The 112,319-nt window shown below is 73.8% G+C and carries 112 protein-coding genes and 5 tRNA genes (1 of these 117 running past the window's edge); 71 read left to right on the top strand and 46 right to left on the bottom strand.

The window, feature by feature from the left end:
* Window positions 1-172 carry the beginning of a metal ABC transporter solute-binding protein, Zn/Mn family gene (locus ACI79A_RS03270; protein ID WP_457079882.1) on the bottom strand. It extends 854 nt beyond the left edge of the window, so the window shows 172 of its 1,026 coding nt (coding positions 1-172); its start codon is at window positions 170-172; its stop codon lies off the left edge, out of view.
* An 89-nt stretch (window positions 173-261) separates the two neighbouring features.
* Between ACI79A_RS03270 and ACI79A_RS03265 the strand changes: the two genes are divergently transcribed.
* Window positions 262-483 (top strand): hypothetical protein, encoded by a 222-nt coding sequence (locus tag ACI79A_RS03265; RefSeq protein ID WP_457079880.1) that lies wholly within the window; start codon window positions 262-264, stop codon window positions 481-483.
* A gap of 31 nt (window positions 484-514) precedes the next feature.
* On the opposite strand, the gene ACI79A_RS03260 is transcribed toward ACI79A_RS03265, so the two are convergent.
* From ACI79A_RS03260 to ACI79A_RS03250, 3 genes are read right to left on the bottom strand one after another with little or no spacing between them, the layout of a single operon-like run.
* On the bottom strand, window positions 515-679 hold the full coding sequence (locus tag ACI79A_RS03260) for a hypothetical protein (RefSeq protein WP_457079878.1): 165 nt from the start codon (window positions 677-679) through the stop codon (window positions 515-517).
* A 43-nt stretch (window positions 680-722) separates the two neighbouring features.
* Complete coding sequence (locus ACI79A_RS03255) at window positions 723-1,646, bottom strand: ribokinase (RefSeq protein WP_457079876.1); 924 nt, start codon at window positions 1,644-1,646, stop codon at window positions 723-725.
* Window positions 1,647-1,692: 46 nt separating this feature from the next.
* A complete protein-coding gene (locus ACI79A_RS03250) occupies window positions 1,693-2,190 on the bottom strand; it encodes a DUF6328 family protein (RefSeq protein WP_457079874.1) in 498 nt (165 codons plus the stop codon).
* A gap of 49 nt (window positions 2,191-2,239) precedes the next feature.
* Here ACI79A_RS03250 and ACI79A_RS03245 point away from each other — a divergent pair, with 49 nt between their 5' ends.
* Genes ACI79A_RS03245 through ACI79A_RS03235 form a run of 3 tightly spaced genes read left to right on the top strand, consistent with a single transcriptional unit; the run spans window position 2,240 to window position 4,389 of the window.
* A complete protein-coding gene (locus tag ACI79A_RS03245) occupies window positions 2,240-2,593 on the top strand; it encodes a DUF3140 domain-containing protein (protein ID WP_457079872.1) in 354 nt (117 codons plus the stop codon).
* A 10-nt stretch (window positions 2,594-2,603) separates the two neighbouring features.
* On the top strand, window positions 2,604-3,335 hold the full coding sequence (locus ACI79A_RS03240; RefSeq protein WP_457079870.1) for a methyltransferase domain-containing protein: 732 nt from the start codon (window positions 2,604-2,606) through the stop codon (window positions 3,333-3,335).
* Window positions 3,336-3,363: 28 nt separating this feature from the next.
* Entirely contained in the window at window positions 3,364-4,389 is a 1,026-nt protein-coding gene (locus ACI79A_RS03235; protein WP_457079868.1) for a type III polyketide synthase, read from the top strand.
* An 18-nt stretch (window positions 4,390-4,407) separates the two neighbouring features.
* Here the strand turns inward: ACI79A_RS03235 and ACI79A_RS03230 are convergent, their stop codons facing one another.
* A complete protein-coding gene (locus tag ACI79A_RS03230; protein WP_457079866.1) occupies window positions 4,408-4,953 on the bottom strand; it encodes a GNAT family N-acetyltransferase in 546 nt (181 codons plus the stop codon).
* Window positions 4,954-5,015: 62 nt separating this feature from the next.
* Window positions 5,016-5,086 (bottom strand) — tRNA-Gly (locus tag ACI79A_RS03225).
* A 281-nt stretch (window positions 5,087-5,367) separates the two neighbouring features.
* On the opposite strand from ACI79A_RS03225, the gene dcd reads away from it, so the two are divergent.
* Together dcd and ACI79A_RS03215 are read left to right on the top strand one after the other, a co-directional pair.
* The gene (gene dcd / locus ACI79A_RS03220; protein WP_457079864.1) at window positions 5,368-5,973 is read left to right on the top strand and encodes a dCTP deaminase; all 606 of its coding nucleotides are present in this window, start codon (window positions 5,368-5,370) and stop codon (window positions 5,971-5,973) included.
* Between the two features lie 77 nt (window positions 5,974-6,050).
* The gene (locus ACI79A_RS03215; protein WP_457079862.1) at window positions 6,051-6,824 is read left to right on the top strand and encodes a methyltransferase domain-containing protein; all 774 of its coding nucleotides are present in this window, start codon (window positions 6,051-6,053) and stop codon (window positions 6,822-6,824) included.
* Here ACI79A_RS03215 and ACI79A_RS03210 read toward each other — a convergent pair.
* The 3 genes from ACI79A_RS03210 to ACI79A_RS03200 form a co-directional block, all read right to left on the bottom strand.
* Entirely contained in the window at window positions 6,821-8,131 is a 1,311-nt protein-coding gene (locus ACI79A_RS03210; RefSeq protein WP_457079860.1) for a CynX/NimT family MFS transporter, read from the bottom strand. The two genes, ACI79A_RS03215 and ACI79A_RS03210, sit on opposite strands and share 4 nt — an antisense overlap.
* A 44-nt stretch (window positions 8,132-8,175) precedes the next feature.
* Window positions 8,176-8,730, bottom strand: a complete 555-nt coding sequence (locus ACI79A_RS03205) for a hypothetical protein (protein ID WP_457079858.1) — start codon at window positions 8,728-8,730, stop codon at window positions 8,176-8,178.
* Window positions 8,731-8,856: 126 nt separating this feature from the next.
* Entirely contained in the window at window positions 8,857-11,148 is a 2,292-nt protein-coding gene (locus ACI79A_RS03200) for a (Fe-S)-binding protein (RefSeq protein ID WP_457079856.1), read from the bottom strand.
* A gap of 202 nt (window positions 11,149-11,350) precedes the next feature.
* On the opposite strand from ACI79A_RS03200, the gene ACI79A_RS03195 reads away from it, so the two are divergent.
* The 10 genes from ACI79A_RS03195 (at window position 11,351) to ACI79A_RS03150 (ending at window position 21,179) form a co-directional block, all read left to right on the top strand.
* Window positions 11,351-11,680 (top strand): PadR family transcriptional regulator, encoded by a 330-nt coding sequence (locus ACI79A_RS03195; protein WP_457065793.1) that lies wholly within the window; start codon window positions 11,351-11,353, stop codon window positions 11,678-11,680.
* On the top strand, window positions 11,677-12,711 hold the full coding sequence (locus tag ACI79A_RS03190; RefSeq protein WP_457079854.1) for an HAAS signaling domain-containing protein: 1,035 nt from the start codon (window positions 11,677-11,679) through the stop codon (window positions 12,709-12,711). Before ACI79A_RS03195 ends, ACI79A_RS03190 begins: the two co-directional genes overlap by 4 nt.
* 104 nt (window positions 12,712-12,815) lie before the next feature.
* Window positions 12,816-13,343: a hypothetical protein gene (locus ACI79A_RS03185; protein ID WP_457079852.1), complete on the top strand. Its 528-nt coding sequence runs from the start codon at window positions 12,816-12,818 to the stop codon at window positions 13,341-13,343.
* Window positions 13,344-13,606: 263 nt separating this feature from the next.
* Window positions 13,607-15,502 carry a molecular chaperone DnaK gene (gene dnaK, locus ACI79A_RS03180; protein WP_457079850.1) on the top strand — a complete coding sequence of 632 codons (1,896 nt, stop codon included), beginning with the start codon at window positions 13,607-13,609 and terminating at the stop codon, window positions 15,500-15,502.
* Window positions 15,503-15,566: 64 nt separating this feature from the next.
* Window positions 15,567-16,301 carry a nucleotide exchange factor GrpE gene (gene grpE, locus ACI79A_RS03175; RefSeq protein WP_457079848.1) on the top strand — a complete coding sequence of 245 codons (735 nt, stop codon included), beginning with the start codon at window positions 15,567-15,569 and terminating at the stop codon, window positions 16,299-16,301.
* Between the two features lie 82 nt (window positions 16,302-16,383).
* Window positions 16,384-17,616: a molecular chaperone DnaJ gene (gene dnaJ / locus ACI79A_RS03170; protein ID WP_457079846.1), complete on the top strand. Its 1,233-nt coding sequence runs from the start codon at window positions 16,384-16,386 to the stop codon at window positions 17,614-17,616.
* Window positions 17,613-18,029 (top strand): heat shock protein transcriptional repressor HspR, encoded by a 417-nt coding sequence (locus ACI79A_RS03165; protein WP_457079844.1) that lies wholly within the window; start codon window positions 17,613-17,615, stop codon window positions 18,027-18,029. The genes dnaJ and ACI79A_RS03165 overlap by 4 nt, the downstream gene beginning before the upstream one ends.
* Window positions 18,030-18,095: 66 nt before the next feature.
* Entirely contained in the window at window positions 18,096-18,569 is a 474-nt protein-coding gene (locus ACI79A_RS03160) for a MarR family winged helix-turn-helix transcriptional regulator (RefSeq protein WP_457079842.1), read from the top strand.
* Window positions 18,570-18,966: 397 nt separating this feature from the next.
* Window positions 18,967-19,503 (top strand): MarR family winged helix-turn-helix transcriptional regulator, encoded by a 537-nt coding sequence (locus ACI79A_RS03155; RefSeq protein ID WP_457079839.1) that lies wholly within the window; start codon window positions 18,967-18,969, stop codon window positions 19,501-19,503.
* Window positions 19,500-21,179 (top strand): MFS transporter, encoded by a 1,680-nt coding sequence (locus ACI79A_RS03150; protein ID WP_457079837.1) that lies wholly within the window; start codon window positions 19,500-19,502, stop codon window positions 21,177-21,179. Before ACI79A_RS03155 ends, ACI79A_RS03150 begins: the two co-directional genes overlap by 4 nt.
* A gap of 95 nt (window positions 21,180-21,274) precedes the next feature.
* On the opposite strand, the gene ACI79A_RS03145 is transcribed toward ACI79A_RS03150, so the two are convergent.
* Together ACI79A_RS03145 and ACI79A_RS03140 are read right to left on the bottom strand one after the other, a co-directional pair.
* Window positions 21,275-21,709, bottom strand: a complete 435-nt coding sequence (locus tag ACI79A_RS03145; RefSeq protein WP_457079835.1) for an OsmC family peroxiredoxin — start codon at window positions 21,707-21,709, stop codon at window positions 21,275-21,277.
* 182 nt (window positions 21,710-21,891) lie between these two features.
* Window positions 21,892-22,353, bottom strand: a complete 462-nt coding sequence (locus ACI79A_RS03140; RefSeq protein WP_457079833.1) for a MarR family winged helix-turn-helix transcriptional regulator — start codon at window positions 22,351-22,353, stop codon at window positions 21,892-21,894.
* A 207-nt stretch (window positions 22,354-22,560) separates the two neighbouring features.
* On the opposite strand from ACI79A_RS03140, the gene clpB reads away from it, so the two are divergent.
* The 3 genes from clpB (at window position 22,561) to ACI79A_RS03125 (ending at window position 26,504) form a co-directional block, all read left to right on the top strand.
* Complete coding sequence (clpB, locus tag ACI79A_RS03135; RefSeq protein WP_457079831.1) at window positions 22,561-25,152, top strand: ATP-dependent chaperone ClpB; 2,592 nt, start codon at window positions 22,561-22,563, stop codon at window positions 25,150-25,152.
* A 192-nt stretch (window positions 25,153-25,344) separates the two neighbouring features.
* Window positions 25,345-25,719 (top strand): hypothetical protein, encoded by a 375-nt coding sequence (locus tag ACI79A_RS03130; protein ID WP_457079829.1) that lies wholly within the window; start codon window positions 25,345-25,347, stop codon window positions 25,717-25,719.
* Window positions 25,720-25,802: 83 nt separating this feature from the next.
* A complete protein-coding gene (locus tag ACI79A_RS03125) occupies window positions 25,803-26,504 on the top strand; it encodes a hypothetical protein (RefSeq protein ID WP_457079827.1) in 702 nt (233 codons plus the stop codon).
* Window positions 26,505-26,555: 51 nt separating this feature from the next.
* Here the strand turns inward: ACI79A_RS03125 and ACI79A_RS03120 are convergent, their stop codons facing one another.
* The gene (locus ACI79A_RS03120; RefSeq protein ID WP_457079825.1) at window positions 26,556-27,035 is read right to left on the bottom strand and encodes a hypothetical protein; all 480 of its coding nucleotides are present in this window, start codon (window positions 27,033-27,035) and stop codon (window positions 26,556-26,558) included.
* Window positions 27,036-27,172: 137 nt separating this feature from the next.
* On the opposite strand from ACI79A_RS03120, the gene ACI79A_RS03115 reads away from it, so the two are divergent.
* The 5 genes from ACI79A_RS03115 (at window position 27,173) to ACI79A_RS03095 (ending at window position 30,422) form a co-directional block, all read left to right on the top strand.
* Complete coding sequence (locus ACI79A_RS03115) at window positions 27,173-27,922, top strand: fasciclin domain-containing protein (protein WP_457079823.1); 750 nt, start codon at window positions 27,173-27,175, stop codon at window positions 27,920-27,922.
* Between the two features lie 11 nt (window positions 27,923-27,933).
* Window positions 27,934-28,536 (top strand): orotate phosphoribosyltransferase, encoded by a 603-nt coding sequence (gene pyrE, locus ACI79A_RS03110; RefSeq protein WP_457079821.1) that lies wholly within the window; start codon window positions 27,934-27,936, stop codon window positions 28,534-28,536.
* 105 nt (window positions 28,537-28,641) lie between these two features.
* The gene (fbaA, locus tag ACI79A_RS03105) at window positions 28,642-29,673 is read left to right on the top strand and encodes a class II fructose-bisphosphate aldolase (protein ID WP_457079819.1); all 1,032 of its coding nucleotides are present in this window, start codon (window positions 28,642-28,644) and stop codon (window positions 29,671-29,673) included.
* A gap of 1 nt (window position 29,674) precedes the next feature.
* The gene (locus ACI79A_RS03100) at window positions 29,675-30,079 is read left to right on the top strand and encodes a DUF3151 domain-containing protein (RefSeq protein WP_457079817.1); all 405 of its coding nucleotides are present in this window, start codon (window positions 29,675-29,677) and stop codon (window positions 30,077-30,079) included.
* 196 nt (window positions 30,080-30,275) lie between these two features.
* Complete coding sequence (locus tag ACI79A_RS03095; protein ID WP_457079815.1) at window positions 30,276-30,422, top strand: GPGG-motif small membrane protein; 147 nt, start codon at window positions 30,276-30,278, stop codon at window positions 30,420-30,422.
* 213 nt (window positions 30,423-30,635) lie between these two features.
* On the opposite strand, the gene ACI79A_RS03090 is transcribed toward ACI79A_RS03095, so the two are convergent.
* The 3 genes from ACI79A_RS03090 to ACI79A_RS03080 all read right to left on the bottom strand — a co-directional run bounded on the left by ACI79A_RS03090 (window position 30,636) and on the right by ACI79A_RS03080 (window position 33,283).
* The gene (locus ACI79A_RS03090) at window positions 30,636-31,466 is read right to left on the bottom strand and encodes an ATP-binding cassette domain-containing protein (RefSeq protein ID WP_457079813.1); all 831 of its coding nucleotides are present in this window, start codon (window positions 31,464-31,466) and stop codon (window positions 30,636-30,638) included.
* Window positions 31,463-32,527, bottom strand: coding sequence for an ABC transporter permease (locus tag ACI79A_RS03085; protein WP_457079811.1), 1,065 nt, complete (start codon window positions 32,525-32,527; stop codon window positions 31,463-31,465). Before ACI79A_RS03085 ends, ACI79A_RS03090 begins: the two co-directional genes overlap by 4 nt.
* Window positions 32,528-32,665: 138 nt before the next feature.
* Window positions 32,666-33,283 (bottom strand): hypothetical protein, encoded by a 618-nt coding sequence (locus tag ACI79A_RS03080; RefSeq protein ID WP_457079808.1) that lies wholly within the window; start codon window positions 33,281-33,283, stop codon window positions 32,666-32,668.
* 65 nt (window positions 33,284-33,348) lie between these two features.
* Between ACI79A_RS03080 and ACI79A_RS03075 the strand changes: the two genes are divergently transcribed.
* On the top strand, window positions 33,349-34,638 hold the full coding sequence (locus ACI79A_RS03075; RefSeq protein WP_457079806.1) for an adenylosuccinate synthase: 1,290 nt from the start codon (window positions 33,349-33,351) through the stop codon (window positions 34,636-34,638).
* 60 nt (window positions 34,639-34,698) lie between these two features.
* Here ACI79A_RS03075 and ACI79A_RS03070 read toward each other — a convergent pair whose 3' ends face one another.
* Window positions 34,699-35,745, bottom strand: coding sequence for a glycerophosphodiester phosphodiesterase family protein (locus ACI79A_RS03070; protein WP_457079804.1), 1,047 nt, complete (start codon window positions 35,743-35,745; stop codon window positions 34,699-34,701).
* Window positions 35,746-36,023: 278 nt separating this feature from the next.
* Between ACI79A_RS03070 and purD the strand changes: the two genes are divergently transcribed.
* Window positions 36,024-37,286 (top strand): phosphoribosylamine--glycine ligase, encoded by a 1,263-nt coding sequence (purD, locus tag ACI79A_RS03065; RefSeq protein ID WP_457079802.1) that lies wholly within the window; start codon window positions 36,024-36,026, stop codon window positions 37,284-37,286.
* A gap of 69 nt (window positions 37,287-37,355) precedes the next feature.
* On the opposite strand, the gene ACI79A_RS03060 is transcribed toward purD, so the two are convergent.
* Entirely contained in the window at window positions 37,356-37,817 is a 462-nt protein-coding gene (locus ACI79A_RS03060) for a VOC family protein (protein ID WP_457079800.1), read from the bottom strand.
* A gap of 88 nt (window positions 37,818-37,905) precedes the next feature.
* Window positions 37,906-39,390, bottom strand: coding sequence for an AI-2E family transporter (locus ACI79A_RS03055; RefSeq protein WP_457079798.1), 1,485 nt, complete (start codon window positions 39,388-39,390; stop codon window positions 37,906-37,908).
* A 91-nt stretch (window positions 39,391-39,481) separates the two neighbouring features.
* Between ACI79A_RS03055 and purB the strand changes: the two genes are divergently transcribed.
* Both purB and ACI79A_RS03045 read left to right on the top strand, forming a co-directional pair.
* The gene (gene purB / locus ACI79A_RS03050) at window positions 39,482-40,789 is read left to right on the top strand and encodes an adenylosuccinate lyase (protein ID WP_457079796.1); all 1,308 of its coding nucleotides are present in this window, start codon (window positions 39,482-39,484) and stop codon (window positions 40,787-40,789) included.
* A gap of 79 nt (window positions 40,790-40,868) precedes the next feature.
* The gene (locus ACI79A_RS03045; RefSeq protein WP_457079794.1) at window positions 40,869-41,735 is read left to right on the top strand and encodes a phosphoribosylaminoimidazolesuccinocarboxamide synthase; all 867 of its coding nucleotides are present in this window, start codon (window positions 40,869-40,871) and stop codon (window positions 41,733-41,735) included.
* A 211-nt stretch (window positions 41,736-41,946) separates the two neighbouring features.
* Here ACI79A_RS03045 and ACI79A_RS03040 read toward each other — a convergent pair whose 3' ends face one another.
* The gene (locus ACI79A_RS03040; RefSeq protein WP_457079792.1) at window positions 41,947-42,609 is read right to left on the bottom strand and encodes a flagellar brake protein; all 663 of its coding nucleotides are present in this window, start codon (window positions 42,607-42,609) and stop codon (window positions 41,947-41,949) included.
* A 206-nt stretch (window positions 42,610-42,815) separates the two neighbouring features.
* On the opposite strand from ACI79A_RS03040, the gene purS reads away from it, so the two are divergent.
* From purS to purM, 10 genes are all read left to right on the top strand, one after another.
* The gene (gene purS, locus ACI79A_RS03035) at window positions 42,816-43,064 is read left to right on the top strand and encodes a phosphoribosylformylglycinamidine synthase subunit PurS (RefSeq protein ID WP_457079789.1); all 249 of its coding nucleotides are present in this window, start codon (window positions 42,816-42,818) and stop codon (window positions 43,062-43,064) included.
* A 42-nt stretch (window positions 43,065-43,106) separates the two neighbouring features.
* The gene (gene purQ / locus ACI79A_RS03030) at window positions 43,107-43,781 is read left to right on the top strand and encodes a phosphoribosylformylglycinamidine synthase subunit PurQ (protein ID WP_457079787.1); all 675 of its coding nucleotides are present in this window, start codon (window positions 43,107-43,109) and stop codon (window positions 43,779-43,781) included.
* Between the two features lie 77 nt (window positions 43,782-43,858).
* Complete coding sequence (purL, locus tag ACI79A_RS03025; RefSeq protein WP_457079785.1) at window positions 43,859-46,210, top strand: phosphoribosylformylglycinamidine synthase subunit PurL; 2,352 nt, start codon at window positions 43,859-43,861, stop codon at window positions 46,208-46,210.
* Window positions 46,211-46,220: 10 nt separating this feature from the next.
* Complete coding sequence (locus ACI79A_RS03020) at window positions 46,221-46,610, top strand: sterol carrier family protein (RefSeq protein WP_457079783.1); 390 nt, start codon at window positions 46,221-46,223, stop codon at window positions 46,608-46,610.
* Window positions 46,611-46,839: 229 nt separating this feature from the next.
* Complete coding sequence (locus tag ACI79A_RS03015; protein WP_457079781.1) at window positions 46,840-48,255, top strand: OFA family MFS transporter; 1,416 nt, start codon at window positions 46,840-46,842, stop codon at window positions 48,253-48,255.
* Complete coding sequence (locus ACI79A_RS03010; RefSeq protein WP_457079779.1) at window positions 48,252-48,374, top strand: MFS transporter small subunit; 123 nt, start codon at window positions 48,252-48,254, stop codon at window positions 48,372-48,374. The genes ACI79A_RS03015 and ACI79A_RS03010 overlap by 4 nt, the downstream gene beginning before the upstream one ends.
* A 128-nt stretch (window positions 48,375-48,502) precedes the next feature.
* Entirely contained in the window at window positions 48,503-49,594 is a 1,092-nt protein-coding gene (locus ACI79A_RS03005; RefSeq protein ID WP_457079777.1) for an S-(hydroxymethyl)mycothiol dehydrogenase, read from the top strand.
* Complete coding sequence (locus ACI79A_RS03000) at window positions 49,591-50,199, top strand: MBL fold metallo-hydrolase (RefSeq protein ID WP_457079775.1); 609 nt, start codon at window positions 49,591-49,593, stop codon at window positions 50,197-50,199. The genes ACI79A_RS03005 and ACI79A_RS03000 overlap by 4 nt, the downstream gene beginning before the upstream one ends.
* A 112-nt stretch (window positions 50,200-50,311) precedes the next feature.
* Window positions 50,312-51,871 carry an amidophosphoribosyltransferase gene (gene purF, locus ACI79A_RS02995; RefSeq protein WP_457079773.1) on the top strand — a complete coding sequence of 520 codons (1,560 nt, stop codon included), beginning with the start codon at window positions 50,312-50,314 and terminating at the stop codon, window positions 51,869-51,871.
* Complete coding sequence (purM, locus tag ACI79A_RS02990; RefSeq protein WP_457079771.1) at window positions 51,868-52,929, top strand: phosphoribosylformylglycinamidine cyclo-ligase; 1,062 nt, start codon at window positions 51,868-51,870, stop codon at window positions 52,927-52,929. The genes purF and purM overlap by 4 nt, the downstream gene beginning before the upstream one ends.
* A gap of 206 nt (window positions 52,930-53,135) precedes the next feature.
* On the opposite strand, the gene ACI79A_RS02985 is transcribed toward purM, so the two are convergent.
* Both ACI79A_RS02985 and ACI79A_RS02980 read right to left on the bottom strand, forming a co-directional pair.
* Window positions 53,136-53,354 carry a DUF3073 domain-containing protein gene (locus ACI79A_RS02985; protein WP_457079769.1) on the bottom strand — a complete coding sequence of 73 codons (219 nt, stop codon included), beginning with the start codon at window positions 53,352-53,354 and terminating at the stop codon, window positions 53,136-53,138.
* A 200-nt stretch (window positions 53,355-53,554) separates the two neighbouring features.
* Window positions 53,555-54,619: a Glu/Leu/Phe/Val family dehydrogenase gene (locus ACI79A_RS02980; RefSeq protein WP_457079767.1), complete on the bottom strand. Its 1,065-nt coding sequence runs from the start codon at window positions 54,617-54,619 to the stop codon at window positions 53,555-53,557.
* 267 nt (window positions 54,620-54,886) lie between these two features.
* On the opposite strand from ACI79A_RS02980, the gene ACI79A_RS02975 reads away from it, so the two are divergent.
* From ACI79A_RS02975 to ACI79A_RS02950, 6 genes are all read left to right on the top strand, one after another.
* Window positions 54,887-55,870, top strand: a complete 984-nt coding sequence (locus ACI79A_RS02975) for a sugar ABC transporter substrate-binding protein (RefSeq protein WP_457079765.1) — start codon at window positions 54,887-54,889, stop codon at window positions 55,868-55,870.
* Window positions 55,871-55,890: 20 nt separating this feature from the next.
* Window positions 55,891-56,946 carry an ABC transporter permease gene (locus ACI79A_RS02970; RefSeq protein ID WP_457079763.1) on the top strand — a complete coding sequence of 352 codons (1,056 nt, stop codon included), beginning with the start codon at window positions 55,891-55,893 and terminating at the stop codon, window positions 56,944-56,946.
* Window positions 56,943-57,770, top strand: coding sequence for an ATP-binding cassette domain-containing protein (locus ACI79A_RS02965; RefSeq protein WP_457079761.1), 828 nt, complete (start codon window positions 56,943-56,945; stop codon window positions 57,768-57,770). The genes ACI79A_RS02970 and ACI79A_RS02965 overlap by 4 nt, the downstream gene beginning before the upstream one ends.
* A gap of 231 nt (window positions 57,771-58,001) precedes the next feature.
* The gene (locus ACI79A_RS02960) at window positions 58,002-59,372 is read left to right on the top strand and encodes a M23 family metallopeptidase (RefSeq protein WP_457079759.1); all 1,371 of its coding nucleotides are present in this window, start codon (window positions 58,002-58,004) and stop codon (window positions 59,370-59,372) included.
* A gap of 23 nt (window positions 59,373-59,395) precedes the next feature.
* Window positions 59,396-60,265 (top strand): MBL fold metallo-hydrolase, encoded by an 870-nt coding sequence (locus ACI79A_RS02955; protein WP_457079757.1) that lies wholly within the window; start codon window positions 59,396-59,398, stop codon window positions 60,263-60,265.
* 36 nt (window positions 60,266-60,301) lie between these two features.
* Window positions 60,302-61,975 (top strand): GMC family oxidoreductase, encoded by a 1,674-nt coding sequence (locus ACI79A_RS02950; protein ID WP_457079755.1) that lies wholly within the window; start codon window positions 60,302-60,304, stop codon window positions 61,973-61,975.
* Here the strand turns inward: ACI79A_RS02950 and ACI79A_RS02945 are convergent.
* The 5 genes from ACI79A_RS02945 to ACI79A_RS02925 form a co-directional block, all read right to left on the bottom strand.
* The gene (locus tag ACI79A_RS02945; RefSeq protein WP_457079753.1) at window positions 61,956-62,441 is read right to left on the bottom strand and encodes a hypothetical protein; all 486 of its coding nucleotides are present in this window, start codon (window positions 62,439-62,441) and stop codon (window positions 61,956-61,958) included. The two genes, ACI79A_RS02950 and ACI79A_RS02945, sit on opposite strands and share 20 nt — an antisense overlap.
* A 96-nt stretch (window positions 62,442-62,537) precedes the next feature.
* The gene (locus ACI79A_RS02940; RefSeq protein WP_457079751.1) at window positions 62,538-62,747 is read right to left on the bottom strand and encodes a hypothetical protein; all 210 of its coding nucleotides are present in this window, start codon (window positions 62,745-62,747) and stop codon (window positions 62,538-62,540) included.
* A gap of 163 nt (window positions 62,748-62,910) precedes the next feature.
* Entirely contained in the window at window positions 62,911-63,474 is a 564-nt protein-coding gene (locus ACI79A_RS02935) for a TetR/AcrR family transcriptional regulator (protein ID WP_457079749.1), read from the bottom strand.
* 164 nt (window positions 63,475-63,638) lie between these two features.
* Window positions 63,639-64,808: a 4-hydroxybenzoate 3-monooxygenase gene (locus tag ACI79A_RS02930; RefSeq protein WP_457079747.1), complete on the bottom strand. Its 1,170-nt coding sequence runs from the start codon at window positions 64,806-64,808 to the stop codon at window positions 63,639-63,641.
* A 50-nt stretch (window positions 64,809-64,858) separates the two neighbouring features.
* The gene (locus tag ACI79A_RS02925; RefSeq protein ID WP_457079745.1) at window positions 64,859-65,635 is read right to left on the bottom strand and encodes an IclR family transcriptional regulator; all 777 of its coding nucleotides are present in this window, start codon (window positions 65,633-65,635) and stop codon (window positions 64,859-64,861) included.
* Window positions 65,636-65,704: 69 nt separating this feature from the next.
* On the opposite strand from ACI79A_RS02925, the gene pcaH reads away from it, so the two are divergent.
* From pcaH to pcaC, 5 genes are all read left to right on the top strand, one after another.
* Window positions 65,705-66,472, top strand: a complete 768-nt coding sequence (gene pcaH / locus ACI79A_RS02920; protein WP_457079743.1) for a protocatechuate 3,4-dioxygenase subunit beta — start codon at window positions 65,705-65,707, stop codon at window positions 66,470-66,472.
* An 82-nt stretch (window positions 66,473-66,554) separates the two neighbouring features.
* Window positions 66,555-67,211, top strand: coding sequence for a protocatechuate 3,4-dioxygenase subunit alpha (gene pcaG, locus ACI79A_RS02915; RefSeq protein WP_457079741.1), 657 nt, complete (start codon window positions 66,555-66,557; stop codon window positions 67,209-67,211).
* Window positions 67,212-67,248: 37 nt separating this feature from the next.
* Entirely contained in the window at window positions 67,249-68,610 is a 1,362-nt protein-coding gene (locus tag ACI79A_RS02910; protein ID WP_457079739.1) for a lyase family protein, read from the top strand.
* The gene (gene pcaD / locus ACI79A_RS02905; RefSeq protein ID WP_457079737.1) at window positions 68,607-69,383 is read left to right on the top strand and encodes a 3-oxoadipate enol-lactonase; all 777 of its coding nucleotides are present in this window, start codon (window positions 68,607-68,609) and stop codon (window positions 69,381-69,383) included. Before ACI79A_RS02910 ends, pcaD begins: the two co-directional genes overlap by 4 nt.
* Window positions 69,380-69,787, top strand: coding sequence for a 4-carboxymuconolactone decarboxylase (gene pcaC / locus ACI79A_RS02900; protein WP_457079735.1), 408 nt, complete (start codon window positions 69,380-69,382; stop codon window positions 69,785-69,787). Before pcaD ends, pcaC begins: the two co-directional genes overlap by 4 nt.
* Before the next feature lie 2 nt (window positions 69,788-69,789).
* Here the strand turns inward: pcaC and ACI79A_RS02895 are convergent, their stop codons facing one another.
* On the bottom strand, window positions 69,790-71,217 hold the full coding sequence (locus ACI79A_RS02895) for a hypothetical protein (protein ID WP_457079733.1): 1,428 nt from the start codon (window positions 71,215-71,217) through the stop codon (window positions 69,790-69,792).
* A gap of 236 nt (window positions 71,218-71,453) precedes the next feature.
* On the opposite strand from ACI79A_RS02895, the gene ACI79A_RS02890 reads away from it, so the two are divergent.
* Window positions 71,454-72,485, top strand: a complete 1,032-nt coding sequence (locus ACI79A_RS02890; RefSeq protein WP_457079731.1) for a hypothetical protein — start codon at window positions 71,454-71,456, stop codon at window positions 72,483-72,485.
* 30 nt (window positions 72,486-72,515) lie between these two features.
* Here ACI79A_RS02890 and ACI79A_RS02885 read toward each other — a convergent pair whose 3' ends face one another.
* From ACI79A_RS02885 to ACI79A_RS02865, 5 genes are all read right to left on the bottom strand, one after another.
* The gene (locus ACI79A_RS02885; protein ID WP_457079729.1) at window positions 72,516-74,003 is read right to left on the bottom strand and encodes a sensor histidine kinase; all 1,488 of its coding nucleotides are present in this window, start codon (window positions 74,001-74,003) and stop codon (window positions 72,516-72,518) included.
* A gap of 13 nt (window positions 74,004-74,016) precedes the next feature.
* A complete protein-coding gene (locus ACI79A_RS02880; RefSeq protein ID WP_457079727.1) occupies window positions 74,017-74,760 on the bottom strand; it encodes a response regulator transcription factor in 744 nt (247 codons plus the stop codon).
* Between the two features lie 104 nt (window positions 74,761-74,864).
* Window positions 74,865-74,938 (bottom strand) — tRNA-Phe (locus ACI79A_RS02875).
* A gap of 31 nt (window positions 74,939-74,969) precedes the next feature.
* Window positions 74,970-75,046 (bottom strand) — tRNA-Asp (locus ACI79A_RS02870).
* A 72-nt stretch (window positions 75,047-75,118) separates the two neighbouring features.
* Window positions 75,119-75,191: transfer RNA gene (locus ACI79A_RS02865), tRNA-Glu, on the bottom strand.
* 154 nt (window positions 75,192-75,345) lie between these two features.
* On the opposite strand from ACI79A_RS02865, the gene ACI79A_RS02860 reads away from it, so the two are divergent.
* Complete coding sequence (locus ACI79A_RS02860) at window positions 75,346-75,984, top strand: AMIN-like domain-containing (lipo)protein (protein ID WP_457079725.1); 639 nt, start codon at window positions 75,346-75,348, stop codon at window positions 75,982-75,984.
* Between the two features lie 49 nt (window positions 75,985-76,033).
* Here ACI79A_RS02860 and ACI79A_RS02855 read toward each other — a convergent pair whose 3' ends face one another.
* The 3 genes from ACI79A_RS02855 to ACI79A_RS02845 form a co-directional block, all read right to left on the bottom strand.
* A complete protein-coding gene (locus ACI79A_RS02855; RefSeq protein ID WP_457079723.1) occupies window positions 76,034-76,372 on the bottom strand; it encodes a hypothetical protein in 339 nt (112 codons plus the stop codon).
* Between the two features lie 71 nt (window positions 76,373-76,443).
* The gene (gene wrbA / locus ACI79A_RS02850; protein WP_457079721.1) at window positions 76,444-77,046 is read right to left on the bottom strand and encodes an NAD(P)H:quinone oxidoreductase; all 603 of its coding nucleotides are present in this window, start codon (window positions 77,044-77,046) and stop codon (window positions 76,444-76,446) included.
* Window positions 77,047-77,118: 72 nt separating this feature from the next.
* Window positions 77,119-77,649, bottom strand: a complete 531-nt coding sequence (locus tag ACI79A_RS02845; RefSeq protein ID WP_457079719.1) for a GtrA family protein — start codon at window positions 77,647-77,649, stop codon at window positions 77,119-77,121.
* A 192-nt stretch (window positions 77,650-77,841) separates the two neighbouring features.
* Between ACI79A_RS02845 and ACI79A_RS02840 the strand changes: the two genes are divergently transcribed.
* From ACI79A_RS02840 to ACI79A_RS02830, 3 genes are read left to right on the top strand one after another with little or no spacing between them, the layout of a single operon-like run.
* Complete coding sequence (locus tag ACI79A_RS02840; protein WP_457079716.1) at window positions 77,842-78,306, top strand: hypothetical protein; 465 nt, start codon at window positions 77,842-77,844, stop codon at window positions 78,304-78,306.
* Window positions 78,303-78,746, top strand: a complete 444-nt coding sequence (locus tag ACI79A_RS02835) for a VanZ family protein (RefSeq protein ID WP_457079714.1) — start codon at window positions 78,303-78,305, stop codon at window positions 78,744-78,746. The genes ACI79A_RS02840 and ACI79A_RS02835 overlap by 4 nt, the downstream gene beginning before the upstream one ends.
* 10 nt (window positions 78,747-78,756) lie before the next feature.
* Complete coding sequence (locus tag ACI79A_RS02830) at window positions 78,757-79,644, top strand: Rieske 2Fe-2S domain-containing protein (RefSeq protein WP_457079712.1); 888 nt, start codon at window positions 78,757-78,759, stop codon at window positions 79,642-79,644.
* Between the two features lie 539 nt (window positions 79,645-80,183).
* On the opposite strand, the gene ACI79A_RS02825 is transcribed toward ACI79A_RS02830, so the two are convergent.
* The 3 genes from ACI79A_RS02825 to ACI79A_RS02815 form a co-directional block, all read right to left on the bottom strand.
* The gene (locus ACI79A_RS02825) at window positions 80,184-80,741 is read right to left on the bottom strand and encodes a hypothetical protein (protein WP_457079710.1); all 558 of its coding nucleotides are present in this window, start codon (window positions 80,739-80,741) and stop codon (window positions 80,184-80,186) included.
* A gap of 10 nt (window positions 80,742-80,751) precedes the next feature.
* The gene (locus ACI79A_RS02820; protein ID WP_457079708.1) at window positions 80,752-81,684 is read right to left on the bottom strand and encodes a hypothetical protein; all 933 of its coding nucleotides are present in this window, start codon (window positions 81,682-81,684) and stop codon (window positions 80,752-80,754) included.
* A gap of 641 nt (window positions 81,685-82,325) precedes the next feature.
* Window positions 82,326-82,475 (bottom strand): hypothetical protein, encoded by a 150-nt coding sequence (locus ACI79A_RS02815; RefSeq protein WP_457079706.1) that lies wholly within the window; start codon window positions 82,473-82,475, stop codon window positions 82,326-82,328.
* Between the two features lie 718 nt (window positions 82,476-83,193).
* Here ACI79A_RS02815 and ACI79A_RS02810 point away from each other — a divergent pair.
* From ACI79A_RS02810 to ACI79A_RS02800, 3 genes are all read left to right on the top strand, one after another.
* On the top strand, window positions 83,194-84,141 hold the full coding sequence (locus tag ACI79A_RS02810) for a tyrosine-type recombinase/integrase (protein WP_457079704.1): 948 nt from the start codon (window positions 83,194-83,196) through the stop codon (window positions 84,139-84,141).
* On the top strand, window positions 84,138-85,622 hold the full coding sequence (locus tag ACI79A_RS02805; protein ID WP_457079702.1) for a hypothetical protein: 1,485 nt from the start codon (window positions 84,138-84,140) through the stop codon (window positions 85,620-85,622). The genes ACI79A_RS02810 and ACI79A_RS02805 overlap by 4 nt, the downstream gene beginning before the upstream one ends.
* Before the next feature lie 198 nt (window positions 85,623-85,820).
* Window positions 85,821-86,267 carry a GNAT family N-acetyltransferase gene (locus ACI79A_RS02800; RefSeq protein WP_457079700.1) on the top strand — a complete coding sequence of 149 codons (447 nt, stop codon included), beginning with the start codon at window positions 85,821-85,823 and terminating at the stop codon, window positions 86,265-86,267.
* 31 nt (window positions 86,268-86,298) lie between these two features.
* On the opposite strand, the gene ACI79A_RS02795 is transcribed toward ACI79A_RS02800, so the two are convergent.
* The 4 genes from ACI79A_RS02795 to ACI79A_RS02780 all read right to left on the bottom strand — a co-directional run bounded on the left by ACI79A_RS02795 (window position 86,299) and on the right by ACI79A_RS02780 (window position 89,647).
* Entirely contained in the window at window positions 86,299-86,499 is a 201-nt protein-coding gene (locus ACI79A_RS02795) for a hypothetical protein (RefSeq protein WP_457079698.1), read from the bottom strand.
* A 217-nt stretch (window positions 86,500-86,716) separates the two neighbouring features.
* Window positions 86,717-87,175, bottom strand: coding sequence for a hypothetical protein (locus ACI79A_RS02790; protein WP_457079696.1), 459 nt, complete (start codon window positions 87,173-87,175; stop codon window positions 86,717-86,719).
* 94 nt (window positions 87,176-87,269) lie between these two features.
* Window positions 87,270-89,243, bottom strand: a complete 1,974-nt coding sequence (locus tag ACI79A_RS02785) for a HesA/MoeB/ThiF family protein (RefSeq protein WP_457079694.1) — start codon at window positions 89,241-89,243, stop codon at window positions 87,270-87,272.
* A complete protein-coding gene (locus tag ACI79A_RS02780; protein WP_457079692.1) occupies window positions 89,243-89,647 on the bottom strand; it encodes a hypothetical protein in 405 nt (134 codons plus the stop codon). Before ACI79A_RS02780 ends, ACI79A_RS02785 begins: the two co-directional genes overlap by 1 nt.
* A 179-nt stretch (window positions 89,648-89,826) precedes the next feature.
* Here ACI79A_RS02780 and ACI79A_RS02775 point away from each other — a divergent pair, with 179 nt between their 5' ends.
* Window positions 89,827-90,144: a hypothetical protein gene (locus ACI79A_RS02775; protein ID WP_457079690.1), complete on the top strand. Its 318-nt coding sequence runs from the start codon at window positions 89,827-89,829 to the stop codon at window positions 90,142-90,144.
* A 141-nt stretch (window positions 90,145-90,285) separates the two neighbouring features.
* On the opposite strand, the gene ACI79A_RS02770 is transcribed toward ACI79A_RS02775, so the two are convergent.
* Window positions 90,286-90,942, bottom strand: a complete 657-nt coding sequence (locus ACI79A_RS02770; RefSeq protein ID WP_457079688.1) for a DNA N-6-adenine-methyltransferase — start codon at window positions 90,940-90,942, stop codon at window positions 90,286-90,288.
* A gap of 265 nt (window positions 90,943-91,207) precedes the next feature.
* On the opposite strand from ACI79A_RS02770, the gene ACI79A_RS02765 reads away from it, so the two are divergent.
* Window positions 91,208-93,013 (top strand): hypothetical protein, encoded by a 1,806-nt coding sequence (locus tag ACI79A_RS02765; RefSeq protein ID WP_457079686.1) that lies wholly within the window; start codon window positions 91,208-91,210, stop codon window positions 93,011-93,013.
* Window positions 93,014-93,202: 189 nt separating this feature from the next.
* Window positions 93,203-94,414: a hypothetical protein gene (locus ACI79A_RS02760; protein ID WP_457079684.1), complete on the top strand. Its 1,212-nt coding sequence runs from the start codon at window positions 93,203-93,205 to the stop codon at window positions 94,412-94,414.
* Between the two features lie 86 nt (window positions 94,415-94,500).
* Here ACI79A_RS02760 and ACI79A_RS02755 read toward each other — a convergent pair whose 3' ends face one another.
* Entirely contained in the window at window positions 94,501-94,917 is a 417-nt protein-coding gene (locus tag ACI79A_RS02755; protein ID WP_457079682.1) for a hypothetical protein, read from the bottom strand.
* Window positions 94,918-95,598: 681 nt separating this feature from the next.
* Here ACI79A_RS02755 and ACI79A_RS02750 point away from each other — a divergent pair.
* The 6 genes from ACI79A_RS02750 to ACI79A_RS02725 all read left to right on the top strand — a co-directional run bounded on the left by ACI79A_RS02750 (window position 95,599) and on the right by ACI79A_RS02725 (window position 102,142).
* Window positions 95,599-96,648: a DNA adenine methylase gene (locus ACI79A_RS02750; RefSeq protein ID WP_457079680.1), complete on the top strand. Its 1,050-nt coding sequence runs from the start codon at window positions 95,599-95,601 to the stop codon at window positions 96,646-96,648.
* Window positions 96,645-98,819 (top strand): Eco57I restriction-modification methylase domain-containing protein, encoded by a 2,175-nt coding sequence (locus ACI79A_RS02745; RefSeq protein WP_457079678.1) that lies wholly within the window; start codon window positions 96,645-96,647, stop codon window positions 98,817-98,819. Before ACI79A_RS02750 ends, ACI79A_RS02745 begins: the two co-directional genes overlap by 4 nt.
* A gap of 11 nt (window positions 98,820-98,830) precedes the next feature.
* Window positions 98,831-99,463 (top strand): hypothetical protein, encoded by a 633-nt coding sequence (locus tag ACI79A_RS02740; protein ID WP_457079676.1) that lies wholly within the window; start codon window positions 98,831-98,833, stop codon window positions 99,461-99,463.
* On the top strand, window positions 99,450-100,580 hold the full coding sequence (locus ACI79A_RS02735) for an AAA family ATPase (RefSeq protein WP_457079674.1): 1,131 nt from the start codon (window positions 99,450-99,452) through the stop codon (window positions 100,578-100,580). Before ACI79A_RS02740 ends, ACI79A_RS02735 begins: the two co-directional genes overlap by 14 nt.
* A 1-nt stretch (window position 100,581) precedes the next feature.
* The gene (locus ACI79A_RS02730; protein ID WP_457079672.1) at window positions 100,582-101,859 is read left to right on the top strand and encodes a 5-methylcytosine restriction system specificity protein McrC; all 1,278 of its coding nucleotides are present in this window, start codon (window positions 100,582-100,584) and stop codon (window positions 101,857-101,859) included.
* A gap of 210 nt (window positions 101,860-102,069) precedes the next feature.
* Window positions 102,070-102,142, top strand: a tRNA-Lys gene (locus ACI79A_RS02725).
* 99 nt (window positions 102,143-102,241) lie between these two features.
* Here the strand turns inward: ACI79A_RS02725 and ACI79A_RS02720 are convergent.
* Window positions 102,242-103,738 carry a hypothetical protein gene (locus tag ACI79A_RS02720; protein WP_457079670.1) on the bottom strand — a complete coding sequence of 499 codons (1,497 nt, stop codon included), beginning with the start codon at window positions 103,736-103,738 and terminating at the stop codon, window positions 102,242-102,244.
* A 434-nt stretch (window positions 103,739-104,172) separates the two neighbouring features.
* On the opposite strand from ACI79A_RS02720, the gene ACI79A_RS02715 reads away from it, so the two are divergent.
* Together ACI79A_RS02715 and ACI79A_RS02710 are read left to right on the top strand one after the other, a co-directional pair.
* Entirely contained in the window at window positions 104,173-104,433 is a 261-nt protein-coding gene (locus ACI79A_RS02715) for a hypothetical protein (protein WP_457079668.1), read from the top strand.
* On the top strand, window positions 104,430-105,266 hold the full coding sequence (locus ACI79A_RS02710; RefSeq protein ID WP_457079666.1) for a hypothetical protein: 837 nt from the start codon (window positions 104,430-104,432) through the stop codon (window positions 105,264-105,266). The genes ACI79A_RS02715 and ACI79A_RS02710 overlap by 4 nt, the downstream gene beginning before the upstream one ends.
* A gap of 61 nt (window positions 105,267-105,327) precedes the next feature.
* Here ACI79A_RS02710 and ACI79A_RS02705 read toward each other — a convergent pair whose 3' ends face one another.
* On the bottom strand, window positions 105,328-108,567 hold the full coding sequence (locus ACI79A_RS02705; RefSeq protein WP_457079664.1) for a glycosyl hydrolase 115 family protein: 3,240 nt from the start codon (window positions 108,565-108,567) through the stop codon (window positions 105,328-105,330).
* Window positions 108,568-108,794: 227 nt separating this feature from the next.
* Between ACI79A_RS02705 and ACI79A_RS02700 the strand changes: the two genes are divergently transcribed.
* The 3 genes from ACI79A_RS02700 to ACI79A_RS02690 all read left to right on the top strand — a co-directional run bounded on the left by ACI79A_RS02700 (window position 108,795) and on the right by ACI79A_RS02690 (window position 112,064).
* Window positions 108,795-109,502 carry a hemerythrin domain-containing protein gene (locus ACI79A_RS02700; protein WP_457079662.1) on the top strand — a complete coding sequence of 236 codons (708 nt, stop codon included), beginning with the start codon at window positions 108,795-108,797 and terminating at the stop codon, window positions 109,500-109,502.
* Window positions 109,503-109,575: 73 nt separating this feature from the next.
* A complete protein-coding gene (locus ACI79A_RS02695) occupies window positions 109,576-110,316 on the top strand; it encodes an enoyl-CoA hydratase-related protein (RefSeq protein WP_457079660.1) in 741 nt (246 codons plus the stop codon).
* A 194-nt stretch (window positions 110,317-110,510) separates the two neighbouring features.
* Window positions 110,511-112,064, top strand: coding sequence for a flagellin N-terminal helical domain-containing protein (locus ACI79A_RS02690; RefSeq protein ID WP_457079658.1), 1,554 nt, complete (start codon window positions 110,511-110,513; stop codon window positions 112,062-112,064).
* Window positions 112,065-112,319 lie beyond the last annotated feature (255 nt).

The following is a 112,319-nucleotide window of genomic DNA, read 5'->3' as shown; positions in this document are numbered from 1 at the left end:
ACTGGCTCACCGACACGACGACGTCGACGACCTCGCCGGGGCAGTTGTCCGCGTCGGCCTCGCTTGTCGTGGTGCCGGCGCCGCCGGAGCTGCCGCACGCAGCCAGGGTGAGCGTGGCGGTGGCGGCCAGCGCGGCGAGCGCGGGGCGGCGGAGCTGGGCAGGGCGGGGCACGGCGGGTCCTCACGTGGATGCCTGATGGGAATGAATCTCAGACTCAGTATCACCCACGGGTCGGACCTGGTCGAGCTCGGTCCCCGCCTGTGACGGTCATCATGGAGGGCAGCGTCGCCCGGGTGGGCCGGGTGACCGTGCTGCAGGAGGACGCCGTGCCCGTGTCCCGGGACCGCAGCTCGTCCGTGCGCCGGCCGACCGCACCACCGCGCCGGGCACCGCGCGCGCCGGACCTGCCGCCGCCGCAGCCCGAGCCGGGGGAGACGGTCGGGCCGGGAGAGGCGGCCGAGGGACGGGCGCCGCACGGCTGACCCGGCGACCGCCGGGCCAGCCGCGCCCGGTTCAGGCGCCGGTGACGCGGTTCTCCGGGTCGAGCCCGTCCTCGGCCGCCTCCTCCGTGCCCTCGGCGGGCTGGTCGGGGTGCGGCGTGCGGCCGCCCTCCTGGTCGACGGCGGGGTCGCCGCCCTCGGCGGGCTCGCTGGTGTGCTGCTGTGCGCTCTCGGTCATGCCTGGGCGGATGCCCGACCGTCCGGCCCGGAAACCCGGCGCCTCAGGCCACCGGCCCGGCAGGTGGGGTGCGGGGCAGCAGCCCCCGGACGGCGTCGTCGTCGGGCAGCGCGGCCCGCGCACCCGGCCCGGTGGTCGACAGCGCCGCGGCGGTGACGGCGTACCGCACCGCCTCGGCCAGTCCGGCCCCGCGGTCCAGCGCGCTGCTCAGCGCGCCGCAGAAGCAGTCGCCGGCGCCGGTGGTGTCCACGACCTCGACCGGTGGCGGCGCCTGCAGCAGCGCCGGCCCCTCGGCCGGCACCACCAGCGCACCCCGCCCGCCCAGGGTCACCACCACGTCGCCGGTGGCCACCCGCCGGGCCAGCGCGGCCAGGGCGGCCGGCGAGTCGTCGCCGTCCGGGTCGCCGGCCAGTGCCCGCAGCTCCGGCTCGTTGGGCACCAGGACATCGACGGCGGCGAGCAGCTCGGCGGGCAGCGGCCGGGGCGGTGCCGGGTTGAGCACGACCGTGCCGCCGGTGGCCGCCGCGGCGGCCCGCACCGTCTCCAGCGGGGTCTCCAGCTGCAGCAGCAGCACGCCCGCGCGGTGCACCGACTCGACGTCGACGTCGTCCGGCGTGAGCGCGGCGTTCGCCCCGGGGGCGACGACGATCAGGTTCTCGCCACTGCCGGCCTCCACCGGGATCGTCGCCGACCCGGTCGGGGTGCCGGGGGTGCGCTGCACCCGACCGACGTTCACCCCGGCGTCGGCCAGTGCGGCGAGCTGGCGGCCGGCGGCCGGGTCGTCGCCGACCCGGCCGACCATGTGCACGCCGCGCCCGAGCCGGCCGGCCGCCGCGGCCTGGTTCGCGCCCTTGCCGCCGGGCAGCAGCGCCACGGCCGAACCGACGACGGTCTCGCCGCGCCCGGGGAGCCGGTCGACGGTGACCACCAGGTCCTCGTTCAGGCTGCCGACGACGGTCACGGACACGGCGGGATCCCGGGGCTCGACACGGCAGGGAGCCTAGGAGGCGACGTCAGCCGGCCGCGCGCAACCGGCGGCGCAGCGGCAAGGCGTACCAGGTGACGACGCCCAACGTCCCGACCACCGCGCAGACCACGACCGCCTGCCATCGCCCCAGCACCACGTCGATGACCAGCAGCAGCGCCGCGGCGATGCCGATCAGCAGCAGGCCCAGGCCGATGACCAGGCCGCGGTCGGCGTAGCGCACGATCGCCGCCTTCTGCTGCCGCCGGAACAGCGTGCGGTGGAAGGAGACCGGCGCCACCAGGCTCACCGTGGCGCAGGCCGAGCTGATCAGCGCCACCGAGTAGACGGTGACCCCGAACGTGCCCAGGTCGGCGAAGCGGGACTGGAACGGCAGGGTGAGCAGGAAGGCGAAGAGCACCTGGACACCGGTGATCGCCACCCGCATCTCCTGCAGGGCCTCGTTCACGTTCCGGTCCAGCACCTGGTCGGGGGTCTCGCCCCGGGCGCGGGCGGTCCGTTCGGCGTCGGTCAGTTTCTCGGCCACCTCCCCGCGGTACCGCAGGCGGAGTCGATCAACACCCGGGAGAGGCGCCATGCCCGAGCACCAGGCCGAGGACGCCGACGCGATCCGCCGCGAGTTCGGCGCGGCGGTGAACATGACCGCCGGCGAGCTCGAGCGCTGGCTGCGGACCGAGGAGTCGCAGTCGGTGGGGCAGAAGGACGGCGGCTCCGGTGAGTCGACCGGGCACGAGTCGGGCCGGCGGATCGTCGAGCTGCTGCACACGAGGAAGGCCGACCTGGACGACGACGACCTCGCGCACATGCGGAAGGTCACCGGCTACGTCAAGCGGCACCTGGCGCAGGAACCGGCGAAGGAGGACGTCGGGACCTCCCGCTGGCGGTACAGCCTGATGAACTGGGGTCACGACCCCCTCAAGGGCAAGTAGCGTCGGCGGCGTGCAGCGCAACGACCCGGCGCAGTACGACGAGCTGGCCGACCAGTGGTGGGACCCGCGCGGGGGCTTCGCGATGCTCCAGTGGATCGCCGCCTCGCGAGCCGGGCACGTGCCCCCGGCGTCCGGTCCCGGTGCCGTCCTGGTCGACCTGGCGTGCGGTGGTGGCCTGATGGCCCCGCACGTGAAGCGGCTGGGGTACCGGCACGTCGGCGTGGACATCGGCCTGGCGGGGCTGCGCATCGCCCGCGAGCACGGCGTCACCCCGGTGCGCGGGTCGGTGCTGGCGGTGCCGCTGGCCGACGGGTGCGCCGACGTCGTCACCGCCGGGGAGATCCTCGAGCACGTCGAGGACCCCGGGCAGGTGCTCGCCGAGAGCGCCCGGTTGCTCAAGCCCGGTGGCGTGCTGGTCATCGACTCGATCGCAGCCACCCGGCTCGCTCCGCTGGTGGCCGTCCGGATCGCCGAGCGACTGCCCGGCGGACCGCCGCCGGGCATCCACGACCCGGCGCTGTTCGTCGACCGACGCGAGCTGCTGGCCACCGCTGACCGGCTGGGGCTGGACCTCCGGCTGGTCGGCCTGCGCCCGTCGGTACGCGACGTGGTCGCCTGGCGGCGCGGCCGGCGGGCGGGGGTCCGGATGCGGCGGATGCCCTACACCGGCATCCTCTTCGCCGGCTACGGGGTCAAGCGCGGCGGGCGGGGGACCGTCCCCGGACGTACGGTCGGGTCATGAGCAGGACCGACGGAAGCCGCCCCCGGCCGTGAGCGCGGTCGTCACCGGAGCCGGACGGGCGCTGCCGACCACCTACGAGCAGTCCGCCGTCTGGCGGGACTACTTCGCCCCCCGGTACGACGGGCTGCGCGCCGCGGAGCGGGTCTTCATGGCCTCCGGCGTGCGCACCCGGCACGCGGTGGTCTACCCCGGCGACGAGGACCTCTCCGCGGTGGGCACCGAGACCCGGATGCTCCGCTACGTCGCCGAGGCGATGCCGCTGGGCAAGCAGGCCGTGGCCGGCGCCCTGGACGCCGCCGGCCTGGCGCCGGGCGACGTGGGCCTGTTCGCCGTCGCCTCCTGCACCGGCTACGTCACCCCGGGGCTGGACATCCGGCTGGCCCAGGACCTCGGCATGCCGGCCGCGCTGCAGCGGCTGCTGGTCGGCCACATGGGCTGCTACGCGGCGCTGCCCGGGCTGGGCGCGGTGGGCGACTACGTGACCGCGCGGTCCCGGCCCGCAGTCCTGCTGTGCCTGGAGCTGACCAGCCTGCACGTGCAGCCGGCCGTCCCGGAGCTGGAGCAGGTGGTCAACCACTCGCTGTTCAGCGACGCCGCCGCCGCGGTGGTCGTGGAGCCGGGAGCCCGGCGGGGTCGCCGGGTCGCGGCCACCGTGGCCCGCACCGACTACGCCACCGCCGACCACATGACCTGGGACGTCACCGACCTCGGGTTCCGGATGGGGCTGTCCCCGCGGGTGCCCGACGTCCTCTCCCGGCACGTCGGCGACGTCGTCGACGAGCTGCTGACCGGCGCGGGGCTGCGGGTGGAGGACGTCGCCGGCTGGGCGGTGCACCCCGGCGGCCCGCGGATCCTCGACGTCGTCCGCGACCAGCTCGGGCTCGCCGAGGAGCAGATGGGCGCCTCCCGGCGGGTGCTCGCCGAGCACGGCAACTGCTCCTCGGCCACCGTGCTGCTGGTGCTGGAGGAGCTCGGTGACGTCGACGGCCCGGTGGTGGCGATGGCGTTCGGGCCGGGGCTGACGCTCTACGCGACCCTGCTGCTGCCCGCCTGACCCACCACAGGTCGCCACTCACCAGAGATCGCCCCGGCGCCAGTCGCAGACCAGCCGGCCGGCCGGGTCCAGCGGAACCGGAGTCGACGGGGTGGCCAGCACGAAGACGTCCTCGTCCGTGGTGTCCCGCACCCCGTCGGGGGTCAGGGCGGCGGTCGGCCCGGTCCAGGGCAGCCAGCCGCGGGCGGTGTAGAGCGCGGCGCCGGCGGTGCTGGCGGACAGCGCCCCCAGCTCGAACCCGCCGGTGACCAGCCGCTCGATCTCCGTCATCACCGCCGTCCCCACGCCGCGGCGGCGGACCGACGCCGCGGTGGCGACCGCCTCGACGTAGCCGGTGCGCAGCGTGGTCCCCCCGGTGATCAGCTGGCGGCCGACGACGGCGGCGTGGCCGGCCGGCTCGCCGTCGACGGTGGCCAGCACGTGCACCCCGCCGAGCGCGTGGCTCCAGTCGTCGTCGCCGAACGAGTCGAAGGCGGCGTCGAGGAACCGGCGCAGGTCGCGCAGCTCGGCGGGGGAGAGGTCCGCCGTCGGCAGGGTGCGCAGCTGGACGTCGGAGGAGGTCACCGGCACAGCCAAACGGACCGGCTCGGGTGCCGCAGCCCGGGGGTGGCCCGGGAGGGGAGGAGAGCGGGTGACGAGAATCGAACTCGCACTGTCAGCTTGGGAAGCTGATGTTCTACCATTGAACTACACCCGCAGCGGAGCTCACGCCCTGCGCCGACGAGCCTACCAAGCGCCCGGGGTGCGGCGTCAGCCCCCCGGTCAGCCGCGCATCACGCCGAGGAAGCCGGTCATCTCCTCGACGGTGTTCCCGACGTTGGCCATCACCGTGGCGACGTCGTCGCAGGCCGCCCGCACCGACTCGACCTGGGTGGTGACCCGCTCGGTCGCCCGCGCGGTCTGGTCGGCGAGGTCCTTGACCTCCGAGGCGACCGCCGCGGGCAGGGGCCAAGGTCCCGGTTCCCTAGACTCCGCGGCATGCTGCTGTCCGACCGCGACATCCGGGCCGCGCTGGCCGACGGCCGGCTCGGCATCGAGCCCTTCGACGACGCGATGGTGCAGCCCTCCAGCATCGACGTCCGGCTGGACCGGTTCTTCCGGGTGTTCAACAACGCCCGGTACACCCACATCGACCCCGCCCAGCAGCAGGACGACCTGACCACGCTCGTCGAGCCGACCGGTGACGACCCGTTCGTGCTGCACCCCGGGGAGTTCGTGCTCGGCTCCACGCTGGAGGTGGTGCGCATCCCCGACGACCTGGCGGCCCGGCTGGAGGGCAAGTCGTCGCTGGGCCGGCTGGGCCTGCTCACCCACTCCACCGCCGGCTTCGTCGACCCGGGCTTCTCCGGGCACATCACCCTCGAGCTGTCCAACGTGGCCAACCTGCCCATCACGCTGTGGCCGGGGATGAAGATCGGGCAGCTGTGCCTGTTCCAGCTGACCTCGCCGGCCGAGCACCCCTACGGCTCGTCGGTCTACGGCTCCCGCTACCAGGACCAGCGCGGCCCGACGCCGTCCCGGTCGTTCCGCAACTTCAACCGGGCCGAGACCCGCCGTCCCGGTGCCGCCACGCCGCTCGCGTGAGCCCCACCCGCTGGCCGGTGGGTGAACAGTCGTGCGCGGCCGGGTGACGGGCGGCAGTGCTGGGTAGGGAGGCCGCCATGGATCCCCGGGACACCGCCGTTCTGCTGCCAGCGGCCTCCGACGACCGCGTGGCGGACGGCTTCTTCGACTGCGCCGAGGAGTCGGCGCACTACGCCTTCGGGGTCCAGCTGCTGCTGACCCAGTACGCCTCCCTGGTGCCCTGGGAGCAGGAGGGCGTGGCCGAGCTCGGCAGCGGCGACGCCCGGGCGATCGCGCACGTCGTCCGTGCGGTGCCGGGGCTGCGGGTGCACGGCACCGACATCAGCGAGACCTCGGTGACCCGGGCCCGGCAGACCATCGCCGAGCTCGGTGTCGCCGACCGGTACACCGTCGAGCACGGCGACTTCTTCGCCTGGGCCGACTCCGCCGGCGGCGAGCGGGTCAGCACGGTGATCGCCAACCCGCCCTATCTCCCCGCCCCCGACGGCGAGCTGCTCATGCCCGAGCTCTGGGGTGGCTGGTACGGCAACGACCTCGCGCTCCGGCTGCTCAAGGCGGGCTTCGACCACGTGCTGGTCGCCCTGCCCAGCTACTCCGATCCCGCCGGCACCCTGGCCGCAGCCGGGGAGCAGGGCTTCCGGGTGGCGAACTTCCTGGCCATGGGCCTGGAGTTCGGCGCCTACAGCCGCGAGCCGAAGGTGCGCGAGCACATCGCGCGGCTCGCCGCCGAGGGGCGCGGCTGGGCCGGTGAGGACGAGTACGTCGTCGCGGTCGCGCTGCTCACCCGCTCGCCGCAGCTCCGCCGCGACCGTGCGGTCGAGCTGCTGCGCGCCCTGCAGCTGTCGGTCTAGCGATCGGGCGGGGGGACGGCGATCGGCGGCTCGGTGCCGGCGACCTCCACCTCCGCCGCGGGCCGGGTGCTCGGCGGCGTCGGGCCGGGCAGCTCGTCGTCGACGTAGCGCTCCCGGCAGATCGCCCAGCCGGTCACGCCCAGCAGGACGACGCCGGCGTAGACCAGCACGAACATGCCGGTGTAGCCACCGGTGATGCCGCGCAGCAGCCCGACCAGCAGCGGCCCGACGCCGGCCAGCGCGTACCCCCAGCCCTGCGCCACCGTGGACAGCGCGGCGACGGACTCCGGGGTGCGGCCGCGCAGGCCGAACAGCGCCAGCACCATGGCGAAGGAGCCCATGCCCAGCCCCAGCAGCGACACCCACAGCCACGGCATGGTGAGGGGGGCGAGCAGCAGCCCGGTCCAGCCGGCGAGGTAGCAGGCGACGAAGACCAGCAGCATCGGCCGCTGCAGGTGCTGGCGCACCGCGACGAGCGGGACGACGGCGTTGAGCGGGATGACGATGAGCGCGTTCAGCCCGACCAGCGACCCGGCGGCCGCGGCGGACATGCCCTGGTCGCGCAGGTACTGGGCGGTCCACCCGACGATCACGTAGGCCTGCATCGACTGCAGGCCGAAGAAGGCGGCCATCGTCCAGGCCAGCGGGCTCCGGGTCAGCGACCGCAGCCGGACGGCGGTGTGCGTGCCCCGCGACGCCCCCGGCCGCACCGGCACGAACAGCCAGGGCAGCGCCGCGACGACGGCGAAGACCGCCCAGATGCCCAGCGCCCAGCGCCAGCCGTCGGCGCCGGCCGCCGCGGCGATCGGGGCCGCCGTGACGCTGGCGACGGCCCCGCCGATCGCGAGCGCCGTGCTGTAGGCGCCGACCAGCAGGCCGGTGCGGCCGGGGAACCAGCGCTTCACCAGCCCCGGCAGCAGCACGTTGCCCAGCGCCCCGCCGACCATGGTCGCCACCGTGCCGGCCAGGAAGACCCACACGCTGTCGGTGGCCACGCGGCCCAGCAGGCCGGCGGTCATCACCAGCAGGGCGGCCGCCAGCACGTGCCCGTCCCGGAAGCGGGCGGCGAGCGGGGGCCCGGCGAAGCCGATCAGCGCGAAGCAGATCAACGGCATGCTGGTGATCAGGCCGGCCAGCCCGGAGGAGATGCCGAGCCCTCGCTCGACCTCCTCCAGCACCGGGCCGACGCTGTTGACCGCGGTGCGCAGGTTGAAGCCGGTGAGCACGATCGCGGTGCCGACCAGGACGGCGCCGTGCGAGGCGGAGCCGGGGGGCGCGGGCGGAGCGTCGGGGGTGGAGCGGGTCACGTGCCCGGATCATCCTCCTGGCCCCGTGCGGCTGGGGAGGGGGCCTACCGGGAGACGGTGACCAGCACCGCCGCGACCTGCTCGGTGCTGCCGTCGGGGGCCACCCGCAGCAGCGCCAGCTCGTGCGGGCCGTCGCCGGCGGGGGCGGCGATCGCCAGCGTCGGGCTCAGGCACTGGCGCAGCCGCAGCGCCGGTCCGGCGTCGGTGGGGGTGTAGCTGACCGTGCTGCCGGCGTCGCCCCGGACCGGGGCGCCGTCCAGCGTGGCGACGTAGTCGACGCCGTCGGCGCCGGTGAGCCGGTAGCGGAGCACCGCGCCGGGGGCGACGACGCTGCTGGCCACCGCGATCGCCGGGGTGTCGCAGTCGGCGGTGATCGGGACGTCCTCGGCCCCGCGGGTGCCGACCAGCGCGAGCACGGCGAGCGCGACCGCCGCCACGGCCAGCCAGGTCCAGCCGCGGTTGCGCTGGACTGGCGGGCGGTCGTCGGCCAGCGCCCGCTCGTCGTTGACGTCCCGCGCGTAGTGCAGCCGGGTGCGCCGGTTCCCCGCCGCCAGCTCGGGGTCCTCGCGCCCGCGGACGCCCCCGAAGATGAAGCTCACGCCGTCAGTGTCCCTGAAGCGGCGTGTCCCCCTGCACCAATGGCTGTCCCCCCGCACCAACGCTGATGCGGGGGGACAGCCATTGATCAGGTGACCTGATCCACGCCCCGGGGGGTGGCGGGCCTCTCAGTCGTGCCGGGTGGCCGCCGAGCCGGTGCCGGCCGGGTCGTCGGGCTCGGTGCCGACCTCCGGGCCCGAACCGGTGCCCGGCGCGCCGGCCGGGGCCATCGAGCGCAGCAGGATCTGGCTCACGTCGAGCACCTCGACGTGCTCCTTGGCCTCGCCGGCCTGCTTCTTGCTGGTGACCGCGTCGCTCAGCATGGTGATGCAGAACGGGCAGGCGGTGGAGATGACGTCGGGGTCGAGGTCGAGCGCCTCCTCGGTGCGCTCGACGTTGATCCGCTTGCCGATCTTCTCCTCCATCCACATCCGCGCACCCCCGGCGCCGCAGCAGAAGCCGCGGTCCTTGCAGCGGTGCATCTCCTGCGTCGACAGGCCCTGCACGGCGCCCAGCACCTCGCGCGGCGGGGTGTAGACCTTGTTGTGCCGGCCCAGGAAGCACGGGTCGTGGTAGGTGACCTTGCGGTCGACCGGGGTGACCGGGGTCAGCCGGCCGTCCTCGACCAGCTGGCCGAGCAGCTGGGTGTGGTGGACGACGTCGTAGTCGCCACCCAGCTGCGGGTACTCCCGGCCGATCGAGTTGAAGCAGTGCGGGCAGGTGGCGACGATCTTCCGCCGGCCCGGCTCCCGGCCCTCGAAGACGGTGTTCAGCGTCTCGACGTTCTCGGCCGCCAGCTGCTGGAACAGGAACTCGTTCCCCATCCGGCGGGCCGGGTCGCCCGAGCAGGTCTCCCCGTTGCCGAGGACGGCGAACTCCACGCCGGCGATGTGCAGCAGCTCGGCGACGGCCTTCGTCACCTTCTTGGCGCGGTCGTCGATGGCGCCGGCGCAGCCCACCCAGAACAGGTACTCGACGTCGTCGGGGATCGTGCCGTCGACCTGCCGGACCGCGAAGTCCAGGTCCTTCATCCAGTCCTCGCGGACGGTGCCGCCCACGCCCCACGGGTTCCCGCGGTTCTCCAGGTTGCGCATCATCGCGCCGGCCTCGGAGGGGAAGCTGGACTCGATCAGCGTCTGGTAGCGGCGCATGTCCATGATGTGGTCGACGTGCTCGATGTCGACCGGGCACTGCTCGACGCAGGCGCCGCAGCTGGTGCAGCTCCACAGCACGTCGGGGTCGATGACCCCGCCCTCCTCGAGGGTGCCGACCAGCGGGCGGTGCGCCTGGGCGTCGTTGGTGCCCTCGATCCGGGCGTAGCCCGAGGCCCAGACCTGCTCGTCACTGGCCTGCAGGGTGGAGTAGTCGGCGAAGTCGGGGGCGTTGTCCGACGCCTTGGTGGCGCCGGTCAGGTACGGGGCCTTGGCGTACAGGTGGTCCCGCAGGTCCATGATCACCATCTTGGGAGACAGCGGCTTGCCGGTGTTCCACGCCGGGCACTGGCTCTGGCACCGCCCGCACTCGGTGCAGGTGGTGAAGTCGAGCATCCCCTTCCAGGTGAAGTCCTCGATCTTGCCGCGGCCGAAGACGTCGTCCTCTCCAGGGTCCTCGAAGTCGATCGGCACGCCGTTCGAGGTCATCGCCGGCAGCGGGCCGAGGGCCTGGGAGCCGTCGTCCTCGCGCTTGAAGTAGATGTTGAAGAAGGCGCTGAACCGGTGCCAGGCGACGCCCATGTTCAGCACCCGGGAGATGGTGATCAGCCAGACCAGGCTGACGACGATCTTGACGAAGGCGACGACGGACAGCAGGTCGGGGCTCGCCGGCACGAGGTTCGCGAGCGCCCCGGAGACCGGGTGCGACCAGGCGGGGGCGTCGGTCAGGTCGGCGGCGACCTTGATCGCGCGGATGAGCAGGATGCAGACGCCGATGACCAGGACTACGGCCTCGACGAAGTAGCCGCGCCCCTCGTTCGACCCGGCGAACCGGCTCTGCCGCCCCTTCCGGCGCGGGTGGTCCAGCTGGCGCCGCACGATCAGGTACAGGATGCCCAGCACCGTGGCGGTGCCGATCAGGTCGACGAAGAGGTTCCACAGGGCCCACTCGCCGATCAGCGGGAGGTGCCACTCCGGGTTCCACACCTCGCCGAACGCCTCGACCAAGGTGAGGAACAGGCCGTAGAACCCGATGAAGACGAACCAGTGGGCGGCACCGATCGCCGACCACTTGAGCATCCGGGTGTGCCCCAGGGACTCGACGGCCAGCGTCTTCAGCCGCGGGACGACCGGGCCGGAGCGGGTCGGATCGGGCTGGCCCGTGCGGAAGATCGCGAGCATCGCGCGAACCGCCTTGGTGGCGTAGACCACCGAGACGACGAGCAGGAGCACGGCCAGCGTGCCGAGGACGATCTGCAGCGGGCCCATGGGCTCCCTCTCGTGCGCGCGTGCGGGCGTTCCCGCCCGCCCGGGACCGACGTTGACCGGGCGGGGTCACGCTACCGGCCGGTAACCGGTGGCCCCAGGGGGTCGCGTGGCGACGTCCCCTCCGCGCGTCGCTCTTACTCCCGCACTACTGCGCATGGTGCACTAGCGCGGTGCCGTCAACGGGGCGGCGAGGGGGTGACGGGTGGACGCCAGCCAGCTGCTCAAGGGCGTGCTGGACGTCGCGGTGCTCGCGGTGGTCCGGGACGCCGACGGCTACGGCTACGACGTGGTGCGCCGGCTGCGGAACGCGGGCCTGGAGGACGTCGGTGACGCCTCGGTCTACGGCACGCTGCGCCGGCTGTACCAGGCCGGCGCGCTGACCTCCTACGTCGTCCCCAGCGACGAGGGGCCGCACCGCAAGTACTACGCGATCAACGACAGGGGACGCTCGGTGCTCGAGGACTCGACCAAGACGTGGCGGACGTTCGTCGACACCGTCGACGGCGTGCTGGACCGGACGGTGGCCGCGTGACCGCGCCCGCGGCACCGGACTCCGCCCGCGACCCGGCCCGCCAGGCGCAGAACTACCTGGTGGCGGTCGAGTGCGAGCTCAGCGACCTGCCTCCCGAGGAGCGCGGCGACCTGCTCGAGGACCTGGAGCAGCACCTGGCCTCGTTGATCGAGGAGGACGACGACCGCCCGCTCGACGTGCGACTGGGCTCCCCGGTCGCGTACGCCGCCGAGCTGCGGGCCGCCGCCGGGCTCCCGCCGCGCGGTGGTGCCCAGTCGCCGCCGGACCGGATCGCGGAGCTGCGCCGGTGGCTGGCCCGGGCTCAGGCGCACCCGCTGGCCGGCGAGGTGCGCCGGCTGCTGCTCGAGCTCCGGCCGGCCTGGTGGGTGCTGCGCGGCTACCTGCTGATCGCGGTGCCGTGCGCCCTCGCCGGCGACTGGGACTTCCCCTTCCCGGCACCGCTGGGCAGCTCGGTGCTCGGGCTGCTGCTGACGTTCGGCTCGGTCGCCGGCTCGGTCGCGCTGGGCCGGCAGCAGCAGGGCCCACGGCTGAGCCGGCTGATCACCGTCGCCGGCGCGTTCCTGGCCCTGGTGGCGTTCGCGGTGGCCGTCGACTCCACCGGCCCCTCCTCGGTCGACTACGGGTACGCCTCCGACTACGGCTACCCCGCCCCGGTGGTCGAGCAGGCGGTCGGGCAGTACCCGCTGGTCTCCCGGTACGGCCCGATCACCGACGTCCTGCCCTACGCCGCGGACGGGACGCCGCTGGAGGGGGTGCTCCTCTACGACCAGGACGGGCGGCCGCTGGAGGTCGGCTTCCAGGAGTGGTGGGCGGACGGGTGCGCCCGCGAGCTGCGCCAGCCGCTGGCCGACGACGGGGTGCCGGTGCCGAACGTCTTCCCGCAGCAGTACGTGCTGGACGGCTCGGGCACCGACCTGGAGGGGGTGCCGGTGCCGCTGGGCTCCTGCGACGCGACCGTCCAGCGCCCCGAGGTGCCGCTGCCGCAGTTCCCGGCGGACACGTCGGTGTCGGAGGCCCCGACCGCCGACTGACCCCACCGTCGCCCGCCGTCCGCGCGGACGGACCGTTCCGGCTGACCGGGCCCGCCCGGACGCTGGTGGACTGCGGCCGCGAATGGGCTCTGGAGGACGCCGTCGTGGCGATGGACGCCGCCCTGCACTCCGGCGTCGTCACCGCGGCCGAGCTGCGGGCGGCGGTGCTGGACGCCACCCACTGGTACGGCATCGGCGGGGCCGCGCGCGCCGCGGGGCTCGCTGAGGGCCGCGCGGAGTCGCCGTTGGAGACGCGTGGCCGGCTGGCGCTGCTGGGCAGCGGTCTCCCCGCGCCCGAGCCGCAGGTCGAGCTGCACGGGCCGCAGGGCTTCGTGGCCCGGGTCGACGCCTGGTACGACGACGCCGCGGTGGCGATCGAGTTCGACGGCCGGGTGAAGTACGAGGAGCCGCGGGGTGGCCGGACGCCGGCGCAGGTGCTCTGGGAGGAGAAGCGCCGGGAGGACGCCGCACGCGACCTCGGCGTGCGCTTCGTGCGGGTCGCGCAGGCGGACCTCGGCGCCGGCTGGCCACCCGTGGCGGAGCGGGTTCGGCTGCTGCTGGCGACCCGGCTGCCCGGCCCCCGGCGGTTCCGGGCGGTGCGGGCACCGGTCGACCGTCGCGCACCGGCCTGACGCGCTGCGGCTGTCGTCCGGGCTCACCGCACGTGCTCCTGGCTCAGGTCCGGAGGTGAGCCAGGAGCAGGCACGACCAGGTCACCTGATCCCGGGGCGGATCGGGCCCCGGGAACACGGGGGCGGGGCCTGCCGTTACGGTGGGCAGGAAAGTTGAGCGGACCGCGCGCAAGGCGTTCCCGGTGGAGCCGGTGACCCGGCGTCGTCGGTCCCTCGGCTCTCTCCAGACCTGCACCACCCACCAGCACAGAGGAGACGCCCCCATGGCACGAGCGGTCGGTATCGACCTGGGCACCACCAACTCCGTCGTCGCGGTCCTCGAGGGCGGCGAGCCCACGGTCATCGCGAACTCCGAGGGCTCCCGCACCACCCCGTCGGTCGTCGCGTTCGCCAAGAACGGCGAGGTCCTGGTCGGGCAGTCGGCCAAGAACCAGGCGGTCACCAACGTCGACCGCACGATCCGCAGCGTCAAGCGCGAGATCGGCACGACCTGGAAGACCGGCGACATCGACGGCAAGCAGTACACCCCGCAGGAGATCAGCGCGCGGGTGCTGCAGAAGCTGAAGCGCGACGCCGAGACCTACCTGGGCGAGCCGGTCACCGAGGCGGTCATCACCGTCCCGGCGTACTTCGAGGACGCCCAGCGCCAGGCCACCAAGGAGGCCGGTGAGATCGCCGGCCTGAACGTCCTCCGCATCGTCAACGAGCCGACCGCGGCCGCGCTGGCCTACGGCCTGGACAAGGGCGAGACCGAGCAGACCATCCTGGTCTTCGACCTCGGTGGTGGCACCTTCGACGTCTCGCTGCTGGAGATCGGCGACGGCGTCATCGAGGTCAAGTCCACCGCCGGTGACAACAAGCTCGGTGGCGACGACTGGGACGAGCGGATCGTCAAGCACCTGGTGCAGACGTTCAACGCCCAGTCCGGCATCGACCTGGCCAAGGACAAGCTGGCCATGCAGCGGCTCCGCGAGGCGGCCGAGAAGGCCAAGATCGAGCTGTCCGGCGCGCAGTCGACGAACGTCAACCTGCCCTACATCACCGCCGGCGCCGAGGGCCCGCTGCACCTGGACGTGACGATCACCCGGGCGGAGTTCCAGCGGCTCACCCAGGACCTGCTGGACCGGACCAAGGCCCCGTTCAACCAGGCCATCCGGGACGCCGGGGTCTCCGTCGCCGACATCGACCACGTCGTCCTCGTCGGTGGCTCGACCCGCATGCCGGCCGTCACCGAGCTCGTCCGTGAGCTGACCGGTGGCAAGGAGCCCAACAAGGGCGTCAACCCCGACGAGGTCGTCGCCGTCGGCGCCGCCCTGCAGGCCGGTGTGCTCCGTGGCGAGGTCAAGGACGTCCTGCTGCTCGACGTCACCCCGCTGTCCCTGGGCATCGAGACCAAGGGCGGCATCATGACCAAGCTCATCGAGCGCAACACCACGATCCCGACCAAGCGCAGCGAGATCTTCACGACGGCCGACGACAACCAGCCGTCCGTGCAGATCCAGGTCTTCCAGGGTGAGCGCGAGATGGCCGCCTACAACAAGAAGCTCGGCATGTTCGAGCTGACCGGTCTGCCGCCGGCGCCCCGCGGCGTCCCGCAGATCGAGGTGGCCTTCGACATCGACGCGAACGGCATCGTGCACGTGTCCGCCAAGGACCTCGGCACGGGCAAGGAGCAGTCGATGACGATCACCGGCGGGTCGGCCCTGCCGAAGGACGACATCGAGCGCATGATGCGCGACGCCGAGGCGCACGCCGAGGAGGACAAGCGCCGTCGCGACGAGGCCGAGACCCGCAACCTCGCCGAGTCGCTGCAGTACCAGACCGAGAAGTTCCTGGCCGAGAACGGCGACAAGATCCCGGCCGACAAGAAGGATGAGCTGGGTGAGGCCCTGAGCGAGCTCCGCTCCGCCCTCGGTGGCTCCGACGTCGCCGCGATCAAGACCGCCCAGGAGAAGGTCGCCCGGGTCTCCCAGGAGGTCGGTGGCGCGCTCTACGCCCAGGCCCAGGCCGACGGCGCCGGGGCCGGTGCCGCCGGTGACGGCTTCGCCGGGGCGACCGGTGAGCCGGGTGCCGACGGTTCGACCGGGTCCACCGCCTCGGCCGGTGACGACGACGTCGTCGACGCCGAGATCGTGGACGAGGACACCGACAAGCGGTGACGACCCCGGCTGCGTGCCGGCCCGCCGGCCCGGGGAACCGGGCCGGCGGGCTCGGGAGGGAGCCATGAGCCAGCAGGACGAGCAGGCGCCGCGGGTCGTCATCCGCGATCGGCGGCGCATCGACCCGACCAGCGGCGCGGTCCGCGAGCCGGCCGGCGAGCAGCCGGCCGGCTCCGCGGCCGCGCAGGGAGAGCAGATGAGCGAGCAGAACGAGGAGGCGGCCCCGGTCGCCGAGCAGACCGACGTCCCGGCCGGTGACGTCGGCGGGGACCAGGGCCGGGACCAGGGCGGGGACACCGCCCGCCAGCTTGCCGAGCGGACCGAGGACCTGCAGCGGGTGACCGCGGAGTACGCCAACTACCGGCGCCGCGTGGACCGGGACCGGGTGCTGGTGATCGACCAGGCGGCCGAGAAGTTCGCCGGGCAGCTGTTCCCGATCGTCGACGACATCGAGCGGGCGCGGGACCACGGCGACCTGACCGGTGCGTTCAAGGTCGTCGCCGACCGGGTGCTCGGGTTGCTCGACGGCCTGGGCGTGGAGTCCTTCGGCAAGCCCGGGGACCCGTTCGACCCGGCGCTGCACGAAGCGGTGCTGCACGACACCTCCCCCGACGTCAGCGAGCCGACCGCCACCACGGTGCTGCGTCCGGGCTTCCGCCGTGGTGACCGGGTGCTGCGCACGGCGATGGTCGGCGTGACCGAGCCGGAGTCCCCGGCACCGGCGCCGGAGTCCCCGGCACCGGAGACCCAGGTGACGGCCGAGGCCGACCAGCCGGACACCGACCCGGCCGACCGCTGAGCGCACACCCGATGCCGGTCCGGCGCCCCCGACCCGGGCGCCGGACCGGCCCGACCGCAGGACAGCAGAGAGGAGGCGCCCGATGAGCAGCACCCGGGACTTCATCGAGAAGGACTACTACGCGGCCCTGGGCGTCCCCAAGGACGCCGACGCGGCGGCGATCAAGAAGGCGTACCGCCAGCTGGCCCGGGAGCTGCACCCGGACAAGAACCCCGGCAACACCCAGGCCGAGATCCGCTTCAAGGAGGTCTCCGAGGCCTACGACGTGCTGTCCGACCCCAAGCGGCGGTCCGAGTACGACGAGGCCCGGCGGCTGTTCGGCTCCGGCGGGTTCCGCCCCGGGAGCGGCGGCGGCCCGGGCTTCCCCGGGGGGTTCCCGGGCGGTGCGGGTGGCGCCGGGCAGCCGTTCGACCTCGGCGACCTGTTCGGGGGCGCGGGTGCGCCCGGTCCGGGTGGCCGCGCCGGTGGGTTGGGCGACCTCTTCGGTGGTCTGTTCACCGGTGGCGCCCCCGGTGCCGGCACCCGGAGCCGGCAGCAGGCGGCCTCGGGTCCGGCCCGCGGTCAGGACGTCGAGACGGAGGCGACCCTCGCCTTCGACGAGGCCGTCCTCGGGGTCACCGTGCCCCTGCGGATGCAGAGCCCCGGCACCTGCCCGACCTGCAGCGGCAGCGGCGCGAAGCCCGGCACGAGTCCGCACACCTGCCCGGTCTGCAACGGCGCCGGCGTCACCAGCCGCAGCCAGGGCGCGTTCGCCTTCTCCGAGCCCTGCCGCGAGTGCCGGGGCACCGGCTCGGTGGTCGACGACCCGTGCGCGACCTGCTCCGGCAGCGGGGTCACCAACCAGACCCGGACGATCACCGTCCGGATCCCCGCCGGGGTCAAGGACGGGCAGCGCATCCGGCTGGCGGGCAAGGGAGCGCCCGGACGCCGCGGCGGCCCGGCCGGTGACCTGTTCGTCGTCGTCCACGTCAGCGGGCACGACCTGTTCGGCCGCAGCGGCCAGGACCTCACGCTCACCGTGCCGGTCTCCTTCGCCGAGGCCGCCCTCGGCACGACCCTCACCGTGCCGACGCTGGACGGCTCGGTGTCGCTGAAGGTGCCCGCCGGCACGGCCAGCGGCCGGACCTTCCGGGTCCGTGGTCGCGGCGTGCCCGGCAAGGGCTCCACCGGCGACCTGCTGGTGACCGTCGAGGTCGCGGTGCCGCAGCGGCTGACGCCCGGCGCCCGTGAGGCGATCGAGAAGCTCGCCGCCGAGCTGCCCGACGACCCCCGGCCGGAGGTCACCGCCGCCCTGCGCCGCGGAGCCCCCCGGTGACCGGGCCCGCCTTCGCCGAGGACGCCCCGGTGTTCGTCATCTCGGTGGCCGCCGAGCTGGCCGGCATGCACGCCCAGACGCTGCGCCAGTACGACCGGCTCGGCCTGGTCAGCCCGGGACGCACCGCGGGCGGGGGGCGCCGGTACAGCCCGCGGGACGTCGCGCTGCTGCGCGAGGTGCAGCGGCTCAGCCAGGAGGACGGCGTCAACCTGGCCGGGATCAAGCGGATCATCGAGCTGGAGTCCCAGGTCGAAGCGCTGCAGACCCGGGTCGGAGAGCTGCTGGAGGAGCTCCAGGTCGCCGAGTCCCGGCGGATCGCCGCGGAGTCCGCGGTCGCCGCCACCTACCGGCGGGACCTGGTGCCGCGCACGGCCGGCTCCGCGCTGGTCATCTGGCGGCCCGGCCAGGGCTGAAGGCACGGCCGGTGACGTCCCGGTGGGAACGTTGAGTCGATCCCGGACGTGGGACACGATGTGACCGTGGACAGCGAGTTGGACAGCCACCAGGCGTACGTGCACCTGGAGCGTGAGGTCGCCCTGTTGCTGCGGCGCTCCCGCGCCATCCAGGGGCGGTTGGGCAGCCAGCTCCACCACGACCTCGACGGCGCCGCGTACGGCCTGCTGGTGCTGCTCGACGACGCCGGGCCGCTGCGCGCGAGCGACGTCGTCGCCAAGCTCGGGCTGGACAAGAGCACGGTCAGCCGCCAGGTGGCCTCGCTGGTCGACCTCGGGCTGGTCGACCGGGCCGCCGACCCCGACGACGGGCGCGCCCAGGTGCTGTCGATCTCCGCCGAGGGCCACCGCCGGCTCAGCGAGCTGCGCGACGCCCGTCGCGCGCGCTGGGAGGCCGACCTGTCCGACTGGGCCACCTCCGACGTCGCCACGCTGGCCGAGCTGCTCGGCCGGCTCAACCGCATCGGTGAGGCCCGCGAGGCCGAGGCCACCGCCGACTGACCCTGTTCCCGGGGTGCCCTCCACCGGCCTGAGCGCCGGCGAGATGGCAGCGGCGCCCCGCCCTTCGCCCGCCGGCGCCGTCACCGACTCGGCCGGCCGCTCGGAGGCGAGGTCGCCGGTGCCGTGACGGCCGTTGCGGGTCTGCTGTCGCCGCGGACCCGCCCCGGCCCCCGGCCACCTGCCGCGGCCCCTGGCCACCTGCCCCGGCCCCCGGCCCCCGCCGGCACCCGGGCGGCTTGGCCCGGACCGCGCGCGACGACGGCTGCGGCCTCCCTCTCCCGGGTGTTCCACCCGGGAGAGCACCATCACAGCTGAATCCCGTTGCATGCTCCAACCAACCGGCGCAAGATGCTTGCTGTCTGCACAGGACGATGGGCGAGGCGACGGAGGGCGGGGCGTGCACATCACCCGGGACACCTCCCAGCGGCTGACCGCCGGCCTGGCCCGGTTGCTGCGCACCACGCGCCAGCTCGGCCACCGCGTGGCCGCTGACCTCTACGGCGACCTGCCCTCCTTCGGCTGGGCGGTGCTCGCCCCGCTCGAGGAGCACGGCCCTCAGCGCTGCAGCGCGCTGGCCGGGTACGCCGGCGTCGACGTCTCGGTCGCCAGCCGGCAGGTCGCCGCGCTGGAGCGTGCCGGGTACGTGGCGCGCCGTCCCGACCCGCAGGACGGCCGGGCGAGCCTGATCAGCCTCAGCGACGCCGGGGTCGCAGCGCTCGCCCACACCCGCGACGTCCGCAGCCAGTGGGCGCTCAGCGCCCTCGACGACTGGACCGAGGACGAGGCCTGCGAGTTCACCCGCTGGCTGGAGAAGCTCGCCGACGGCCTGGACCGGGCCGGTCGCCCGTCCACCCCGCTCCACCCCGGCGCCGCTCCGGCGACCCCGGCCCTCCCCACCGCACCACCGCAGCACCCTCAGGAGACCCGCGCATGAGCACCCCCGCCCCGACCCGGCCCGCGGCCGGTCCCGCCCCCGCCGCCGAGGTGCCGGTCCAGCAGCAGGGCCGGATGACCCACCGGCAGGTGCTCTCCGCGTTGTCGGGGATGTTGCTGGCGATGTTCGTCGCCTTCCTGTCCTCGACCGTGGTCTCCAACGCCCTGCCGACGATCATCACCGAGCTGCGCGGCTCGCAGAGCCAGTACACGTGGGTGGTCACCGCCACCCTGCTGGCCTCCACGGCGTCCACCCCGATCTGGGGCAAGCTCGCGGACCTGTTCAGCAAGAAGCTGCTTATCCAGATCGCGATCGTGGTCTTCATCGTCGGCTCGATGCTCGCGGGGCTGTCCCAGTCGGTGCCCACGCTGATCGGCTGGCGGGTGCTGCAGGGGTTGGGTCTGGGGGGCCTGCAGGCGCTGGTGCAGATCGCCATGGCCGCGATGATCAGCCCGCGGGAGCGCGGCCGGTACTCCGGCCTGCTGGGCTCGGTGATGGCGGTGGCCACCGTCGGTGGGCCGCTCATCGGTGGCCTGCTGGTGGACACCAGCTGGCTGGGCTGGCGCTACTGCTTCTTCGTCGGCGTCCCGTTCGCGGCCGCCGCGCTGGTGCTGCTGCAGCGCACGCTGCACCTGCCGGTCACCAAGCGTGACGTCTCGATCGACTACCTCGGCGCGGCCTTCCTGACCGCCGGCGTCTCGGCCCTGCTGATCTGGGTCACCCTGGCCGGAGACAGCTTCGCCTGGGCCTCGCTGGAGAGCGCGCTGTTCGTCGCCGGCGGCGTCCTCGCGATCGTCGCCTTCGTCGTCACCGAGCTGCGGGCCAAGGAGCCGATCGTCCCGCTGCGGCTCTTCCGTGACCGCACCACCACCCTGGCGATCATCGCCAGCGTCGCGATCGGTGTGGCGATGTTCGGCTCGACGGTCTTCCTCGGTCAGTACCTGCAGATCTCCCGGGGCTACTCGCCCACCGCGGCCGGGCTGCTCACCATCCCGATGGTCGGCGGCCTGCTGGTCTCCTCCACCGTCTCCGGGATCCTGATCACCCGCACCGGCAAGTGGAAGCGCTACCTGGTGGCCGGCTCCCTGCTGGTCGCGATCGGGTTCGGGCTGCTGGCGACCATCGACCACGCCACGAACATGGTGGTGCTCGGGGTGTTCCTCGCCGTGCTCGGCATCGGCATCGGGATGACCATGCAGAACCTGGTGCTCGCCGTGCAGAACACCGTCGCGGCCACCGACCTGGGTGCGGCCAGCTCCGCCGTCGCCTTCTTCCGCAGCCTGGGTGGCACGATCGGCGTCTCGGTGCTGGGCGCGGTGCTCTCCACCCGCGTCGGTGACCTGATCCAGCGGGGTCTGGCGGACGTCCCCGGTGCGGCGGAGGCCGCCGGGTCAGGTGACGTCGGGCTCGCCGACCTCGCCGACGCCCCGGCGCCGATCCGTGAGCTGATCGCGGTCTCCTACGGGGACGCCACCGGGCGGATCTTCTTCATCGCCGCCGCCCTGTCGCTGGTCACCATCGCCGCGATCGTGGCCATCCGGGAGGTCGCGCTGCGCACCGAGACCGGGGACGAGCGGCTGCGCACCGAGTCTGCGGGCGGTGGGTCGGTCGGCGACGTCACCGCCGAGGTCGACCAGCAGCTGGCCGACGCCGGCACGGGCACCACCCGCCGCTGATCCGCACACGACGACGGCCCGCCTCCCCGATCCGGGGAGGCGGGCCTCGGTGACGTGCTGGAACGGCCCCGTCCAGAGGGGGACGGGGTCCTTCCTCAGACGAGCGAGGCGTCCAGGCTGATGTCGACCGCGGACAGCGCCTTGCTCACCGGGCAGCCGGCCTTCGCGGCCTGCGCGGCCTGCTGGAAGCCGTCGGCGTCCAGGCCGCCTACCTCGCCGCGCACGGTCAGCTTGACCGTGGTGATCGTCGGTGCGCCGTCGACCTGGCCCAGCGTGACGTCGGCGGTGACCTCGAGCGACTCGGTCGTGCCGCCGGCCTTGCCGATCTCGCTGGACAGGGCCATCGCGAAGCAGGACGAGTGGGCCGCGGCGATGAGCTCCTCGGGGCTGGTGGTGCCCCCGGCCTCGTCGGCGGCGCGCTTGGGGAAGCTGACGTCGTAGGTGCCGACCTTCGAGCTGCTCAGCTCGACCTGGCCGGAGCCCTCCTGCAGCGAGCCGTTCCAGGCGGTGCGTGCGGTACGAGTGGGCACGGGGCCTCCTTGTGTGGACGGTGCCCACCGCGCGGGTGCGGTGGGAGGTGTCACCTGATCCTGCCGAGCACAACCGTGCGCAGCAGGCGGGATTCCCGCCACCGGAGAGGGAGGCCCCTCGTCCGGCCTCTCTGCAGAGGCCGGCCCAGGGTGTGAGAAGTGGGGAGCAGAGGGGTCGTCCCTCAGGCGGGGACGTCGGCCCGCGGTCCGGTGACCCGGTCGGTGATCAGGCGCAGCTGGCCCTTGAGGGCGTCGAACTCCTGCTGGTCCAGCGCGAGCGCGTCGATCATCTCGGCGGAGATCGAGCAGGCCGGGCCGTGCAGGGCGCGGCCCTTCTCGGTCAGCCGCACCGACACCGAGCGCTCGTCGTCGGCCCGCCGGTGGCGGGTGACGAGGCCGGCGGTGGTGAGGCGCTTGAGCAGCGGCGAGAGGGTGCCGGAGTCCAGCGCGAGCCGGGACCCCAGTTGACCCACGGTCTGCCCGTCCTCCTCCCACAGCAGCATCAGGACGAGGTACTGGGGATAGGTGACCCCCAGCTCGTCGAGCATGGGCCGGTACCGCGCGGTGACCGCACGGGAGGCCGCGTACAGGGCGAAGCAGAGCTGGTCGTCGAGAGCGACGCTCGGCGACGGGGTGTCCGTCATGCCCACAGAGTAGGGCGCCACCGGGTCGGAGTCGGTTGTGTGACTCATCTCGGTGGCCCGCAGGGGTGGGAGTGGCGCCAGAGGCGAACGTCCCGTGCCGTGGGTGGTGCGTCACTGGACGACCGAGGTTGAGTGGAACAGACTCAACTCCTGGTCCGTTGGACCGGGCGAGCACGACTCCCACACGAGAGGACGCGACACCCGACCATGCAGAGCAAGCTCACCACCCGTGCGCAGGAGGCGGTCGCCGCCGCACAGCGGCTGGCGGTCGACCGCGGCCAGGCCGCCCTGGAGCCGCTGCACCTGCTGGTCGCCCTGCTCGAGCAGACCGACGGCATCGCCGGCCCGCTGCTGCAGGCGGCCGGTGCCGACCCCGCCGACGTCCGCGCCAAGGCCGACGCCGCGCTGCGCCGCATGCCCAGCGTCAGCGGCGCCACGGTGGCCGCGCCGTCGCCGTCCCGGGAGCTGCTCCGGGCGATCAACGCCGCCGGAGAGCAGGCCAGTGCCCTGGGCGACGAGTACGTCTCCACCGAGCACCTGCTGGTGGGGCTGGCCACTACCGAGGGCGAGGCCGGTGCGGTGCTGACCAGCGCCGGGGCTACCCGCGACGCCCTGCTGGCCGCCTTCCGCACCGTGCGCGGCACCCGCAAGATCACCAGCCCCGACCCGGAGAGCACCTTCCAGGCGCTGGAGAAGTACGCCGTCGACCTCACCCAGCGGGCCCGCGACGGGCGGATCGACCCGGTCATCGGCCGGGACACCGAGATCCGCCGCGTGGTGCAGGTGCTGTCCCGGCGCACCAAGAACAACCCGGTGCTGATCGGTGAGCCCGGCGTCGGCAAGACCGCCATCGTCGAGGGCCTGGCCCAGCGGATCGTCGCCGGCGACGTCCCGGAGAGCCTCAAGGGCAAGCGGCTGATGGCGCTGGACCTGGGTGCGATGGTGGCCGGCGCCAAGTACCGCGGCGAGTTCGAGGAGCGGCTCAAGGCCGTGCTGCAGGAGATCACCGAGGCCGAGGGGCAGGTGATCACCTTCATCGACGAGCTGCACACCATCGTCGGCGCCGGTGCGACCGGCGACTCCGCGATGGACGCCGGCAACATGATCAAGCCGATGCTCGCCCGCGGTGAGCTGCGGATGGTCGGCGCCACCACGCTCGACGAGTACCGCGAGCACATCGAGAAGGACGCGGCGCTGGAGCGCCGGTTCCAGCAGGTGCTCGTCGGCGAGCCGAGCGTGCCGGACACCATCGGGATTCTGCGCGGCCTCAAGGAGCGGTACGAGGTGCACCACGGCGTCCGTATCACCGACGCCGCCATCGTCGCCGCCGCCACCCTCTCCGACCGCTACGTCACGGCCCGCTTCCTCCCCGACAAGGCCATCGACCTGGTCGACGAGGCCGCCAGCCGGCTGCGCATGGAGATCGACAGCCGACCGGTGGAGGTCGACGAGGTCGAGCGCGCCGTGCGCCGGATGGAGATCGAGGAGATGGCGCTGGCCAAGGAGGACGACCCGTCCTCGGTCGAGCGGCTGGCCGCGCTGCGCAGCGAGCTGGCCGACCGGCGTCAGGAGCTGGACGAGCTGACCGCCCGCTGGCAGCAGGACAAGACGGCCATCGACCGGATCCAGCGCACCAAGGAGGAGCTGGAGGCCGCGCGGCTGGAGGCCGAGCGGGCCGAGCGGGACGGCGACCTGGCGCGCGCCGCCGAGCTCCGCTACGGCCGGATGCCCCAGCTGGAGCGCGACCTGACCGCGGCCGAGACATCGGTGGCCGCCCGGGAGTCGATGCTCAAGGAGGAGGTCGGCCCCGACGACATCGCCGAGGTCGTGCAGGCCTGGACCGGCATCCCCGCCGGCCGGCTGCTGGAGGGGGAGACCCAGAAGCTGCTGCGGATGGAGGAGGACCTCGCCCAGCGGGTCGTCGGCCAGCCCGACGCCGTCCGGGCCGTCGCCGACGCCGTCCGCCGCTCGCGCTCCGGTGTCGCCGACCCGGACCGGCCCACCGGGTCGTTCCTGTTCCTCGGCCCCACCGGCGTCGGCAAGACCGAGCTGGCGAAGGCGCTGGCGGAGCTCCTCTTCGACGACGAGCGGGCGATGGTCCGCATCGACATGAGCGAGTACTCCGAGAAGCACTCGGTGGCCCGCCTGGTCGGGGCCCCGCCCGGCTACGTCGGGTACGAGGCCGGTGGTCAGCTCACCGAGGCCGTCCGGCGCCGGCCCTACACCGTCGTCCTGCTCGACGAGGTGGAGAAGGCCCACGCCGACGTCTTCGACGTGCTGCTGCAGGTGCTCGACGACGGCCGGCTGACCGACGGGCAGGGGCGCACGGTCGACTTCCGCAACACCCTGCTGATCCTCACCTCCAACCTGGGGTCGCAGGTCATCGCCGACCAGTCGGTGCCCGAGGACGCGCGGCGCCGGGCCGTGATGGACGTCGTCCGGGCGCACTTCAAGCCGGAGTTCCTCAACCGGCTCGACGACGTGGTGATGTTCCGGGCGCTGGGCTCGGAGGAGCTGGGCGGCATCGTCGACATCCAGGTGGGCGTGCTCGCCCGCCGGCTGGCGGCCCGCCGGCTCACCCTGCGGGTCACCGACGCCGCGCGGGAGTGGCTGGCGCTCAACGGCTTCGACCCGGTCTACGGCGCCCGGCCGCTGCGCCGGCTGGTGCAGTCGGCGATCGGTGACCAGCTGGCCCGGGCGCTGCTGTCCGGGGAGATCCACGACGGTGACGAGGTCGTCGTCGACTGGCCGGCCGACGTCGCCGAGGGCGACGCCGGGCTGTCGGTCACCCGCGGCTGAGGACGGGGCCGGGCTCGTCGGCGGGGCCCCGTCGTCCACAGGCTGTGGACGACGGGTGCGCGGCGTCGGCCTGCCGCCCTACCGTCCCGTCCGGTCCGCGGCGCACCGGCGCCGCGGCGAACGGGAGGACCGGGGATGGGGGCAGCGGGGCACACCCTGCAGGCAGCGCGTTGGGTGATCCGGATCGGCCGCGTGGAACGGGCCCTGCTCGTGTGCTGCGCCGCGTGGTCGCTGGCGCTGGTGGCGGTGACCTCCTCGCCGGTCGCGCTCGTCGTGCCGCTGGGGCTGGCGGCGCTGGCCACGCTGTGGGGCATCGTCGTCCGGGCCTTCGAGCGGCACCGGCGGTGGGCCTGGTGGGTGCTCCTCGCCGCCGGCGTGGTCACGGTGGTCACCGGCCTGCTGTCCCCGGAGCCGGGTCCGCTCGCCGCCGGTGGGAGCGTCGTCGCCGTCGTGCGGGTGCTCCTGCTGCTGCACCCGGACAGCCGGGAGTGGGTCGCCCCGGCCCCGGTGGGCCTACCGGGAGCCCCGGTCCCGGGCCGGGGCTCCACCGTGCCGCCGGGCGTGTGAGCGTGCCGGCACCGTCCGGATGGCCGAAGATCATGAATGACAGAGGCGCCACCGCGCCGACACCGCTCGCACGAGGAGCCGTCATGACGTCAGGACCGCAGGACCCGCAGCAGGGTGGCTGGGGCCCGCCGCCCGGACAGGGCCCGGAGGGCCAGGGCTCGCCGGAGCAGGGGCAGGGCGGCTGGGGCGCGCCCGGCCAGGGTCAGCAGGGCGGCTGGGGTGCGCCCGGCCAGGGTCAGCAGGGCGGCTGGGGTGCGCCCGGCCAGGGCGGCCAGCCGCAGTACGGCTCCTACGGCCAAGGGGGTGGCTACCCGGCCGCGCCCGGGGGCTGGGACGCCGGCGCCCCGGTCGAGCAGCAGCCCCAGCCCAGCACCGTCCGGTTCGGCCTCGGTGCCTTCCTGGCCAGCGCGCTGATCAACCTCATCAGCCTGCTGATCAGCTTCACCGACCTCGACGAGGCCCGGCGCGTGGCCGCCGAGGAGTCGGGTCTCACCCCCGAGCAGGTCGACGCGGTCGTCACCGGGACGATCGTGGTCACGCTGGTGCTGATCGCGGCGTTCCTGCTCGTCATCTGGTTCGCCTGGCAGGGCCACAACTGGGCGCGCATCGTGCTGTTCGTGCTCGGCGGGATCAACGTGCTGTTCGGGCTGCTGGGCGCGGGCGTCGGCCTGAGCTTCCTGGGCCTGTTCCACCTGGTGCTGTTGGTCGTCGGCATCGTGCTGCTGGCCAACAAGCAGTCCAGCGAGTGGTACCGGTCGGAGACCAGGCGGCGGGCGCTCCGCTGACGCCGGGCGCCGCCCCGGGCACTTCCCGGGGCGGCGCCGGGCGTCCGGTGCTCAGCCCTGCCGGCGTGCCGCCGGCAGCAGCCAGTCGGTCGTCGTGCGGACGAGCAGGCTGGTGGCCGCCGCCGCGCACAGCACCACGAGGAGCAGCGCGAACGGGCTCAGCCCACCGGCGGTGACCACCGAGACCAGGGTCAGCGCGCCGAGGAATAGCACGCCCAGCAGGCCGATCCAGCGGGCCCACGGCCGTCGCCGGGGCAGGAACAGGGCGGCCGCGCCGCAGAGCAGCCCCACGAGCACGTCCCGGGCCAGACCGATGAGCACGAACTGCTCCACCTCCGACCGGGCGAGGTCCGGCTGGGCGTCGAGGAAGCCGTCGACGATGGTGTCCCGCACCGCCCAGGTGACCACACCGCTGAGGAGCAGCAGCACCGACAGCGCGGCCAGCAGGCCGACGGCCACCTTGACCGACGCCGGCATCAGCGGGCGGTCGGCGGAGGTGCCTGCGGAACGGGACGGTGGGTCGGCGCTCACCCGGTCAGCCTGGCACGCCGGGACCACCACGAGCCGCTGACCTCCCGGTGCAGCGGTCGTCAGGATGCGATGCTCGACGACCAGTGCCCCCCGACGACCGGATCGGGCCCGCGCCGCAGCACCGCAGAGGAGAACCCGTGAAGGCCACCGGGCCGACCCGACCCGCCGCACGACCCGCCGCACGACCCGCCGTACGACCACGGGCCGGTGCCCTCGCCGCGGCCCTGGTCGGCGGCCTGCTGGTCCTGGCGACCGCCTGCAGCACCGAGGACGGCGACGATGGCGGCCCGGCCGCCGCCGGCGGTGCCTCCGCGGCGACCACCTCCGCGGCGACCAGCTCCGCGGCCACGACCTCTGAGTCGGCCGGCGCGCCCACCGGCGCCTCCGCCGGTACGCCCGTGGGGCCGGCCTGCGCCGGCCTGCCGGCCGAGGGCCCGGGCAGCGTGCCGGCCAGCGCCGGCCTGCCCGCGGCCACCGCGATCAGCCAGAGCCCGCTGCTGACCACCCTGACCCAGGCGGTCGTGACCGCCAACCTCGTCGACGTCCTCAACACCCGGCAGGAGGTCACCGTGCTCGCGCCGGCCGACGCCGCCTTCGGTGCGCTCGGCCCGGACGCGCTCCCGCAGCTGCAGGCCGACGTCCCGCGGCTCACCGCACTGCTCACCCACCACGTGCTGCCGGGCCGGCTCGGACCGGACGAGCTGGCCGGCGAGCACACCACGCTCCTCGGTGACCAGGTCACGATCACCGGCAGCGGTGCGGAGGTGTCGGTGGCGGCGGAGGAGACGGTGGCCGGGGCGGCACCGGCGACCCTGCTGTGCGGGCCGCTGCAGACGGCGAACGCGACCGTCTACGTCATCGACCAGGTGCTCGCACCGGCTCAGTAGGGTCGGGCCCCATGGACAAGGACCCCGTTCCCCCCCACCCCTCGTCCCTCGGGCCGGGCCCCTGGAACGGGGCCACCCACCCCGACCGCGACCGGCTGCTGGAGCTCGTCGTCGAGCTCGCGGTCGTCCGCGGGAAGGTCACGCTCTCCTCCGGTCGGGAGGCCGACTGGTACGTCGACCTGCGCCGGGTGACGCTCCACCACGAGGCGGCCCCGCTCGTCGGCCGGGTGATGCGCCAGCTCACCGGCGACCTGCGCTACGACGTCGTCGGCGGGCTCACGCTGGGCGCCGACCCGGTCGCCACCGCGATGCTGCACGCGGCCGCGGCCGGCGAGGGCTTCCTCGACGCCTGCGTCGTGCGCAAGCAGGGCAAGGCGCACGGTCTGCAGCGGCGGATCGAGGGCCCCGACGTCGCCGGCCGGACGGTGCTCGCGGTGGAGGACACCTCCACCACCGGTGGCAGCGTGCTGCAGGCGGTCGAGGCCTTGCAGGAGGCCGGTGCCGAGGTGGTCGGGGTGGCCGTGGTCGTCGACCGCGGGGCGCGCGCGGCGGTCGAGGCGGCCGGGCTGGAGTACCGCGCGGCGTTCGAGCTCGCCGACCTCGGCCTGGGCTGATCCGGTCCCGCCCGCCCGTGTGACCTGGAGATCACCCGGGCGCGGTCCAGTGGGATGCTGACCGGCGAGCAGGAGCCGCTGGTCCCGACGTCAGGAGAGCACCGCATGCCCATCGCGACCCCCGAGGTCTACGCCGACATGATCAGCCGGGCCAAGGAGGGCGGCTTCGCCTACCCGGCGATCAACTGCACCTCCTCGGAGACGATCAACGCCGCGCTGCGCGGGTTCGCCGACGCCGGCAGCGACGGGATCATCCAGTTCTCCACCGGTGGCGCGGAGTTCGGCTCCGGCACCCGGGTCAAGGACATGGTCACCGGCGCCGTCGCGCTGGCCGAGTTCGCCCACGTGGTGGCCGAGCGCTACCCGATCAACGTCGCGCTGCACACCGACCACTGCCCCAAGGACAAGCTCGACAGCTACGTCCGCCCGCTCATCGCCATCTCGCAGGACCGGGTCGACGCGGGCCAGGCGCCGCTGTTCCAGTCGCACATGTGGGACGGCTCGGCGATCGAGCTGACCGAGAACCTGGAGATCGCCCAGGAGCTCATCGAGAAGTGCGCCGCCGCCAAGATCGTGCTCGAGGTGGAGATCGGCGTCGTCGGCGGCGAGGAGGACGGCGTCGCCCACGAGATCAACGAGAAGCTCTACACCGCCGACGGCGACTTCGTCCGCACCGCCGAGGCGCTCGGGCTCGGGGAGAAGGGCGTCTACCTGCTGGCGGCGACCTTCGGGAACGTGCACGGCGTGTACAAGCCGGGCAACGTCAAGCTCCGCCCCGACGTGCTGCAGCGGGGCCAGGCGGTCGTCGCGGAGCAGTTCGGCCTCGGCGATGCCAAGCCGTTCAACCTGGTCTTCCACGGCGGCTCCGGCTCGGACCTGTCCGACATCCGTGAGGCGATCTCCTACGGCGTGGTGAAGATGAACGTCGACACGGACACCCAGTACGCGCTGACCCGGGCCATCGCCGGCCACATGTTCAGCAACTACGACGGCGTGCTGAAGGTCGACGGCGAGGTCGGCGTGAAGAAGATGTACGACCCCCGCACCTACATGAAGCTCGCCGAGGCGAGCATGGCCGACCGGATCGTGCAGGCCTGCGAGGACCTCCTGTCCGCCGGCCAGTCGCAGGCGGCCTGACATGTCGCACTCCCACCGCAACCTGCTCGGCGAGCCACCGGCCACCCTGCTGCCCGTCGACCCCGGCACCGAGGCGCTGGCCAGCGGCGTCGACCCGGCGGGGGTCGCGGCCACGCACCCCACCTCCAGCGCGGCCTGGGCGGCGCTGGCCGAGGGCGCCCTGGGTGCCGGCCGGACGATCGAGGCCTACGCCTACGCCCGCACCGGCTACCACCGCGGGCTGGACGCGCTGCGCCGCAACGGCTGGAAGGGCTTCGGCCCGGTGCCGTGGTCGCACGAGCCCAACCGAGGGTTCCTGCGCTGCGTCACCGTGCTCGCCGCCGCGGCCGAGCGGATCGGCGAGGTCGACGAGCAGCAGCGCTGCACCGAGCTGCTGCGCGACTGCGACCCGACGCTCGTCCCCTGACGCCTCCTCGTTGATCATGGGCGACCGGTCCGCCCGGACGGCGTGTCGGGCAGCCGTCCGCCGATGATCAACAGGGGGCTGGCCGACCTCGACGGATCCGGATCTTGATCGTCCCGATGCCGGGACCGCAGGGTCTCGTTAGCGTCTGGCTCCCGGTCGGCGCCAACGGGCGCCGCCTCGAAGGGAGGGGCTGGTCATGGCCACGTTGCTCTGGATCCTGGCAGTCGTGCTCGTCATCGCGGGGATCGTCGCGATCGTGCGCAAGCAGCTGCTGTGGGGGATCGTGCTCATCGTCGTCGGGCTGCTGGTCGGCCCAGGAGGCGTGAGCGTCTTCACCAACTGAACGAGGCCCGGGGGTCCTGCTGGACCCCCGGGCCGTTCCCTCAGGTCACCAGGACGGCCCGGTCGCGGACCCGGCCGGCGCCGAGGCCGCCGCAGGGGCGGACCGGGTGCCCTGCACGGCCGTCTCCGCGGGGATCATGTCGGTCATCGGCGTCGGCGTGCCCGCGCGTCGTGTCGCCCCGCCGTTCACCGGTGATCGACCCGGCGGCCTCCGTCACTCCCGGCGCAATGACTCCGTCAGGCGGGACAGCTCGTCGCCGCCGGCGACCAGACGGGTGAGGACGTCGACGTCCACGTCGTCCCGGGTGAGGTCGCCGGCGACCCGGCCGCCGCCCAGCAGCAGGAACCGGTCGCCCACGAGGTGGGCGTACTGCGGGCTGTGCGTCACGAAGAGCACCGCCAGCCCGTCCTCCCGCGCGGCGACGACGGCCTGCAGCACCAGGGCGCGCTGGGTGACCGTCATCGGCGCCGTCGGCTCGTCGATCACCAGCACGCGGGCGCCGAAGTGCAGGGCGCGGGCGATCGCCAGGCTCTGCCGCTCACCGGCCTGCAGTGCGCTGGCCGCCTGGTCGGCGTCCAGGCCGGTGACCCCGACCCGGGCCATCGCCCGCGTGGTGATCTCCTCGGCCCGCCCGACGTCGAGCCGGCGGAACGGCCACACGCCACGGGTGGGCTCGGCGCCGAGGAAGAAGTTCCGCCACACCGACATCAGCGGCGCGATCGCCAGGTCCTGCCAGACGGTGGCGATCCCCTGCGCGCGGGCCTGCTGCGGGGAGCGGAGCCGCACCGGGCGGCCGTCGATCAGCAGCTCGCCCTCCGCCGGCTGCTCCATGCCGGAGAGGACGGCGACGAGCGTCGACTTCCCCGAGCCGTTCTCCCCGAGCACGCACGTCACCTCGCCGCGCCGCAGCGTCAGCGACACCCGGGACAGCGCCGGCACGCTGCCGAAGCGGACGGTGACGCCGCGCAGCTCCAGCACGGGCGTCCCGGCCTCGCCCGCGGGCTGGTCATCGGGGTCGGCCGGCCCCGTCCACACGCTGCTCACGACCGCGGCACCGCCCGCAGCCGCCGCCGCACCACGCCGTTGACCAGCAGGGCGACCAGCAGCAGCACCCCGAGGAAGGCCTCGAACAACCGCGGGTCCCAGCCGGAGAGACCGATGCCCTCGCGGGCGACGGCGTAGAGCAGCGCGCCCAGCGAGGCGCCGACGGTCGAGCCGTAGCCGCCGGTGAGCAGGCAGCCCCCGATCACCGCGACCACGATGAACTCGATCTCCGTGCCCAGGGCCGGGGTCACCTGCACCGCACCCAGCCGCACCAGGCCCAGGGTGCCGATCAGCCAGCCGGCCGCGGCGGTGCCCAGGAACAGCAGCACGGTGGTGCGCCCCACGGGCACGCCCAGCTCGCGGGCCGGCCGGGGCGCCCCGCCGCTGGCGAAGACGGCGTTGCCGAACCGCGTGCGCCACAGCAGCCAGGTGGTGACGGCGGTGGCGGCCAGCCACCAGAGCACCGAGACCGGGAACCGTCCGTCCCCGAGCTGCGCCGTCGACCCGAACACCGCGTGCGCGGAGTCCCACCCGGACGCCCCGCGGAGGCCGCCGACCCGGGGTGCGCCGGCGACCGCGGCGGCGACCGCCTGGGCGGCGCCGGAGAGGATGAGGAACGTCGCCAGGGTGACCAGGAAGCTCGGCAACCCGGTGCTCACCACGAGCAGCCCGTTGACCGCTCCCACCAGCAGGGCGGCGACCAGGGACAGCAGCAGGGCGGGCCAGACGCCCAGCCCCAGCTCGGTGACCAGCAGGGCGGCCAGCAGGCTGCTGCCCACCGCGACCACGCCGATCGACAGGTCGAACTGCCCCGCCACCAGCAGCAGGGCGACCGCGACGCCGCCGATCCCCAGCGGAGCGGCGATCTCGAGCACGGAGGCCAGGCCGCCGGAGGAGAGCAGCGCCGGGGACTGGATCCCGAAGAACAGGGTCAGCAGGGCGACGCCGACCAGCGCGCTGACGCCCGGGCGGGCGAGGAGGCGGTCGAACATCCGGCGGCCGCGCGAGCGGGGCACGACCTCGACGGGTGGGCCGAACGCCAGCGGACGGTCCGGGGTCACCGGCAGGGACCGGTCGGGCGACGGGACGACGGCAGCACGACCTCCTCGGGCGGGGCGGTGCCCCCAGTGTCCACCACCGTCCCGGCCCCGCTGCAGGGATCCCACCCTGACGGGTGGCGCGGCAGCGGGGGTCTCCCGTCAGGGGCGCAGCAGCCAGCGGACCCGGTCGTCGCCGTACCAGGTCCACTTCGTGACCTCGCGGTCGAAGGGCACCCCGTCGCGGGTCACCTGCGCCGGCGCGCTGGCCACCTGCAGCGCCCGCCCGGTGGTCCGGCGCACCGGGCGCAGCGGCACCGTGACCACGGCGACGGAGATCCGGTCCAGCGCCGTCCAGTCCGGCCGGACGTCGATCCGGGTGATCGGCCCGTCGGCCACCCGCTGGTCGTCGTGGTACGCCTGCGCGCCGAGCCGCCGGGCCAGGGCGCGGCGCGGCGCACCGAAGGCGGTGACGCGGCCGTGCCACAGGAGCACGCCGCCGTGGTCGTCCCGGACCAGCGGCAGCTCCCGCTCGGTGCCGGAGCCGACGCCGAGCGCACGGGCCAGCCCCCGGGACGCGGCGTCGTCGGCCGGTTCCCAGGCGACCGGGACGGCGGGCAGCCGCTCCTTGCGCCAGAGCCGGGCCAGCACCGCAGCGAGCGCGGGGACCGGGCCCAGCACACGCACCTCCTCGGCGTCGTCGACGACCGAGGCGACGTGCCGGCGGGACGGCGGCTGCGTGGCCGCCAGACCGCGCAGGTCGAGCTGGGTCACGGGCATGCCGATACCCTGCCACCTGGCCAACCGGTTCCTGCCGGTGTCGATGTGACGAGGAGACCGACCCGATGCCCGCAGTCGTGCTGATCGGCGCCCAGTGGGGCGACGAGGGCAAGGGGAAGGCGACGGACCTGCTGGGCGGGCGCGTCCCCTACGTCGTCCGCTACCAGGGCGGCAACAACGCCGGGCACACCGTGATCACCCCGGACGGCGAGAAGTACGCCCTGCACCTGATCCCGTCGGGCATCCTCACCCCGGGCTGCACGCCGGTCATCGGCAACGGCGTGGTCATCGACCCCGAGGTGCTCATCGGCGAGCTCGCCGGCCTGGAGGAGCGCGGCGTCGACACCTCGCGTCTGGTGATCTCCGCCGACGCGCACCTGATCATGCCGCACCACCGCGCGCTGGACCGGGTCACCGAGCGGTTCCTCGGGAAGCGGAAGATCGGGACCACCGGCCGCGGCATCGGCCCGGCCTACGGCGACAAGGTCGCCCGCAACGGCATCCGCGTGGCCGACCTGCTCGACCTCTCCATCCTCCGGCAGAAGCTCGAGGGCACCTTGACGGAGAAGAACCAGGTCCTGGTCAAGGTCTACAACCGCAAGGCGATCGACGTCGACGAGGTGGTGGAGGAGTACGCCGGGTACGCCGAGCAGCTCAAGCACCGCATCGCCGACACCCGCCTGCTGCTGGGCAAGGCCCTGGACGCCGGCGAGTGGGTGCTGCTGGAGGGCTCGCAGGGCACCCTGCTCGACGTCGACCACGGCACCTATCCGTTCGTCACCTCGTCCAACCCGACCGCCGGCGGCGCGGCCGTGGGCGCCGGCGTCGGCCCCACCCGGATCGAGCGCGTGGTGGGCATCCTCAAGGCGTACACGACCCGCGTGGGCTCCGGTCCGTTCCCCACCGAGCTGCACGACCAGTGGGGCGAGTACCTGCGCAAGCACGGCGGCGAGGTCGGCGTGACCACCGGCCGCGACCGGCGCTGCGGCTGGTTCGACGCCGTCGTCGCCCGGTACGCCAGCCGGGTCAACGGGATCACCGACTACTTCCTCACCAAGCTCGACGTCCTCTCCGGGCTGGAGACGGTGCCGATCTGCGTCGCCTACGACGTCGACGGCGTCCGGCACGACGAGATGCCGATGACGCAGACCGACTTCCACCACGCGAAGCCGATCTACGAGGAGATGCCCGGCTGGTTCGAGGACATCACCGCCTGCCGCACCTTCGGCGACCTGCCGGCCAACGCGCAGGCCTACGTCCGGCGGCTGGAGGAGCTCTCCGGGGCGCGGATCAGCGTCATCGGCGTGGGCCCGGGCCGCGACCAGAACGTGGTGATCCACGACCTGATCGAGTAAGGACCCCGCTGCCCCCACCGCTCGCACGCTCGCGGTGGGCCCCTGCGGCGGGGCCGGGGCTCAGCGACGGGGGCGGACGGGGGCCAGCGCCTCGGCGGTCAGCTCGGCGCGGGCCCGGAACGCGGTCTCCGGGGCGTCGCTGATCACGCCGTCGCAGCCCAGGGCGAACAGCAACCGGGCCTCGGTCTGCGCGTCGCCCAGGCCGTGCGGGTCGCTGCCGGAGCGCAGGTGTCGGGGGAGGAAGAGGTTCTCCGGCCGCAGCGTCCACGGTGTGACGGTCAGGCCGGCCCGGTGCGCCTGGCTGACCAGGTCGGACACGCCGTTGAGCGACCCGTCGGCGCCGTGCAGCAGGATCCGGCCCTTGTGCGGGGCGATCCCCTGCGCGTAGGTGGAGATCTCGCGCAGGCCGGCGGGGGTGACCATGGCGTCCTGCACGCCCTCCTCGTCGACCAGCTGCACCAGGGTCGGGCCGCCGCTGCCGAGGTCGGCCCGCAGCTCGCGGAGCGCCGTCGACTCGAACGCCATCACGACGACCGGGCCGTCGGGGCGCGCGGCGTCCAGGCGGCGCAGCTCGGCGGCGAGCAGCTCGGTCATCGGCAGCCCCTGGGCGGCGAACCACGCGGGGTGCTTCAGCTCGGCCTGGACCTGGACCTGCCGGTCGGGCGTCGACCGGCGCCGGACCAGCTCCACGACGTCGGCCAGGGTGAGCACGCCGAAGCGGCCGTCGTAGGCGGTGTTCAGCGGCCGCACCGCCGGCAGCCGCTCGATCGCCCGCAGGCTGCGCAGCTCGGGCAGGGTGAAGTCCTGCACGAACCAGCCGGTCTGCTCCTCGCCGTCGACGTCCGCGGTGCGCCGCCGGCCGGCGAACTCCGGGCGGTCGGCGACGTCGGTGGAGCGGGAGAGCTCGGCGTCGTGCCGGGCGATGAGGACGCCGTCGCGGGAGACGACGAGGTCGGGCTCGACCCGGTCAGCGCCCAGGTCGATGGCGAGCTCGTAGCTGGCCGCGGTGTGCTCGGGGCGGTAGCTGGGCGCACCGCGGTGGCCGATCACCACGGGGGAGGAGATCCGTCGGGACGAGGGAGCGGCCCGCAGGCCGGTCTCGGACATGACCCCAGGGAAGCCCAGCCCGCCGTCCGGCGGGTGAACGTGCGCCGACCCCATGGGGACGAATCGGAGGACAAGCGCCTGAGCTGCAGGTCGGCGTCACCCGTGTGAGTGAAGTCTCAGCCCCGGGTGTGTCGGGCACGACCGATCCGCTCGTGCCCGCGGGCTGCCGCACCGGCCGGGTGGCGCGGGTGGACCGCGGGGACCGCCCGGCTGCGGGCGCTGCGCCGGTCGGCACGCACCCGCACCGCGCGCTGAACCCGCTCGGTAGGTTCTGCGTCGTGCGCGTGCTCGTGATCGGCTCCGGTGCCCGGGAGCACGCCCTGTGCGTGGCTCTGCAGTCCGACCCCGCCGTCACGGCGCTGGCCTGTGCGCCGGGCAACGCCGGCACCGCGGTGATCGCCGACCCGCTGCCGGTCGACGTCGCCGACCCGGTCGCGGTCGCGGCGCTGGCCCAGCAGTGGGGTGCCGAGCTGGTCGTCGTCGGCCCGGAGGTGCCGCTGGTGGCCGGCGCGGCCGACGCCGTGCGCGAGGCGGGGATCGCCTGCTTCGGACCGTCGGCGCAGGCCGCGCAGATCGAGGCGTCCAAGGCGTTCGCCAAGCACGTGATGGCCGCCGCCGGCGTGCCCACCGCCCGGTCGTGGCCGGTGGGTGGCGTCGCGGAACTGGAGACGGCGTTGGACGAGGTCGCCTCCGCCGGTGCCACGCCGTTCGTGGTCAAGGACGACGGGCTGGCGGCCGGCAAGGGCGTGCTGGTCACCCCGGACCGGGACGCCGCCCTGGCCCACGGCCGCGCGGTGCTCGACGCCGGCGGTGCGGTGCTGGTCGAGGAGTACCTGGACGGCCCCGAGGTGTCGCTGTTCGCCGTCACCGACGGCACCACGGTGGTGCCGCTGCTGCCGGCGCAGGACCACAAGCGCCGCGACGACGGCGACGGCGGGCCCAACACCGGCGGGATGGGCGCCTACGCGCCGCTGCCCTGGGCGCCGGCCGGGCTGGTCGAAGAGGTGCTGCGCACCGTGCTGCAGCCCACCGTCGACGAGCTGCGCCGTCGCGGTGAGCCGTTCAGCGGGCTGCTCTACGCCGGGCTGGCGCTGACCTCGGCCGGCGTGCGGGTGGTCGAGTTCAACGCCCGCTTCGGCGACCCCGAGACCCAGGTCGTGCTGCCGCTGCTGGAGACCCCGCTCGCCGGGCTGCTGCACGCCGCGGCCACCGGCACGCTGGCCGACCACCCGCCGCTGCGCTGGCGCGAGGGCGCCGCGGTCACCGTCGTCGTCGCGGCGTCGGGCTACCCGGAGCGGCCGCGCACCGGGGACCCCATCACCGGGGTCGACGGCGAGGGCGTGCTGCACGCCGGCACCGCCGCCGGGCCCGACGGCGCGGTCCGCTCGGCCGGCGGCCGGGTGCTCGCGGTCACCGCCGTCGGCGAGGACCTGGCTGCCGCCCGGCAGACCGCCTACGAGCGGGTGGCCGGCGTCCGGCTGGCCGGCGCGCACTGGCGCACCGACATCGCCCTGGCCGCCGTGGAGGGCCGCATCCGCTAGGTCGGTTCGACGGCCTGCCTGCAGGGGCCGCGGTGAGCGAGCGGATCGTGGGGGCAGGCAGGTCCTTCGTCAGTCCAGGCAGAACTCGTTGCCCTCGGGGTCGGCCAGCACGATGAAGCCGGCCTCCATCGGGGGTTCGGGCTCGACGCGACGCAGCCGCGTCGCGCCGAGGGCGACCAGCCGGGCGCACTCGGCCTCCAGCGCCGCCGTCCGCGCCGCTCCCTGCAGCCCGGGAGCCGCACGGACGTCCAGGTGGACCCGGTTCTTGACGGTCTTCCCCTCCGGCACCTGCTGGAAGAACAGCCGTGGGCCCTGCCCCTCCGGGTCCTCGATGGCCGACCGCGCGTCGCGCTGCTCCGCCGGGACGCCGAGCCGGGCGAGGACGTCGTCCCAGGCGGCGAGCGGGTCGGCGCCCTCGGGCAGGTCGACCCCGGGCGGAGCCGGGTGGACGTAGCCCAGCACCTCGCGCCAGAAGGACGACAGCGCCCGCGGGTCGGACGCGTCGAACGTCACCTGGACCTGGCGGCTCATCGGGGCCCTTCGTTCGTGGCGGCGCGCGTGCTTGACGGGGGACACCAGATCACCCCGACGTGCCCGGGGGAAGGGATCAGTGCGCGGCTCACTCGGCGCGGACCAGCCGGCGGGCGCGGCGGGTGTCCGGCTGCGGCGGTCGGGGGCCCTCGTGCCGGCGGGACAGGTAGGTGCCGGCCACGTTGCCGCAGGCGATCACCGGCACGGCGATCAGCGCGCCGAAGATGCCGCCGACGAGCAACCCGGCCGCGATGCCCAGCACCACCGCCAGCGGGTGCACCGACACGGCCCGGCCGAGCAGCAGCGGCTGGAGCACGTGCCCCTCCAGCTGCATGACCACGACGATGATGCCGAGGGTCACCAGCGCCTGGATCGGGCCGAGCGCCACCAGCGTGACCAGGACCGAGACGGTGCCGGCGAGGAACGACCCGATGATCGGGATGAACGCGCCGAGGAAGACCAGCGCGGCCAGCGGCACCACCAGCGGCGCACCCATGACCAGCAGGCCGATGCCGATGAACACCGCGTCGAAGGCGGCGACGGCGACGGTGGCCCGGACGTAGGAGATCAGGGTGCGCCAGGACCGGCGGGCGGCCTCGTCCAGGTAGGCCTGCGAGTTGGTGGGCGCCAGGCCGACCAGCCACAGCCAGATCTGGCGGCCGTCGAGCAGGAAGAAGAACAGCGTGAACAGGGTCAGCAGGATGCCGGCGAGCACCTCGCCGACCGTCGCCGCGGTGGTCAGCGCCCCGCTGGTGAGCACGTCCCGGTTGGCGACGATCGCCTCCTGCGCGCTGTCGAGCGCGTCGTTGATCTGCGCCTGGGAGATCGGGAAGGTGTCGACGGCGAAGTCGCGCACCTGCTCGATCCCCTGGCCCACCTGCTCGGCGAGGTCGTCGTACCCGGCCATGAACTCCTCGACGACCAGCGTGATGATCCCGGCCACCACCCCCAGGCCGACCACCATCATGGTCAGCGCGGCCAGGGACGTCGGCCAGCCCCGCCGGCGCAGCCACGCGGCGCCGGGCTGCAGCAGCGCGGCCAGCAGCAGCGCCACGAACACCGGCACCAGGACGACGGCCACGTACCCGGCGGCGCGCAGCAGCAGGTAGCCGGCCGCGACCACGACGATCGCCCGCCACGACCACGCGGCGGCGATGCGCAGCCCGTTGGGCACCTCGCGGTCGGCGGCGACCGGCGCCTCCGGGGCGAGCAGGCTGCCCCGGCTGCGGTCGCGGCCGGCAGCCGGCGGCGGACCGCCGGGGCGGGGTGGTCCGCTGACGCCGCCGGGCACGTCGACGTCGGGGGCGGCGGGGTGCGGGCTGCCCGCGGGGCCGGGGTCGCTCCCGGCGGCGCCGTCCTGGTCCGGCCGCCGGTTCGGGTGGCCGGCGGACCGGGTGCCCACGGCGGCGTCCGGCTCGGGGGCCGGGTGGCCCTCGACGTGGTCGACGACGGCGCGGGTGCCGTCGTCGAGCACCAGCACCGTCCCGTCGGGCCAGGCGTAGGGGTCGCGCTCGGCAGCGGCCCGGAGGTGCTCCCGGGCGCGGGAGACCGCGCGGGCGGCCCGCTTCAGCATGGTTCCTCCGAGGGGATGCGCGGGCCGGCCGGCCGGTGCGGGAGGATGTCCCCGTGCCACGACCTGCTGACCAGTTCCGGGCGGTACCCGCATGATCGACCGCTACACCCTGCCCGAGATGGGGCGGGTCTGGAGTGACGAGCACAAGTACGCCCTGTGGTGTCGGGTGGAGACGCTCGTGCTGGAGGCGCACGCGGCGGCCGGCCGGGTGCCCGCCGACGTCGTCGAGCCCGTGCGCAACGCGCCGCCGCCGACCGCCGCCCGGGTCGCGGAGATCGAGGAGACGACGCAGCACGACGTCATCGCCTTCCTGACCGCCTGGGCCGACAACACCGAGCCGCGCTCGGCCGCGGCCTACGTGCACCACGGCATGACGTCGTCGGACCTGCTGGACACCGCGCTGGCGGTGCAGCTCACCGACGCCACCGACGTGCTGCTGGCCAAGGCCGACCGGCTGGTGGCGGCGCTGCGCGACCACGGCCTGGCGCACCGGGACACCATCAAGGTCGGGCGCACGCACGGCGTGCACGCCGAGCCCGACGTCTGGGGCCACCGGGTCGCCGACCTCGCCTTCGCCATGGCCCGTTCCCGGGACCGGCTGCGCCGCGCCCGCGAGGCCGTCGGCGTGGTGGCGATCTCCGGCGCCGTCGGCACCTACTCCCTCATCGACCCGTCGGTCGAGGTGGCCGTGGCCGAGGCGCTGCAGCTGCGCGCCGCGGACGCCTCCACCCAGGTGGTGCTGCGCGACGGGATCAGCGAGTGGGTCTCCGCGCTGGGCATCATCGCCACCGTCTGCGAGGCGATCGCCCTGGAGGTGCGGCACGGGCAGCGCACCGAGGTGCGGGAGCTGTCCGAGGCGTTCGGGTCGGGCCAGAAGGGCTCCTCGGCGATGCCGCACAAGAAGAACCCGATCCGCTCCGAGCGGATCGCCGGGCTGGCCCGGGTCGTGCGCGCGGCGATCGTGCCGGTGATGGAGGGCATCCCCCTGTGGCACGAGCGGGACATCTCGCACTCCTCCACCGAGCGGGTGTTCCTGCCCGACGCCGCGATCACCACCGACTACCTGCTGAACCTGACGGCGGGCCTGGTGGAGAACCTGGTCGTCGACGTCCAGCGGATGCGCGACAACCTGGAGTCCACCGGCGGGCTGATCTACACCTCGTCGGTGCTGCTGGAGCTGGTCGAGGGCGGGCTGTCCCGCGAGGCGGCGTACGCCCTGGTGCAGTCGGCGGCGATGGAGACCTGGAACACCGGCACGCCGTTCCGGACGACGCTGCGCGCCCGGGCCGAGACCGACGGCGTGACGCTGGACGAGGCGCGGCTGGACGAGATCTGCCGGCCGGAGCAGTACGTGCAGAACCTCGGCCCGCTGTTCGACCGGCTGGCGGCGCTGTCGTGAGCGGACAGGCGCGTGAGCATCGCAGCGAGCGCCAGCGAGCGAGAAGCGGAGCACGCCGCGGGAGCGAACGGGAGACGTCGTGAGCCTGGACCTGCCGCTGGTCGCGCGGGGCAAGGTGCGCGAGGTCTACGCGGTCGGCGACGACCGGCTGCTGCTGGTCGCCAGCGACCGGATCTCCGCCTACGACCACGTGCTGCCCACCCCGATCCCGGACAAGGGTCGGGTGCTCACCCAGCTGTCGGTGTGGTGGTTCGAGCAGTTGGCCCCGGTGCTGGCCGAGCACGGTGCGGAACACCACCTGGTCTCGGCCACCGACGTCCCGGCCGAGGTGGCCGGGCGGGCGATGCTGGTGCGCCGGCTGGAGATGCTGCCGGTAGAGTGCGTGGCCCGCGGCTACCTGTCCGGCTCGGGCACGGTCGAGTACCAGCGCACCGGCGCGATCGTCGACGTCCCGCTGCCGGCCGGGCTGGTCGAGGGCTCCCAGCTGCCGGAGCCGGTGTTCACCCCGTCGACGAAGGCGGAGCAGGGCGAGCACGACGAGGCGATCGGGTTCGCCCAGGTGGTCGACGCCGTCGGTGCCGAGCGGGCCGAGGCGCTGCGCGCGCTCACCCTGGCTCTCTACCGGCGGGGCGCGGAGATCGCGCACGCCGCGGGGATCGTGCTGGCCGACACCAAGTTCGAGTTCGGCACGGCGCCCGGTGGTGGTCCGCTGGTGCTGGGCGACGAGGTGTTCACGCCCGACTCGTCGCGCTTCTGGCCGGCGATGACCTGGTCGCCGGGGGCGCCGCAGCCCTCCTTCGACAAGCAGTTCGTCCGCGACTGGCTGACGACCTCGGGCTGGGACCGGGTGTCCCCGCCGCCGGAGCTGCCGGCCGACGTCGTCGCCGCCACCCGCGACCGCTACGTCAGAGCCTACGAGCAGCTCACCGGCCAGCGCTTCGTCTGACCGGAGCCACCCGGCTCGCCGAGGAGGTCACGAGGCGCCGGCTGGTGGCCCGACCGCGTGAACGGGGGACGGCAGGCACCCACGGGCCACAGGTCCGTTCCGCGAGGGCGGCGCGGAGGTCGGAGGCCTCCCGCCGGCATCGCGGGCAACGGCCCCACGGCGGCCGGGAACGGCACCTGGAGGCGGTGAGGCCGGCAGGCCGACCAGGTGCTCAGTACAGCGCGGAGATGCCGCGGGTGCGGGCGTTGCGCAGTGCGGTGAAGACGTGCGAGCGGATGAGGTCCGCGGCGGACTCGGGCAGGCCGACGAAGGCGAGCGAGAACTCGTGCAGCTGGTCCTGGCGAGGCCGGCGGCGGACCATCCGGACCTCGGTGATCAGCTCGTCGGACCACAGGTCCAGGCGCAGGGTCATCGTCTGGCCGCGCTTGGGGAACGGCGTGCCGACCCCGAGGTCGGCGTAGCCCCGGAAGACGGCGAGCACGCCGCCCTCGCTGAGGTCGACGGTGCTGCCGGTGAGCACCGTCTTGTCCCAGGCGAGCGACACCGGCAGCCCGATGGGGGCGCGTACGGCGTCGCGACGCTGCAGCCGGCTGGCCGGGCCGGTGATCTTGAGCTTCCAGAGCCCGTCGTCGGCGACCCCGACGGCCTCGGTGGGGATCGACCGGAGGCCGTCGTCGGCCTGCCAGGACAGCTCCAGCATGTCCTGGGGCACGAACTCGGCGCCCTCGCCGCGGGGGTCGCGCGGGTGGCTCACGTAGAGCAGCGTGCCGCTGGTCCGCCGGACCCGGCTGGTCAGCGCCTCGTCCCGGCCCAGCGGCAGGACGCTGAGGGCGGTGGCATCGGCCGGGAAGTCGACGTTCGGGGTGCCCGCCACCATCGGTCCGTGCCTCCAGTTCGTCGCATCCGTCCGGGAACCGCCGGACGGCGGTCTCGTCGAGGTCATCATCGGCGCGGAACCGCAGGTGGTGAGGGCAACGGGCGGACGGCGCCACCCGTTCGGGGGACCCCCCGCCCGGGCCGGTCCAGGCCGCCGTCCGCGCTCCTGCCGGCCCGCGCCGGGCAGCCGGTACCCTTCTCGACGTGCCCGAGGTGGTCGTCGACGTCGTCCTGAAGCCAGAGATCTCCGATCCGCAGGGGCAGGCCGTGCTCGGCGCCCTCGGGCGGCTCGGGCATTCCGGTGTCCGCAGTGTCCGTCAGGGCAAGCACTTCGTCCTGGAGGTCGACGGCGACCCCGACGAGGCGGAGCTCCGCGAGATCGCCGAGACGCTGCTGGCCAACCCCGTCATCGAGGACGTCGAGCTGCACCTCCCTGCTCGCACCACCGACTAGGCCGGACGTCGTCCAGGCCGCACCACGACGGAGAGAAGAACAGTGCGCATCGGTGTCATCACCTTCCCGGGTTCTCTGGACGACGTCGACGCCGCGCGCGCGGTCCGGCTCGCCGGCGCCGAGCCCGTCTCCCTCTGGCACGCCGACCACGAGCTGGCCGGCGTCGACGCCGTCGTCCTGCCCGGCGGCTTCTCCTACGGCGACTACCTGCGCGCCGGTGCCATCGCCGCCCGGTCGCCGCTGATGCAGGACGTCGTGGCCGCGGCCCGGCAGGGCCTGCCGGTGCTGGGCATCTGCAACGGCTTCCAGGTGCTGTGCGAGGCGGGGCTGCTGCCCGGCGCGCTCACCCGCAACGGCCACCTGCACTTCCGCAACCGCGACCAGGGGCTGCTGGTCGAGCGCACCGACACCGCGTGGACCTCGTCGTTCTCGGCGGGCCAGCGGATCGTCGTCCCGGTGAAGAACGGCGAGGGCCGCTACGTCGCGGCGCCGGCCGACCTGGACCGGCTCGAGGGTGAGGGCCGCGTGGTGGTCCGCTACGTCGACGGCAACCCGAACGGCAGCTCCCGGGACATCGCCGGGGTGTGCAGCGAGGACGGCCGCGTCGTCGGGCTCATGCCGCACCCCGAGCACGCGGTCGAGGACCTCACCGGCCCGTCGGTCGACGGCCTGGGGTTCTTCACCAGCGTGCTGACCGCCCTGGTGGTGTCGCGATGACGACGGGCGAGCGAGCAACGCAGGGAGCGCCAGCGGCCGAGGGGCGGAACGAGTCCGGAGTCGAGCAGCGTGATCGCGTGAGCGCCGACGTGACCGCCGGGCAGGCCAGCGCCACCGCCGGGCTCTCCGAGCTCGACACCGGCCCCGGGCGGCTGGCCGGCCGGCTCGACACGGTCGACCTGGCCGCGCGGACGCCGGAGGACGAGCAGCCCTTCGCCGAGCTCGGGCTCCGTGAGGAGGAGTACCAGCGGATCCGGGACATCCTGGGCCGCCGCCCCACCACGGCCGAGCTCGCCATGTACTCGGTCATGTGGAGCGAGCACTGCTCCTACAAGTCCTCCAAGGTGCACCTGCGCCGGTTCGGTGACCTGCCGCCGAGCGACGCGCTGCTGGTCGGCATCGGCGAGAACGCGGGTGTCGTCGACGTGGGCGAGGGCTACGCGGTCACCTTCAAGGTCGAGTCGCACAACCACCCCAGCTACGTGGAGCCCTACCAGGGTGCGGCGACCGGGGTCGGCGGCATCGTCCGCGACATCTTGACCATGGGCGCCCGGCCGGTCGCGGTCATGGACTCGTTGCGGTTCGGCCGCGCCGACGCCCCGGACACCGCCCGGGTGCTGCCCGGCGTCGTCGCCGGGGTGGGCGGCTACGGCAACTGCCTGGGCCTGCCCAACATCGGCGGCGAGCTGCTGTTCGACGACTGCTATGCGGGCAACCCGCTGGTCAACGCACTGTGCGTCGGCGTCATGAAGCACGAGGACGTCCGGCTGGCCAAGGCCGAGGGCGTCGGCAACAAGGTGATCCTGTTCGGCGCCCGCACCGGCGGCGACGGCATCGGCGGGGTGTCCGTGCTGGCCAGCGAGACCTTCGACGCCGAGGGCCCGGCCAAGCGCCCCGCGGTCCAGGTGGGCGACCCGTTCACCGAGAAGCTGCTCATCGAGGCCTGCCTGGAGATCTTCCGCGACGACCTGGTCACCGGCATCCAGGACCTCGGCGGGGCCGGCATCTCCTGCGCCACCAGCGAGCTGGCCAGCGCCGGCACCGGCGGCATGCACATCGACCTGGACGCCGTCCCGCTGCGCGACAGCACGCTCACGCCGGCCGAGATCCTGATGAGCGAGTCGCAGGAGCGGATGTGCGCGATCGTCGAGCCGGACAAGGTCGAGGCGTTCCTCGCCGTCTGCCGCAAGTGGGAGGTGCTGGCCACCGTCATCGGTGAGGTCACCGACGGCGACCGGCTGGTCATCGACTGGCACGGCGAGCGGATCGTCGACGTCCCGCCGCGCACCGTCGCCCACGAGGGCCCGGTGTACGAGCGGCCGATGGCCCGCCCGGCCGACCTGGACGCGCTGCAGGCGGACGCCCCGCCGTCGTCCTCGGCCGACCTGCGGGCCGACTGGCTGGCCGTGGTCTCCAGCCCGGACGGTGCGGACAAGACCTGGGTCACCGAGCAGTACGACCGCTACGTGCGCGGCAACACGGTGCTCGCCCAGCCCGAGGACGCCGGCGTCGTCCGGATCGACGAGGGCAGCAACCGGGGCATCGCGCTGGCGCTGGACGGCAACGCCCGGTACGCCCGGCTGGACCCCTACACCGGGGCGCAGCTGAACCTGGCGGAGGCGTACCGCAACGTCGCCGTCTCGGGTGCCACGCCGCTGGCGGTCACCAACTGCCTGAACTTCGGCTCGCCGGAGAACCCCGAGGTGATGTGGCAGTTCGCCGAGGCCGTCCGCGGTCTGGCCGACGGCTGCCGCGAGCTCGGGCTGCCGGTCACCGGCGGCAACGTAAGCCTCTACAACCAGACCGGTGAGGTGGCGATCAACCCGACGCCGGTGATCGGCGTGCTGGGCGTGCACGCCGACGTCACCCGCCGGGTGCCCACCGGCTGGCGGGCCCCGGGCGAGACGGTGCTGCTGCTCGGGGAGACCCGGCCGGAGTTCGGCGGCTCGGCATGGGCGTCGGTCGTGCACGGGCACCTCGGCGGCCGCCCGCCGCGGCTCGACCTCGCCGCCGAGCGCACCCTCGGTGAGCTGCTGGTGCGGCTGTCGGCCGAGGGCGCGGTCAGCTCCGCGCACGACCTCGCCGACGGCGGCCTGGCGCAGGCGCTGACCGAGTCGGCGCTGCGCTACGGCACCGGGGCCCGGCTCACGCTGACCGGCGACCCCACGGCGGCGCTGTTCAGCGAGTCGGTGGCCCGCGTCGTCGTGACCACGGCCCACCCGGCGACGGTCCGCGCGGCTGCGGAGGCCGCCGGCGTCGCGGTGACCGAGCTGGGCACCACCGGAGGCGACGCGCTGGTGCTGGACGGGCTGCTGGAGCTGCCGCTGGCCGAGCTGCGGGAGGCCTGGAGCGGAACCCTGCCGGCTCTCTTCGGCAGCCCGGAGGTCGCCGTCGGCTCGATCCCCGCGGGCACCGTCCCGACCAGCTGATGGCGGCCTGATGGCCGCGCAGCAGCCGATCCCGGCCGAGGAGCTGCGCGCCGCGGTCGACGCCGTCCGACCGTGGCTGGCCGGGGAGGCCGACCAGCCCGCGCGGGCGGTGCTGGGCGCGGCGGTGAAGACCTCGGCGCGCTGGCTGGCCCAGCAGGTGCCGGGCCGGTCGGTGGAGGTGCGGGTGCCCCCGTTCGTGGCCGTGCAGTGCATCCCGGGGCCCCGGCACACCCGCGGCACCCCGCCCAACGTCGTGGAGACCGACCCGGGGACCTGGCTGCGCCTGGCGACCGGGGCGCTGTCCTGGGCCGACGCGCTCGCCGAGGGCCGGGTCAACGCCAGCGGCAACCGCGCCGACCTCTCGGCGCACCTGCCGCTGCCCCCGCTGCGCACCGGCTGAGCGCCTGACCGCCGCGGGTCGCCGCCCCCGGCGGTCGACACGTCGACGACGCGCGGCACGACCTGCGAAATCGTGATGAGACACGCCGTCCCCACTTCGGGTACCGCGAGAGGCGAACGGTCGCCCGGCGTCGTACCGTCCCTCCGGTCGCGACGGAGCTCACAGGGAAGTGACTCGCGCGGCTGGCTCGTCCGACCGGCCGCGCCGTTCCGTCACCTCGGAGGTCTCCGTGGCAGTACCCAGCTTCCTGGCCCGGGAGCGCATCGTTGCGAAGCCGGGCTTCAACCGATGGCTCATCCCGCCAGCGGCTCTCGCCGTGCACCTGTGCATCGGCCAGGCGTACGCGACCAGCGTCTACAAGGCGGCGCTGGTCTCGCACTTCGACTCCACCCTGACCGCGATCGGCATCGTCTTCTCGATCGCGATCGTGATGCTGGGCCTCTCGGCCGCGCTCTTCGGTACCTGGGTGGACCGCAACGGCCCCCGCGCCGCGATGTTCACCTCGGCCTGCTTCTGGGTCACCGGCTTCCTCGTCGGCTCCCTGGGCATCGCCACCGAGCAGCTGTGGCTGCTCTACCTCGGCTACGGCGTCATCGGCGGCATCGGCCTGGGCATCGGCTACATCTCGCCGGTGTCCACCCTGATCAAGTGGTTCCCGGACCGCCCGGGCCTGGCCACCGGCATGGCGATCATGGGCTTCGGTGGTGGTGCGCTCATCGCCTCGCCGCTGTCCCGCCAGCTGATGAACTGGTACGACCCGGCCTACGACGGCACTGCGGGCACGACCCCGAGCGGCAACGCCGTCGCGGGTCTGTTCCTCACCCTGGGCCTGCTCTACCTGGTCTTCATGATGTTCGGCGCCTTCATCGTCCGCGTCCCCGCCGACGACTGGAAGCCCGCCGGCTTCGACCCGTCCGCGGTCAAGCAGAAGGCGCTGGTCACCACCGAGAGCGTCTCGGCCGGCAACGCGATCAAGACCCCGCAGTTCTGGCTGCTGTGGACCGTGCTGTTCTGCAACGTGACCGCCGGCATCGGCATCCTCGAGCAGGCCGCGCCGATGATCCAGGACTTCTTCCGCGAGGGTCAGACCTCCGCGGTCGCCGCCGCCGCGGCCGGCGGGTTCGTCGGGCTGCTGTCGCTGTTCAACATGGCCGGCCGGTTCGTGTGGTCGTCCACGTCGGACTACATCGGCCGCAAGGGGATCTACATGGTCTACCTCGGTGTCGGCCTGGTGCTCTACGTCCTGCTGGCCACCGTCGGCAGCAGCGCCGTCTGGCTGTTCGTCGCGCTCGCGGCGATCATCATCAGCTTCTACGGCGGTGGCTTCGCGACCGTCCCGGCCTACCTGCGTGACCTCTTCGGCACGTACCAGGTCGGCGCCATCCACGGCCGGCTGCTGACCGCCTGGGCAGCTGCCGGCGTCGCCGGCCCGCTGATCGTCAACGGCGTCCTGGACATGCAGGGCACCCCGGGGCAGCTCAACGCCGGTGACTACCGGCCGGCGCTGTTCATCATGGTCGGCCTGCTGGCGATCGGCTTCGTCGCCAACCTGCTGGTCAAGCCGGTGGCGGCGAAGTGGCACGAGCCGCACGCCACCACCCCCGCCACCGCCCGCGCCAACCCCGAACGGAGCACCACCCGATGAGCGAGAAGAGCAGCACGCCGACCGGTCTCGTGGCCTTCGCGTGGGCCCTGGTGGGCCTCCCGCTGGTGTACGGGCTGGTGCAGACGATCCGCACGGCCAGCGCGCTGTTCACCGGCTGAGCCACCGCACCACCCAGTCGCAGCGCCCCTCCTGCCACGTGGCAGGAGGGGCGCTGTGCTGTCCCGGGACCACCGCTGAGCGGCATGCGGGTCAGCGCATGCACGGGCCTCGACCTAGGCTCCGGGACATGTCGTACGAGGTCCAGGGCGTCGTCGCCCGCAGCAAGGGTGCTCCGGTCACCATCGAGACGATCATCGTGCCCGACCCGGGTCCGGGCGAGGCGGTCGTGGACGTGCAGGCCTGCGGGGTCTGCCACACCGACCTGCACTACCGCGAGGGCGGCATCAACGACGAGTTCCCCTTCCTGCTGGGCCACGAGGCCGCCGGCGTCGTCTCCGCCATGGGCGAGGGCGTCACCAACGTCGCCGTCGGCGACTACGTGGTGCTCAACTGGCGGGCGGTCTGCGGGGAGTGCCGCGCCTGCCGCAAGGGGCAGCTGCAGTACTGCTTCAACACCCACAACGCCGCGCAGAAGATGACGCTGGCCGACGGCACCGAGCTGTCCGCCGCGCTGGGCATCGGGGCCTTCGTCGAGAAGACGCTGGTCCACTCCGGGCAGTGCACCAAGGTCGACCCGCAGGCGCCGGCCACGTCGGCCGGGCTGCTCGGCTGCGGCGTGATGGCGGGCGTCGGCGCGGCGATCAACACCGCCGCCGTCCAGCGCGGGGAGAGCGTGGCCGTCTTCGGCTGCGGCGGCGTCGGGGACGCCGCGATCGCCGGGGCGAAGCTGGCCGGTGCCACGACGATCATCGCCGTCGACATCGACGACCGGAAGCTCGAGTGGGCGAGGAAGCTCGGCGCCACCCACGCGGTCAACTCGAAGGAGACCGACCCGGTCGAGGCGATCAAGTCCCTGACCGGGGGCTTCGGTGCCGACGTGACCATCGACGCGGTCGGCCACCCTGCGGTGTTCGAGCAGGCCTTCTACTCCCGCGACCTGGCCGGCCGGGTGGTGCTGGTGGGCGTCCCGCGCCCGGACATGGAGATCACCCTCCCGCTGCTGGAGGTCTTCGGCCGCGGCGGGGCGCTGAAGTCCTCCTGGTACGGCGACTGCCTGCCCAGCCGGGACTTCCCGATGCTGGTCGACCTGTACCTGCAGGGCCGCTTCCCGCTCGACGACTTCGTCACCGAGACCATCGGGCTGGGCGACGTCGAGCAGGCCTTCGAGAAGATGCACCACGGCGACGTGCTGCGCTCCGTGGTGGTGCTGGACAAGTGACCCCCCGCATCGAGAAGGCCGTCGTCAGCGGGGTGTTCAGCCTCGACGGGCAGGACTTCGACGTCGACAACAACGTCTGGCTGGTGGGCGACGACGACGAGGTGCTCGTCATCGACGCCCCGCACCGGGTCGAGCCGATCGTCGAGGCGGTCGGCGGGCGGAAGGTCCGGGCCATCGTGCTGACCCACGGGCACAACGACCACATCACGGCGGCGGTCGACCTGCGGGCGGCGGTCGACGCGCCCATCTGGTTCCACCCGGCCGACCGGATGCTGTGGGACGTCGTGCACCCCGACAGCGCCCCCGACGGCGAGCTGGCCGACCACGCCCGGTTCCGGGTGGCCGGCACCACCCTGGAGGCGCTGCACACCCCCGGGCACTCCCCGGGGAGCACCTGCCTGCACGCCCCGGACCTGCGGGCCGTCTTCACCGGCGACACCCTGTTCTGCGGGGGCCCGGGGGCCACGGGCCGCTCGTTCAGCGACAAGCCGACGATCCTGACCTCGATCCGGTCGCGGCTGATGAGCCTGCACGGGGACACCGTGGTGCACACCGGGCACGGCGACGACACCACGATCAACGCCGAGGTCGGCAACATCTCCTGATCGTCGTCCCGGCTCAGCAGGGCGTTCCGGACGACGTCGTCCCGCCCGGGTGGGTGAGGCACCCCACCCGGGCGGGACGCGGCCGGGCCCCCGACCCCGGTACGCTCGAGGGGTGCCTCGCGGTGACGGACGGCTGACGCACGACCTCGACCCCCATTCCCCCGGTCCCCAGGACGCCTGTGGCGTCTTCGGCGTCTGGGCCCCGGGGGAGGAGGTCGCGAAGCTGACCTACTTCGGTCTCTACGCCCTCCAGCACCGCGGTCAGGAGGCGGCCGGCATCGCGGTGTCCGACGGCTCCTCGGTCGTGGTCTACAAGGACATGGGCCTGGTGAGCCAGGTCTTCGACGAGCCGACGCTGGGAAGTCTCCGCGGTCACATCGCCGTCGGCCACGCGCGGTACTCGACCACCGGTGCGTCGACCTGGGAGAACGCCCAGCCGACGTTCCGCACCACCGAGGCCGGCACCGGGCTGGCGCTGTGCCACAACGGCAACCTGGTCAACACCGCCGAGCTCGCCAGCGCCGCGGCCGACGAGGGCGTGGCCGGGGCGTTCGTCGCGACCAACGACTCGGACCTGGTCACCTCGCTGATCGCCGCGAAGCCGGACACGTCGGTGGAGGCGGCGGCGATGGAGGTGCTGCCCCGCCTGCGCGGCGCGTTCAGCTTCACCTTCATGGACGAGCACACCCTCTACGCCGCCCGCGACCCGCAGGGCGTGCGCCCGCTGGTGCTCGGCCGGCTGGAGCGCGGCTGGGTGGTGGCGAGCGAGACCGCGGCCCTGGACATCTGCGGCGCCTCCTTCGTGCGCGAGGTCGAGCCGGGCGAGCTGATCGCCATCGACGAGGACGGGCTGCGCAGCCAGCACTTCGCCGTCGCCCAGCCCAAGGGCTGCGTCTTCGAGTACGTGTACCTCGCGCGGCCGGACACCACGATCTCCGGCCGCGGCGTGCACGCGGCCCGGGTCGAGGTGGGCCGACGGCTCGCCAAGGAGCACCCGGTCGACGCCGACCTGGTGATCCCGGTGCCGGAGTCGGGCACCCCGGCCGCGGTCGGCTACGCCGAGGCCTCCGGCATCCCCTACGGCGTGGGCCTGGTGAAGAACTCCTACGTCGGGCGCACCTTCATCCAGCCCAGCCAGACGATCCGTCAGCTCGGCATCCGGCTGAAGCTCAACCCGCTGCGCGACGTCATCCGCGGCAAGCGGCTGGTCGTCGTCGACGACTCGATCGTGCGCGGGAACACCCAGCGCGCGCTGATCCGGATGCTCCGGGAGGCCGGCGCCGTCGAGGTGCACGTGCGCATCTCCTCCCCGCCGGTGAAGTGGCCGTGCTTCTACGGCATCGACTTCGCCAGCCGTGCCGAGCTGGTCGCCAACGGCCTGGACGTCGACGGCGTGCGCGCCTCGATCAACGCCGACTCGCTGGGCTACGTCTCCGAGCAGGGCCTGATCGCCGCCACCGAGCAGCCGGCCAACCGGCTGTGCACGGCCTGCTTCACCGGCGAGTACCCGATCCCGCTGGGCGAGCCGGAGGTGCTCGGCAAGCACGTGCTCGAGGGCATCGGCCGGCGCACGCTGGCCGACGGCGTGCCCGCCGTGTCGGGCTGGACCGGTCAGCAGGCCGGCAGCCCCGCGGTGTCCGGCGGCGCGGACGAGGCGCTGGCCCGGCCGTGAGCGAGTTCACCTACGCCGCCTCCGGCGTCGACATCGACGCCGGCGAGCGTGCGGTCACGCTGATGCGCGCGGCCGTCGAGCGGACCAACCGCCCCGAGGTGGTCGGCGGGCTCGGCGGGTTCGCCGGGCTGTTCGCGCTGGACACCGCGAAGTACCGCAAGCCGCTGCTGGCCTCCTCCACCGACGGCGTCGGCACCAAGATCGCGCTGGCCCGTCAGCTGGACCGGCATGACACCGTCGGCATCGACCTGGTCGCGATGGTCGTCGACGACCTGGTCGCCTGCGGTGCGGAGCCGCTCTTCCTGCAGGACTACGTCGCCTGCGGCCGGGTCGTCCCCGAGCGGATCGCCGCGATCGTCACCGGCATCGCCGCCGGCTGCCAGCAGGCCGGAGCTGCGCTGGTCGGGGGGGAGACCGCCGAGCACGGCGACCTGATGGACGCCGACGAGTACGACCTGGCCGCCACCGCGGTCGGCGTGGTCGAGGCCGACGCGGTGCTCGGCCCGGAGCGGGTCCGGGCCGGCGACGCGGTGATCGCGATGGCCTCCTCGGGCTTCCACTCCAACGGGTACTCACTGGTGCGCCGGGTGGTCGACCGCGCCGGGCTCGACCTCACCGCCACCCCGGCCGGGCTGGACCGCCCGCTGGGTGACGTGCTGCTGGAGCCGACCCGCATCTACGCCCGGGACTGCCTGGCGCTGGTCGAGGAGCTCGGCGTGGAGACCGTGCACGCCTACGCGCACATCACCGGTGGCGGGCTGGCCGGCAACACCGTGCGGGTGCTGCCCGACGGGCTGGCCGCCGAGCTGGACCGCGGCACCTGGGCGCTGCCCGCGGCGGTGCGGCTGCTCGAGGAGCACGGCGTCCCCCGCGCGGAGTCCGAGCGGGCGTTCAACTGCGGGGTGGGCATGGTCGCCGCCGTCGCCGCGGAGCACGCCGACCGGGCGGTCGCCCTGCTCAGCGCGCGTGGCGTCCCGTCCTGGGTCGCCGGCACGGTGACCGCGGCCGCGTCCCCCACGACGGCCCCCGAGGTCACCCTCCGCGGCGACTACCGCTGAGAGAGCACCCCGTCCTCCTCGGGACGGACCCCGCTCCCCGCATCCCTCGCGAGCTCGGGCGAGCCTCCGAGCGGGGCCGCAGGACCCCCTGAGCGGGGCCACGAGGACCAAGCGGGCGGCTCGGAGCGCGCGAGGACACCGCCGGTCCCGGGGGTCCGGCGGTGTCCTCGCGTTCGAACGGCTGCTGGAGCCGTCGGGTCAGCGGGTCAACGACTGGCTGCCCAGTCGTCGCCCTCGTCGTCCGACGCCCAGCGGTCGGCGTAGCCCTCGTCCTCATCGTCGTCGTCCTTGGGCCCCCGGCTGGGGAAGGACGACGGCTGACCAGCGAGTTCGCGCTGGAGGGCTGTGAGGTCGGTGTTGGGTGAGCTGTACTTGAGCTCACGGGCCACGCGTGTCTGCTTGGCCTTCGCTCGGCCGCGCCCCATTGGCTCGACCCCCTCGTGACGGAGTTCGGGTCGCCCAGCACAGGGCTGGACGGCCCGTGTGGCGACCCCGACTGAGTGACTGTGTCCTGGGCCGAGCTTACGACACGGATGGGTCACGGGCACACGTCGGCATCCCCGGCCCCCTCGTCTGGAGGGGTCCGGTGACCGGGATCACCCGCTGAGCGGCCCCGGACGGCGGTTCAGCGGGGCAGTCGGATCGTCGCCAGCCGGCCCACCGAGCTCATCCGCTCCTCGGCGAGTCGGTCGGCGGCGACCGCGGGGGAGACCCCGTCGGCGTCCGCGGCGGCGAAGACCCGCAGGGCGACGTCGAAGATCGTCGTCGTCTTCGCCTCGGCCCGGGCGAAGGAGAAGCCGTGTCGCTCGTCCTCCACCTGGATCACCCCGCCGGCGTTCACCAGGTAGTCGGGGGCGTAGAGGACGCCGCGGTCGGCCAGCAGCCCCGGCGTGCCCTCGTGGGCCAGCTGGTTGTTCGCGCCGCCGCAGACGATCTCGGCGGGCAGGACGGCGACGGTCTCGTCGTCCAGCGCGCCACCGAGGGCGCACGGGGCGTAGACGTCGTGCGGGGTGCGCACCAGCGTGGCGGTGTCGGCGACCGCGGTGACCTCCGGGTGCCGGCTGCGCACCCGGGCGACCGCGGCCGGGTCGACGTCGGTGACCACGACCGACGCGCCGTCGGCGACCAGCCGGTCGACCAGGTGCGAGCCCACCTTGCCCACCCCGGCCACCGCGACGGTGCGGCCGGCCAGCGTCGGGGCGCCCCAGCGGTGCTGGGCGGCGGCGCGCATGCCCTGGAAGACGCCGAAGGCGGTGAGCACCGAGGAGTCCCCGCAGCCGCCGAAGGCCTCCGACCGGCCGTGGGCGAACCGGGTCTCCCGGGCGACGACGTCGAGGTCGGCGTTGTAGGTGCCGACGTCGCAGGCGGTGAGGTACCGCCCGCCGAGGCTCTCCACGAACCGCCCGTAGGCGCGCAGCAGCGCCTCGGTCTTGTCGGTGCGCGGATCGCCGATGATCACCGCCTTGCCGCCGCCGAGGTCCAGCCCGGCGAGGCTGTTCTTGTAGGCCATCGCCGTCGAGAGGGCCAGCGCGTCGGTGACCGCGGCCTCCTCGGAGGGGTACGGGAAGAAGCGGGTGCCGCCGAGGGCCGGGCCCAGCGCCGTGGAGTGCACGGCGATCACCGCCCGGAGCCCCGACCCGGGGTCGGAGCAGAAGACGACCTGTTCGTGACCGGAACCGAGAACGTCCACGGCGAGGAGCCTAGGCGCGCCGTCCCCTCCCGGGTCCGGGTCGCCGTGGCCGCGTCGTCGCGCTCGGCAACGACCTGGTCTCGGCGGGGAGGTCGGCGGCGCGTCCGACGGCAGGTGGAGGCATGATCAACGGTTGATGACGGGCGCCGGTTCCCCCGGTGCCGCACACTTCGTCCCGGACCGCCCGAGTCCAGGGCCGGCCGGGGAGCAACCAGCGGAGCAGCGCTGCGCCGTGACACAGGAGCGACGACTTTGAGGAACTGGCACATGGCCCGACCCATGCGGCTGCTGGCGCTCGCGCTGGCCGCACCCCTGGTGCTCGCTGCCTGCTCCACCGAGAACTCCGGCGGCGGGGCGGACGGCTCCGGAGGTGGCGCCTCCGGTGCGGACGGCGACCTCAGCTTCGCGGTGGTGACGCACGGTTCCGCAGGTGACGCGTTCTGGGACGTGGTGCAGAAGGGGGCCGAGGCCGCCGGGGACGACCTCGGCATCGGCGTCGACTACCAGAGCGACGGCGACCCCCAGCGCCAGTCGCAGCTCATCGAGGCGGCGGTCAACCAGGGGGTCGACGGCCTCGTCGTCTCGATGGCCAACCCCGACGCGCTGGAGGACTCCGTCAGCGCCGCCGTCGCCGCCGGCATCCCGGTGGTCACGATCAACTCCGGCGCGGACCGGTCGGAGGAGTTCGGCGCGATCGGCCACGTGGGCCAGGACGAGGTCATCGCCGGCCGGGGCGCCGGGGAGCGACTGGCCGCCGACGGCGCGCAGAACGTGCTGTGCGTGATCCACGAGGCGGGCAACATCGGCCTGGAGCAGCGGTGCGCCGGGGCGTCGGAGGGCCTGGGGCGCGACGTCCGCCTGCTGCAGGTCGACATCAACGACCTGCAGGCCGCGCAGTCGACGATCACCTCGCAGCTGCAGAGCGACCCGTCGATCGACGCCGTGCTCACGCTCAACTCCGCCGTCGCCTCGGTTGCCGCGTCGGCCGCGTCCGACGCCTCCTCCGACGCCGAGATCGCCACCTTCGACCTCAACGGCGACGTGATCGAGGCGATCCAGGACGGCTCGATCGCCTTCGCCGTCGACCAGCAGCAGTACGAGCAGGGCTACCTGCCGGTCGTGATGCTCAAGCTCTACGCGGACAACCTGAACACCGTCGGTGGCGGGCAGCCGGTGCTCACCGGCCCGGGCATCGTCGACTCGACCAACGTCGACGCGATCGCCGACCTCGCCGCGGAGGGCACGCGCTGAGCCGGGACGGGGCCGGAGGGGTGGCGCAGGAGGCGCCGGCGGACGCGTCGCCGCGCGTCGACGAGCGCGTCGCCGCGGTCGGCTGGTGGCGGCGGCTGCTGGTCAAGCCGGAGCTCGGGTCGCTGATCGGCGCGGTGGTGATCTTCGCCTTCTTCGCGTCGCAGTCGGGGGTGTTCCGGTCGCTGAGCGGCGTCGCCAACTGGCTCGACGTCGCCTCGACGCTGGGCATCATGGCCGTGGCGGTCGCGCTGCTGATGATCGGCGGGCACTTCGACCTGTCCGCCGGGGTGATGACCGGCACCAGCGCGCTGACCGTCGGCATCGTGGCGGTGCAGCTCGACCAGAACATCTGGGTCGCGATCGGCGCCGCCCTGGTGGTGGCCCTGGCGATCGGCTTCCTCAACGGCTGGCTGGTGACCCGCACCGGCCTGCCCAGCTTCATCATCACGCTGGGCACCTTCCTGATGCTCCAGGGCCTCAACCTGGGGCTCACCAAGCTGTTCACCGGCACGGTCATCGTCCGGGGGCTGGCCGACGCACCCGGCTACCACCTGGCCGAGCTGGTGTTCGCCTCCACCATCGACGTCTTCGGCCAGCCGTTCCGGGTGGCGGTGCTGTGGTGGCTGGGCGTCACCGCAGCGGCCAGCTGGGTGCTGCTGCGCACCCGCTTCGGCAACTGGGTGTTCGCCACCGGCGGGGACGACGTCGCCAGCCGGAACGTGGGCGTGCCCGCCCGGCGGACCACCATCACGCTGTTCATGACCACCGCCGGCGCGGGCTGGCTGGTCGGCACGATCACCGCCGTCCGGCTGACCTCGGTGCAGGCCAACACCGGCACCGGGCAGGAGCTGATCTACATCGTGGCGGCGGTGATCGGCGGCTGCCTGCTCACCGGCGGGTACGGCTCCGCGATCGGGGCGGCGCTGGGCGCCCTGGTCTTCGGCATGACCCAGCAGGGGATCGTCTACCTGAACTGGGACGCCGACTGGTTCTACTTCTTCCTCGGCGCGATGCTGCTGCTGGCCGTGCTCAGCAACCGATTGGTGCGCCGCTACGCCGAGGCGGCCCGGAGGTGAGCACGGCGACGAGCACCGGCGCCGGGGAGCGCCCGGCCGACGGCACGTCCCTGGTCGAGCTGCGTGGCATCGGCAAGGACTACGGCTCGGTGATCGCGCTCGACGGCATCTCCACCACCGTGCGGGCCGGTGAGGTGACCTGCGTCCTCGGTGACAACGGGGCGGGCAAGTCCACGCTGATCAAGATCCTGTCCGGGGTGCACCGGCCGACCCGCGGCGAGCTGTTGCTCGACGGGCGACCGGTGGCCTTCGGGGCGCCGCGGGACGCGCTGGACGCCGGCATCGCCACGGTCTACCAGGACCTGGCGATGATCCCGCTGATGTCGATCTGGCGGAACTTCTTCCTCGGTTCGGAGCCCACCGTCGGATGGGGGCCGTTCCGCCGCTTCGACCGGGCGACGGCCAGGCACGTGACCCGGCGCGAGCTGGCCGCGATGGGCATCGACATCCGCGACCCGGAGCAGCCGGTGGGCACCCTCTCCGGCGGTGAGCGCCAGTCGGTGGCGATCGCCCGGGCCGTGCACTTCGGTGCACGGGTGCTGATCCTCGACGAGCCGACGTCGGCCCTGGGGGTCAAGCAGGCCGGCGTCGTGCTGCGCTACATCGCCCAGGCGCGCGACCGCGGCCTCGGCGTGGTCTTCATCACCCACAACCCGCACCACGCCCACCCGGTGGGTGACCGGTTCCTGCTGCTCAACCGCGGTCGCAGCATGGGCGACTTCGCCAAGGGCGAGGTCAGCCCCGAGCAGCTGACCACGATGATGGCCGGCGGCGACGAGCTCACCCAGCTGGCGGAGGAGCTGCAGCGTCCGTCGCGCGGCTGACCGGCCGCCCGAGGGCGGGGAGGGACACGCCCGGGGGCGGCGCGAGATCCGGTCCCGTGGTGTGCTGGATCCCGGCACGAGGCGCCAGGTCGACAACTCGACGCTGACGGTTGCTCACCCTGCGTTCTTGGCGGGCGGTGACAACTGCGCCGCGTGTTGCCTTTGTGACGGATGGTGTCGGTGCGAGCCTCGCTGAGCCCGACGTCCATCCCTCTTCCCCAGGGAGCGACCATGCCGCAGGTCCAGCTGCGCCTCCACCGTGCGTCCCCGTCGGCACCTCCGCGGCGCCGCCCGGCCAGCGGCGTCCGGGCCCGGCTGCTCGTCCTGGCCGTGACCGGTGGCCTGCTGGCGGCCGGCGCAGGCCCGGCGGTCGCCGAGCCGGTGAACCCCACGGACGAGCAGCTCGGCCAGGCCCAGTCGGCCCAGGACCAGGCGGCCGCCGAGGTCGGCCGGATCGCCGGCCTGGTCGCCGCCGCGGAGTCGGAGCTGGAGCGCGTGCAGTTCCTGGCCGAGGCGGCCGGCACCGCGTACCTGGCCGCGGAGGAGTCGCGCCAACTCGCCCAGGCGGCAGCCGACCAGGCGATGCGGGACCTGGCGGCCGCCGTCGCCGCGGTGACCGAGGCACGGGGACGGATCGCGGAGTTCTCCCGCGACACGTACATGAACGGCAGCTCCCTGACCAGCGCGGCGGCGCTGCTGGACGTCGAGGGCCCCGGCGAGCTGGTGCGCAAGGCCGCGACCCTGCAGTACGTCGCCGACCACCAGCTCGACGTGCTCGGTGCGCTGCAGACCGCCGAGCAGCAGCAGGCGGCCGCCGAGGCCGCCGCCCGCACCACCCGCGACGAGGCGGCTGCGGCGGAGGAGCAGGCCGCCGCGGCCAAGGCCGAGGCCGAGGCCCAGCTCGCTGCCCAGGAGAGCGCCGTCGGTCAGATCGAGGCGCAGAAGGCCGCGCTGGACCAGCAGCTGCAGGACGCCCAGGTGCGGTTGCTGCAGCTGCAGGGGGAGCGCAACGCCTTCGAGGTATGGCAGGCGCAGAAGCGCGCCGAGGAGGAGGCCGCGGCCCGCGCCCGGGCGGCCGCTGAGGCCGAGGCGGCGGCGGCCCGGGCGGCGGTCGTCTCCGGCAGCAACGCAGGCAGCAACGCAGGCAGCAGCGCAGGGAGCAACGCAGGCAGCAACGCGGGCAGCGACACCGGTGGCCACGGGTACGTGCGCCCGGCCAGCGGCCGGACCAGCAGCTGCTACGGGGCCCGCTGGGGGGTGACCCACTTCGGGGTGGACATCGCCGCGCCGATCGGGACGCCGATCTACGCCGCGACCACCGGCCGGGTCGTCCGGGCCGGACCTGCCACCGGGTTCGGGCTGGCGGTCTACATCCGCGGGGACGACGGCGCGGTCACCGTCTACGGCCACGTGAACCAGTTCTTCGTCTCCGCCGGTGACCGGGTGCAGGTCGGCGAGCAGATCGCCGAGGTGGGCAACCGGGGCCAGTCGACCGGGCCCCACCTGCACTTCGAGGTGCACCCCGGCGGGTCGCTCTACAGCGGCCAGGTCGACCCGGTGCCCTGGTTGCGCGCCCGGGGCGTCGCGATCTCCGGCTGCTGACCGGCGCCGGTTAGCGTGCCCGGGTGACCACCCCGCCGGACCCCAGGGCGGGGTGGGGGCTGCCCGCGCCCGGGGAGCTGCCCCGCACCGCGCACCTCGAGCCGCTGGTGACCCGGGTGCTCGCCCCCAACCCGTCGCCGATGACGCTGGACGGCACCAACACGTACCTGGTGGGCGAGCCGGGCAGCGGACAGGTGGTCGTGGTCGACCCGGGACCCGACGACCCCGCCCACCTGGCCGCGGTGCAGCAGGCCCTGGTGGGCCGGGGCACCCGGGTGGTGGCGGTGCTGGTCACCCACCACCACGGTGACCACGCCGAGGCGGCGCAGCCGTGGGGGCGGCACTTCGACGCCCCGGTGGCGGCCGCGACGCCGGAGGTGGCCGGGCCCCGCGGACGGGTGCTGGCGCCGGGGGAGCGGCTGCGGCTGGCCGGCACGACCCTGCGGGTGGTGCCCACGCCGGGGCACACCGCCGATCACCTGGCCTTCCGGCTGGACTCCGGCGCCGTGCTGGTGGGCGACGCCGTGCTGGGCCGGGGCACGTCGGTGGTCACCCACCCCGAGGGCGACGTGCTGGCCTACCTCATGTCGCTGCGCCGGCTGCACGACCTCGGCCCGGCGGCGCTGTACTGCGGGCACGGCCCGGAGCTCACCGTGGACCCCGGTGCCGTCCTGGCGTACTACCTGGCGCACCGCGCCCACCGGGAGGAGCAGCTGCTGGCCGCGCTGGCCGAGGGCCCGCGATCGGTCGCCGAGCTCGTGGCGCAGGTCTACGCGGCCGTGCCCCGCGCGGTGTGGCCGGCCGCCGCCCAGTCGACCCGGGCCACGCTGGCCAAGCTGCGGGCCGAGGGGCGCGTGGAGCCCGCCGGGGACGACGCGGTGCGCCTGACCTGAGGGGGCCGGGGGGCGGCGTCGCCTAGCGTCGGCGGGGTGACGGGGACAGTGCACCGCGACCGGGACGTCGACGGCTGGGACGTCGTGGTCGTGGGCGCCGGATCGGCCGGGTGCGCGCTGGCGGCCCGCCTGGTGGATGCCGGCCGGCGCGTGCTGGTCCTGGAGGCCGGCGCCGACCACCCCCAGCCGGCCGACTTCCCACCGGCCCTGCGCGACGCGGCCGTCCTGGGGGCGGTCACCCCCGGGCACCCCGCCAACTGGACCTACACCGCGCAGCTGGCCGAGGACGTCAGCTACCCGGTGGTCCGCGGCCGGGTGCTGGGCGGGTCCAGCGCCGTGAACGGCACCTACTTCGTCCGCGGCACCCGGGCTGACTTCGACGGCTGGGCCGCCGACGGCAACGACCTGTGGTCCTACGACGCGGTGCTGCCGGCCTTCCGGCGCTCGGAGACCGACGCGGACCACCCCGGCTCACCCGCGCACGGCGACAGCGGCCCGATGCCGGTGCGCCGGGTGGCCTCCCGGCACCCGGTCGCCGAGGCGTTCACCGCCGCGTGCACGGAGCTCGGCTTCCCGGCCGAGCCGGACAAGAACGCCGACGGCGCGCCCGGACACGGGCCGCTGCCGGTCAACGCCGCCGGCGGCGTCCGGGTGAACACCGCGATGGCCTACCTCTCCCCGCGGCGCGGCTCGTCGCTGCTCACCGTGCGGGGCGACACCCGGGTGACCCGGGTGCTGTTCTCCGGCGACCGGGCGATCGGGGTGCAGACCGAGCGCGGTGCGGTGCACGCCGGGGAGGTGGTGCTCGCCGCCGGCGCGGTGGCCACCCCGCAGCTGCTGATGCTCTCGGGTATCGGCCCGGCCGACCAGCTGCGGGCGGCCGGCGTGGCCGTGCGGGTGCACGCCCCGGGAGTGGGGGCGGACTTCACCGACCACCCGGACCTCTACGTCACCTGGCAGCCCCGGGAGCGGCTGCCTGCGCCGCGGGGTCTGCTGCCGCTGTCCAGCGCGCTGCACACGACGTCGGCGGGCTCACCGACCCCCGGCGACCTCGAGGTGATGCCCTGGCTCAAGCCGTTCAGCCGGGTGCTGCTGGACCGCGCCCCCGGCTCGCCGGTCGCCGAGGCGCTGAGGCGGCCGGGAGCCACGCTGCGGGCGTTGCGCGGTGCGTCCCTGCACCGGGTGCTGGACCAGGCCCGGCGGCGGGAGGACCTGTTCCTCGCCGTCGCGCTGCAGCAGGAGGACAGCCGCGGCCGGCTCAGCCTGGTCAGCGACGACCCGACGGTGCAGCCGCGGATCGAGCACCGCTACCTCACCGCGGAGTCCGACCGGCGTCGCATGCGCGAGGTGGTGCGGCTGGCCGCCGAGCTGCTGTCGACGGCGGCCTTCGCGCCGCTCGTGGCCGGACGGACCGGCCTGCCGGACGACGTGCTGGCCGACGACCGGGAGCTGGACCGCTGGGCCCGCCGGCACCTGGCGACCGCGATCCACCTGGCCGGCACCGCCCGGATGGGGCCGGACAGCGACCCCGGAGCGGTCGTCGACCAGCAGCTGCGGGTCCGTGGGGTGCACGGCCTGCGGGTGGTGGACACGTCGGTGATGCCGCGGGTGACCTCCCGTGGCCCGGCCGCGACCGCGGTGATGCTCGGCGAGCGGGCCGCCGAGCTGATGACCGGCGGCCCGGCGGTGCTCAGCCCTCCGGCCGGCTGACCACCACGCTGACCACCTCGGGGTCGGTGGAGCCGAGCACGAGCACCTGCACACCCCGTCGCTCGGCGGTCAGCGTCGCGGGGTCGGCGGTGTCGGAGAGCAGCTGCCAGCCCTCGGCGGGGAGCGTCTCGCGGTAGAAGGCCATCGCCTCCTCCACGCCGACGTCGAAGACGACGAAGGCCGGGGAGTCCGGGGCGGTGGAGGTGTCCTCGGTCGAGCCCCCCGGCGGCACCGGCACGCTCTCCGCCGGCCAGCCCGAGGGCAGCGCGAACGACCCGGGGGTGCCCGTGGTGGCGGCGGCGCTGGTGCTCCCGGCGCCCTCGGCGGCGTCCTCGCCCGAGCAGCCCGGCAGCAGGGCCAGTGCCGCGGCGGCCGCGGCGGCGGACGCGCGGCGTCGTGCCCCGCGGGTGGTCCGGGCCTGCATCGGGTCCTCCAGGCTGCTGGGGTGCGCGTCGCCGGCGGCCACGATACGGCTCGCCGGGAGCCGGGACACCGGCGCCGCCGGACCCGGTGCCGGGTGCGGCGGCGCGGAGGGAGGACAGGCGCGGGTGGTGCCCGCCGGTCAGCGGACGGCGCGGATCTGGGTGCTCGTCTGGGACAGCGGCGACCAGGCGTCGGGGTGCGGCTGGCCGGCGTCGACGACCCAGCCCGGCGCGCGGGACGTGGTCGTCCGGCCGCGGGTCTCCGGCCGGGCGCTGAGCCGCACGATCAGGGTGAGCAGCACGAGCAGCCCCACGAGCACGCCGGCGATGGTGAAGAGCGTCGAGAGCATGACTGGAAGTTAGTGGTGCGAACCGGTCCGCGTCAGAGCCTCGCCGGGGCAGAAGTAGTCGAAGATCGGCGAAAGACTGTGGTCACTCTGCCAATTCAATCGATCTGTCGACTCGAACTGGACGATCGGCCTGGTCAGAGTCTGCCAGTGGTCCGTGGGTGCGTCACCGGGTCGGGGGTGCAGGGTCGACGAGGTCGGCCAGCACCCGGGTGAGCAGTCCGTCGTCCACCGCCTCCGGGTCGGGGAGGCCCTCGACGGCGAGCCCGTGGGTCAGCGCGAGGACGACGACGGTGAGCGACGCGGCGTCCCAGCCGGTGTGCACCGGGTGGGTGGCCAGGAAGCGGTCCACCACCGCGGCCACCCGGCTGCGCAGGTCCCGCCGGGCAGCCACGAAGGTCGTCCGCACGGTCGGCTCGCGCACCGCCCGCTGCCAGAACTCCAGGAACAGCAACTGCCAGGCGGGATCACGCTGGGCCAGCTCGGCGCCGACGGCGGCCAGCGCGGCCGGCAGGTCAGCGCTGCGGTCCAGCGCCTGTTCGACCGCGGCGACCCGGGTGGTGGCCTCGGCGGCCATCAGGGCCAGGAACAGCTCGTCCTTGCTGCCGAAGTTGGAGTAGACCGCGCCCTTGGTGAAGCCGGCCGCGGCGGCGACCTGGTCGAGGCTGGCTGCCGCGTAGCCCCGCTGGGCGAACACCGTGCCCGCCGCCCTGAGCACCCGGATGCGCACCTGGTCCTTGGTCGGTCGGGGTGTGCGCGGTGTCGCTGCTCGGTTCCGGCCGCCGCACCCCCGCCGACCCCGAACCCGCGACCGTCCCCGCCTGAACCGCTTTCCGCGCCGAAAGCGAGGTCCAGGACCTCGCTTTCGGCGCGGAAAGCGGGGTCAGTGGCGCCTCAGTCGACGGGGAGGCCGGTGTAGTTCTCCGCCAGCTCGCGGGCCGCGGCCTCCGAGGAGCACACCCGCCGCAGCTGCGACAGCTGCAGCTCGGCGTCGAAGTCGTCGCCGGAGCGGTGCAGCATCGAGGTCATCCACCACGAGAAGTGCGTGCAGCGCCAGACCCGGGCCAGGGCGCGGTCGGAGTAGCTGTCGACCAGGTCGGTCCGGCCTTCGGCGAGCAGCCGCACCAGGGCCTGGGCCAGCAGGGTGACGTCGGCGACGGCGAGGTTGAGCCCCTTGGCGCCGGTGGGCGGCACGATGTGCGCGGCGTCGCCGGCGAGGAACAGCCGGCCCCGGCGCATCGGCGCGCTGACGAACGAGCGCATCGGCAGGATCGACTTCTCGGTGACCGGGCCGGTCTGCAGCTCCCAGCCGTCGAGCGCGAAGCGCCTCGACAGCCCGTCCCAGATCCGGTCGTCGGACCAGTCCTCGATCTTCTCCGCCGGGTCGACCTGCAGGTACAGCCGGGAGACCGACGGTGAGCGCATGGACAGCAGGGCGAAGCCGTCGGGGTGCCAGGCGTAGACCAGCTCGTCCTCGCTGGGCGCGACGTCGGCCAGGATGCCCAGCCAGGCGTAGGGGTAGGTGCGCTCCCAGGTGCGGCCGGCCGTGCCGGCGGTGACCACCGGGCGGGAGACGCCGTGGAAGCCGTCGGTGCCGACGACGACGTCGCACTCGAGCACCTGCGGGGTGCCCGCGGCGTCGGTGAAGCGGATCCGCGGGGCGTCGCCGTCGACGTCCTCGGGGACGACGTCGGACACCTCGAACAGCAGCGGCGGCCCGCCGTCCAGCTGGGCACTGATCAGGTCCTTGGTGACCTCTGTCTGCCCGTAGACCCACACCCGGCGGCCGCACAGCGCGGGGAAGTCGAGGTGGTGGCGGGTGCCGGGGAACTGCAGGTGGATGCCGTCGTGCGGCAGGCCCTCGCGCTGCAGCCGGTCGCCCACGCCGGCGTCGACGAGCGTCTGCACCGTGTGCTCCTCGAGGATCCCGGCGCGGATGCGGGCCTCGACGTAGGTCCGCGAGCGGTTCTCCAGCACCACGGTGTCGATGCCCTGCAGCTGCAGCAGCCGGGACAGCAGCAGCCCCGCCGGCCCGGCTCCGATGATCCCCACCTGGGTGCGCATGCGGCGAGTGTGACCCGGGCCGCCCGCCCGGGCCGAACCTGCTCTTCCGGTCAGCGGAACTCGGCCGTCCGGGCCAGCGCCCGCCCGATGCCCCGGGCGGCGACCTGCAGCACCGGGGTCAACCGGGCGAGGTCGCGGCGGTGGGTGGGGACGACGATGCCCAGGGCGGCGACGACGACCGGTCCGGCGGCCCGGTCGACGGTGACCGGCACGGCGACCGACGCGGTGCCCAGCGACATCTCCTCGGTCGTGCGGGACCAGCCGCGCCGGCGGACCTCGCCCAGCTCCCGGGTCACCGCCCCGGGATCGACGACGGTGTACCGGGTCTCCCGGCTGAGCTCCTGCAGCACCCGCTCGACGACCTCGTCGGGCGCGCAGGCCAGCAGCACCTTGCCGACGCCGGTGGCGTGCAGCGGCAGCCGGCTGCCCACGGTGCTGACGACCGGCACCGACTCGCGCCCGGAGATCCGCTCGACGTAGAGCGCGCGCAGGCCCTCCCGGACGGCGAGGTGCACGGTGTCGCGGGTGGCGGTGTGCACGTCGAGCAGGAACGGGGCGGCCACCTGCCGCAGCTCCAGCTGCACGGGGGCCAGCAGGCCCAGGTCCCAGAGCTTGCGGCCGATCTCGTAGCGGCCGTCCGGGCGGCGGACCAGCGCGCCCCACTCCACCAGCTCGCCGAGCAGGCGGTGGGTGGTGGTCAGCGGCGTGCCCGAACGGGCGGCGACCTCCGAGAGGGTGAGCCGCGGGTGGCCGCTGTCGAACGCGTCGAGCACGCCGAGCGCCCGGGAGGTCACCGACCGCCCGGGTGCGGCTGCACCTCCGGCCACGGCGCGATCCGTTCTGCTCAGTGGAAGTCAGGGCTGTCAGAGCCTAGCCCCGCGCCGTACGTTCCCGGCATGACCGGGACCACATCGCGGGCGCCGCGGCCCGCGGAGGACAGCGCCCTCATCCTGCCGCGTTACCTGCGTGAACCCGATGGGCAGCGCACGCCGGTGGCCCACCCCGGGTACAAGAGCACCGGGCTGCGGGCACCGCTGCGCACGCCGATCGACCTGCCGCACCGGCTCACCGAGGTGACCGGCCCGGTGCTGGGCGAGGACCGGGTGACCGCCGCCGACGCCGACCTCACGGTGCGGCTGGGCGGTGAGGCGCAGGGGCAGCGGATCATCGTGTTCGGCCGGGTCCTCGACAGTGACGGCCGCCCGGTGCCCGACGCGCTCGTGGAGGTCTGGCAGGCCAACGCCGCCGGCCGTTACCGGCACGTCGTCGACAACTGGCCGGCGCCGCTGGACCCGCACTTCGACGGGCTGGGTCGGGTGATGACCGACAGCATGGGCCGGTACGAGTTCACCACCATCAAGCCCGGCGCCTACCCGTGGGGCAACCACCACAACGCGTGGCGGCCGGCGCACATCCACTTCAGCCTGTTCGGCCGGGCGTTCACCCAGCGACTGGTCACCCAGATGTACTTCCCGGACGACCCGCTGTTCGGGCAGGACCCCATCTTCCAGGCGATCCCGCCGTCGGCCCGGCACCGCGCGATCAGCCGGTTCGACCTGGAGCGCACCCAGCCGGACTGGGCGCTGGCCTTCGAGTGGGACATCGTCCTGCGCGGCACCGACCAGACGCCGTTCGAGACCGACGACGACGGGGATGTGGCGTGACGACAGCCGAGCGAGCATCGCAGGGAGCGCCAGCGACCGAGGAGCGGAACGAGGCGCGGAGTCGCGCAGGAGGTGTGGCCTGATGGCACTGAGTGACCCGCTGGACGTGCCGGAGAGCACCGAGATCAGCCAGCCCCGGTCGGGACGACGGGGCTCGGGCTTCCTCGACGAGCCGCTGCGGTTCGGCACCACGCCCAGTGCGACCGTCGGCCCCTACCTGGCCATCGGGCTGACCTGGCCCGACGGCCCCTTCGCCGTCGCCGAGGGCACCTCCGGTGCGATCTGGCTGCGCGGCCGGGTGTTCGACGGCAACGGCGACGTCGTGCCCGACGCGATGGTCGAGACCTGGCAGGCGGACCCCGACGGCCGGTTCGCGCACCCCGACGACCCGCGCGGCGCGGTGGAGCACCCCGGCTTCCGCGGCTTCGGCCGGTCCCAGACCCGGGACGGCGGGCAGTACGCGATCTGCACGCTCAAGCCCGGCCGGGTGCCCGACGGCGCGGGTGGCCTGCAGGCGCCGCACGTCGACGTCTCGGTGTTCGCCCGCGGCCTGCTGGACCGGGTGGTCACCCGGATCTACTTCGCCGACGAGGCCGCGGCCAACGCCGAGGACGCCGTGCTGGCCAGCCTGCCCGACGACGCCTCCCGAGCGACGCTGATCGCCACCCCCGCCGACGACGGCTACGTCCTCGACATCCACCTGCAGGGAGAAGACGAGACCGTCTTCTTCGCGGTGTGACCGACCGCGGCGACCGCGCACCCGCCAGGATGGCCCGGTGACAGGACTCCCCGTGCCCGGGCTGCTCGCGGCCACCTTCGCCCGCGGCCCGGTGAACGCCGGCGCCGGCGACGCCTGGCTGGTCGCCCTGCTGGAGGTGGAGGCGGCGTTGGCCCGTGCCGCGGCCCGGGTCGGGCTGGTCGCGGAGACCGCGGCCGAGGAGGTCGGGCGGGTGTGCGCCGACCCGGGTCGGCTCGACCTGGCCCGCGTCGCCGCCCGCGCCGGGGACGCCGGCAACCCGGTGCCGCCGCTGGTCCGGGCGCTGCAGGACGCCGTGGGCCCGCACGCGGCGCGCGCGGTGCACGTCGGCGCCACCAGCCAGGACGTCGTCGACACCGCGGCGGTGCTGCTGGCGCGGCGCGGGCTGCAGCTGGTCGACGCCGACCTGGCCGCCGCGGCCGGGGTCTGCGCCCGGCTGGCCACCGACCACCGCGACGACGTGCTGATCGGCCGCACCCTGCTGCAGCAGGCGCTGCCCACCACGGTGGGGCTCAAGGCGGCCGGCTGGCTGGCCGGGGTCGAGGGGGTGCGCACCCGGATCGCGGCGGTGCTGGCCGGGCTGCCGGTGCAGTACGGCGGCGCGGTCGGCACCCTCGCGGCCAGCAGCGGGTCGGGGGTCGACCTGCGCGCCGCGCTGGCCGAGGAGCTGGGGCTGCAGACCACCGACGTGCCCTGGTTCACCGTCCGGCTGCCGATCGCCGACGTCGCCGGGGTGCTCGGGGCGGCCGCCGGCGTGGTGGCCACCGTCGCCGTCGACGTCGTCCTGCTGGCGCAGACCGAGGTGGCCGAGGCCGCCGAGGTCGCCGAGGGCCGCGGCGGCTCGTCGGCGATGCCGCACAAGAACAACCCGGTGGCCGCGATCTCCGCGCGGGCCTGCGCGCGGCGGGCGCCCGGGCTGGTGGCCACCCTCTTCGCCGCCATGGAGCAGGAGCACGAGCGGGGCGCGGGCACCTGGCACGTCGAGTGGCCCACCCTGACCGACCTGCTGGGCACCGTCGGCTCGGCGGCGTCCTGGCTCGCCGAGAGCCTGGCCAGCCTCCGCCTGGACACCGGGCGGATGGCCGCGACCGTCACCGCCGCCACCGACCCGCTGCTGGCCGGCGCGCTGGCCGAGGCGCTCAGCCCCACGCTGGGCGCCGGGCCCGCGCACGACGCCGCGGCAGCCGCCGTCCGCACCGCCGCCGAGCAGGGGCGGCCGCTGGCCGACGTCGTGCTCGAACGGGCCGACGTCGACGGCGCCGCGCTGGTGGCCGACACGACACCGGACGTGGGGGAGGCCGGCGCCCAGGTCGACGCCGCCCTCGCCGCGCACACCATCGCGACCCAGGCGGACGCCGCCGGGCAGGGAGGAGCTCCGTGACCGCCGTCGAGGTGCACGCCGTCGTGGAGGGCCCGGCCGACGCCCCGGTGATGCTGCTGTCCAACTCGTTGGGGTCGGACCTGTCCATGTGGGACCCGCAGGTGCCGGCGCTGACCGAGCGGTTCCGGGTGGTCCGCTACGACACCCGCGGCCACGGCCGGTCGCCGTCGGTGCCGGGCGACGCGACGATCGACGACCTCGCCGACGACGTCGTCGCGCTGCTGGACCGGCTCGGGGTGGCCCGGGCGCACGTCGCCGGGGTCTCCATCGGCGGGATGACCGGGCTGCGGCTGGCGGTCCGCGAGCCGCAGCGGCTGCTGACCCTCGCGGTGCTGTGCAGCTCGGCGTACACCGGCAACGCCGAGAGCTGGGAGGACCGGGCACGCACCGTGCGCGCCCAGGGCACGGAGGTGATCGCCGAGCCGGTGGTCAGCCGGTGGCTCACCCCGGCGTACGCCGCCGCCCACCCCGACCTGGTGGCCCGGCTGCAGGCGATGGTGGCGGCCGCCGACGACGAGGGCTACGCCGGCTGCTGCGCCGCGATCGCGCGGATGGACCAGCGACCGGACCTGGCCCGGATCACCGCGCCGACGCTGGTGGTCTCCGGCGCCGACGACCTGGCGGTGCCGCCGGAGCACCAGCGGGTCATCGCCGAGGGGGTGCCCGGTGCCAAGCTGCTGAGCCTGAGCCCGGCCGCCCACCTGGCCAACCTGGAGCAGGTGGCCCAGGTGTCCGACGCGCTGATCGCACACGCCACGGGTGGCACGCTGTGACCGAGCAGGGTCCGCTGGAGACCGACGAGCAGCGCCGCGCCGCCGGCATGCGGGTGCGCCGGGAGGTGCTCGGCGACGCGCACGTCGACCGCGCGGTCGCCGCCGTCACCCCGCTCACCGCCGACTTCCAGGACTTCATCACCCGGGTGGCCTGGGGCGACCTGTGGCAGCGGCCGGGGCTGGCGCGCCGGGAGCGCAGCATGCTCACCCTGGCGATCACGGCTGCGCTGCGGCACTGGGACGAGTTCGCGCTGCACGTGAAGGCGGCGGTGCACAACGGGCTGACCGACGAGGAGATCGCCGAGGTCTGCCTGCACACCGCGGTCTACGCCGGCGTCCCCGCGGCGAACCACGCCCTCGCCGTCGCCAAGCCGATCCTCGCGGAGCTGCGCGCGCAGGAGTGAGCTCAGCCCGCCGGGATCTCGACGGGGAACCGCGCCTCGCCGGCGCCCAGGTCGGCGGTCAGCCCGTCGGGGAAGGTGGCCCGGCCGCGGACGACGACCTCGCCGTCGGTGAAGCCCGCCGGGACGTCGAAGGCGGCCAGCACCCGGTCGGCGGCCCGGCTGAGGTCGATGCCGGGGCGCCGGGTGCCGTCGGGCAGCACCAGGGTGAGCAGCTCGACCGGGACGGCGCCCGGATCGCCCTCGGGCAGCGCCATGGTCACGTCCAGCACCAGGTGCGCGCGGGACGGGTCGGTGGGCTGCGCCGACCCGTCGGGGCCGGCGAACCACCGCAGCGTCGCCGCGTCCAGCCGCACGGTCACCGGGAAGGACGCGGTCACCCGGCCGGGGGCGCTGAAGGCGGCGTCGACCTGCCGGCTGGCGCCCACCTCCGCCGTCCGGTTGGTGCGCGCCAGCACCTGCACGTTCCCCGGGTCGGGTGAGCCGTCCAGCAGCGACAGCCGCTGCTCGACGCCGTCGTCGAGGACCACCAGGTCGGCCTGCGTCGCGTCCGCGGGGACGGCGACCACGGCCTCCACCGTGCTGCCGGGTGCCACCAGCGCCGGGGCGACCGGCACCGGCGCAGCGCCCGGTACCTGGTAGCTCAGCGCGGGCGGTGCGGTGGACCGGCCCTCGCCCGGGTCGACCGTGTAACGCACGGCCAGGAACCGCTGGCCGTCGGCGGGCCGGCGGGCGGCGTCCCCGGTACCCACGACGTCCGGTGTGGCCAGCCCGGTCACCGTGACCGCGGCCGCGGGGCCGGAGAGCCGGGCCGGCCCCGCGGGTGCCGTCCAGGGCAGCGCGGGGAACGGACCGACGGCGGTGAACCCCGGCTCGGCGCGCGGCACCTCGGGCACCCGCAGGCCGGCGCTGCCGGACGGCGGGCGGCTCCCGTCGGGGCGGAACAGCAGGTCGGCGTCGTCCACGGCCTGCGGTTCGGGGTCGGCGGGCAGGCCGGCGGTGCGCAGCCGGACGTCGCCGCCGGCCGCGGTCACGGTCAGCGGGAACCGCAGCCAGCTGCGGCCGGGGTCGCCGCCGACGAAGAGCGCCGGGCCGCACAGCAGTTCACGGGCGACCTCGGTGCCGTCCGGGTCGATCAGCTGGAACCAGCAGCGGGTGTCCGGGCCGCGGGCACCGGTGCGCTGGTCGACGTAGTCCGCGAACCGGCGGTCGGCGTCGGCGAGGACCGCCGGCGGGTCGGTGACGTAGCGGCCGTCGACGGTGAGCGGGTGGCCGCGGAGCACGAGCATGACCACGGCGCCGATCGCCAGCAGCACGACCAGCAGCCCCGCGACCACCAGCCGCGGGTCCGTCCGCCGGCACCGCCGGGCCGGGTCCGCCACGGGATCGGCCGAGGGCGCGGACGTCGCGGCCGCTCCGCCGTGCTCGTCCACGCGTGTGCCTCCCGGGTCGCCCCCCGCCGTGGGGGAGTGCGCGGAACCTAGCCGACTCCAGGCCCTCTGCGCAGCCAGCCGCGCGGTCACCGGATCCCCCGCAGGGGTGAGCTGTGGGTTGGTCTCCGAGCACGCGGGGTAGCCGGGTCGGGCAGGCTGAGCAGCACCGCACCGACCGTCGAGGAGCGCCGGACCCCTCCTGTCGCCGTGCACGACCGCAGGAGGCGTACGTCCGCGTGACCGCAGTGCCCGCTGGATCGAGCGCGCCCACCGTGCGGGTGGCGAGCGTCCCCGCTCGCAGCCCGTACGTCGCGGCCGTCCTGCCCGCCTCCGTCGTGCCGGTCGGCCCGGACACCACCCCGAGCCCGTGGCTGGACCCCGACCACCTCGACGCGCACGCCGGGGAGGTGGACGTGCTGCACCTGCACGCCGGCTACGAGCACCTCACGATCCCCGAGATGGACCGCTGGACCGCGGCCGTGCGGCGGGCCGGGGTGCCGCTGCTGGTCACCGTGCACGACCTGCGACCTCCGGCCGGGACCACGCCGGGGCGCCACCAGGCGCACCTGCGCACGCTGCTGACCACCGCCGAGGTGGTGCTCACGCTGACCCCCGGTGCGGCCGACGAGATCGCCGACCGGTTCGCCCGGACCGCGATCGTGGTCGCCCACCCGTCGCTGGCCGCGCCCACCCCCGACGTGGGCCGGGAGACCCGGCTGGTCGGCGTGCACCTGGGCCGGCTCGAGCCAGAGGTCGCCGAGCCGGTGGAGCTGGTGCGGGCCGCCCTGTCCGGGGCCGTCTCCGGCGGCGGGCGGCTGCGGGTCGACGTGCACCCCGACGTCGACGTCGCCGCCCGGCTGTCGGAGCTCGCCGCGCTGGCCGCGGCGGGGGAGCTGGAGCTGCGGTCCAGCTGGGCCGAGGACCCTGCCTCGTGGGTGCGCCACCTGCAGGAGCTGCACGTGTCGGTGCTGCCCCGGCGGTCGGGCACGCACGACAGCTGGGTGGAGCTGTGCCGGGACGCCGGCACGCGCGCGGTCGTCCCCGGCGGGGGCTACCACACCCAGCAGTGGTCCGACGTCGTCGTGTACGGCAACGAGCCCCGCGCGGGGCTGGACGCCGCCTCGCTGAACTCCGCGGTCGTCGCCGCGCTGACCCGGCCCGCGCCCGCCCGCGTCGACCGGCAGTGGCGCACCGAGCAGGCGGAGGCGGTGCGGCGGCTGCACGCCCAGGTCTACGCGCAGGTCGCCGCCGACGCGCTGTCGGTCTGAGGTCCCCCCCCCCCCCCGCGCCGGGCCCGCTCAGGCCGCCGGCGCCGTGGTCGCGCCGGGCAGCCGCACCGTGATCTCGGTGGCGCCCGGTGCGCTGATCAGCCCCACCGTGCCGCCGTGGGCGGCCACCACGGCCTGCACGATCGCCAGCCCCAGACCGGTGCTGCCGGCGTTGCGTGACCGGGAGGCGTCCCCGCGGGCGAACCGCTCGAAGGCGTGCGCCTGGAGCGCGGCAGGGACCCCCGGCCCGTCGTCGGCCACACGCAGCACCGCCCAGCCGCCCTCGGTGCGCAACCGGGTGGTCGCCGTCGTCCCCTCCGGGGTGTGCGCGTGCACGTTGGCGAGCAGGTTGGCCACCACCTGGTGCAGCCGGGCGGCGTCGCCGGGTACCAGCACCGGTTCGTCGGGCAGGTCCAGCTGCCAGTGGTGCCCGGGGCCGGCGACGTGCGCGTCGGTGACCACGTCGACCACCAGCGCGGTCAGGTCGACCTCCTCGGTGGCCAGCTCCCGCCCGGCCTCGGCGTCGGCGTCCAGGCGGGCGAGCAGCAGCAGCTCCTCGACCAGCTCGGTCATGCGGACCGCCTCGGACTCCACCCGGCGCATCGCCTGCCCGACGTCGGCCGGCACCTCGTCGCGCTGGCGGCGCACCAGCTCTGCGTAGCCGCGGATGGAGGCCAGCGGCGTGCGCAGCTCGTGGCTGGCGTCCGCGACGAACTGCCTGACCTGGGTCTCCGACGCCTGGCGGGCGGCCAGCGACCCCTCGACGTGGTCCAGGAGCCGGTTCAGCGCCGTCCCGACCTGGCCGACCTCGGTGCCGGGGTCGGTGTCCTGCGGGGGCACCCGCTCGGCCAGCCGCACCTCGCCGCTGGCCAGCGGCAGCTCGGCCACCCGGGTCGCGGTGGCGGCCACCCGGTCCAGCGGTCGCAGGGCGCGGCGGATGACCAGCACGGCGGCGCCCGCGGCGGCGAGCAGGGCGACCAGGCCGGCCAGGAGCTCGACGGTGACCAGGCTGCGCACGGCACCGGCCGCACCGCGCAGCGGCAGACCGGTCACCAGCACGTCGTCGCCGGGGGTCGGGCGCGCCACCAGCCGGTAGCTGCCCAGCTCGCCGCCGAGATCCCGGGTCACCGGCTCGCCGTCGGTGGGCAGCTCGGCCAGCACGGCGTCCTGGGCGTCGGTCAGCGGCAGCTCCTCGCCGCTCTGGGCCAGCACCCCGGACCGGGCGACGGCCCCGTCGCTCATCTCGGCGACCAGGGTCCCCTCTCCCTGACCGGGAGCGCCCAGGCCGTCCGGCCCGCGGCGACCGTCGCCCCCGGGCCGGGGGCCCCGGTCGGGGTCTCTGGCGCGGTCGGCGACCGCCCCGAGCTGCGTGTCGACCTGGCTGATGAGCTCCGACCGCAGCGCGGTCACCGAGACGACGCCGACCAGCACGAGGACACCGACCAGCGGGACGACGAACGCGACCAGCAGCCGGGTGCGCAGCGAACGGCGGGAACGACGGGAGGGGCCGGAGCTCACCGGCGCCAGCGTGTCAGGCAGCGGGCTTGATCACGTACCCGGCGCCCCGGAGCGTGTGGATCATCGGCGTCCGGCCGGCGTCGATCTTGCGGCGCAGGTAGGAGATGTAGAGCTCGACGATGTTGCCCTGGCCGCCGAAGTCGTACTGCCACACCCGGTCGAGGATCTGCGCCTTGGACAGCACCCGCTTGGGGTTGCGCATGAGGTAGCGCAGCAGCTCGAACTCGGTGGCGGTGAGCCGGATGTCGTCGCCGCCGCGGGTGACCTCGTGGCTCTCCTCGTTCAGCGTGAGGTCGCCCACCACCAGCAGGCCGTCGTCGGCGACGACGCGGCTGGTGCGGCGCAGCAGGCCGCGCAGCCGGGCGGCGACCTCCTCCAGGCTGAACGGCTTGGTGACGTAGTCGTCACCGCCGGCGGTGAGGCCGGCGATCCGGTCCTCCAGCGCGTCCTTGGCGGTGAGGAAGACGACCGGCACCAGCGGGGTGTCCGCGCGCAGCCGGCGCAGCACCTCCAGGCCGTCCATGTCCGGCAGCATCACGTCCAGGACGACGGCGTCGGGCCGGAAGTCGCGGGCGGTGCGGACCGCCTCGGCGCCGTCGGCCGCGGTGCGCACGTCCCAGCCTTCGTACCGGAGCGCCATCGACAGCAGCTCGCAGATGGAGGGCTCGTCGTCGACGACCAGCACCCGCAGGGCGCTGCCGTCGGGGCGGGTCAGCTGGGCCCGGGAGCTGGGGGCCGAGGGGGTGCTCGTCGTCATGCCCGAACTCTGACGGGCGAGCCTGCGAGTTCCCTGTGACCGGGCCAGGAAGTGGCTGTCAACCGGCCGAGTGGCAGCGGGACCGCGCGACAGAGGGGAGTGGGTGGGCAGGGGCGGGGTCGAACCGCCGACCTCTCGCTTTTCAGGCGAGCGCTCGTACCGACTGAGCTACCTGCCCCCACCGGACCCGGCTGGTGCCGGGCGCCGGATGGCGACCCTGACGGGACTCGAACCCGCGACCTCCGCCGTGACAGGGCGGCGCGCTAACCAACTGCGCTACAGGGCCTTGCGATCGTGCTGTTCTCTGGTGCGTGCCGTGCTGTGGTGCTCCGTGCCGGTCGCCCGGCTCGGTCCTGCGTGCCCCCAACGGGGTTCGAACCCGTGCTACCGCCTTGAAAGGGCGGCGTCCTGGACCGCTAGACGATGAGGGCTCATCAGCGCCGGAGGCATGGAGAACCATACATGCCCCCGGAAGCGGCTCCCACCGGGGGGTCGGGCGGGGGTGCCGGGCTCTCCCGCCCGCGGCTGTCCGGCCGGACCGCGTGGCGGCTCCGTCGCAGGTCCCCGGCGTGCCAGCATCGCGGTGTGCGCATCCGCCGGTTGTCCCGTGGGGCCAGCTCCGTCGTCCTGCTGACCGCCACCCTGCTCCTCGCCGGGTGCGGCCAGGGGGAGCCGACCGACACCGACACCGCCGCCTCCGGCGGGACGACCTCCAGCGCCCCGGCCCCCACCGCGACCGCGACGAGCCCCGCCGCCGCTCCGGACGAGGGCGCCGAGCCCGTCGACGTGCCCACCGGCACGGCCGCCGCCAGCGGTGACCCGGCCGGTGCCGAGGGGTTGACCGCGACGTCGGTGCGGATCGGCGACCACGAGGGCTTCGAACGGGTGGTGTTCGAGCTCGCCGGAACCGGGGCGCCGGGCTGGCAGGTCGAGTACGTGGACCAGCCGACGTCGCAGGGGAAGGGCGCGCCGGTCGACGTCCCGGGTGAGGCGTACCTCCAGGTGATCCTCACCGGCACGAGCTACCCCTACGACACCGGCGCCGAGGAGCTGTCCCGCGGCCCGGTGGGCAGCGGGACCGGGCCGGTCGAGGGCGTCGTCTACGACGGGACCTTCGAGGGGCAGTCGCTGGCCTGGATCGGCACCTCCGGCCGGCTGCCGTTCCGGGTGTCGGCGCTGAGCGATCCGCCCCGGCTGGTGGTCGACGTGGCGAAGGCGCCCTGACCCGAGCGCCCCGACCCGAGCGCCCTGACCCGAGCGCCCTGAGCCGGGCTCAGCCCAGCGAGGCGGTCAGCTCGACCGAGTCGCTGTCCACCGACGTGCACGCGAGCTCGAGCGGCCCGGCCGACACGGTGTCGCCCTCCCCGCAGGAGACGGAGGTGTCGCCCACCGAGACGGTGGCCTGGCCGTCCTGCACGCCGCCGAAGCTGATGTCGGTGCCGAGCACCGTGGCGGAGGCGCCCTCGCCGGACAGGGTGACCGTGCACCGGTTGTCGGCGCAGGAGACGTTCTCCGAGCTGAAGCTGCAGGCGGTGAGCGGGGCCAACAGCAGTGCTCCGACGGCGAGCGTCGCGGCGGTGGAGCGGGTGCGGCGGGCGGGCTGGGTCGGCATGCCTGGAGCGTAGGGCGCGCCGGAGCCCGGGCGGGGTGACCGCTCGGGCTCCGGCGGGTCGGCGCGGGCGCTCAGGCGACGAGCTTGGCGGTCACCTCGGCCAGCCGGCGTCCCTGGTAGCGGGCGGCGGCGAGCTCGGCCTCGGTGGCGGTGGCGGACTGGCCACCGGAGGCGTTCGAGACGCCGTACGGGTTGCCGCCGGCGGCGAACAGCAGCGGGTCGGTGTACCCGGGGGGCACGATGACCGCCCCGAAGTGGGAGAAGACGTTGAACAGCGTCAGGATCGTCGACTCGTTGCCGCCGTGGACGTTCTGCGCGCTGGTGAACGCCGTGGCGCCCTTGTTGGCGAGCTTCCCGGTGAACCAGAGGCCGCCGAGGGTGTCGATGAACTGCTTCATCTGCGCAGCGGGCGTGCCGAAGCGGGTGGGCGTGCCCAGCGCGTAGCCGTCGGCCCACTCCATGTCGGCCGGGGTGGCCTCCTCGACCTCGCCCGCGGTCGTGTCGACGTGCGCCTGCCACAGGGGGTTGGAGGCGATGGCCTCGGCGGGGGCCAGCTCGGGCACCCGGCGCAGGCGGACCTCGGCTCCCGCATCGGCGGCGCCCTCGGCGAGCGCGGCGGCCAGCTGGTGGGTGTTGCCGGTGGACGAGTAGTAGACGACGGCGATCTTCGCCACGGTGGACTCCTCGGGTCGGGCGTGGTTGCGGGTTCAACCAGCGGTGGCCCCGCTACCCGAGGGCCGGTGCGGCTACTCCTGCCGTTCGCCTGCGGCGGGGAAGACCCAGCTGCGCAGGGCGACGAACCGGATCAGCCCGATGAGCCCGGTGACCGCCGCGATCAGGCACAGCTGCGGGCCGGTGCCGATGTCGCCGACCAGGGCGTGCACCCCCGCCAGGGCGAGGGAGGTGGCGACCAGCCCGATGCCGGCCAGCCCGCCGCCCTCCCACTGTGCGGTGAACCAGGAGACGCGGCCGCCGGCGTGGAAGGTCAGCCGCCGGTGCAGCTCGTTGGCCAGCAGCGTGGAGGCGATCGCCCCGGAGAGGTTGGCGGGCTGGTCGCCGAGGGGGCCGAGGCCCACGAAGACGGCGGCGTACAGCGCGCTGGACAGGCCGCCGACCACCACGAAGCGGGCGAACTGGGCGACGGCGTCGTCCTGGCGCAGCCGGACGGCGGCCGCACGCAGCAGGGAGGTGGCCCGCCGTCGGCCGGCCGTGACCAGCAGGTGCCCCTCGTGGACGCCGCTGATGGCGGAGCGGCGCAGCAGGGACGGGCAGGTCACGCGAGGTTCCTCTCAAGGGCGGTGCAGGGCCTGGACGTGGTCAGGACCATGCTCGGGCATGGAACCCGTGTGACGCCTGTGAATTCCCGGTGCGTCGTGCAACTTCCCATGAGGTCGGTCACCCGTCGAGCTGCCAGCCGTTTCCCAGGTGCGCGTCAGGCGCCCGTCAGGTGCCCACGCCAGCGTCGGTCCATGCGCGATCCGGAGCGTCGTTCCTGGTTGTTCGACCCCACGCTGTCCGGGGTGCTGGTCCGCGCCCACCGACCCCCGTCCGGCGGCGCCGCGACCCAGGTGGTGTCGGACGTCCTCTGGGCGGAGGTGGTGGCCCTGCTGCGCTGGGCCGAGGCCGCAGGCACCTGCCGGCCGGAGCTGGTGTCCGGTGTGGCGTGGCGGACCGCCGCCGCCAGCGCCGGACTGCTCGCCCGCCTGCCCGGGCTCTGCGCGGAGCTCGGGCAGGAGTACGTGCTGGAGCCGCCCCCGGAGGTCGACGGCCCGGCGTCCGCCCGGTTGCGGCACGCCGCGGACCGGCTGGCCGCGCGGCTGCGGACGACGGCCGGGGTCGAGGCGCTGCCCGCGCTGGCCGGGGAGGTCGACGCCGTCGGCGCCGCCGCGGTGGCGGTGGTGGCGGAAGAGATCGACTGGGCGGCCTTCCGGTGACGACGGCGGGCACCCACCGGGGCCTGGAGCTGGGCCTGGCCGGCGTGCTGCTGCTGGTCGCCCTCGTCACGCTGACCCCGGCGGCCGCGGGGGTGACCTCCTGGGCGGACCCGGTGGCCGAACTGCGCTGGTACGCCACGGCGGCCGAGCGCCCGGGGGTCGCGGTCCAGCTGGTCGGGAACCTGCTGCTGCTGGCCCCGGCGGCCGTGCTGGCGGTGCTCCGCTGGCCGGCGCTGCGGCCGCCGGCCCGGCTGGGCACGGTGGCGGTCGCCGCCGGAGCAGCGATCGAGCTGCTGCAGTGGCAGCTGCCGCTGGGGCGGGTGGTGTCCCCGGTCGACGCCGCCCTCAACGCGGCGGGGGCGGTGGTGGCGGGGCTGCTCACCGCGGGCCTCCTGGCTGCACTCGCCGACTCCCGGATTCCGGCGGGCTCTGCCGGGTAGGGGAGGGCGCATGAGCCTGCTGGGTGTGCTGGACCGCCTGTCCGAGGTGTCGAGGTTCGACGAGCAGCTGGAGGCCGCCCGCAAGGCGGTCAACGGCCTGCTGCGGCCGCAGGGGTTCAAGGACCTGCTGCACGGCAGCTGGCTGGGCCATCCGGTGCACCCGATCCTGGCCATGGTGCCGGTCGGCACCTGGGCCTCCGCCGGGATCCTCGACCTGGCGCCGCCGACCCGGCCGGCCGCCACCGTGCTGATCGGCACCGGGGTCGCCGCCAGCGTGCCGACCGCGATGGCCGGTGCGGCCGACTGGTCCGAGCAGGACGACGACGTGCGGCGCCTGGGTGCGGTGCACGCGGTGGCGAACGTGGCGGCCCTCGGCCTCTACGTCGGCTCGCTCGTCGCCCGGGCGAAGGGGCGAGGTGGGCTGGGCCTGGCGCTGGCCTACAGCGGACTGGGCCTGGCGAGCGGGTCGGCCGCCATCGGCGGGCACATGTCCTACGCGCAGGCGGCCGGGGCGAACCACTCGACGGCGACCGCCCGGCAGATGACCACCGACTGGATCGACCTCGGGCCGCTCGACGACCTCCCCGAGGGGCGCCCCACGCTGCGCACCGGGGAGGGGCAGGGCACGCCGGTGCCGATCGCCGCCGTCCGGCGCGGCCCGCGGGTCGACGCCTTCGTCGGCGCGTGCGCGCACGTGGGCGGCCCGCTGGCCGAGGGGGAGCTGGAGGAGGTGCACGGCAGCACCTGCCTGGTGTGCCCGTGGCACGGCTCCGCGTTCGACCTGGACAACGGGCAGCCGCGCCGCGGCCCGTCGGCGGTGGCCCAGGAGAAGATGGAGGTCCGCTACGAGGCCGGGCGCGCCTTCGCCCGGCTGCCGCAGCGGCACGTGCAGAAGTGACCGCCCGCGGCTGACGAGGACGGGCTGCGGCTGCAGGAACTGCTCGGCCGGGTGTGCTGACCGGCGCTCGTGGGCATCGGCGGTGGATGTTCTTCTTCTTCTCCAACCGCCTCGGCTGCCTGGGCTCCCTGCTGGTCAGCCTCGTGGTGACCGCGATCCTCGTGCTGCTGTTCATGGCGATCTTCTGAGGCCCGCGCCGGTCGCCACCTCGCGGTTGTGCGCCGACCGTCGGTCCGCCGTGGAGAGACTGACGGCGGGTGCGCAACGGTGGGCCCCGCCGGCGGTGTCTCTATCCTCGGCCCGGGACCCGTTCCGCGTCCCGGGCCTCTGGTGGATGCAGAAAACCCCCTTCACCTGCTACTTCGCATGCGGTCCGAACGGTCCATCACTGTCCTGCTGGGACGCCGCCGCCCGTCGGACGGAACGCATGTCGACTGGGCCGGGAACGGTGATCGGTTCCCACGCGACATGGGCGCTGACCGAAGACGTCGCTCCGGAGGGCGCCCCGCATCGCTGCGCGGCCCTGTCATGAGCCGGGACTAGCGGGTCGGGTTGGGGCGGCGCGCAGGCAGGTCGTCCAAGCGCGGACGCGGGGGTAGCGGGGTCTTGTCCTCGTCCACGATCTTGAGGATGTGGCTGTAGAAGAACAGCACCCTGATGGTTCGTAGAACGATGAACGCCGTCGCGCCGATGACGACCCACCGCGTCCAGTCGGCGTTGTAGCCGGTCTGTGCGACGTACGCCGCGATCAAGATGACGACGCCGACGACCGCCGCCACGGCGGCACCTCGGAACTGCTTGAGGACTCGAGCGCCGTATGCGGCGCGGAGCAGCGTCATCGTCGGGCCTTGGTTGCCGGCGTACACCGCAAGGGCGGCTGTGGCGATGCTCGCGACGATCGACAGGGGGGCGATCAGGCGTCCGTACAGCTCCACCCGGGCTACGTCCGAGAGGTGGCCGAGGACGTCGGCCCCGGCGAAGTACTGGGCGAGGCCGAGTAGTAGGCCCACGGTTATGAGGGCGCCGACGTAGTCCAGGACCGGTCGTTCGAGTACGAGATCCTCGATTCGGTCACGAAGCCTGCGTCTGGCCGCCATGCTCCGGAGGCTAGCCATCCTCGGGGACAACCTGCTCGATTCGATCGCGCCGCCGTGCAAACGCGTCCACGAGCGCCTCGCTCGCGCTCCACGGCTGCGGCCCCAGCTCGGGCTCAGGAACCTCGACCTGCACGGTGATCGCCAGGGCTTGTCCGAGGAAGTTGTGGCTGTGCGGCGCCCGGCTGTCCTCGGTGTAGTAGGTGGCGACCACCCCAGTGCCTTCCTGGTCCACCAGCTCGCTGTAGACGTCGTCCTCCAGAAGGAAGCTCAGCTCGTCCCGAAGTTCATCAGAGGCATCCTGGTCCGAGATGTCGATCTGCAGTTCGATGGCGATCCGGCCCTCCCGCTGCGCGCGACTGTGGATGAAGCGTCCCAGGGTCGTGGTGCGCTCGTTGTAGACCCTTCGGGCGACCTCTGCCGGGAGCTGTACCGCCAGCTTGCCCACGGAGTCCGCCTCGGCCAGCCGCTTCAGCCGATCGGTGTCGACCACGGGCGCGAAGGTGATCGGCGCGAGAGAGCGGGCCGACCGCCACGTGTTGATGCTGGCCTCCACCGCCGTCATACGCAGCCCGCTGGTGAAGGTGGCAACCAGGTTGCGCTCGAAGAAGGCGAGGAACTTCGGCTCCGCGAACTCGGTGTCGTCGTCGGGGAACCGGTGCTCCGAGTAGGTGCCGCCAGGGGAGACGTAGTTGAAGTTGGGCTCGCGATGGACCCGATCGATGACGATCAGATCGGTCCGCGGTCGAGCTCCAGCGCCGGCGGCGGGGCGCCAGACCCGTCCTCGTGCACGGAGCCCGTACTCGTTCCGCCAATGCTCGGTCGCCCCTGGTGGGAGGGACGCGACGACGTCGAAGAAGTGCTTCTCCACATCGATCGGCTGCAGGCGCTCGCCGGCGTCGCTGAGGATTTCGTAGAAGCGGACGCGCCTGGAGGACATGCTCACGGAGATCAGTATCGACGCTCGAGCGTTCCTGTGACGGGACGGGCCGGAGGGGGTCGTCCGGACCGCGCGACATCTAGAGGGGCGCCCCTCTACGCGGCGAACGCCCGCGTCGTCGCCGCTCCAGTCCGGCTCGAAGCCTGCTCCGTCACCTGGGGCAGGGGAGCTACTACCGGCGTCCGGAGAGCCGGACGGAGGAGCCCCTCAAGGCCCTCGCGAAGAGCAGCTCGGAGAGCGGTGAGGAGTCCACGGCTCCAGCGACGCGCTCGTCGCCCGCATCCGCCGGATGCGGATCGCGCTCGACAAGGTAGACCGGCTCATGGACGCCCTCGAGAAGGAGCTGGACTCGCTGAGCGACGACCTGGGGGTCGCCGCCTGACGGAGTCCGAGGAGGAACGGCCGGCCGGCCGGCCGAGGACGAAACCAGCGTCCTCGGCCGGCCGGCGGCGTCTCTCCAGCATTTCACCGGCTGGTACCCACGCCATCCTCCGCCGAGTCCGCGCACGTCTCAACGCTGGCCAACAGAGCTTCCAGCTGACACAGCCTGATACCGACGTCCGCTTACTGGCAGACCTCGATCGAGTCCATCGTGACCCTGACCGGATCGCCAGGGGAAACCCCAGACCGAACGCCCGTGACGACCATCATGCGCACCGGAGAACCGAACTGGCATGTCTCGCCGTCTTCGCCGTCGACTCCGGGAGGTCCTGCGGGCCCTGCCGGTCCCCGATCGCCTTGAGGGCCGGGAGGACCGGGCGCAGCAGCTTGCTCTGCCACTGAGTCGAGCCGCTCATCGACCCTGTGTAGGGCCACGCCCGCCACGGCAAGGCCGCCGAAGAGCACCACGTTGCAGATCAGCGAGGCGATCATCAACGACCTTCGGGACTTGTTCTCGCCCTGCGCGCGCGGCTCCTGGCCGCCTTCCATGTCGCCGCTCGTGCGGCCAGCCAGTTCCCCGACGTGGACGCCTGGTGCACTGGAACCCAGATCAGTCACTGCGCTCCGCTCCGCTCTCACCGACGGTGGTCGTCGAACCATCGGCTGCTGGGGTCGCGTCCTTTACTCGGGTGGTCGGCTGGACCGGGGCGGCGACAAGCTCCCGTGAGCTCGCCTGCGTGGCGGGTGCATGGGTGGCTACGGCGGCTGATCACCTCCTCTGTGCCGGAGCCTGTCCCCGTCGCGCCCGGTGGCTGCTCATCACCTCCTTCGATGCCATCGGCGCGCGACGTGCGTCCGCGGCGGCGCGCCGCGCGGTCTGTGCGTCTCTGTGGAGTTGTCTGCGGCCATCGCTATGGGGATGAGCCGCAAAGGGCCCGCCCGAAGGCGGTCCGGGCGTGACGCCGGCGGTCACCGGCACGAGACCGGACTTGGAGGTCTGTGCGCGGTTCCTGGCTGCTGCGCAATCACCCGCCGACGAGCCCGAGAACGCACGTGATCGGGGGTGCGGGCGAATGCAGCCGCGGGGATCGCCCGCACCTTGCCCCCGTCACACACCCGACCAAGGGAGACGACGTGGGGCGACGGGTAGCCGCCAAGAGCACCCCGCCGGCGACGGCCACGGCGACAGCCGGGCCACCGCTGGCCGACGCGATGGCCGCGGTGATTGCGCAGTGGCGCGACGAGCGGTTGATCAGCGAGCAGACGATGCTGCGCGCCACCGAGACGGTCGGCCGGTACGTGCGCCGACTGGAACGCACCGGTGTGCACCGGTTCGGGCAGGAGCGGCCATCGGACGCCGCGGCGTTCGTGCACGCTCCGACGCGGGCCGGGCTACCGCCGGAGCTGGCCACCATGCACGCCCGGCGCACCTGTCTGCGGATGCTGTACCGATCGCTGCGGTCTCGTGGCGAGTACGACGGGGATCCCACGCTGGACCTGGTGCTGCCGCCGCGCGGCGTGCTCGCCGCACGACCCCTGACCTCCGACGAGGCGGCGCTGTGCCGGATGTCGAGCCGGATGGGCGTGGGAGCGAAGACGCTGCGGCTGGCGGTCTGCTGGGCGCTGGGGGAGACCACCGCAGTGTCCAGCGAGATCAGCGCGCTTCGGATCCGCGACCTGGACCACCCGCACCGACCCGCGGCGGTGCAGCTGCCCGGCACACGCCGCCACGACCCGCGCACCGGGACGCTCACCGCGTGGGGCCAGGCCGTGCTGATCCGCCACCTGGAGACACTGCATGCCTCTGGTGCTGCCCCCGACACGCTGCTGGCCTACCGCGGCGCGGCGAGGCCCGGTGGGCATGTCGGGCAGGCCAGCGTCTGCAATGCGCTCGGCACCGTCCTGGACCTGGCCGGGCTGAACGCGGAGCCGGATGTCCGCCCGGCGTCGCTGCGGCACTGGGCTGGCCGCGAACTCCTCGATGCGGGCGCCCCGATCGAGGAGGTGGCCCGCCGGCTGGGTGCACGCAGCCTGGACTCCGCCGCCGAGGACGTCGCGCTGGCCTGGCGGGAGGCGCGATGAGCCGCCCGCGTAGTGCTGTGCCCTCGACCGTGGAGCAGGTGCGGGCCGTCATGCGCCACCGGCCGATCTACGAGCTGGGCGCGCTCATCCCCGCGGATCCGCCGGTGGGTCGCCGGCCTGTGTACCCCGGCTACCTGCTTATCGCCTTCGGCGTGCTGGCCCGGATGACCCGTTCGGGGGCGAAGCTGGACGCCGAGCTGCGCACCGGCGGCCTGTGGCCGCTGATGCAGACCGAGGCCGCCGCCATGCGGGACGAACTGCCTGACGAGCTGTGGGCGCCGCCGGGGGACCGGCCGCCGACGTGGGCGGCCTGGCAGTACGCCCGCAACACCCATCTCACCACCGACGAGGCGCTGGCTGAGATGCACCGGCTGTTCATCGCCGGCTCGGTGGCTCAGGCACGCTCCCTCGGGCTGCTGGATCCGAAGGGCCCGGGGTCGCTGAACCATCCGGCCCGGTCTCGCACGGTCTACGGCGACGGCACCGTCGTCCGCTCGCTGTACAAGCCGCCGACCGTGGTGTGGATCGACGACCCGGAGACGGGGGAGCGGGTCCGCCGCTACCGCGACAAGGACACCGGCGAGCTGGTCGACACACCCACCCGCCGCTACGACCCCGACAGCGCGGAGTGGCACGGGCATACCGGCCCGGTGCACGGCACCAACCTGGTGGTCGTCTACGCCCGCGGCGACGCGGCGTTTCAGCGGGTCGTGCTCGCGGTCGGGCGGGCTGAGCGACCCGGGCGGGAGGCTGAGGCCGCTGTGCGGCTCATCGGGGAGGTGCATCGCGTCGCCGGCGCCGGGGTGCAGGCGGTGGTCTACGACGGCGCGCTGCGCGGCGTGCACCTGGAGCAGCTGATGACGCGGCACGGGCTGGTCGTGGTCAACAAGGTCGCCGCAGCTCCGCTCAGTGACGCGGAGAAGGCCCAGCGGGGCGGGATGAAGGCCGTCAAGAGCTACCCGCTGGGCAACTGGGAGCACGACACCGACGACGGCGCGTGCACCCACACCCTCGCCGCCGTCGATGGCGCGGTCGCAGAGGTGACGCTCGACGACGCCGGTGACCCGGTGGTGACCCACCGGCTCATCCGCCGGCAGGTGAAGCGCCCCCGCCGTGGCAACGGCAACTACCACTTCTCCGCCGCCTTCGTGGTGCCCTGCGCCCGGGGCGACTTCGACGCCTGGATCACCCCGCATGGTGAGCCCGGCGACCCTGATGCCCGCCGTGCCGAGAACGTGCGGCTGATCGCTGAAGGCGAGGAGGACTTCGCCCGGCTCTACGGGATCCGCAACGACTCCGAGGCATTCAACAGTGCGTTCAAGCGGTCGCTGCTGGTGAACAGGGCGATGAGCTTGGGCTGGCGCCGCCAGCTCCTCGACGCGGTCTGCTTCGCGTTGCTGTCCAACGCCGTGGTGGCTCACCGAGCCGCACAGTCCGGCCTGGGTGCGGTGCGCCTGACCCAGTGGCGGCCTTCGGCCTAGGCATGTCTCTCAAGTGCGGGTCCAGGCGAGGACAGCGACCAGGACGACGGCACCGCGGTAGATGAGTGCGTGCTTTTCGTATCTGGTGGCCAGGCCGCGCCACTGCTTGAGGAGGGCGAATGTGTCCCGAGAATCGGGTCAAGCTCCACGTCCCTGAACTACCAGTTCAGGTGAGCGCAGGTCGCTAGTGTCCCGACCGTGATTCGTGTACGCCGCCGGCAAGCCGAGGACGTGCCCGTCATTGTCAGTTGGGTACCCGACGCCGCGGCGCTTCACCGGTTCGCAGGGCCACGGCTGACCTGGCCGCTCACCTCGCAGCAGATGATCAACGGCGCGGCCGAGAACCGCACAGCCTGGGTGATGACCGACGGCGATGAGCCCGTTGGCCACTTCGAGTTGACCTCGATCGGTACCAGCGTCCGGTTGGGGCGTGTCCTGCTCGATCCGGTGAGACGAGGTCGAGGGCTGGGTAATCAACTGGTCGCCGCAGCACTGGAGCAGGCCAAGATTCTCGGCGCAAGCGAGGTGCGACTGAACGTTGTAGCGGACAACGTGGTCGCCTGGCGTGTGTACGACCGTCTCGGTTTCACCTCGTCGCCACAGCAAGATCGCACCGACATCTTGTCGATGATCCGCCCGCTGTAGCGCAACGTGAGTCGGTCTTGGGAGACACGTCCTAGAGGCCTGCCTTGGTCGGCGGCACGGGCACGTCCGGGCCGTAGCCGTGTGCAACGACAAAGGCGGCGATCGACCCGTACTTCTCACGGATTACGGCCGTTTCGGCGACACGGTCGTGCGTCTGCACGAAGAAGCGAGTCGGCTTCGTAGCTTCGCCGCATCCACAGAAGCACCAACCGGTGGGCGTCAGGTCAGTCATAGCGAGACGCTCTCACGCAAGCGGCCTGTCCCTGCCGCCGTCGTTGCGGCCGCGGTCTGCCGACGAGGTCGGGGCTACTTCGTCGGTGTCATCGGGCGGAAGGAGCCAGGACGAACTCGTTGACGGCGGACGAAGACTCCGGCTTGTCCTTGGAGCCGCCTTGAGCGATGTGGGTGGTGGCACACGGGCCCAGGGGACAGGCCCTCGGTGGAGCTTGTCAGTGCTTCGGGTCGGCCTCCCCGGTGTCGGTCTGTGTGTCCTGTGCGGGTGGTTCGGTCAGGACGCCCGCGATGAGCGTTGCGGTGTCGGCCACGCTGAGCCGGGGCGGGTCGCCGCTCCACAGGCCCAGGGCCAGGCGGCGTGCGGAGTCGCTGGGTGCGGCGGCCAGGAACGCGGCGTACTGGCCGCGCTGCTCGAGGTAGGCGACGGTCCGCTCGTGCCACTCCGTACCGTCCGGCCGATGGCGGAGCTCGGCGGCCGCCTCGGTGTGCGCGGCGGCGACGTCTGCCCAGCTCGACCACCTCGCCGCGATGGTCCGGGTCGCGTGGACTCTTGAGCAGCCCTCTCCTACGGGGCTGAACGGCGAGCACACGGGCAGCAGGAGGAAGGCGACGCGGATGCGTGCGCGCCGGCCGCAGGTCGGGCAGCGGTCCGGGTGCGGGCTGGGGGGACTCACGCCGACCGTGCCGCCGTCGGCGCCCAACTGCCCCGGTGCAGGCGCGATCCACTCGATGGCACCCTGGGGCCGCTTCTGCCAGCGCCACCGGTGCTCACCGGCGGTCAACTGTGCCTCGGGTGGCGTTCTCCGCGGCCGGCAGCGTGCAGCCCCGCACTGATGACCACACGGCCCGGTGAAGAGCCTTCGGTTGGTGGAGCGGGCAGCCGGGGTGCACCGTCAGGTCTCGTGTCTGCCAGCGGGGATGCACCGGGCGGCCGCGCCGGTAGAGAGTGACCACCTGCAGATCTCCGTAGGGGTTCCCGGACGCCGCCCTTGCCGGGCCGGGCGGAGCGGTGAGCAGCGCCATGGCGGTGCGCGCAGTCTGCAGCGCGACGTGGCCCAGGCTGTCGGTCCAAGCTCCCTCGTAGGTCGGATGGGAGCAGCCCACAGGGGTGAGCTGGGCGCCGGGCCGGGCGGGCGGCCAAGGCACGGTGCGGGCACCGCGGTGCAGCTGCAGACACTCCCAACAGCCGCCACCGGCGGCGGGCAGGGCCGTGATCGCCCCTCCCCAGGCGCCGGCGGTGGCCGATGCGATCAGCAACGGGGTTCCGGTGACGCCCAGGTGCGCCGCGAGGTAGCGGTTGACGGCCGGGCTCGCGCTGCAGTCGATCACCAGGCTGCTGGTGGCCAGACCGGACAGCTCCCGGCCACCGTCGGCGCCCAGGTAGCGAAGTCCCGTCGTGAGGTGGAGGTGGGGGTTGACGTCGATGAGGGACAGCGCGAGGGCCAGCGCCTTGGGGGTGCCGGCATCCCGCAGTGTCAGGAGCTGTCGGGCGCCGGTGGCGGGGTCGTGCCGATCCCCGTCGATGAGGTCCAGGCCGCCGACGCCGGCGCGGGCCAGCTCGAGGGCGACGGGGCCGCCCAGGGCGCCGACGCCGACCACGGTCACCGTGGCCGCGGCGAGGCTGGTGGTGTCACCGGGCAGGCGGGCGGTGAGCGCGTCCCGGTCGATGGCGTAGCTGCGCCGCACCCGCACTCGAGGCGTGCGCTGTGGTGTGCTCGCAGGCTCCTCGGTGGCCGGGAGTGCGGGCTCGTCGCCGTCGAACAGGGACAGCTGCCCATGACCAGGCTCGGCCGGCGGCGCTTCGCCGGCGGGCGGTTCGGCGGGCTCGAGCAGCCCCTCGAGGCTCCGCGGCGTGGGCACGCCGCGGGTGAGCAGCAACCACTCCTCGCGCGGCCGCCGGTCGGGGCCCTCGCTGGCCACCAGCACCGCGGCGGCGTTCGGCTCCTCTCCGCCGCTGTCATCCCCGGGGAGCTCGGCCAGCCGCTCGGTTGCCCGATCCCACAGCTCGGCTTCCCCGAGGCCCTCACCGGGGGTGTCGGGCAGGCGGACCCAGCGGATGCGACGGGCGTTGTGCCGGGTGAAGGCCTGGCTCTCCCACAACACCTGATCGTCCGGGTCCTGCAGGGTGACCAGTGCGGACACGGGAGCGATCGTCTTGCTCACGGTGATCACGTCCGCCCAGCCGCCGGGCACCTCGGGTGGTGGCATGCAGGCGGTGTCGACCAGGAGCGCCCCCAGCGACAGGCGTACCCGGGTCCAGGCCGCTTCCGCACCGGCCTCCAGCGCCAGGGTCGCCGGCCCGGTGCCGGGGTCGCGGCCGGCGGCCAGCAGTCGCGGTAGCTGGCTGGTCAGCAGCTCGGCGAGGGTGCTGCTGGCCTGCCAGTCCTCGGGGTCGGCCAGCAGGCAGAGCTGGCCGGTGAGCGGGTTGCGGTGCCGGGAGAGCCCGGGCAGCGGTTCGGGCAGCACGACCTGCGGGGCGAACCACGGGTAGGCGACCGGGTAGGCGACTCTCAGCCGAAGGGTGGCCGGGTCGCCCGGCTGCGGCGCGGGGTGCGGCCAGTCGATGTACAGCACCCGCAGCACCGGCGCGCCGACGGCATCGTCGGGATCCAGGGGGGCGCTCGTCGTCTCCTCCGACCACGTGGCGCCTGCCGCGCAGAGTGCGGCCTGCTCTGCCGCCCACACATCGGGGTAGGCCAGCCACCACGCAGCGGTGGTGCTGGCCGTCGTCGGGGCGCTCATCAGCCCACTGGCCGCGGGTGCTCGCCGGAGGGTGCGGCGTACACCGGCGGGGTCACCGCGATGGTCTCGACCACCGTCTCGTCGGTGGTCGTCTCCGTCCGGGTGGTGGACGTGGTGGTGTGCCGGGTGATGCGCCGCTGGCCGGGCTCGCCGGGCGTTCGCGGCGGCGCCGGCACGGTCGGTGCTGGCGGCGCAGTCGGTGCGACAGGCTCGTCGGCCGGACTCGGCGGCGCCTGCGCCGCGTCGTCGTCGTTGTTCTCCTCCACGACGTCCGCAGCCGACTCGGATGCGCCGACGCCCTCCGGCGTTGCCGCCGTCTGCTCCTCGGTGGGGCCCGGGTCCTGCGGGTCGTAGTTCTCCTCGGTGGGGCCCGGGTCCTGCGGGTCGTAGTTCTCCTCGGTCACTGCGCCTGTCCTCTCGGGTCGGCCGCTGCGAGTCAGCGGCGCAACCCGATTGCACCCGGCGCACCCGGGCGGGCGCCTCAAGATCACCGATGTTGCCCGGCCATCGCCGGGCAACATCCCACCCGTCCGGGTGACGAGCCGAATGCCCTGTCAGGCCGTCACCGGCACCCCTGCCGGCCATGAACCGTCCCGGTGCGAACCACCTCGACCGTCGGCGGCGGCTGACCCCGCGCGACTACATCCCACTCGGATTCGGCCTCGTCCCCGGGGCACAGTGCCGGGTCCCGGCCGGCGGCGACGCGGTCTCGGCGAACGTCGCCCGCATCCAGCACGAGCTCGTCGTCCTCTACCGGGGAGTCCGCGAGCACGGTGCCGGCCGGCGCAACGCCAGGGCGTTTGGCGTGTCGCAGACGGTGTGGACGCGGTGCCTGGCCGGTGAGCGGTTCATGGGCGAGACCGTCATGGCAGCGCTCCTGCGTGCTATCTACGGCTGGTGAACGGCCCGGTGCTCGAGTGGGTGCCGGCCCTTGCCGGGGGGCTTCGCGACACTGACTGAAAGGTCCAGGCGCTCCTCGACCGGGAGCGGCAGGTGGCTCGGTCAGGGCAACGAGTGCGTCCACGGCGGCGGTGACGGCCGTCTACTCGTCGGCTGGGACGCCGAGCAACCGTGTCTCCCCGCCGGGGGGAGGCTCGCCGACCCGCGCCGGCCAGTGCACCAGCGCCACTCCCATCGGGGCGGACCGGCCCGGTGTCCCGTCGGGGTGGTCGAAGGACAGCCGCCCAGGGAGGGCCTCCCAGCGAGCGCCGGTGTCGCGGATCCACCGGATCCACCATGCCTCCGTCGGCTTGCAGGGGATTAGGCCGATGACGTCGCAGCGGGCAGCGGTGGCGACCGCCTTCGCGAGAAACGGCTCCAGCACGCCGCGCCTGTACGGGCAGTTCATCCAGCAGGCGCCCCCGCCGGCGAGCTCAGCCCAGTCGACGTCGGGATCGAGGGCATCGCGCAGGCGGAGGTCGGCCTGGTCAGGGCCGATGTAGAGCTCGGTCAGGGCGGTGTCGCGGGTAGCGGCCACGTCCAGGGTGATGTGCGGGAACGCCCTTCGGACCTGCTCACGCGTCGGGACGGGCGTAGCCCACAGCTGGGCGCGGGTGAGCGCCTCCTCCCGCAGCCGCAGCTTGCGCCTGCGCCGGTAGAGCCGCTGCCGGCAGGACAGGGAGCAGTACGTGCGAGGCCGACCCGTCTCCGCGTGCATGAGTGGGTTCTTGCAGACCAGGCAGCTGCGTCGTCGGGCCACCCCGGCAGCCTGCCTTCCGTAGCTCGAAGCCGGGCTACGAAACGCCGGTCCTGCAGCGGGTGGTGACGGCGGTGACTGCCCATCGGTTCGCGGGTGCGGACGGGTCGTCGTGTTCTGACACGACGACCCTTGGAGCAGTTTCATGCAGACCCCGATGGCGCCTGCGCAGGCCTCGGTCACCGACCAGGCGACCGCCGTCCCATCCTGCTGCCGGCCCGAATCCGTGGCTCGGGCGCTTCTCTCCGAGGAGGCCGTCCCGCCCGGCGTGGCCGCCTTGCTGAACTTGTCGGTGGCCGAGCTGTTGGCGGTGGACAACCTGCGCGCCGGTGAGCGCATCCGCGGCGCCGCCGCGCCGGCCATCGACGTGGCCTGCGCGGTGCTGCAATGGCCGGCGCTGGCCACCTTCACCCGAGTGCTGCCGGAACCCGATTCCCTGGCGGGCAAGGGCGGCCGAAAGATGGACTACCCGCCGCTGCTGATGCTGGTCTACGCCGTGCTGGAGCGGGTCTACCGCACCGGCACCCGGGTCGACGCCGAGATGCGCAACCCGTACAACTGGCTGCGCTTCCGCGATGCCTACTGGCGGCTGACCGGGGAGTGGCTGCGCGAGCAGCCGATGACCTGGGCGCAGTTCGAGTACTACCGCGATCGCTACCTGGCGCCCAAGCACAAGAAGGGGCAGCCGATCGACACCGGCGTCTACGACTCAGCCAACCAGACCGCGCTGCAAACGCTCATCCGTCACCTCGGGGTCGTCTCCGTCGGGCTGGTCCGTGAACTCGGCGGCTTCCCCGACGAGGAGATCAACCTGCAGACTCCCAACCCGCTCAACGCCGTCCACGGCGACGGCTCGCAGAAGAAGGCCCACTCCAGAGTGCGCGAGTACACCGACACCTTCGCCGACGGCAGCACCCAGACCCGGCTGCATGGATCGCGGGCCACCGTCGGCGCACCGCGGGTCCAGCGCGTCTTCACCGACGCCACCGCCGACGGCAAGAGCGGGGAAGGCCTCAACATGGTTGGGCTGTACTGGCGCCACCCCGAGCTCACCGACAGCCGGGTGGTGCTCTTCACCGGCATGGCCCCCGGGGCAGAGAAGGAAGTCGCGTTCCCGGGCGTCCGTCAGGTGAAGGGCCTCGTCGGCGACGCGCTGCAGTTCCTCATCTACGACGGCCTGTTCGACGGCCTCCCGATCGACGAGCTGCTCGCCGAAGGCGTCATCACCGTCAACAAGCCGCCGCAGGCGGACACCGGGAAGAGGGCGACCACGCGAGCGACGAACCGCACCCGCCGCACGGACCTCACGCCAGAGGCGATGCCGATCGCCACCCACCGGGCAGACGGCCGCGAGATCAAGACCGCCGCCGAGAAGATGCGGCTGCGCGGCGCCGAGTTCCAGCGCACGATCCGCACCGTCCTTGACGACCCCGACTACCGCGACCCGGTCGGGCAGCGCACCTACCTGACCCCGTCTGGCAAGGCGAAGCAGAAGGCGACGCTGGTCAGCTCCGATTTCGCGCCGGCGGTGCACACGCGAGCCGACGGCACCAAGTGCGAGCACGGCCTGGTGGCTGACGACGCCGCACTGTGGGAGTGGACGTTCGACGGGGCCCGCGGGGAGAAGGTCAAGACCACGCGTGAACCCCTGGAGCGGGTCGGCGCCGCTTTCCCCCAGGACACCGAGGGGCGCCGCTACCTGCAGCTGGACTACCGCGTCCCCTGCGAACACGGGGCCTTCACTCACCGCGTCGAGCTGCGACCTGACCTGTCCGGCCGCCGCCAGCGCAACCGGCCCACCCGGCTGCTGCGGGTGCTGCCGGAGGCCTACGCCGAGGCGTTCCACGCCATCTTCGACGTCCGCAACGACACCGAGGCCGCCAACTCCAGCTACAACGCCACCCTGTACATCCAGGGCCGTGCGCAGAGCCTCGACGCCCACGCGCAGCTGCTGGACTGGCTGGCTTGGGCGCTGCTGAACAACGCACTCACCTACGTGCACCACTTCGGCGCCGGCCTCGAGGCCGGGCACAAGCCGAAGAACACCAGCAAGGCCGCCCGCACCGCCGCCTGATCAGTACCACAGCGAACCGGCCGCGGCCGGGGGACAGCCCAACGGTCGCCCCCGGCCGCGGCCGCTGTTGTAGGGCGATGGGGGGACACCGAAACCGGGTCTGCGCCCGACGCGAGCGACAGCCCTTCTCGAACAGGCTGATGACGCCGCCGGAAACCACCACCGGCCCCGCCCCGAGGAGGACTCCCGATGACCGCCGCGATGACCGTTCCGCTCCCCGCTGATGACCTGCCGGACGTCTCGCCGGCCCGGCCCCGCGCCCCGTTCACCCTGGCCGACCTGCGCCCGGGCGCGCCCGCCGCCGCGCCGCCGCTGCCGGCACCGCCGGGCGTCAGCTACGCCCAGGCCGTCACCGTCGCCGCCGGTCACCGCACCGACCCCGACCAGCCGCTGGCATCCGCAGAGCTGCTGCCCCTGCTGCCCGCCGTTTGGCGCGAACTCGGGCTGTTCCCCACCCAGGACGGCCTGGCCGCCGCGATCGCCACACTGGCCCGCTTCGCCGCCTGGCTGCCCGGCAACAAGGTCACCGACCTGCACAACCTGGACACCGCCTGCGCCACCAAGTTCATCAACGCCAAGTGCGACGGCGAGCCCACGCTCGAGCACAAGCACTGGCGGCGGATGACACTGATCGTCATCTGGCTCACCCTCGACCACCTCGGCATCCCCACCGCCGGCGTGGCCGACGTCGCGGACGGCCCGGCGTGGCTGGCCGCCGCCCGGCGCCGCCGCGGGCCCGCCGGCGACGTACCTGCGCCGCAGCTGTTCCGGCTCACCGACCTGCAGCGCACCCGCGCGGCGAAGGCCCGCCGCGCCGGCAAGAAGCCGCAGTCGACCGACGTGCTGCCCGACCGTCCGCTCACCGAGGTCGAGATCGTCGCCGGCCGGCTCACCGTCGCCGGCTGGAACCCGGCCAGCCGCGACCAGGTCACCATCACCTGGGCGCTGGCCGAGGCCGGCGCCGGCAGTGGTGAGATCCCCTGCGTGCGCGGCACCGACTTCGACGACCTGGCCGCGCCCACCCGCGTGCAGCTGCCGGGAACTCGCGATGCCGCCCCGCGCACCGCCGCCCTCAGCACCTGGGGCCGCGCGCAGGCCGCCCGGGTGCTGCGCAAGCTCCAGCGCGCCACCATGCCTGCCGACGCCACCGTCGCCTACACCGGCCGCAAGGACCCGGAGGACAAGGGCGTGCAGGCGTCGATCGGCGGCACCCTCAACCGAGTCCTCGACGCCGCAGGCATCACCGGCGGTGACGTCGCCCCGCACTCCATTCGCCACTGGGCCGCCCGCCACGCCTACCAGGCCACCGGTCGGCTGGGCGCCGCAGCCGATGTCCTCGGCCGCGAGTACGGCGTCGACTGCCTGCGCCAGATTGCTCTGGACCCCCGCGCGGTGGGGTAGCTGCCCGCGGCTCCCTATGCCCACGAATCCCCGCCCACCGGTCAGGTGGGCGGGGATTCGTGGCTCTTGGTGCTGTGAGCCCGGCCTCACTCTGGCGGCAGCAGGTGGCGGTTCACCTCCAGACGGCGGCGGCCCTTGTCGGTCAGCACCCGGTAGCCGGTGTCCATGCCGCCCTCCCCGTGCTCTACCTCCACGAGGTTCGCCTGGCCGGTGGACCAGCCGGCCAGTCCGCGGTTGTCGTACCCGACCGACTGCGCGATGCGGTAGAAGTCGTCCCGGTGCATGCGCCCGCCGGCCTTCTCGAACGCGTGCAGGACGATCGCCTGACGACGTCGTCGCCCCTCGTTCGTGTTGCCGGAGATGTCGAGCTCAGTCTCGGGCTCCGTCTCGGGCGCTTCGGGCTCGATGCCCTCCATGTCGCCCAGCCGAGCGAGCGCCTGCGCCAACTCGTGCCAGCCTTCACCGATCTTCTGCGCTGCGTCAGCGAGTTCTTGTGTATTCATTGTCGCCCTCCAGGTTCATTCGCTGGAAACCATATTTGATCTCAAGTGAACCGATAGTGACACGTCACGTGACGCTGGTCAAGTTTTCCCGCGTGTTCTCGCGTGATCGCTGTGACGGCCGGTCGTTGGAGGGGACTGACAAAGCCTCCATGGCCCTGCACGGTGGGTCGCGGCGGAACGGAAGCCTGGCGGCAACCGGCCGACCGCATGCACTTCGACAGCTCCACAACGCACGGGCACCACCCCGCGGCGCCCGTGTGCACGCGGCGAGGGTCAGACCGGCACGACAGAAGGTGCACCGACACCGGCGTGACCCTCGCCGCGTACACGAATCGGTGTGAGGGCGTCGGTGGGACGCTGTTCCGCTGACGGCCGCGCGCCTTTGGACCAGTCAGCCGGGCGAGTCTTGGATCACGGGCGTGGGAAGCGCGCGAGGTCTGGCCGTAGCGGCTGGCGCCGCCATAATCTGTCGGCCCGGCCGTGTACAGGTACACCGTGAGCGCCCCACAGAGTCGCCAAGCCTGGCCGGGCCTTCGCCCGGCTTCCTCTCCGCATGTGACCTGTCACCAAGCCGCGACACGTTCGCATGCTGACCGGTCGACGGCCGTACCGACCGTAGGGTTGAGCCGATTGCCGCTCGCAGGCCGCCGCGCACGGTACGGGCTGACTAAGGAGGTGGCGGTGGGCCTGCGCTACATCGGCTCTAAGGCGCGCGTCGCGGCGGAGATCATCGACAAGCTGGGCGCGCCGGAGACGCCAGAGGGCGTGTTCGTCGACGCGTTCTGCGGAACCGGATCGGTGGCCGTCGCCGCGGCGGAGGCGGGCTGGGGCGTACGCGTCAACGACTCGTTGCGCAGCGCGGCGATCACCACGACCGCGCGGCTCATCAGCCGCGACCAGGCCCAGTTCGCCAGCCTCGGCGGCTACGAGGCCGCGGTGACAGCCTTGAACGACCTCACGGGCTCCGTCGGGTTCATCGCCCGCGAGTACAGCCCCCTCTCGGCGGAGACCGCCGGCGTCGAGCGGAAGTACTTCACCGTCGGGAACGCCAGCAAGATCGACGCGATACGCGCGCAGATCGAAGTCTGGTACGCCGCCGGTGACCTCGCCGAGTTGGAGCATGCCCTGCTCCTCGCCGACCTCATGGTCGCGGCCAACCACGTAGCCAACACGGCCGGCACCTACGGGTGCTTCCTACGGGAGTGGGCGGCCACGGCGACGCGTCCCTTGCGAATCTCTCCGCGCCAGCTCGCCGAGCAGACTCACCGGCTTGAGGTCAGTGTCGGCGACGTGCTCGACGTGGCGTACCAGCCCGAGGACGTCGCCTACTTCGATCCGCCGTACACCAAGCGGCAGTACGCGGCCTACTACCACGTCCTCGAGACCATCGCCGCCGGCGACGAACCGGACGTCGGCGGCATCACCGGCCTCCGTCCGTGGAAGCACCTCGCGTCCGATTTCTGCTACCGCAGCCGTGCCCTCACCGCGCTCAACCGCCTCGTCGAGGAGTGCGGCGCCGGTCGGGTGCTGCTCAGCTACAGCAACCAGGGCCACGTGACTCGCGCTGACCTCGAGGAGATCCTGGGCGAGCACGGTGACCTCACCGTGCATCGGCTGGGCGCCATCGGCCGCTACCGGCCCAACCGCGCCGCAGCCGCCCACAGCTCCGACGTCAACGAGTACCTGTTCGACCTGCGCAAGCCCGCCGTCCAGCTCGAGGTCGCCGCATGAGCCGGCCCCGCACCCAGGAGCAGCGGCTGCTCGCTGACGCTGCGGCGTTGGTGGCCCGGGCGCTCACCGACCTCGACGCCCCCGCCGATGCCCGGCTCGACCTCCTCGAGGCGACGGCAGCCGGCTACGCCGGCTGGGACCTGGATGACTACCGGCAGCGGTTCAGCCGACCTCGGCACGTCGCCGCAGACGATGCACGCATCTGGGGCGACAAGCTGCTGCACCTGCTGCACGCGCTTCCCATTCCCCTTCCCCTGGCCCTGTCGGCACTGGCCCACCCACAGCTCGGTCCGGGGGCCCGGCGAACCGCCGGGGCTTACTACACAGACTTCCGCCTCGCCCAGCACCTGGCCGCCCAGCTGCCGCGCACCTACAGCGCCAGCGATCGCGTGATCGACCTCGCCGCAGGCAGCGGCATGCTCCTGGTGGCCCTGACTCTCCACGTTGGCGGCGGCGACCGGGCGGCGGCCACACGATTCGTCCGGGACGCCGTGTGCGGTGCGGACCTGCACAGCGACGCCCTAGCCGCCACCCGAGCGGCCCTCGCCGCGACCGTCGACGACCTTGACGCGGTGTCGGCCTTGGACGCGCGTCTGGTCGTAGGCGACAGCCTCACGCGGCCACTGGCGGAGTGGGAGGCGCTTGCCCCGGGTGGCTTCGCGGTCGCGATCGGCAATCCGCCGTGGGAGAAGCTGAAGGTCACCCGCCACGAGCTGCTGACGTCCGCCGGCGTCGACCGTCACTACGGCGCGGCCTACACCGGGCACGACGACGCGGCCTACAACGAGGCGCGGCAGCGGATGCTCGCCTACGCCGACGAGCTCGGCGGCCGCGCCCGGCTGCAGGGCAAGGGCGAAGCGGACCTCTACAAGCTGTTCCTCGAGCTCGCCGCCCGGGTGGTCCGGCCCCACGGACAGCTCGGACTGCTGCTGCCGGCTGGGCTGATCCGCTCCCAGGGCACCCAGCCGCTTCGCGAGTTCCTCCTCGATCACGCCGAGGCGCTGTCGCTGACGGTGCTGGAGAACCGCGCCTCGTTCTTCGCCATCGACACGCGCTTCAAGTTCCTCGCCGTCGTCGCGCAGCTCACCGAGGCCCAGCCCGGGTCGACTCTGTCGTTGCAGCATGCGATCGGCACCGACTCCGGGGTGGTCGCCCAGCCGCCCGTAGAGATCGACCGAGCCGAACTCCGACGACTCCGCCCCGATCTCACCGTGCCGGAAGTCCGGACCGGCGACGAATGGCGCATCTTCGCGCAGATGGCCGACCACGGTGTGACCCTCGATGACGACCGCTGGCGGCACAGCTACCTCCGCGAACTGGACATGACCAACGACAAGGCGGACTTCGTCTGCCGCGCCTCGTCGACGGGCCTGCCACTCGTCGAGGGCCGCATGGTGCACCAGCACCGTGTCCGGGCGAAGGCCTACCGCTCCGGCACCGGTCGCGCCGCCGTCTGGGAGCCGCTGCGCCTCGCGGCGGCCGCGGTCGCGCCTCAGTTCTGGTACCCGCGCAGGCTGCTCACCCCTGCCCTCGAAGCCCGCGTCGGCACCGTGCGCGCGGGCTTCTGCGACGTCACCGGCCAGACGAACGAACGCACCCTGCTGGCCGCGCTGATCCCATCCGGGGTGGTGTGCGGCAACAAGGTGCCGACCCTCACCTTCGACGTCGACGGGCTGAGCGCCGAGGAGGCGGCCGCGCTGTGGGTTGCGCTGGTCAACAGCTTGCCGGTCGACTGGGCCGCCCGCCGAGTGGTCACCACGAGCATGAACTACTTCCTGCTGCGATCGCTGCCCCTGCCGCGCCTGGGCCCCGACGACGCCGCACGGGTAATCGGACTGGCCAGCAAGCTGAGCCGGGCCGAAGGCCTGCGGGGCGCCGACCTCTGGGAGCTGGCGCAGCACCGGGCGCAGATCGACGCGATCGCCGCCCGGAGCCTCGGCCTGGGTCTGGCCGACTTTCAGTCCATGCTCGACGACTTCCGGTTGCTCGACCGCGGCCAGCCTCCGCTGCTCGGGGAGACGAGGTCGACAGTCACCCGCGATGTGGCACTCTCCGCACTCGCCACCGAACTAGGCCAAGATGCTGGTGAATGGCAGGTGCGAGCGGATCATGCCCGTACGCAGGGGGCGGTGCCGTACGTGCCCGCGGACTACGCCGAGCTGACGAAGTAGGGAGTCACCACGTGTCGAGCGGGGAGCTGGAGAAGCCAGCTGGAGTGCGCAGGCTGGTCTACAAGGAGCTCCTCGCGGGCGACTACCGCAAGCTCGCAGCCAAGTCCAACGACAGCGACAGCGGTGGCGGAGCCCGCGACCTGCGCTTCTCGTACAAGTTCGACGGAATCTTCGCCCGGCTGCTCCCGGGCTCGAGCACGAAGAACCGGACCCGCAAGGGCATCCGGGTCGAGGAGCCGCTGCGCACCGGCCCCGTCTACCTGGACGAGGAGACCGAGACCGGCGTGGAGACGACGGTGGTCGAGATGGTGTGGGAGACGCCCACCGACGCCCGGCCCAGTGAGGGACGCATCGCGAAGGTGCATGCCTCCCCGGCCACCCGGCAGCTACTGGCGGCCCGAGATGCGATGAGGGACGAGAACGGCAACCCGCCGCGCGTCTTCGTTCTCTTCGTTCAGGACGACCAAGGAGAGCTGCGGGTGCACTACGCCTACGAGAAGGACCTCCGCGCAGGAGAATGGGCTCCGGCCGTCGCCAAGCCGATGCTCGGGCACCTGGACAACGTCAACCGGCGCCGTGACCGCGCCGTGGCCGGCTACATCGACTTCATCGACAACGTCCACTACGCGCATGACGTCCGCTAGCCCCTCCGAGCCTGCAAAGGTTCCGCAGGAGGCGCAGGAGGTTCTGGACCTGCTGCGCCTGAACCACAACGTCCTCATCAGTGGCCCGCCCGGCACAGGAAAGTCGCGGCTGCTCAACGAGGTGGCCCGCGGCTTCCGGCACCAGACCGGCGGCCCCGCGTACATCAAGTTGCGCAAGATCCCAATCCCGCCCACCACGGGCGGCCCGCCGCCGCCGTACCTGCCCAGCCCGGACCGCAAGTCCCGGGAGGTCTTCCCGATGCCGATGCACTCGGGCTCGAAGCAGCGGGACTTCCTTCGCGGCATCGTGCCTGCGGTCGACGCGGACTCGGAGGTGCTGCGGTTCGAGGTGACAGAGGGCGCCCTCTACCGGGCCAGCGAACATGCACACGGCGAAGACGGCGCCGCCCTGCTCATCATCGACGAGATCAACCGTGGGCCGGCGGTCGCGGTGTTCGGCCCCTCGATCGTCGCGCTCGATAGTGACAAGCGATTCGACGACAAGGGCGAACCGACGCCCCACACCTCCTACTTCGACATCCTCGACGAGGCAGGACGTCAGATCCCCTACGCCTTGCCAAAGCACCTGTACATCGTCGCGGCCATGAATCAGGTCGACACGTCGGTGGAGGCGCTGGACGTGGCGTTCCTGCGTCGGTTCACCCCCTACCGGCTCACGCCCGACGAAGCCGTACTCCTCGGCCACTTCGGCCCCGACGCGGCCGACGTGCCGACCGCGCCGCCCGGGTCGGCCGCGGAGGTCTACGCCGTGCTCCTCGACGCGTGGAGGCGGGTCAACGAGAAGATCAGCCTGGGCCGCGGACCGGAGTACCAGCTGGGCCACGGGGCCCTAATGCTGGGCGAGCCGCCGGAGCCGGTGCCGGAGGCGATCATGTACGCCGCTCGCTGCTGGCGCCTGGTGCGTCAGCACGTGGACGAAGTCTTCTTCGGGGACACCCGGGCCGTTGCCGACGTGTTCGCCGCGGACCGGGGTGGCAGCCCGTACAAGCTGGTCGAGACGACTTTCGCCGGTCAGCCGGTCGTCCACCTGCGCGGGCCGGAGTACCTCGACGGGGAATCTCTGCTCGCTGCGCTCCGGGCGATCGCCAAGGCCTGACGTGGTCGCGCTGCAGCGGCTGACCGTCCGGGAGGCGCGCGACGAGCACAGTGTGGTGCGCTCCGCGGCGACCGGTCTCGGCGTGCCCGACGCGGAGGTGCTCGGGCTGCTGGATCCCGCTGCTCGCCGGCTGCGCGAGCTCCTGCGGCTCCGCAGCAGCCCCTTCGCGACCAGCCCGAGGGGCACGTTGCGGGTCGACGGCATCGCTGGCCTGGTGCGGCTGTCGCCGGACCTGGAACTGCAGGTGGCGCCGAAGTTCCTCGACCCAGTCGATCCGGGCTGGCAGGAGGACTTCTTCCTGCTGGCGGTGTTCTCCAAGACCGGCCGGATTCTGCCGCGTGAGCAGATCCGTGCAGGACACGGCCGTCGTGAGGACCTCGCGACCCTCGTCGCCCAGACCCTCGCGCAGCTGTTCTGGGAGAACCACCGACGGCCGATCCGGTCGTACCGAACCCGCGAGGTCCAGGAGTTCGCCTATGAGGGCGACGTGGACCCGATCGACCTGTTCGTGCCACCGCCGGACGGCTGGCCGCAACGGGTCCTGCAACTGCGCCGGGACAACGAGCACAACGCTGTGCTCGCCGGAGCGGTGCGCGCACTGCTCCCAGAAGTTCGTGACTCCGAGACCCGACACCAGCTCGTGCGGGTGCAGCAGGCGATCGGTCACCAGCCACCGGTGACGTCACTGCGGCCGGTCCGGCTGCCCAGCCGGTACCGGCAGTGGCAGGTGGCCTATGACCTGTCCTTGCAGGTGCTGCGTGGGTTCGGGGTGCAGTTCGAACAGGAGCACCTGCTGACGCCCGGGTTCATCCTGCGGACGTGGGAGACGTGGCAGGCGCTGATCGAGGCGGCGCTGCGCACCGGCATGCCCGGAGATGTGCTGGGCCAGAAGCCGTACCGGCTCGGGGATCGGTCAGCCAGCCCGCTCGACGTCACACCGGACGTCGTCGTCGTCGTGGACGGCGCGCCGGCCCTCGTGGTCGACGCCAAGTACCGCACGCGAGAGGGCACTACGCCGGCGGTGGCAGCTGGCGACATCTACGAGACCCTTGCCTTCATGCGCGCCACCGGGACGACGAGCGCGGTGCTGCTCTACCCCCGTCCGTCCGACGCAGGGTCGGCTATGCCGGTCGGTAGCGTCGAGGTGTTCGAGCAGGTAGCCGTGGGAGCCGAACGGATCGTCGCCTTGACCGTCGAGTGCCGCGGCATCAGCGCCACCGACGGCTACGGCCAGTTCGCGAGCCGGCTGTGCGCGGCGGTGCAGCAGTACGTCGTGTAGGCCGTGAAGAGGGAGACGCCGCCAGCCGAACGGCCACCGCGCGTGGTGGTGGACTCGAAGGGGCGGCGGCCGAGCCTCGACGCCCGGGAAGGCACCCCTTCCGGGCCTGCCCGCGTCGGGGGGCGCGCTAGCCTCGCAGCGGGCCGCAGACCTCCTCAGTTGTCTCACGCGTTGTGTGGTGCGTCACCTGGAGGGTTGTCTGCACCCACCGGGCCTCTAGCTCAACTGGCAGAGCAGCGGACTTTTAATCCGCGGGTTGTGGGTTCGATCCCCACGGGGCCCACCTGGCACCGCCCTCGGCGGTGCGGTTCCCGGGTGGGTGGGCGACCGGGGAGCACCCGACGCTGAACGGGCGCTCTCCGGGCCTGCGCGTTGCGCAGCGTCAGGAGGCGAACCCGGCCCTGGCCCGGCGCATCACCGGGGCCTTGCTGATCCTGGCCAGCGACCACAGCACGGCAGCGACGAAGCACAGCCGGTTCGCCGACTCGCGGCCGGCTTCCTCGTCGAGAACCCCGCCGTGCACGACGTCCGTCACGCCCAGCAGGCCGGCAGCGACCAGGAAGACCGCAGTACCGAACAGGTCGCGGTTCAGGGCCTCCTTGCGCCCGCCGAGCCGGTAGACGACGTAGGTCACCCACATCGCCATGATCTGGCTCAGCACCAGGGCCACCCCGAGGATGCTCGGGACGAAGACCAGGAAGACCCCACCGAACCTCAGCGCCTGCAGCACCGGGTAGGCGAAGATCCGCATCTCGGGCCGCAGCCGGTTGTAGACGAAGAACACCGCGCGCACCGTGAGCAGCAGGAGTGCCCACGCGATGCCGGCGGTGAGGAGCTCGTCGGTGCCGAGCTCGTCGAGGAGGACGGCAGCGCCCAGGCCGGCCGCTGCGAAGGCGGCGGCCCAGACCCAGGCCTGGAACCCCATCGGGTACTCCCGGAACCGCGCCACGCCCGGATTGAGGGTCGGACGCTCCTCGAACCTCGAGGCGTGCATGTCGTTCTCGAAGTAGCCGATCTCGTACACCGACATCACCGACAGCAACAGCAGCGGCACGATCACCAGGAAGTGGAGCAGGCTGTCCACGTCGTAGGCGATGGCGATGGCGATGACCAGGGCGTCCACCAGCAGCAGGCGGTCCAGCGTGTACCAGGGCGAGGACTTGACCCGGACGGTGTAGCGCAGCGGGATGTAGAGGCGCTCGCGGGCGGACATCCGGTCACCCTGCTGCGGGACGAGGAAGCCCGAGCGGCAGGCCCCCAGCAGGTCGGCGTCGTCGAGTGAGTCGGAGATGAAGACGGCACGGGCGACCCCGCCCTCGCCGACGCTCCCGACCGCCTTCGTCGTCTTGCCCCCGGCGAACCAGGACGGCCGGGCGAGCAGCGGCGTCGCCAGCAGTGCGGCGGACTCGTATTCGCTCCCCCTCAGCAGCCCCCGGATCACGAACGCCATGCCGAAGGAGATGATCGTGAGCCGCGACCGGTCGACGTCGGTGAAGAAGGCGTCGATCCCGGTGGCGCGGTGCTGCTCGAAGAGAGCCGGTGCCTCCCTCCGCCATCGGAGCAGGTTCCAGGGAGTCAGGACGACGATCAGGACGACGCAGACGTAGTCCCGGATGCGGTAGCCGCTGCCCCCGGGCAGCAACCGCCACGGCACCCGCCCCCGCACCAGCAGGTCGATGACGGCGACGACCAGGGACGGCCGGCAGCGCGAGATGAAGAGCTCGGTGCTGTTGGCGGCGAAGAGCGTGTGGTCGAAGTCCACCAGCACGGGCGAGTCCGGCTCGGCGATCTCGCGCCGGACGGTGTCGGCGGTGACCGGCGACTGCCGCTGGAGGTCGAAGAAGTCCGGCTCGAGCTGCTCGGTGGTGCTTTCGGGCATTCCCCAAGGTCTCACGACCGGGCGTGTGACAGGTGGGCCAGATGTGGCGGACTGGGTCACAGGGGCGTGCAACCAGCGACCGAGCGGGAACGTTCACCAGCCGGACGCCTGACGGGCCGCTGGTGTTCCACGAGGTGCGGCCGATCGGCGCCGGCTCCTCTCGCGGCGGTGGGCCGACGCCACGCCGGGCCTGGGCGTCATCCGGCCCGTGAGCGGTCGGTGACCGACGAAAGGCCTGGTCGGTGGCGTGCCGCATGTCGACAAGGTGGCCCTGGCGAGCGGTCGGCGACCTGCCAGGTGCTCTGCACAACGATCCGGTGACGGCGCTGCCGAAGACCTCGCCGAGCACTCCGGCGCGGGCCCCGGGAGCCCTACCTTTCGGCATGTCCGCGGCACTTCCCCAGCCGCGGCGTCCCGCACCGAGGAGCCTCCGCGTGACCACGTTCGTCGACCTGCCCACCAGGACGTCGCCCCGCCCGGCGGACGTCGAGACCGACCTGGCGGCTCTGCTGGAGCTGTTCACCGTGGCGGAGGCGGACGGACCCGAGTTGTCGTCGCCGGTGGAGAGCCTCCGCGGGTTCGGGGTGCGGCTGCGAGAGCTGGTCCGGTACTGGTCGCGGCGTGCGGCCGACTGGGGCGCGGCCCCCGGCACCGCCGCGGCGTGGTTCGACCGTCCGGTGGACGGTGCCCGGTGACCCTGCTCTGGCCGGTCGTCGCCGTCGGTGGCTTCCTCCTCCTCGCCGCGCTGGTCGTCGCGCTGGCCACCAGCTCCACGGCCCGCTACGAGTTCGAGCGCAACCAGGTCCAGGGACAGCGGCGGGTGCCGGAGGCCGAGACCGTCCCGGCCGCCGTCGGGGCCGTCCCCGCGCAGGCGGGGGCCGGGGCCGAGCAGCAGCTGGAGAGCGCGACCGCCCGCGTGAGCGCGCACCCGGCCGGTGCACGGGCCGGCGCCCCGGCCGCGCCGACGGCGTGGTGGCTGGTCGAGCAGCCGGCCGGCCGATCCGGGGAGGCCGTCCTGGCCGGCCCGTTCCCCGACCGGATCGACGCCGACTGGGCGGCGATGGCCGCCGGGCGCGCCGGGTCGGCGCAGGCGGTGCACGGGGTGCTGCGCACGGACGGCCGGCTGGTGCGTCGGCCGCTGCCCGGTGAGCAGGCGTGGCTGGGCGAGCTGGGCGCCCAGCTCGACCGGCTGCCCGCGGAGTGGGACAGCCCGCTGGCCGACGAGGACGAGCTGGTGACCCTGGTGGTGGAGATCGCCTCCGCCCTGGTCGAGGCGGGGCTGCCGCTGCACGACTGCGCGGGTGAGGGCGCCGCCGGCGGGGTCTGCCTCACCCCCGAGCCGGGGCGTCCGGGGGTCCTGGTCAGCTGGCACCAGCACGACCGGATGAGCCGGGACCAGGTGCACGGCGCGGAGGCGTCGACCGCGGTCCAGGCCACGATGAACGTGGCCGTCGCCGGGTGCCTGGAGTCGCTGGGCTTCGCCGTCGAGCCGTTCGGCGCCGCGGGCTGCGTGCTGGTCACCGCCTGAGGACCGCGGACAGCCCGGGCCGGCGAGGTGCCGACCCGGGCTGCCCGGTCACGCTGCTGGCTCAGCGAGGAGCGATGCGCCCCTTGCTGGCCCACAGGCTCTCCGGCGGGCCGAGGTAGCTCGGCAGCTCACCGCCGGTGTCCACCACCAGCTTCTGCAGCACCACCGTCGGGTCGACCATCCAGAACTTGAGCACGTGGTGACCGGGGGTCTCGATCACGTGCTGCGTCGTCGTCCGGTTGACGTTGTCGGAGGTGTTGCGCTGCCACTGCCGGTTCATCGTGGTGTCGTTCGCACCGGTCTCGGCGATGATGTCGACCACCTGCGGCGGCGCGTCGTCGATCGAGATCGCGTACTGCAGCCCCTCGGGCGGCAGCACGTCGTTGCGCGGGGAGAGGTACGCCGTCACGTCCACCGGTCCGGTGGTGGTCAGGTGCATCTCGTACGCCAGGTGCGGGCTGTCGCCACCCGGGGTCTGCCGCGGCGTGCGCAGCGGGTAGGGCTTCACCCCGTCGCTGTCCCGGCCGATGTCCGGGATCGTCGTCCAGGTGACGCCGTTGGTCTCGACCGCGCGGCTGTAGTGCTCCGCGTTCATCGAGACGTACCCGCCGCCCTCGACGAAGCCCTGGGCGCCACGCACGTCGGGCTTCTCGATCACCGCGGTGACGACGACCTGCGCGCCGTCCGGGCCGGTGATCGTCAGCGGCACCTCGGTGCGGCCCTGCGGCGCCCGGCCCCACTCCACGATGAGCTCCGCCCGCACCTGGTCGGTGACCCGGCCGCGCGGCTTGTCCAGGTGCACCCACGGCACACCGGGCGTGATCGTGTATTCGAAGGCCTGGGTGCCCTTGTTGAACACCTCGACGTAGGGGGCCGGGGTGCCGGCGTACCGGCTGTACACCGGCAGCACCGCCGGCGCCGAGGACGCCGGCCAGGACTGCTCCGACCCCTCGATCGCCACGCCCATCTCCGCGACGGCCGGAACCTCGATGCGCTGCAGCGCCGGGTAGATCTCGTCCGGCAGCGCCTCGTGGTTCTCCTCCGGCTGCTGCCAGCCGGCGTTGGGACCGTAGCGCTCGACGTCGCCGTAGCCGATGTGCGGCTGGGTCTGGAAGCCCTCCCACTTCCCGTCGGCGATCTCGGTGTTGTAGCGGTCGGCCATCGCCTGGTCCTCGGCGAAGTGGGCCTCGGCCTCGTCGGCCAGGCGGTTGGTGGCCGCCCGGCCCTGCTCCGCGTAGAGCAGGTTGGTGAACTGCGCGTTGCGCAGCTCGTAGACGTTGGCCGTCGCCTGCACCGGGTAGCCGACCAGCTGGAAGAACGTGTCCCGCTGGGCGGGCAGCACCCGCTTGGACAGCCGGTCGGCCTGCGCGGCGAGCTCCTGCCAGTCGGCGGTCACCCGGTCCATCTCCCGGTAGGCGGTGAGGCTGAACGGGTTGCCCTCGTCGTCGTAGAGCACCGCCGAGGGGTCGGTCCGCAGGTCCTTGGTCTCGTCGAGGCTGATCGCCCGGTTCAGCAGCTCCGGCTTCCGCCGGGACTGCAGCACCCCGTACTGGTGGAGGACCTCGGCGATGTCCTCGGCGAACGTCGGCCCGAAGTTCTCCGCGGCGAACCGCCGCTCCCACTCGTGCAGCTGGTCCAGACCCCAGCGCTGGGTGTCCCAGGCGTAGTCCAGGAAGAACTGCGTGGGCACCTCGTTGCCCTTCAGGTCACCGACGTTGGTGACCCACAGGTCGGAGATGCCGGCGCTGGCCGACTGCTCCAGCTGCTCCCACAGGTTCGGCAGCGGGGTGGTGTCGACCCACTTGTAGTTGCGGCCGTCGCCCACGTAGTCGAAGTGGTAGTAGAGGCCGAAGCCGCCGGGGCGGGCGTCGGAGGGCTGGGGCAGCTTGCGCATGTTGCCCCAGTTGTCGTCGGTCATGATCACCGTGACGTCCTCGGGGGCGCGCAGCCCCTCGTCCCAGTACCGCTGGACCTCCTTGTAGAGGGTCCACACCTGCGGCGTCTGGTCCGCCGGCTTGCCGGTGACCTCCTCGATGATCCGCCGCTGGGTGGCGATGATCTCCTGCATCAGGTCGATGCCCTCGCCGTCGGGCAGGGCGACGTCGCCGTTGCCGCGCATGCCGATGGTGACCACGCCCTCGAAACCCTGGTCGACCATCCGCTGGATGCCCTCACGCCAGTAGGCCTCGATCGCGGCCCGGTTGCGGCGGAAGCTCCACTCGCCGGTACCTCCGTAGGGGTCCGAGCCCGGCTCGACGATGTTCCCGGCGGCATCCCGCTGCGCCGGGACGGCGTGCCGGTTCCACTCCTCGATGCCGCGCATCATCGGCGCCTCGTGCGACGTGCCCATGACCACGCCGTAGCGGCTGGCGGTCTCGTGGTTGGCCGGGTCGTCCTCGGCGAACGCGCGGCCCCACACCGCCGGCCACAGGTAGTTGGCCTTCAGCCGCAGCATGGTCTCGAAGACCTGGCCGTAGAACTCGGCGTTGAAGCCGTTCGGGAAGCCCTCCGCCTTGCCCGGGCCGAAGAACCGGGGTGCCCAGCGGCCCAGCTGCGGGTTCTCGTCGTTGATGAAGAAGCCGCGGTACTTCACGTCCGGCGTGCCCTGGGTGTGCCGGCCGGGCAGCACGTACACCGTCTCGCGGTGCCGGGGCACGACGTCGTTCCAGAACTGCCACGGCGAGACGCCGATCCCGCGGGAGACGTCGTAGGCGCCGTAGATCGTGCCGCGCTGGTCGCTGCCGGCGATGACCAGGGCCTGCTCGACGCCGGGCATCGGGTCCTCGACGACCTGCTGGAGCGAGGTCTCCCACTCCCCGGCGATGCCGGAGACGTCGACCTTCCCCGCGGCGACGAGCGAGTCGACCAGCGGGCTGTGGCCGATCGTCCCGACGATGACGACCTCGCGCTCGGCGGGGACGGCGCCGGTGACGACCTTCGGCGTCTGCCCGGTGACCTGGGCGATGTCCTCGGCCAGGTCACCGACGGCGCGCTGGACGCCTTCGAACTCACCCGGGTCGACCACCAGGGTGGCGGCCCTGCCGGGGACGGCGAGGGGGAAGCGGCCGGGGCCACCGGCGTAGGCGAGGTAGGCGCCCGGGTCCGTCGGCGCGGTGGCCGACTGGCCGCCGGGTGCGCCGGCGGGGAGAGGTGCCGCCGACGCCGAGGTGGCGCCGGCCGGCACGGTCAGGGCGAGCGCCAGGCCGACCAGGAGTGCGCGGTGCGGGGTGCGCCGCCACCTCCCTGGCTGACCGGCGCCACGCCGGGAGGGCGGGCGTAGACGGAGGGCGGTTGAGCTCATGTCCGGCTCCACGGTGAGGGACGGATGGGCGGGCAGTGCTGCCCGGACACGTCGTTCCGAGAAGTTCCGGAAACCTGTGTCCGCCGTCACGGTAGGGAGGTCGGAAAGCGGTGGCAATGCTGGGAGCCGGATCAGTTCCGGCACCGCCGCAGGTGTAGTGCGCCCCGCTGTCGGGCATGTCGGACCGGTCGAGAAACGGCACCGCACGCACCCACGGGAGACCGTCCATGACCCGCTCCATCGCCGATCAGACCGTCGCCGAACTCGGCGGCCCGACGAGCGTCCTCGTCCGTCAGCGCAAGGACCACGCGGAGCTGGGCCGGCTGCTCACCGAGCTCGACGGCACGACCGGCCGGGAGCAGGAGCAGGTGCTGCGGAGGATCGACCGGCTCGTGTTCAGCCACGCGTTCGCGGAGGAGACCGTGCTCTGGCCGGTCATCCGGCGGGTCCTGCCGGACGGCGACGCGCTGACCCGCCAGGTCGAGGAGGAGCACCAGGAGGTCAACGAGCTGGTCACCCGCCTGGAGGCGCTCGACCACGACGACCCGCGTCGCGCCGAGACGCTCGCCCGGCTCGTCGAGGTGCTGAACGAGGACGTCCGCGACGAGGAGGACGTGATGTTCCCCCGCCTGCAGGAGGCCCTCGACGCGAAGGCGCTGCGGCGGCTCGGCCTGCAGTGGGAGGTCGCCCGGCGGGTCTCCCCGACCCGGCCGCACCCCACCGTCTCCCGCCGTCCGCCGGGTAACGCCGTCTCCGGCCTGCCGCTGTCGCTGCTGGATCGCACCCGCGACCTGGTCGACGCCGGCGTGCAGCGCGCCCCGGAGCGCCTCGCCCCCGCCGGCGAGACGGTCAGCCGGGGACTGGCCGCGGCGGCCGGCTGGGTCGAGCGGGTACCGCTGGCCCGCCGGGGCGACGGGTCGCCCACCGCCCGCTGACCCGGCGACCGGCCGGCGTGGTCTGATCGAGGCGAACGGCTGGCACCGGCGCCGGCCCCGCCAGAGGAGCCGCATGTCCGGTGAGGTCCTGCTCGAGGTGGACGACGGCGTCGCCGTCGTCACGCTCAACGCCCCGCAGCGCCGCAACGCGCTGACCCCGGCGATGGCGGGGGAGCTGATCGCCGCCTTCGACGAGGCCGACGCGCGCCCCGAGGTCGGTGCCGTGGTCGTCCGCGGAGTCGGCCGCTCCTTCTGCGCCGGCGGTGACGTGCAGACGCTCACCGCCGCGGGCCAGGACCCGGCCGAACCGGGGGCCTACGCCGGCATGGGCGCCATCTACGACTCGTTCCTGCGGCTCGGCCGGGTGCAGGCCCCGACCATCGCGGCGGTCCGCGGCTCGGCGGTGGGCGCGGGGATGAACCTGCTGCTCGCCGCCGACCTGCGGATCGTCGCGCGGGACGCCCGGCTGCTGTGCGGCTTCCTCAAGCGCGGGATGCACCCCGGCGGCGGGCACTTCGTGCTGCTGTCCCGGTTGGTCGGGCGCGAGGCGGCGGCGGCGATGGCGCTGTTCGGCGAGGAGCTCGACGGCGCGGCGGCGGTGCGGCTGGGCCTGGCCTGGGAGACCCACGACGACGACGCGGTCGAGGACCGGGCCCGCGAGCTCGCCGCCCGGGTGGCCCGCGACCCGGAACTCGCCCGGCTGGCGGCGACCAGCTTCCGGACCGAGACCGGTCCGCCCCAGCTCGGCTGGGAGGCCGCCAGCCAGTACGAGCGGCCGGCCCAGATGTGGTCGATGCGCCGGGTGCACGGCTGACGGCAGGCCCGGGAGTATCGCAGCGAGGAACGAGCGAGGAGCGGACCGGGGCGCGGAGTCGGCCCTGAGTGCACGCCTGACGGCAGGGCTCACCAGTCCGCCCGTTGTTCGGGTCAACTCCCTCGCGCGGCTGCCGTTGATCGAGGCGGATCGACACAGCGGTCACAGGAGCACCAGCCGGGGGGAGGGGGCGCATGGCGCTCAGCGTGCGGACGAACCTCCCCGCGGCGTCCGCGCACCGGCACCTGGTCATCGGTGCCGGGGGCACGACGCGGTCGATCGAGCGGCTCTCGTCGGGTCTGCGGGTCAACCGGGCGGCCGACGACGCGGCGGGTCTGGCCATCTCGGAGGGGCTGCGCGCGCGGATCGGCGGCACGGGGCAGGCGCTCCGCAACACCCGCGACGCCATCAGCGTCGTGCAGACGGCGGAGGGCGCGCTGGCCGCGACCACCTCGGTCCTGCAGCGGCTGCGTGACCTCGCCGTCCAGGCGGCGAACGGCGGTGGCCTGGGCCGGGCGGCCAAGCTGCACCTCCAGACGGAGGCCGTCCAGCTCAAGGCGGAGCTGACCCGGATCGCGGGGACGACGACCTTCGCCGGCACCCCCCTGCTCGACGGCAGCTACCACGGGGTCTTCCAGGTCGGCGCCGACATGGGGGAGACCATCCACGTCACCGTCGACCGTGCGCTGGACACGCTCGGGCTCGGGCTGGAGGGGCTCAACGTCGCCAGCGTCGAGACGTCGCCGCCCGCCGTGATCCCGGCGCGCGGGCGTGTCGTCGACCCGGCGGCGGGCGAGATCCGGATCGCCGGGGCCACGACTGCGCCGGGCGGCATCCCCGGTCTGCGCGGCACCGTGCGGCTGGGCGCCGCCCAGCTCGACCTCGCCTCGATCACCTACACCAGCACCGACGCGGTGCCGGGGGTCAGCACCGTCGAGGCGCTCGACCAGCTCAACGCCGCGGCGGCGGCCGCGGGTATCACGCACCGCCCGGACCCGTTCGCCCTGGACGGCACCGACCTGGTCCTCCGCGGACCGGAGCCGGCCAGTGACGCCGAGGCCGAGGGGGCCGCCGAGGTGGAGTTCGTCGTCGCCGGCACACCCCCGGCCGACGGCGTCACGACCTGGGCGGCCCGGTACTCGTTCCCGCCGTCCCCCGGACTGCTGCTCTTCCGGGACCACCCCCCGGTCGAGCTCCCGGAGCTGCGCGGCCGGGTCTCCGCCGACGGGCAGGCGGTCGAGCTGGGTGCGGTCGCGTACGTGGACACCGACGGGAACGGCGAGATCGGCGAGGCCGAGGCGCTGGCGCAGCTGAACGACGCCGCGCGGGCGGCCGGCCTCACCGTGGACCCGCAGGCGTTCCAGGTCCTGTTCCATCCCGGGGGACGGGGCACCGCCTTCTGGGGCGCGACACCGTCCGACACGGCGACCCCGGCCGAGCTGGCCGCGCTGACCCCGGTGTTCACCCCGGCGCCCCACCCGATCGACCAGATCGACGACGCGCTGGCGCTGGTCGCCACGGCACGGGCCGGCCTCGGCGCGGTGCAGAACCGGCTCGAGCACACGATCGACAGGCTCGCGGTGGCGCTGGAGAACGCCACCGCGGCGCGGTCCCGGATCGTGGACGCCGACATGGCCCAGGAGGCGACGGCGCTGGCGCGCAACCAGATCCTGGTCCAGGCCGGCACCTCGATGCTCGCCCAGGCCACCGCCACCGCCGACCGGGTGCTGACCCTGCTGGGCGGCTGACGCACGTCGGGGGGGGGGGGCCCGCGGGGGGGGGGGGGGGGGGGGGGGGGGGGGGGGGGGGGGGGGGGGGGGGGGGGGGGGGGGGGGGGGGGGGGGGGCGCGCGCCGGCGCCGCCCCGGCCGCGGCGGGCGCCCCCCCCCCCGACGGTCGAGCGCAGGATCAGGTGGTCTGCTGGCGCTTCGGCTCGGAGCGGGCGTCCAGCTGGATCTCCTTCTCCGCGCGGGGCACACCGGCCTTCAGCTCCTTGGTCCGCTC

The sequence above is a fragment of the Modestobacter sp. SYSU DS0657 genome (assembly GCF_054050925.1).
The sequence above is the reverse complement of the archived record's forward strand: the minus strand, read 5'-3'. Positions and strand labels throughout refer to the sequence as shown.

Coding starts and splice junctions, on each gene's coding strand:
- ACI79A_RS02840 (WP_457079716.1), top strand. CDS start 77,842: ATGCGCGATCCGGAGCGTCGTTCCTGGTTGTTCGACCCCACGCTGTCC.
- ACI79A_RS03245 (WP_457079872.1), top strand. CDS start 2,240: ATGCCCGAGCACCAGGCCGAGGACGCCGACGCGATCCGCCGCGAGTTC.
- ACI79A_RS02830 (WP_457079712.1), top strand. CDS start 78,757: ATGAGCCTGCTGGGTGTGCTGGACCGCCTGTCCGAGGTGTCGAGGTTC.
- ACI79A_RS03055 (WP_457079798.1), bottom strand. CDS start 39,390: ATGCTGAAGCGGGCCGCCCGCGCGGTCTCCCGCGCCCGGGAGCACCTC.
- ACI79A_RS02815 (WP_457079706.1), bottom strand. CDS start 82,475: ATGAGCGGCTCGACTCAGTGGCAGAGCAAGCTGCTGCGCCCGGTCCTC.
- ACI79A_RS02855 (WP_457079723.1), bottom strand. CDS start 76,372: ATGCCGACCCAGCCCGCCCGCCGCACCCGCTCCACCGCCGCGACGCTC.
- ACI79A_RS03125 (WP_457079827.1), top strand. CDS start 25,803: ATGACGTCAGGACCGCAGGACCCGCAGCAGGGTGGCTGGGGCCCGCCG.
- ACI79A_RS03020 (WP_457079783.1), top strand. CDS start 46,221: ATGGCCGCGCAGCAGCCGATCCCGGCCGAGGAGCTGCGCGCCGCGGTC.
- ACI79A_RS02930 (WP_457079747.1), bottom strand. CDS start 64,808: ATGCGCACCCAGGTGGGGATCATCGGAGCCGGGCCGGCGGGGCTGCTG.
- ACI79A_RS02705 (WP_457079664.1), bottom strand. CDS start 108,567: ATGAGCTCAACCGCCCTCCGTCTACGCCCGCCCTCCCGGCGTGGCGCC.
- ACI79A_RS03200 (WP_457079856.1), bottom strand. CDS start 11,148: ATGGGCCCGCTGCAGATCGTCCTCGGCACGCTGGCCGTGCTCCTGCTC.
- ACI79A_RS02985 (WP_457079769.1), bottom strand. CDS start 53,354: ATGGGGCGCGGCCGAGCGAAGGCCAAGCAGACACGCGTGGCCCGTGAG.
- ACI79A_RS02700 (WP_457079662.1), top strand. CDS start 108,795: ATGACCCGCTCCATCGCCGATCAGACCGTCGCCGAACTCGGCGGCCCG.
- ACI79A_RS03260 (WP_457079878.1), bottom strand. CDS start 679: ATGACCGAGAGCGCACAGCAGCACACCAGCGAGCCCGCCGAGGGCGGC.
- ACI79A_RS02805 (WP_457079702.1), top strand. CDS start 84,138: ATGAGCCGCCCGCGTAGTGCTGTGCCCTCGACCGTGGAGCAGGTGCGG.
- ACI79A_RS03005 (WP_457079777.1), top strand. CDS start 48,503: ATGTCGTACGAGGTCCAGGGCGTCGTCGCCCGCAGCAAGGGTGCTCCG.
- pcaG (WP_457079741.1), top strand. CDS start 66,555: ATGGCACTGAGTGACCCGCTGGACGTGCCGGAGAGCACCGAGATCAGC.
- ACI79A_RS03215 (WP_457079862.1), top strand. CDS start 6,051: ATGGATCCCCGGGACACCGCCGTTCTGCTGCCAGCGGCCTCCGACGAC.
- ACI79A_RS02745 (WP_457079678.1), top strand. CDS start 96,645: ATGAGCCGGCCCCGCACCCAGGAGCAGCGGCTGCTCGCTGACGCTGCG.
- ACI79A_RS02755 (WP_457079682.1), bottom strand. CDS start 94,917: ATGAATACACAAGAACTCGCTGACGCAGCGCAGAAGATCGGTGAAGGC.
- dnaJ (WP_457079846.1), top strand. CDS start 16,384: ATGAGCAGCACCCGGGACTTCATCGAGAAGGACTACTACGCGGCCCTG.
- ACI79A_RS03080 (WP_457079808.1), bottom strand. CDS start 33,283: ATGCCCGTGACCCAGCTCGACCTGCGCGGTCTGGCGGCCACGCAGCCG.
- ACI79A_RS02825 (WP_457079710.1), bottom strand. CDS start 80,741: ATGGCGGCCAGACGCAGGCTTCGTGACCGAATCGAGGATCTCGTACTC.
- ACI79A_RS03150 (WP_457079837.1), top strand. CDS start 19,500: ATGAGCACCCCCGCCCCGACCCGGCCCGCGGCCGGTCCCGCCCCCGCC.
- ACI79A_RS02785 (WP_457079694.1), bottom strand. CDS start 89,243: ATGAGCGCCCCGACGACGGCCAGCACCACCGCTGCGTGGTGGCTGGCC.
- fbaA (WP_457079819.1), top strand. CDS start 28,642: ATGCCCATCGCGACCCCCGAGGTCTACGCCGACATGATCAGCCGGGCC.
- ACI79A_RS02760 (WP_457079684.1), top strand. CDS start 93,203: ATGACCGCCGCGATGACCGTTCCGCTCCCCGCTGATGACCTGCCGGAC.
- dnaK (WP_457079850.1), top strand. CDS start 13,607: ATGGCACGAGCGGTCGGTATCGACCTGGGCACCACCAACTCCGTCGTC.
- ACI79A_RS02795 (WP_457079698.1), bottom strand. CDS start 86,499: ATGACTGACCTGACGCCCACCGGTTGGTGCTTCTGTGGATGCGGCGAA.
- ACI79A_RS03010 (WP_457079779.1), top strand. CDS start 48,252: ATGAGCGAGAAGAGCAGCACGCCGACCGGTCTCGTGGCCTTCGCGTGG.
- ACI79A_RS02940 (WP_457079751.1), bottom strand. CDS start 62,747: ATGCTCTCGACGCTCTTCACCATCGCCGGCGTGCTCGTGGGGCTGCTC.
- ACI79A_RS02690 (WP_457079658.1), top strand. CDS start 110,511: ATGGCGCTCAGCGTGCGGACGAACCTCCCCGCGGCGTCCGCGCACCGG.
- ACI79A_RS02695 (WP_457079660.1), top strand. CDS start 109,576: ATGTCCGGTGAGGTCCTGCTCGAGGTGGACGACGGCGTCGCCGTCGTC.
- ACI79A_RS03095 (WP_457079815.1), top strand. CDS start 30,276: ATGGCCACGTTGCTCTGGATCCTGGCAGTCGTGCTCGTCATCGCGGGG.
- ACI79A_RS03070 (WP_457079804.1), bottom strand. CDS start 35,745: ATGTCCGAGACCGGCCTGCGGGCCGCTCCCTCGTCCCGACGGATCTCC.
- ACI79A_RS02775 (WP_457079690.1), top strand. CDS start 89,827: ATGAACCGTCCCGGTGCGAACCACCTCGACCGTCGGCGGCGGCTGACC.
- grpE (WP_457079848.1), top strand. CDS start 15,567: ATGAGCCAGCAGGACGAGCAGGCGCCGCGGGTCGTCATCCGCGATCGG.
- ACI79A_RS03100 (WP_457079817.1), top strand. CDS start 29,675: ATGTCGCACTCCCACCGCAACCTGCTCGGCGAGCCACCGGCCACCCTG.
- pcaH (WP_457079743.1), top strand. CDS start 65,705: ATGACCGGGACCACATCGCGGGCGCCGCGGCCCGCGGAGGACAGCGCC.
- ACI79A_RS03140 (WP_457079833.1), bottom strand. CDS start 22,353: ATGACGGACACCCCGTCGCCGAGCGTCGCTCTCGACGACCAGCTCTGC.
- purB (WP_457079796.1), top strand. CDS start 39,482: ATGATCGACCGCTACACCCTGCCCGAGATGGGGCGGGTCTGGAGTGAC.
- clpB (WP_457079831.1), top strand. CDS start 22,561: ATGCAGAGCAAGCTCACCACCCGTGCGCAGGAGGCGGTCGCCGCCGCA.
- ACI79A_RS02735 (WP_457079674.1), top strand. CDS start 99,450: ATGACGTCCGCTAGCCCCTCCGAGCCTGCAAAGGTTCCGCAGGAGGCG.
- ACI79A_RS02960 (WP_457079759.1), top strand. CDS start 58,002: ATGCCGCAGGTCCAGCTGCGCCTCCACCGTGCGTCCCCGTCGGCACCT.
- ACI79A_RS02975 (WP_457079765.1), top strand. CDS start 54,887: ATGGCCCGACCCATGCGGCTGCTGGCGCTCGCGCTGGCCGCACCCCTG.
- ACI79A_RS02720 (WP_457079670.1), bottom strand. CDS start 103,738: ATGCCCGAAAGCACCACCGAGCAGCTCGAGCCGGACTTCTTCGACCTC.
- pyrE (WP_457079821.1), top strand. CDS start 27,934: ATGGACAAGGACCCCGTTCCCCCCCACCCCTCGTCCCTCGGGCCGGGC.
- dcd (WP_457079864.1), top strand. CDS start 5,368: ATGCTGCTGTCCGACCGCGACATCCGGGCCGCGCTGGCCGACGGCCGG.
- ACI79A_RS02880 (WP_457079727.1), bottom strand. CDS start 74,760: ATGACGACGAGCACCCCCTCGGCCCCCAGCTCCCGGGCCCAGCTGACC.
- ACI79A_RS03060 (WP_457079800.1), bottom strand. CDS start 37,817: ATGAGCCGCCAGGTCCAGGTGACGTTCGACGCGTCCGACCCGCGGGCG.
- ACI79A_RS03075 (WP_457079806.1), top strand. CDS start 33,349: ATGCCCGCAGTCGTGCTGATCGGCGCCCAGTGGGGCGACGAGGGCAAG.